Source organism: Citrobacter sp. Cpo045 (assembly GCF_030332875.1).
In the GTDB taxonomy this organism is placed as follows: Bacteria; Pseudomonadota; Gammaproteobacteria; order Enterobacterales; family Enterobacteriaceae; genus Citrobacter; species Citrobacter portucalensis.
On the sequence record NZ_JAOWGZ010000103.1, the window covers coordinates 226,037 to 337,698 of the forward strand.

Sequence of the window (111,662 nt, forward strand, 5' to 3'; positions counted from 1 at the left end):
CGCGACCACGTGTTCTATACCGCATTTGCACCCTATAAGAACCCGAAGGTCGCGGTGGCGTTAATTCTGGAAAACGGCGGCAGCGATGGTGTCACCGCCGCGCCGGTTATGCGTCAGATCATGGATCATCTGTTTGCCCCGCAGGACAACACGGTACAAACAGTGACGACTGAACAATCAGGTCCGATAGCGGTATCGCCATCGAATACCGATATCAAAAATACTTTCGCAAGTATTCGGTAAGGCACAGCATCGCCATCGCCTGTCCGTAAGGCATGGAGGTCCGAGGGATGTTGCGGTAGAAATCAAGATTGTGTCCCATCCCGGTACCAAACGAGGTGTGCAGCAGTTCACCTTCCGGTGAAATATGCTGCACAATGCCGCGAATGGCTTTTTCGGCTACCGGCGCATACTCTTGCCCAACGTAGCGTTTACGTACTGCTTTGAGGATCCCATAGGCAAATCCGGCAGTTGCCGATGCTTCCAGATACGACTGCGGGTCGTCCAGCAAGGTATGCCACAACCCACTTTCATCCTGGCATTTCGCCAGCGCCGCGATTTGCGCGTTCAGGACCTGTACCAGATAGCGGTGAACAGCATTGTTTTCCGGTAAATCAAGTAATTCGAGGAAGTCCGGGATCACGATAGTTAACCAACTGTTGCCACGCGCCCAGCGGGCATTAGCAAAGTTATGATTTCCTTCATAGCTCCAGCCGTGGAACCACAGCCCCGTTTCTTTATCCATCAGGTTTTGCACGTGCAGCAGGAACTGATACGTTGCCTCTTCGATGTAGTCCGGGCGATTGAGTAGCTTGCCAATCTTCGCCAGCGGTAAAACCGTCATCATCAGCGTGTCATCCCACATCTGTTGATGGTTTTCTTCCGCCAGCGTGATGTGTTGCATACCACCAAATTCGGTACGCGGCATCTCATGCATTGCCCACTCAGCCCAGCTGTCGAGCCACGGCAGATACGCTGGATTACGCGTCTCTTCATAGCGATACGCCAACGTTAAAAATGGCGCCATGGTGTTCACGTTTTTAGTGGTTGCACCTTCAGCAAAGCGGTCGGCAAACCAGCTATCGATGATATCGCGCATCGTTTCATCGCCGGTTTGCAGATAGTACTGATACATCCCGTACAGGCCGACGCCGTGTGTCCACTCCCATCCCGCCCAGCCTTTAGTATCAATTACGCGTCCATCGTCCAGACGCAGCAAGAACTCGCCGGTTTCGTCATGAATATTGACCAGGTTATGCGTCACCTTTTTGATCAGCGTTTTTAATTCATCCCTGGCAATAAAATGTTCTGGCTGGCGCAATAACGGGCTATGTTTAACCGGGTAAACAATCATTTACTAAACCTCTGTCAATGTCGGATTCAATGCTGTGACCTGCCCCTGTTACGGCGCAGCAGCTTTTTTGGAGGCCCCGCAATCCTCGCTTTGACAATGGGCATCCTTATAGGGTCACAGTAAAAGCTAACAGGAAGTGAAACCTTTCTATTTCTGCCAGAAGGATTCGTGAAATGGCAAGAATACAAAGAGTCCGGCAACGTACGTCACTTATTTTATAAAACGGCGTTTCTATTTAATTGAATGAGAGGCTGGAATGTTGAAACAACCAGCAGTTTCAACTGCTGGTCTGAATGACGGAGGGGGTTAACGGTAGTTCACAATCACCTGATTGCTCTGAATGCGTAACGCAGGGATCAGGCGACCACCGCCGGGGACCTCCCAGACAAAATGCATCGGTTCAATGGCCGGAACGTTATTGAACCCGTTGGTGGTCCCACTTTGCCCGTCCAGCTCGACACAACGGGACTGAGAACATAAACGCACCCGCAAACCTGCGGGCGTTGGGCCATTCAGCTCATAGCGCCAGGCTACCAGCGTCATCAAGCCTGAGACCGGCTGGCTGGGAACCAAAGGATCAGACGAGGCTGACTGGCCACGGTGATTTAAGGTGATCCCCATGCCACTTGCCTGCCAGGCCCCTTCTCCGGCGGCCTGCGCCACCAGAGGAAAAAACAACAACCACAGTAACTTACGCATTATTTACCTCCAATGGTCGCCGTCATGCGGATATGGCGGTTATCGGAAAGCTCCATATTCGATAACACCACCAACTGCGGGATGCTGCGGCGTAAAAACCGCGCCAGTAACGGACGTAACGCGTGATTAACCAGCAAGACCGGCGGCGCGCCCAACATTTCCTGCCGGGACAGCGCTTCCTGAGTCTGGGCCAGCAGTCGGTCTGCAAGCCCAGGCTCCAGACCGCCGCCCCCCTGCAGCGCTTGCAGCAGCAAACGCTCGAGCGGAGTATCAAGACCGATAACCTGAACCTCTTCATTACCCGGGAACCACTGCTGAGTGATGGCACGTCCTAACGCAACACGGACGACCGCGGTAAGCTCATGCGGATCGTTTTGCAACGGCGCATGTTCCGCCAGCGTTTCAAGAATGGTGCGCATATCGCGAATCGGTACTTTCTCATCCAGCAAGTTCTGCAGCACTTTATGCAGCGTGGTGAGCGTCACAACGCCCGGCACCAGATCTTCCGTCAGCTTTGGCATCTCCTGCGACACTCGATCCAGTAACTGCTGCGCTTCCTGACGGCCAAACAGCTCAGCGGCGAACTGCCCAATCAGGTGGTTTAGATGCGTAGCGACAACAGTACTGGCTTCAACCACCGTAAAGCCCTGAATCTGCGCCTGTTCCTTCAATGCGCTTTCAATCCAGATAGCGTCCAGTCCGAACGCCGGATCGACCGTTTTCTCACCCGGCAGCGACCCGGCGGCAGTACCCGGGTTAATGGCCAGCCAGCGTCCCGGATAGGCGTCACCGCTGCCAATTTCTACCCCTTTCATCAAAATTCGATAGCGGGCTGGCTGCAGATCCATATTGTCTCGAATGTGTACCACCGGCGGCAGGAAGCCCATATCCTGGGCAAATTTCTTACGAATACTGCGAATTCGCCCCAGCAACTCGCCATCCTGTTGAAAGTCCACCATTGGGATCAGGCGGTAACCAACCTCCATGCCCAGCGAATCTTCCAGTTGCACGTCGTTCCATGTGGCTTCCACCACGGAGTTGTTTTCCGGCATTTTCACCGGCTGCGGTTCATCCGGCGCTTTTTGCTCACGACCGCGCATCCACCATGCCAGAGCCAACAATGCGGCAGTAAACATCAGAAACACCAGGTTCGGCATGCCCGGAACCAGACCCAAAAGCCCAAGTACCGCCGCACTGAGCAACATGACGCTGGGGTTGCTGAACAGTTGGGTCACCATCTGTTCGCCTACGTCCTGGTCGGTACTCACGCGGGTCACGATAACACCCGCCGCGGTAGAGATAACCAGCGCAGGAATTTGTGCCACCAGCCCGTCACCGATGGTCAACAGGGTATAACTTTCCGCAGCGCTGCCCATGCTCATACCATGCTGCAACACCCCGACTAACAGACCGCCGACCACGTTGATCACCATGATCAAAATACCGGCGATGGCATCTCCACGGACGAATTTACTCGCACCGTCCATTGAGCCGTAAAAATCCGCTTCCTGGGTCACTTCCGAGCGTCGTTTTTTAGCTTCATCTTCGCCAATCAGACCGGCATTCAAATCCGCATCAATCGCCATCTGCTTGCCGGGCATACCATCCAGCACGAAGCGCGCGCCAACCTCGGCGATACGCCCCGCACCTTTGGTGATGACCATAAAGTTAATGATGACGAGAATCACGAAGACCACGATGCCGATCGCAAAGTTACCGCCCACCAGGAAGTGGCCGAAGGCTTCAACCACCTTCCCCGCCGCCACCGCGCCAGTGTGTCCTTCCATCAAAATGATTCGGGTAGACGCGACGTTCAGCGCCAGACGTAATAATGTGGTAAACAGCAAAATCGTCGGGAATGCGGCAAACTCCAGTGTACGCTGGGTGAACATCGCCACCAGCAGCACCATGATCGACAGCGCAATGTTAAATGTGAACAGCAAATCGAGGACGAAAGCCGGCAGCGGCAGCACCATCATCGACAGAATCAGCAGGATGAGGATCGGTCCGGCAAGTATTTGCCATTGCGTGGATTTCAGGTTGCTGGGCAGACGCAGCATCGCGACCAGATTAGCCATCAGTATTCTTCTCGTTCATAAAATCCAGTGCTTCTGGCACCGGAAGGTTTTCAGGTTGTGGTGGACGCTTGCCGCCAGCCAGACGCCAGCGTTTTAGCTGCCATACCCATGCCAGTACTTCGGCAACGGCGGCGTATAATTGCCCCGGTATTTGCTGACCAATCTCAGCATGGCGATAGAGCGCACGCGCCAGTGGCGGCGCTTCTAATGTCGGGACACGGTGCTCTGCGCCAATTTCACGAATGCGCAGCGCAACCAGCCCGGCCCCTTTCGCAACAACTTTCGGCGCACTCATTTTGTTCTCGTCATACTTCAACGCCACTGAGTAGTGCGTAGGGTTAGTGACAATAACGTCTGCTTTCGGCACATCTGCCATCATGCGACGCTGAGCGGCCGCGCGCTGCATTTGACGAATTTTGCCCTTAACGTGCGGGTCACCTTCGCTTTGCTTAAATTCATCGCGGATATCCTGACGCGACATACGTAGCTTTTTCACATGGCTATAGATCTGGAAAAAGACGTCGAACCCCACCATCGGAATAACGCCAAGCACCACCAGTAGTGCACACATACCGACTAAATCCAGGGCGTTGCCCATCGCCGTAATCGGTGACTCCGCCATCAGACGCATCATCGCTGGCCAGTTATGCCAGAGATAAAATCCGGCCACGCTTCCCACTAACGTGGACTTCAGTATCGCTTTGAGCAGTTCTGCGCCGGTTTGCGCGGAAAACATGCGCTTAATGCCCGGCAGCGGATTCAGCTTAGAGAATTTGGGTTGCAGGGATTTACCGCTGAAAATCAAGCCGCCAAGCATCACCGGGGAGATTAAAGCCACCAGAACGACGCCGGTAATCAACGGTAACAGCGCAATCATCGCGTCTTTAATCAGCAGGATGATTTGGCTGAGGATCAGATTCGGGTCGTTAACCATACTGTGGTCAAAACGTAATCCGGCCGACAGCATGCCAGCCAGCCTGCGGGCAAGCGACTCCCCACCAATCCAGATAATGCACACACCCACCAGCAAAATAAGCAGTGAGGTTAGCTCTTTGGATCGGGGGATCTGCCCTTCTTCCCGCGCTTTTTCAAGTCGGTGGGGTGTGGGGGCTTCTGTTTTGTCGTCGTCGCTTTCTTCTGCCACGCATCAGACCCTGGATAGAGATATAGTCGAGAATGATGCCAGAACAGCTATCCAGCAATGGGAAGAGTAAGCGGTAAAAAAGACGGGATTTATGGCTTTAAGCAGAATTGCGCGTAAGCCGGATGAGAGACCCACGCCTCACATCCGGCAAATACGCATCAGAACCCGAGGCTATCCAGCAGGTCGTCAACCTGATCCTGACTTGCTACTACGCCGGCTTTCGAGGCGTCAACCTGCGGACCGTTAAGCAAGCTTTCGTTTTCACGTTTTGGACGTGCGCCCTGTTCCGGAATGTTTTCCAACAGAACCATCAGCAGCTGACGTTCAATTTCCTGGATAACATCCATCATGCGCTTGATGACCTGACCGGTGAGATCCTGGAAATCCTGCGCCATCATGATGTCCAGCAGCTGGGCATTGGTAAAGCTGGTATGTCCAGGCACATCACCAAGGAACTGACGGGTATCGGTGACCAGTTCACGAGCATCGGACAGTTCGATCGGATTTTCGAACCATTCATCCCAGCGTTTAGTCAGGTCTTTGGCCCCTTTTTCCATCGCGTCCTGATGCGGCTGCGAAGCTTCTACGCTGTTTAGCGCACGCTCCGCCGCCTGCGCGGTCATCTGCACAACATAATCGAGACGATCGCGGGCATCAGGAATCGCTTCTGCCGCTTCGGCAATGGCCTGATCCAGCCCCAGTTCACGCAGGCTGTCGCGCAGCATTCGGGTCAAACTGCCGATGCGCGCGATGATGTCCCCTGCAGAGTGTTCGTCAGCAGGTTTAATTTGTGGTTGCATCATCATCACACCCTCACATGCCCAGTTTCTCAAAGATTTTATTCAGTTTTTCTTCCAGCGTCGCCGCCGTGAACGGTTTCACGACATAGCCACTGGCACCTGCCTGTGCTGCCGCAATGATGTTCTCTTTTTTCGCTTCTGCCGTGACCATCAGCACCGGCAGAGAAGCCATCCCGCCATCAGCACGGATGGTTTTCAGCAGTTCCAGTCCATCCATGTTCGGCATGTTCCAGTCAGAAATAACAAAACCGAATCCCCCAGCCTGCAGCTTGTTCAGCGCATCCACGCCGTCTTCAGCCTCTTCAACATTGTTGAATCCCAGCTCTTTAAGCAGGTTACGCACGATGCGACGCATGGTGGAAAAGTCATCCACAACCAAAAACTTAAGCTCTTTATCCGCCATAAAAATAAACTCCTGATTCAAATACGTATTGCCTGTCCGGCACTAATTTTCACCAGCATTTGCTGGCTCACCTGGCTAAGATCGACCACTTCGCTTACGCCACCCATATTGATGGCCTCGCGCGGCATGCCGAACACCACACAACTTGCTTCGTTTTGCGCAATGGTCCAGGCTCCCGCCTGATTCATCGCTAACATTCCGGCTGCGCCATCGTTGCCCATACCGGTCAGGATCACCCCGACGGCATTGCGCCCCGCATGTTTCGCCACCGAATGGAACAGCACATCCACTGATGGCCGATGCCGATTAACCGGCGGACCGTCATGAATTTTGATTTGATAGTTCGCGCCACTGCGCGCCAGTTCCATATGCTTGTCGCCCGGCGCGATATACGCATGCCCCGGGAGTACGCGCTCTCCGTCTTCTGCCTCTTTCACGGTTATCTGGCACAGTTTGTTCAGACGTTCGGCGAACGAACGGGTAAACCCTGGCGGCATATGCTGGGTAATAAGAATACCGGGGCTTGAAAGCGGCAATGGCTGGAGTACATGGCGAATTGCCTCTGTTCCTCCGGTTGACGCCCCAATCACCAGCAGCTTTTCCGAACTGAGTAACGGCCCTGCTTTCAAGGTCGTCGGTGCCGCCATGGGCTTATGGGCCGCCAGTTTTGCGCGCGATGCGGTGCGGATCTTTTCGGCAATCATCTCGCTATATGCCAGCATCCCTTCGCGGATCCCCAGTTGCGGTTTGGTGACAAAATCAATCGCCCCCAGTTCCAAGGCCCGCAGCGTGACCTCTGAACCTTTACCGGTCAGTGAAGAAACCATCACCACAGGCATTGGACGCAGGCGCATCAACTTCTCCAGGAAGTCGAGGCCGTCCATACGCGGCATTTCCACGTCCAGCGTCAGGACGTCGGGATTGTATTTTTTGATTAAATCCCGGGCGACCAACGGATCCGGCGCCGTCGCCACCATTTCCATATCACTGTGACTGTTAATAATTTCGGTCATGATTTGACGCATCAATGCAGAATCATCTACCGACAACACCCTGATTTTACTCATGCTTTATCCTTACCTGGCGCATGCGCATACACGGTCTGTCCACGCAGGCTAAACTCGCGCACAAGGTTGCTAAAGTTTTCTGAATGACCTGCAAACAGCAGCCCGTCAGGTTTAAGAAGTGGAACAAAACGGTGCAAAATGTCCTGTTGTGTCGTTTTATCGAAATAGATCATCACGTTACGACAAAATATGGCGTCGAACGGTCCGGGCACGTTGTACTGCTTATCCAGTAAGTTCACGCTGGAAAATTCAACATGACCTGCCAGTTCCTGCCTAACGCGTACCAGTCCTTCATGCGGCCCGGTGCCGCGCATGAAATAACGCTGCAACTGCTGGGGTGACAGCGTCTTTAGCTCATCGAGGCGGTAAATGCCGTTTCTGGCCTTTTCCAGTACTTCGGTATCAATGTCGCTGGCAAAAACGCGCCAGCGGCCCGGTGCCATACCTAAGGTATCGGCAAGCGTAATCGCAATGCTGTAGGGTTCTTCTCCGGTTGACGCCGCCGCGCTCCAGACGCGGTATTCACCGCTGCGCCGACGAGCGTGATCTGACAGCACCGGAAAATGATGCCCTTCGCGAAAAAACGCGGTCAGGTTGGTAGTCAGGGAGTTAATAAAAGCCTGCCACTCAGCACTGTTCTGGTTAGCTTCCAGCATGCTGAGATAGCGACCAAAGTCATCCAGCCCCAGGGTACGCAGACGACGAACCAGGCGGTTATAAACCATGTCCCGCTTATGGTCGGCCAGTACGATCCCCGCACGCTGGTAGATTAATTGACATATCCGACGAAAATGCGCGTCAGACAGCGCGAGGCGCTGTGTCATCTGTAACAATAATGACGTTTGCCCGGAGGGCAGAGATGATGTCATAGCGCCTTCTCAATCACATTCAGGATACAACGGGCGCAACCTGAGGCTGCGCCAACTCTTGTTTTGCTACGGTTTGCTCTTCAAGTTTAAAAAATGCGACACAAGCAGAAAGATGATCGGCCTGCGTGGCAAGTTGTCCGGCGGCGGATGCGGCTTCTTCCACCAGACCGGCGTTTTGCTGCGTCACGGAGTCCATCTGGCTGACGGCCTGCGCCACCTGCTCAATGCCTCTGCGCTGTTCATCGGATGCCGAGGCAATCTCGCCCATGATGTCGTTAACCCGGGTCACCGAACTGACTATTTCCGTCATAGTGCGCGACGCCATATCCACCAGCTGCGAGCCCTGATGCACCCGGGTGACAGATTCCTCAATCAGTCCCTTAATTTCTTTCGCCGCCTGTGCGCTACGGCTTGCCAGATTGCGCACCTCACCAGCGACGACGGCAAAACCACGCCCTTGCTCCCCCGCCCTGGCGGCCTCTACCGCGGCATTCAACGCCAGGATATTGGTCTGGAAGGCAATGCTGTCAATCACGCCGATGATGTCGCCGATTTTCTGCGAGCTGGCAGAAATCTCATGCATAGTGCTGGCGACCCGGGACGTCTGTTCGCCACCTTTATGCGCTGTGTCTGCCGCACTTTTGGCGATTCCTGACGCCTGGCGCGCATTATCAGCGTTCTGGCCGACGGTGGCGGTCAGTTGCTCCATGCTGGCCGCCGTTTGCGCCAGAGCGGCCGCTTGCTGTTCGGTTCGCGAAGATAAATCGTTATTGCCCATCGCAATTTCTGAAATACCGCTATGCATGGCTGAGCTGCCCTGACGAACGTCACTGACCGTTTCGCGTAACGCCTTTTGCATCTTCTGCATGCTGGCAAAAATGGCCGAGATCTCATTGCGCCCATAAACCGCTACCGGTCGTGCCAGGTTCCCCGCGGCAATACTGTCGAAATGGCTGCCAATAATCGCCAGCGGCTGAACGATCATCTTGCGCGACCAGAACAGCGCACCGCTGGTGAGCAGTGCCGCCAGTACCACCATGGTGGCGAAAATCAACCCCGACATATGGTAATTGCGCTGACTCTGCTCTCCCGCCGTTTGTAACACGCTGTCGATGTTGCTCTGCCACGCATTCACATTCGCATCAAAAGCATCCTGAGCCGCCTGCACCGGCGCGGTCAGAAAATCTGACAACTGATTGTTTTCAAGCCAGGTGGCTTGATGCGCGAGAGCGCTGTGCCACTGGTTGAAATTTTTCTCAGTTGCGCCTAACAGCGCCTTCCCTTGCTCCGTCGAATCCGACGTCGCCATAAAGCGTTTAAACATCAATTCAGACTGCGCCAGGCTGTCGCGCGCGAGGGTCATCAGCGTTTTGATGTCCTCTGGCGGATAGCTCAGGGCGGTCAGCGTCCCTGCCTTATTAAGGGCCGTACTGGCCTGTAATAACACAGCGCGGGTTTGGGCCAGCGCAGCGCGTTGCTGATTACTCCGTTCGACCTGATTCAGGTTCTGAAAACCGTCCCGAAATGCCCAGAAGGACAAGCCATTACTGCCAATCTGCAAAACTCCGCAGAGGATCAAAATCAAAAACAGCGTGGTCGAAATTCGAATACGATTAAACATCAACGCTCCCATCGGGCGGCACTGGCCGCGGTTTAACTATCAGTCAAAATGTTTCCCAATTCGTATCTTGTTCAATGCTCTGGCGCGGATAGGATGCGCTCGGGGCTGCTGGTAATCGTGTATCGCGTGGTTTTGTCGAGGCCGGACGTGACGCAAGACGGAAAGTCGATACCGACTGCGTTAAGCGACTGGCCTGTTCTTCAAGAGCGGCCGCTGCGGCAGCTGACTCCTGTACCAAAGAGGCGTTCTGCTGCGTAACACGATCCATTTCAGAGACCGCGAGCGCAACCTGATCAATCCCCCGGCTTTGCTCGTCAGATGCCGAGGCAATCTCGCCCATAATGTCGGTCACCCGCGTCACGGCATTGACGATATCGTTCATTGTTTCGCCGGCGCTTTCTACCAGTACGGAACCGGTATCAACCCGGGAAACGGAATCTTCAATCAATGCCTTAATCTCTTTCGCCGCCTGCGCACTGCGGCTTGCCAGATTACGCACTTCACCCGCCACCACGGCAAAGCCGCGGCCTTGCTCACCGGCACGCGCTGCTTCAACCGCCGCGTTCAGTGCGAGAATGTTGGTCTGAAAGGCAATACCATCGATGACGCTGATGATGTCGGCGATTTTCTTCGAGCTATCGGCGATTTCGTGCATGGTGTTCACCACGCTATCAACCACTTTGCCGCCATGCTGCGCGGTATCGGACGCGCTTTTCGCCAGTTGCGAGGCCTGACGCGCGTTGTCCGCGTTTTGCTTCACAGTTGCGGTCAGCTGTTCCATGCTGGCTGCGGTCTCTTCCAGTGCAGACGCCTGCTGTTCCGTACGAGATGAAAGGTCAGTGTTTCCGCTGGCAATTTCGCTGGTACCGGAATAAATCGCATCAGAGCCTTCACGCACCAGAGTGACGGTTTCCGTCAGCGAGCGCTGCATATGATCAACCGTACTGGCCAGCTCGCCGATTTCGTTACGGCCACTAACGGCGAGAGTTGCGGTCAGGTTACCGCTGGCGATTTCCCGGATATGGGCAATGACACGGGACAGAGGATTAAGCAGGGTATGACGGATGCCATACCAGACCACCACCAGAATCAGCACCAGCACCACGGCCAGCACGCCAAGCTGCCATTGGGCGAAATGGTAATCCCGCGCGCTTTGATCAAATGCCTGGACGTAAAGCTTTTCGCTAACGCTGGCGTACTTGCCCAGCGCCTCGCCGAGCGCGTTTTGCATTCCCTGCGTGGGCTGCGCGAAGTAGGCGTCCATATTGCCGCTTTCCAGAAACTGAACCAGTTCTGCCAGGGCCGCATGGTACTGCTGATATTTTTCCTCAACGTTGCCGCTGGCTTCTGCCATTTCCGGCAACGGTGTGATGTTTTTAAATTTTGCGTAATGCGTTTCAGCCTGCGCCAGCGATGCTTTCGCATTCTTCAGCAGATCGTTTTTGGCGCTGCTTTGCTGGTTAGATGCATCCATCATCATGCGCGCAGAAGAACGGCTTAAATTGATTCGTGTCTGCAGCATCAGATCCCATGTTGAGGTGAGTTCACTTTGCTGCTGTCGAAGATCGTTAGAAATAACAAAACCTTGCTGATTCTGCTGCAATGAAGAAAACAACAGACCACCGGAAACAAGCTGTAGCAGTGCGAAAACCCCCAGCACCATCATCAGCATTGTGACAACGCGGATACGGTTAAACATAAGGCACCTTCCTGAAAACGAGTTATCAACGTTATCGGCACTCGCTGAGATAACTTTACGTTTGCGAAAAGGAAATCCTGAAGGGATGTGAAGCCTGGCGAGGGGAAGATAAAACGGGTGTGCAGCAACCACAAATCATTCACATAAAAACACCATAATTATCATGTAAATAACATTTATTTTCATCGGTGAGCACGGTCAGAATGGCCGAAATACGCATTTTTATGTGATTGAGATCACACATACGCATCGTAATTACCACAACAAAATGGATAAAAAATTAAAAAAAGTTGTATCCGTTTACGCTTTAATCCAATTTATATGATGAATACCTCGTTACCACTTAATAAGTATAAAAAATGAGTAACCGATCAATAAATGTTAAATCCTTACTGAGGGCTTTTTAGTGGCAAATGCAAACAAACTCACGTTGTTTATCGTGATCTTCATGCTGGCGGGGATCCTGTCGGGTGCGGTGATCCACTCTTATGCCTCCCCCGGCGTTGTGACCGCCTGGGCCGATAACATTACGCTTCTTACCGACATCTTTTTACGCCTGATTAAAATGGTGATCGCGCCTTTAGTATTCAGCACCCTGACCGTTGGTATTATGCGTCTGGGAGAAACGTCCACCATCGGTCGCGTGGGCGGCAAAGCGATGATCTGGTTTATCAGCTCTTCTATATTGTCTATCCTGGTCGGTCTGTTTGTGGTTTCCCTTGAGCGACCCGGCAGCGGGTTGAACCTGGCGATCCCGCTGGAAGCCACCGACACCGGCCTGGCCGTGGGCGGCATGAGCCTGAAAGGTTTTCTGACGCATACCATTCCAACCAGCATCGCTGAAGCGATGGCTAACAATGAGATCCTGCAAATTGTGGTGTTCTCAATGTTCTTCGGTATTGGTGGCGCATCCCTTGGTGAGAAATTCAACGCCCCACTGGTTGCGGCGCTGGATGTGGTTTCCCATATTATGCTCAAAGTGACCGGCTACGTGATGTACGTTGCGCCGCTGGCTATTTTTGCCGCCATCTCTTCCGTCATCTCCACCCAAGGGCTGGGGATCCTGCTTAACTATGCGTCGTTTATCGGCGGCTACTATGTGGCGATTTTGCTGACCTGTCTGGTTCTGCTGGCTGTGGGTTATGTGATGCTAAAAAAAGAGGTATTCCGCCTGGTGAGCATGCTGAAAGACCCGGTTCTGGTCGCCTTCACCACCAGCAGTTCCGAAGCCGCTTATCCGAAAACGCTGGAGCAATTAACTAAATTTGGCTGCTCACCCAACATCGTGTCATTCGTGCTGCCTATCGGTTATTCGTTTAACCTGGTCGGTTCCATGGTCTATTGTTCATTTGCCTCCATGTTTATCGCGCAGGCCTATAACATCCACCTCTCCTTCGCAGAAATCACCGTCCTGATGCTGACGCTGATGCTGGCGTCCAAAGGGATTGCCGGTGTGCCGCGTTCAGCACTGGTAGTGCTGGCTGCAACCATCCCGAGCTTTAACATTCCGGTCGCCGGGATCCTGTTACTGATGGGAATTGACCACTTCCTGGATATGGGACGTTCAGCAATCAACGTATTAGGTAACGGGATTGCAACGGCGATGCTGGCGCAGGATGAAGGTTTACTGGAAGAAGAACCGGAGCTGGTTGAGCGGGAAGCGTAAGAGGGAAATCTGCCGGATGCGCTACGCTAATCCGGCCTGCAACAGCAATCATTGTAGGCCGGATGAGTTATGGCGATTATGCGACGTGGGAAGCGGCAATATCCAGCAGCGCCATTTCTTCGCTGTTCAGCAGTTTCTCAATGTTGACCAGAATCAGCATCCGGTCACCCAGCGCACCCAATCCCGTCAAATATTCCGTCGACAGCGTGACCGCAAACTCCGGTGCCGGACGGATTTGATCCGTTGTCAGCGACAGCACATCCGAGACGCCATCTACCACAATTCCAACCACCCTCTGACCCAGATTCAGCACAATCACCACGGTGTTTTCGTTGTAATCCACATCGCTCTGGCTAAATTTCACGCGCAGGTCGACGATAGGCACAATCACACCACGCAGGTTTGTGACGCCTTTGATAAACGCAGGCGTGTTAGCGATACGCGTCACCTGATCATAACCACGGATTTCCTGCACTTTCAGGATATCGATACCGTACTCTTCATCCCCCAGCGTAAACACGAGGAATTCCTGACCTGACGGTTCGCCGGCCAGTTTAGTTACATTACTCATACCGGTCATATTATTCCCTTCTCACTCAATCAGGCGGCTGTGATCGCCACACGTTGTTCGCGGTTTAACCCCTGCAATGCAGAGACATCGACAATCAGCGCGACGCTGCCGTCGCCGAGGATCGTTGCAGCAGAAATACCTGGCACTTTGCGGTAGTTGCTTTCCAGGTTTTTGACCACCACCTGGTGTTGACCAATTAACTGATCCACCAACAGCGCATAGCGACGCCCTGCACTTTGTAAAATGACCACTATGCCCTGAGTCGCTTCAGTTTTAGCGCCTTCAACCTCAAAGACTTTCCACAACTCAACCAGTGGTAAATATTCGCCACGCACTTCCAGAACGCGCTCTCCTCCGGCCAGCGGATGGAGATCTTCTTCGCGCGGTTGCAGCGATTCCATAACGGCATTCAGTGGCAGAATGAAGACCTCATCGGCCACACGCACGGACATCCCGTCGAGGATCGCCAGCGTCAGCGGCAGTAGAATGCGAATAGTGGTCCCCTGTCCCTGTTTAGACTGGATCTCAACATGGCCGCCCATCTCCTGGATATTTCGCTTCACCACATCCATACCCACGCCGCGTCCGGAAACATCCGTCACCTGTTCGGCGGTCGAAAAGCCTGGCGCGAAGATCAGCATACCCACTTCGTCATCACTCATGTTTTCGTGGATCGGCATGCCCTGAGAGACAGCTTTAGCCAGGATACGTTCGCGGTTCAGGCCAGCGCCATCATCGGTCACTTCAATACAAATATTCCCGCCCTGATGCTCCGCGGAAAGCGTCAGATTGCCGATTGGGCTTTTGCCGGATTCAAGGCGTTTTTCCGGCAATTCGATACCATGGTCGAGGCTGTTACGCACCAGGTGCGTCAACGGATCGATGATGCGTTCAATCAGGCTCTTATCGAGTTCGGTTGAACTACCTACCTGCGTCAGCTCGACCTGTTTACCCAGCTTACCGGCCAGATCGCGCACCAGACGAGGGAAACGGCTAAACACGTACTCCATTGGCATCATACGAATCGACATCACCGACTCTTGCAAATCTCGGGCGTTACGTTGTAACTGACCCATACTGGTGATGAGATCGCCATGATTGACAGGATCCAGTTCGTTAGAGCGCTGGGCCAGCATCGACTGCGTGATCACCAACTCGCCAACCAGGTTAATAAGCTGATCAACCTTTTCAACCGCTACGCGGATACTGGTCGACTCGCTGGCGCGGGCGGGTTTTTCACGTTCCGCGCGGCTATGTGGTGCTTCACTGGCGGTAGCTTTCACCGCAGGTGCCACAGCAACCGGCTGCGGCTCAGTGACAACTGCCACCTCTTCAGCTTCAGCTGCCACAGGCGCTGCGCTGACGGTTTCGAATTCAATTTGGTCAGCTTCAATGACAAAGCAAAGCACCGCGATGATGTCATCTTCTGCGAGGTTGCCATCAAGCGTTGCTGATAGCGTGTCGCTTCCTTTTACCACATCGGTTAAGGTCGCCAGATTCCCCAGTTCCTCTTCCAGTAAATCCACTTCGCTGGCTTTCAGGCGCGAGAGAGTAATGCGTTTTTTGCTCTCTTCACTGGCGGGTTCAGGCTTTGCAACCGCCTCTTCCTGCATCGCGGCGCTGTCAACAACGCTAAGTTTTGCTGAGTTGACAACTGCCGGTGCGGTTTCACCTTTCGCTTCGAGCGCTAACTGCCGTAACGCCTGGCAGATGTACTCAAAACTGTCGGCATCAGGCTCCACTGAGCTTTTATAGGCGTCGAGCTGTTCCTGCATAATATCTTTCGTTTCCAAAAACAGGTTGATAATGTCGGCATTGAGCTGCATCTCGCCACGCCGCGCTTCATCCAGCAGGTTTTCCATCAGATGGGTCGTTTCCTGCAAAATGGTAAAGCCGAAGGTGCCCGCCCCGCCTTTAATCGAGTGCGCTGCACGAAAAATGGCATTCAGCTGTTCGGAATCCGGGGCTTCAGGAACCAAATCAAGCAGGTGTTGCTCCATATCAGCCAACAGTTCGTCAGCTTCATCAAAAAATGTCTGATAAAAATCGCTAATATCCATGCTCACGCTATCACCTCGGATTGGCTGGTGGCGATGTGGGAACGCTTACCGGCGGGAGTTCCGCTGGCCGTTGTAAGACACTTACCGGCTCATTCTGGCTTTCAGCGTTTTCATGCAAAATGGCCTCTTCTGCCTGCTTATTGAGAACCAGCAGGCTAATACGGCGGTTGATAGCGTCTTCAGGACCGCGATCGCTCAGACGCATCGTGGCGGCCATACCTACCACACGTAATACTTTTCCATCATCCAGACCGCCGCTAACCAGCTCGCGACGCGATGCATTTGCGCGATCGGCAGACAATTCCCAGTTGCTGTACCCTTTCTCACCATTCGCGTAAGGGTAATCATCCGTGTGACCGGAAAGGCTGATCCGGTTAGGGATCCCGTTGAGCACTGGAGCAATCGCGCGCAGGATATCGCGCATGTACGGCTCAACTTCAGCGCTACCGGTCTTAAACATCGGGCGATTCTGACTGTCGATAATCTGTATCCGCAGCCCTTCCTGAACCAAATCAATCTTTAAATGCGGACGCAGCGCTCGCAGTTTGGGATCGGATTCAATCAGTTGATCGAGATCGCCGCGAAGTTTGCTCAAGCGGCTCTGTTCCATACGTTTTCTCAGGTCATCAATATTCGGCTGCTTGTTCACCTCGCCCTGCTGCTGGGTGTAATCATCCCCGCCGCCTGGAATCGGGCTTTGGCTATTCGAAATACGATTTCCCCCGGTCACTGCGGTGGCCAGCGGTGTACGGAAATATTCGGCAATCTGGATCAATTCTTTAGGGCTGGAAATAGAAATGAGCCACATCACCAGAAAGAAGGCCATCATCGCGGTCATAAAATCGGCGTAGGCGATTTTCCACGAGCCATGCGCCCCACCACCGTGATTCTTATGTTTGCGTCGCTTTACAACGATAATGGGATGGGCCTGATTTTTCATGCGTCCTCGGTCGTCTGTTGCGCAGTTGGATTTCTCACCGCACGAACATGTTCTTCCAGTTCGATAAACGAAGGACGTTCGCTGGAGTACAATGTCTTACGACCAAATTCAACGGCAATCGGCGGCGCGTAACCATTCAGATTGGAGAGCAGCGTTATCTTCACGCACTGCATCATTTTGGTTGTTTCAGCGCTTTTCTGGCGCAGAACGCTGGCAAGCGGAGAAATAAATCCATAGGCCAGCAAAATACCGAGGAATGTTCCCACCATCGCATGCGCAATCAACGCACCCAGCTCTGCTGCCGGGCGATCGGCAGAAGCCAGCGCATGCACAACACCCATAACGGCCGCGACGATCCCGAATGCCGGTAGTGAGTCGCCAACCATCGCCAGGCTATTCGCCGGAACTTCGGCTTCGCTCTCATGAGTCTCAATTTCTTCGTCCATCAGCGCTTCAATCTCAAACGTATTCATGTTGCCGCTGATGATCAGTCGCAGATAATCGACAATAAAATCAAGCATCACGGCATCCGCAAGAATGCGCGGATAGCTGGCGAAGATTTCACTTTCTTTTGGGTTTTCGATGTCGCGTTCAAGCGAGAACATGCCCTGTTGACGTGACTTGGCCATCAGGCGATACAAGAGCGCCAGCAGATCCATATACATCGCTTTGGTGTATTTCGAACGACGGAAAAGCAACGGGATCGCTTTCATCGTCCCTTTGATGGCTTTCCCGTTATTGCCGACGATGAATGCCCCAATACCCGCACCACCGATAATCACCAGCTCAGCCGGTTGATAGAGTGCCCCAAGGTGTCCGCCGGTCATCATGTAACCGCCGAAAACTGTACCAATAACAACCAGGTAACCTAATAAGATAAGCACGACATCATCCTTTCGCAATTGACTATGACAGGATGCGCAGTCGGGCAATTAACGTAAGGTCAGGACAAAAAAAAGCAGCGGTAATCGCTTACCGCTGCTGGAGTGTTCATCCACACCGTATCAGTTAAACAGCCTGTTCGATCTGTTCATCCAGCAGTTGTGGAATAATATCGGCAGCATTCTGGGAAAGTTTACGTCTTTTTACGGCCCGTGATGGCGGTTGGCATAAACTACAGGCAAAGCTGCCTGCGGGTTGGTGTGCGTGGGTGATAAAATTCCCACCGCAGCAATTGCATTGGGACAACTCCAGCAATCCGCTGTCGACAAATCGCACCAGCGTCCACGCGCGGGTTAACGCCAACAATGGCCCTTCTTCAGGCTGCGGACACTGCTCAAGATATAACCGATACGCCTTGATCACGGCATCCACGCCGCTACAGAGACCCGTTTTGAGCAGGAATTGCCATGCATTGCAAAACATCGACGCATGAATATTTTGTTCCCACGTCATAAACCAGTCGGTGGAAAACGGGAGCATCCCTTTTGGCGGAGGACTACCGCGTAATTCTTTGTACAGCTTGATTAATCGACCACGGCTTAATTGCGTTTCGCTTTCCAGCATTTGCAAACGGGCGCCCAATGTGATTAATTCCATTGCTAACTGAATATCACGCGCTTCCTGAACAATGCTTTTTTCGCTCATCATCAAGCCCTTTTCTTACGTGCTGCATCATCGATGTCGCTTAACAGGCGTGTTGAAAGCATGATACCAGTATGAATTTGCTGAAGATCGTCAACGCGGGAGTCTTGCGTCAGGCGAGTAACAGTCTGGTGATCGTCGAAACGGAAATGACATACCAGTTGGTTTGTTTCGGCCAGTTTGACCATTTGAGGAAGTGTTAATGTTGCCAACGTGTCCGCCATTTCCTCGCTGATACCAAGGCGAAACATCGCAGATGCTTTGTCCTGAACGATCAAACGCTGTGCAAGCAATAAATATGACAAATTGATGTCATAGATGTGTTTCAGCAACTCGGATGTATGCATTATTTGCATCCATAATAACCAACATTGTTTTCATGCGGTAAAACCGCACCCCGTGATGTCGCCGGGAAGGCCCGGTAAAAAAAAGCAAAAGGTCAAATACATAGCAGCGTGACGACACTTACGCGTTGTCTAAACATTCCCTTTTAAGAAGGCAGCGTCCCTTACAAGCTCACATCAATTCTTACAAATGTCTAAGATTTTTCCTAATTCGACGCAACTCTACCCGCCGTCAGTTACACATACAACGGAGGTATGCTGCGAATTTAAAGAATATGTGATCAAGATCACATAAACCAGCCAAACACTTAACATAAATCCATCAGCGCAGCTTTTACTTTGCTTATTTTTTAATCCGCAATCATCTATTTCAATTCCTGATGTACGAATATTCTTGCAATAAAACCGAATAGTATTTTGTTCACATCCGTTAATATCACGCCGTGAAATAGCGAGCTGGATCACATATTTAACTCAAAAAACTTTTTTAATTAAATTCTTTAGAAACAATAAGTTAAATATTTAGAGTGATTAATTAATACCGCGATGTGACGACCTTGCAAATGTTAATATATGTTTAATTTTTATTAACACATTGTTTTCATTAGCGGTGGGTTTCACTTAAGTAACCTGAACATATCTGCAACTAATATGAATCGATTATTCTATTTATAAGAATAATTAATGAATAATCATGATGACATTCACACTATCGAGGCGGGAAACGTTGCAGTATGGGGTAAGCTGAGTAAAGCTGAAAAGCCCTCTCATAATTCTTGAAAAAAAGGAGCGAGTTATGAGCTATTCGCACATTCTTGTTGCTGTTGCCGCCACCCCTGAAAGTCAGCAGTTGTTAGACAAGGCGGTTTCTATCGCTCGCCCTGTCAACGCCCGAATTAGCCTGATTACGCTGGTCTCAGACCCCGAACTGTATAACCAGTTTGCTGCCCCCATGCTGGAAGACCTGCGTGAAGTGATGCAGGAAGAGACTCAGGATTTTATCGACAAACTTAGCAAAGAAGCAGAATACCCCATTGAGCATACCTTTATTACCTATGGGGCTCTGAATGAACATATCCTGGATGTGTGCCGCAAACACGCCATTGATCTGGTCATTTACGGTAACCATAACCACAGTTTTTTTTCGCGCGCTTCCTGTTCAGCGAAAAGCGTGATTCATACCAGCCAGGTGGACGTTCTTCTGGTTCCGCTAGCTGGAGATTAATCCACAGTGCTACGACTTCATGCGAGTTTAGAACAGGAAGAGATATTGTCTGGCAGTTGGCATTGACTCCGACGCGGCGTGACCGTTTTAAGATCGCAAATGAACGTCGCCTGCCAGTTGTCGATATCGTTTTTAACGATAGTCTCAAGCATTTCAGCGTGGCGCGAGATACGTTCGGTAAGTGGCATCGTCAGCGCCTGGTTTAATGCGCCTGCCACTTCATCCCGGTCATAAGGATTAACAATAAGCGCGGAGGTTAGCTCGTTCGCCGCCCCGGCAAATTGCGATAAAACCAGCACGCCAGGGTTAGCAGGATCCTGTGCGGCCACAAACTCTTTCGCCACCAGGTTCATACCATCGCGCAACGGGGTCACCAACCCTACATCAGAGTAGCGGAAGATCTTCATCAGCAATTTACGATCAAAATACTGGTTCAGATAGTAAAGCGGCGTCCAGCCCAGTTGCCCATATTTGCCGTTGATTCGCCCTGCCTCTGTTTCCAGTTGGTGGCGAATATCCTGATAGGCCTGCACCTCTTCGCGCGAGGTCGGTGCTATCTGCGTATAGCGAATTTTACCGTGGTGCTGCGGATAATGTTCCAGTAAGGCCTCATAGGCCTGAAAGCGCTCCGGCAAGCCTTTGGAGTAATCCAGACGCTCCACGGAGAAAATATTCTGCACATTTTTAAGCTCCGCTTTTAGCTGTGCCAGTTTTGGCGGCAGCGGACCGGACGCCTGTCGTGCAATCTCATCCGGTTCAATACCGATGGGATAAACCTGAGTACGAAACGCTTTTCCCCATGCCAGGTGCTGCTTATCTTTATGCGTGGTCACCCGAGTCTGGGCTGCGAGACAGTCCAGAAAAGCCTGGCGATCGTTTTCGGTCTGGAAACCAAGCAAATCAAAATCACACATTTGCTCAAGTAGCGCCAGATGCGGCGGGAGCGCATTAAAAATTTCCGGCGTCGGAAAAGGAATATGCAGGAAAAAACCGATGCGATTACGCACGCCACGCTTACGTAACTCGCAGGCAAACGGCAACAGATGGTAATCATGAACCCAAATAATGTCGTCATCGCCAAGCAACGGCAGAAGTTTATCTACCAGTAAGGCATTAACCCGTTGGTAACCTTCCCAGGCAGAGCGCTGAAACTGAACTAAATCCAATCGATAGTGAAACGCGGGCCATAAAACCGCATTTGAAAACTGGCAGTAATACTCTTCGTAATCTTGCTCACTCAAATTAAACGAGGCCCAGGTGATATTGCCACGGGTGACCTTTTTTAAAGGTTTATCCTCATTACCTGTATCACCACTCCAGCCAAACCATAAACCACCAGCAGCTTTTAACGCGCCCAGTACACCGACCGCGAGCCCACCCGCGCTCCCTTTGTCATCTGGTGAGGCGATACGATTAGATACTACGACTAAACGACTCATAGCCACCTCTTCTGTTATTCGTTGCTTTCGGTTCTTGCTGCGAAGAGTTATTTTTCTCCAGCCAGTGCCAGACATCCCTGACACTATCCAGACGCCATGTTGCCTGCGTCGGCCCGCTCCCTACCTTTACAGAAATACCGCCAGCGCGGTTAACTACAGCAAACCCTGTTTCATCTGTCAGATCATCACCGAAAAACACAGGGATCCGGCCAGCAAAAGGCGCTTCCTGCATAAATGCAGCTATCGCGTCGCCTTTATTACTGCCCTTAGGCTTTATTTCCACGACACATTTTCCGTGCTGCAGAGCAAGCTGCGGCCATCTGCGCGTGATGCGTTCAGCCAGCGTAACCAGCGCCGCTTCGTGTTCGGGTGCCTGGCGATAATGCAACGCGAAGGCCATGCCTTTGGTTTCAAGTGTTGTCCCCGGTAACGTCACCAACGCTGCGTGTAATAACGCCCCGGCTTCACGTTCGATAACTTCAGGCAGGTTTACTATGTGCGTTTGACCATTGATGTCACGGCGTTCTGCCCCATGCACTCCGGCAAGCGGAAAACGAAACGGAGTAGTGAGTGCGTCAAGCTCAACCATTGAGCGCCCTGAAATCAATGCCAGCGCATCCGCATTCTGCGTCGCTAACCGATGTAGACATTGCAGGATTGTCTTCGGGACAACGACCTGGTCGGGAAAAGGTTTAATCTCAGCAAGTGTCCCATCGAGATCAAAAAAGTATGCACAGTTTGCAGATTGTTCAGGGGGTAAAGTCAGTGATGCTGTCACCCGGTTATCCTCCTCATCATGGTCAGAACGCCACGCGGATCGCGGCATATAGATGATGTATGACGGATATAAGTATAGACAGTGTGACCATGCTCGCCATTTGAAAAAACAATCGCCAGCCGGGTAGCGGCTGGCGACGGGCAGAAGCTAGACTAAAAAGTTGGGGTTTAAATCATCAAACGGTACGCTTCGCTTTTTGCTTGTAACGGTCGAAGATCACCGCCGCCAGCAGGATGAGGCCACGTACCACATACTGCGCGAACGGAGAGATATTCAGCAGGTTCATCGCATTCTCAACCGTCCCCAGGATCAACACCCCGGCCACCACATATGAGATTTTTCCGATGCCGCCTTTAAGCGAAACGCCCCCTAACACGCAGGCTGAAATCACGATCAACTCATAACCGATTGAGGTCATTGGCTGGCCGCTGGTCATACGCGATGCGAGGATAATCCCGGCAATGGCGGATACCAGACCGGAAAGAATAAAGATAATAATCTTGGTACGAACAACCGGAACCCCAGCCAGGCGCGCCGCCTCTTCATTGCCCCCAATGGCCAGCGTATTACGCCCAAACGTGGTTTTGTTCAGCAGTAAGCCAAAGACAATGAAACAAACGACCGTGATCCAAATAGGCGCCGGCAGACCAAACCAGTTAGCATAGCCGAGTGTGAAGAAACGCTCGTCTTCAATCCCGACTGCCTTACCGTCGGAGATAATATAGGCCAGACCACGTACAATCTGCATTGTCGCAAGAGTAGTGATCAGGGCGTTAATTTTTAACCGCGCAATCACGAACCCATTGACCAGGCCACACAGAATACCGAGCAGCAGTCCGGCAGCCACACCAATCCACAGACTTTCGGTCATGTTAATGACTACGGCAGTGGTAACACCAGCACAGGCAATCACAGATGCGACAGACAGGTCGAAATCACCGGATGCCAGGCAAAACAGCATCCCGCAGGCAACCATACCCGACATCGATACCGCCAGCCCTAACCCCTTCATGTTGATGAAAGTCGCAAAGTTTGGCACAAAGAGGGAACAAACCAGGAACAGCACGGCGAACACCACCAGCATGCCGTATTGATCCCAAATGCGGCCCAGATTTAGCGCCGACTTCGCTGCGCCAGAACCCGATGTAGAAACGGAAGACATCATACTCTCCTTATTCAGGCTACAGCCTGGCTGACTTTAGGCATAGCAAGGCTCAACGCCTGGCGCTCATCCGCCTGTTCATGAAGTAACTCACCGGCAATTTCACCTTCTCTCATCACCACAATACGGTCGGCAACACCGAGTACTTCTGGCAGGTCACTGGAAGCAAACAATACGGCCACACCGCGCGCTGCGAGGGCATAAATCACGTTGTAAATTTCATGTTTGGCGCCCACATCAATGCCGCGTGTAGGCTCATCCAACAAAATCACTTTCATCTCTTCCGATAACCAACGACCGAGAATAGCCTTCTGTTGATTACCGCCGGAGAGGTTCATGATCAGTTGCTCTGCACCCGGCGTTTTGATGTTGAGTGAACGAATATGGTGATCGGCATTGGTCTCTTCCCAGCCGTTGTTGATCACGCATCCCCCCAGAACATGCTTACGCCGTGCACTAATGTTGATGTTGTTGCGCACTGAATGGACCGGAATGATCCCTTCAGCTTTGCGATCCTCCGGGCACAGCATCATCCCCGCTTCAATGGCATGGCTTGGTTTACGGATATCGATAGGCTGTTCATCAATAAATACCTGGCCCGCAGTGATACGCGTACCGCCGAACAGCCCTTTCATTAATTCGCTACGTCCGGCCCCCACCAGGCCAAACAACCCGACAATTTCACCGCTTCGCACGGATAAGCTGATTGGCGTACGCACGCCTGGAGCTTTGACTTCATGCAGCCGCAGACGCTCTGTGCCATACGGTCTGGATTTCCAGCCATAGATATCCCCGAGGTCGCGCCCGACCATCGCCTGCACCAGCGCATCGTGATCGACCTGCTGCATGTCCGTGAACGTTTTGACGTAATGACCATCTTTAAACACGGTGATGGCATCGCTGAGAGCAAAAATCTCCTCCATACGGTGTGAAACGTACAGAATGATGCGTCCTTCGTTGCGCAGCTCACGGATGACGCGAAACAGATTCTCAATCTCGCGAGCCGACAGGGAGCTGGTTGGTTCATCAAAGGCGATAATTTTGGCGTTTCGCGCCAGCGCTTTTGCAATCTCCACCATCTGCCACTGGCCAATGGAGAGGTATTTCAGTGGGGTATCGGGATCGATATCCATCCCCAGATGCTTCAGCTGGATTCCTGCTTCATAGTTCAGCAGCGAGCGGTTCACAATCCCGCCTTTGTGCGGTAACTGCCCTAAGTAAATATTCTCGGCAACGGTCATTTCCGGGACGAGATGCAGTTCCTGATAAATAATGGCGACACCGGCGTTGAGTGCGGCAGTGGTATCCGCGAACGAAACTTCCTGTCCGCGGATCGTCAGAGATCCCGTTGTTGGCGCATAGTTACCGCTGAGAATTTTTAAGAGTGTTGATTTCCCGGCGCCATTTTCGCCCATCAGCGCATGCACCTGTCCGGCATAGCAGTCGAAACTGATATCCGTCAGCGCCTTAACGCCCGGGAACGTTTTGCCAATGCCGCGAAATGAGAGATACGGGGTAGACTGTTGCATAACGTCTCCGTGAGTCAGGATTTTACCGGCCAGGAAAACCGCCGGACGTAGGCCCGGTAAGCACAGCGCCACCGGGCATTGCGCCGGAAGGCGGCTTCGCCTAATCCGGCCTACAACATCGCAGCACTTCTGTTACTTACCGCCTAAGCCTTTCTTCGCCAGCTCTTCTTTGAAGTTATCGCGGGTAATCAGCACCACATCTGTCACTTCAGTGAATGCCGGTGGCTCTGCACCTTTCGTTACCCAGTTGTAGAGCATTTCACTGGATTTGTAGCCGTGCACGTCCGGGCTTGGCAGCAGTGAACCGTAGAACCCGGTCGCTTCGCCTTTGGACAGTTCGCTCACCGCGTCAACACCGTTGATTCCGATACCAATCACGTTTGGTGCTTTGAAGCCCTGCCCCTCGGTCGCACGTACGCCACCCAGCACGGTGTTGTCGTTCATGCCGACAATCAGCCAGTTTTTGACTTCAGGATGCTGAACCAGCATGGAGTTGGCGGCGTCAAATGCGCCGGGGATGTCATTCGATTTTGTTGGGACCTGGTAAATCTGTTTTTCCGGGAAGCCTGCGGCTTTAAGCGCTTCCATTGAACCAGAAGTACGACGACGTGCGGTATCCAGTTCGTTGGCGGTAATGGCCATTACGGCGGTGGATTTCACATCCCAACCGCGTTTTTGCATCTCTTTGTACAGCTCCTGGCCCTGGCGTTCACCAATTTTGGTTGCCGCCATCATCACCAGCGGCACGGTATCCATCGGCTTACCTTTAGCGTTGGCAAACTGGTCGTCGACGGCAATGACTTTCATATCGTAGCCACGTGCCTTAGCCATAATGGCTGGCCCCAGTTTTGGATCTGGCGTACAAATCACAAACCCTTTTGCTCCACTTGCAGCCAGGCTGTCGATGGCGTTAAGGGTTTTCTCACCATCCGGAACGGCAATTTTAATCACCTCAAAACCAAGGTCTTTACCGGCTTTATCGGCAAATTTCCATTCAGTCTGGAACCACGGTTCTTCCGGCTGTTTGACCAGGAAACCGAGCTTCATGGATTCAGCGATAGCGGATTGTGACATAATGGCCGCCAGACCGATGGCAGCCAGCGCTTTAGTGAATTTGTGCATGGTTAACTCCAGCTTTAACGTTCTTTTATGTAGGGTAAAATCAGACGATTTTTTGTAATTCGGACGTAAAACAAGGCATTACCTTTTATTGATAAGATCAATGCCAGTGCTGAGAGTATTTTTAGCGGGAAATTGATTCTCCATAAGAGAGCGGCATCACACCACAGAATTACAGTAATTGCGTACATAAATTCAGCGGGAAATGACATAAAAAAACGCGGTTTTGTCGACGGGAAAAAAGAGGGGTAGCAGATTAGTCCATAACATCAGCCAACGAATCCTTGTTCCCGAATACCGAAGCATTCGGGAGCACAATGATTACCATCTGTAATAAATGTGGTCAGCGTGATCGCGAACCGGAATGTCATCTTCCAGCAGACGCGCTGAAAGCGTCAATGCAAAATCGAAAATATGCCCTAATCCTTTGCCGCTAATAAGGTTGCCATCTTCAACAACCGGCGCATCAATATATTCCCCATCCGCGACGTTTTGCCACAGATCTCCCGAACACACATAGCGACGCCCCTTCAGCAGGCCGTTGCCGCCCAGCACGCGCGCCGCCGCAGAACACACCGGGCAAATGAGTTTTCCAGCCTCGTCATGGCGAGCGATAAACTGGATGACAGCCTCACTGGCGGCAAGGTTAACGCTGCCCTGCGGCCCGCCGGGTAACACAACGGCATCATAAAGATCCGTCTGACGCGCAGCCAGCGTGCTGTCCGTCACCATCGGCACGTCATGGTAGCTCACCACCGCACGGGACTCGGCGCAGGCCAGTGTTTCAACTTCGATCTGCAGGCGACGCAGAATATCAATGGTAACAATGGCTTCCGCCTCTTCAAAACCAGGTGCCAGTAGCACGGCAACCTTTTTCATACACACTCCTCGATTTTTCCAAATACACCAAACAATAAATGTCGAATCATTCAGGCGCTTAACTTTATTAATTTCCACAAAACTGATCTGGCGCAAAAAAAATTAGCCAGCAGATAGCGTTCACCGACGCGGGTCAATGGTGAAATTTCTTCATCCGAAGACCAGATAATCATCTGGCGACAGACAATACCTGATTGTGAAATTCCATTTCGTGATATGAAACATCATTTCATTATCAATATTTCACTTTAATGCTATAAATATCAATCTGTTATATTCACAGCATTTATATACACAAGCGGAAAAATCACTAATATTGCTATGACAATATGTAAAAAATCATAAATACGCAGATTTAAGGATTTTCTTATGTCGGGACTGGAGTTATGCTGAATCTCGATCGGGAGCGAATATAATTCGTGATCACTAAAGGACCGGCGGAACGGATTTATTCTGCTAACAGTTTTAATTGTACGTAGAGGTGACGTGTAGCGGCAGCCCGTTGCACTGACGTTAGTAACGTACATCCCCCTTTCTGGAAATAAGGATATTGATATGGCTGCAGTTGGAATTGTTCATAAACTCAACACACAAATGAACCTCGAGTTCTACGCATCGAATCTTTACCTGCATCTCAGTGAATGGTGCTACGAACACAGCCTGACTGGCACCGCAACCTTTCTACGCACCCAGGCGCAAGGTAACGTGACTCAAATGATGCGTATGTTTAATTTTATGAAAAGTGCCGGGGCTAACCCTATCGTCAAGGCTATCGATGTTCCAGGTGATGAACTAACTTCCCTTGAAGAACTGTTTCAGAAAACGCTGGATGAATACCAACAGCGTTACAGCAAGCTATCACGCTTAACCAATGAAGCAGAAGCCTTGAATGATGCAACAACCATTGATTTTCTTCACGATCTGGAAAAAGAGCAGCAGCAGGATGGCGTGCTGTTACAGACGATTCTTGATGAAGTCCGCAGCGCTAAACGTGCGGGACTGTGCATGGCGCAAACCGATAAGCACCTGCTGAACGTCGTGAACTATCAACATCACTAATCTTCAATTTTCATCGTGTTAATGCCGGATAACGATGCGACGCACCTTATCCGGCTGGTGCTTAATTTTCTCTACGCCCACGCCTCTCATTCTGCGAGGCGCAAAAAAACCTTTCTAAAACCTGAAACAACGGTTTATTTTAGTGAGATTCATTCTGCGGCGTGAATTTCAACTCGATCAAGGCAACCGCTTTTTGTATTGCGCGCATAGTGACCGGATCGGCACCTGCAGGATGGCTGGAAAAGTCGATGCTTTTCAGCTGGCTGGACATTTTCTCCCGAACTTCAACTGGGGCAATAACATCAAGAACATCCAGAATCTGCTTGATAACCAGCTGACAGGCAACAACGTCCGAGAGCAGTTCCTGATCGGCATTCAGTGTTTGGGACATAGTGAGCTCCTTATAGAAAGGTCGTCATAGTACCCATTCAACGAACGAAACGATAGCCGCGCATACCTTCCGAATGCGCTGAAAATAAAAATAGTTCCAGTCAGTTTCTTTTGAGATGGCAAGCACAACATGAGTGAACATTTAGCGGTTGAGAACAAACGCGGTCTATCCCCGGCTGCATTACTTGTTGCCGGGGCTTTCTTTATGGAGTTTATTGACGGCACGGTGATTGCCACCGCACTGCCCGACATGGCGAAAAGTTTTGGCGTGCAGGCAGTTGACCTGAACATAGGTATCAGCGCCTATCTGATCACCCTCGCGGTACTGATCCCCGCCAGCGGCTGGATTGCGGATCGCTTCGGCGCCAGAAAGGTGTTTACCCTTGCACTGGCGATATTTACTCTCGCCTCGGTTTTATGCGGTTTGTCCGAAAGCCTTGAGAGCTTTGTCGCCATGCGAATCTTACAGGGTGTAGGTGGTGCGCTAATGGTTCCGGTTGGCCGACTCGCGGTATTACGAACCACGCCTAAACATCAGTTGATCACCGCTATTGCGACCCTGACCTGGCCCGCTTTAGTCGCGCCCATCATTGGCCCTCCCCTTGGCGGATTCATTACCAGCTATGCCAACTGGCGCTGGATCTTCTTCATTAATGTACCGCTCGGAATACTGGCGATTGCGCTGGCGCTACGTTTTATCCCGGATATTCATGACGACGAGCGCCGCCCATTTGATATAACAGGATTTATCGCAACCTCTGTTGCGATGGTGAGCCTGGTGTATGCCATGGAGTTACTGGGAACCCAACAGCCTCAGGGCTGGCTGACCGCCGGACTTTTGGTGCTAGGAACATTGACCTTTCTGTTTGCCCTGCATCATTTTCGTCGCACCGCCTGGCCAATGATTCGCCTTGATGCCATGAACGTCCCTACTTTTCGCGTCACCATGTATGGCGGATCGCTGTTTCGTGCCTCTATCAGCGCCGTGCCGTTTCTGCTGCCGTTAATGTTTCAGGTAGGTTTTGGCATGAACGCTTTTCACGCGGGTTCACTGGTGCTGGCGGTATTTGTCGGCAATCTGACGATTAAACCTGCCACCACCCCGTTGATACGCTGGCTGGGCTTTAAGAAGCTGCTGTTGATTAACGGTGCACTTAATGTTCTGGCGTTGCTGGCCTGTGCATTAATTACGCCGCAGACCCCCGTGTGGGTTATTTTGCTGGTGTTGTATCTGGGCGGTGTGTTCCGCTCAATTCAGTTTACCGGCGTCAGCACGCTTGCCTTCGCGGACGTCCCCGCGGCACAAATGAGCTACGCTAATACGCTGTTCAGTACGGCGACACAATTAGCAGTGGGATTGGGCATTTCTTTAGCCGCTATTGGCATCCGCATTGGCGATGTGGTCAGTGAAAAGCTGGCATTGGGCAATATTCCGGGGATCAGTTTCCGGCTGGCCTTTGTCGCTATTGCCATTATTTGTCTGGTAGGTATGGTGGATACGCTACGGCTCACCCGTGATGCAGGAAGCGCAGTATCGAACAGGAACAGGTAGCCCGGAGGGTGAACGCCGCCGGGCCAACAGGATTTAGCCAATCACCTCGCGTACAAACGCTTCGATTGCTTTGTCCTGGCAGTTTTCAAAGAAGCACTGCTGGAAGCGCGGGCCTGATACAGCGGTTTTCACCAGTTCAGGATCGATCGCGCGCAGCGTGTCCAGATAATTTTCTTTTACCACAGCCGCTTTCACCTGATTCAGAATACCGGCGTTACGCACCTGCGGCTCTTTACGCTCCGGTGGGTAGCCTTCACCGTTACGCCCGGTGAACGCTTTTTCAAACATATAGCGCACATTCAGCTCTGCACCCCAGCCAAAACCTTTGGCGAATGCCAGAGAAAGCGCGTTGCCGTTGTTAATTTGAGAGAACAAGAACGCATCTGCAGGATCAAGGCAATAACCACACACCACACCCGGATGGATATTCAGTGACATCATTGCCCCCTGGCCCGTACCGCAACCTGTAACAACAAAGTCTACAGCTTTGGAATTAAGCAGGATGCTGGCCATAATGCCTAAATGGATGTAGGTCAGATGATGATCATTTTCGTCGCTCATCCCAACGTTATAGACCGGAAAACCTTTCTCATCCGCAACGGCTTTAAGCTCATTATGGATGATGGCGTTTTTGCTTGCCTGGCTGTTTTCCATCATCAATGCAATTTTCATTCTGTACTCTCCTGAATGCGCTGCGGTAGCCCGCTGAAAGTCATAACATTCAGCCACATTACTATTTTGCAATCACACTTTCAAATTTAATGAAATTTAGTTTTAAAAAACAAAGTTGCGCTCACATTCCTGTCTGAACAGTTCAGAATTACCTCAAACAAATGACCTCGTTGTGATTAATCGCAGGTGATCTTCGGGCTATTCAAGCCATTGATGAGGGTCTCTGTATGCCATGATAGTGTATCTTCGAACTTTCAGAGCGATCTCATGAAGACCTTTATCCTAGCGCTTTTGCCGCTCATGCTGACAGGATGCACAATTACAAAACAGGCACAGGTCAGCGAAGCCAGCGCCATCACTGGTGTGGTTCGCCTGACTTATAATCAGGCCATGTTACAAACAGCACGTACCGATGACTACGTTACCCAGGGGACAGCCACCAAAGAGTGTCAGCGCCTGGGCTATGCCAGCGCAGAAGCGTTTGGCCAGCCGGTGTCAACCTGTAGCGTGTATGCAGGCTCTCTGTGCTTAAATACCAAAATTACACTCGCCTGGCAGTGTCATGGTGTCGCGGTGCCCCAATCACCTTCTTTCAATTATTAATATTTCCGACCAGCTCATTTTTGCTGGTCTTTTACCACTTTATTATTTATACCCTCCGTTTAATATCGTTAATGCGTTTTATTCCCATTCGCATTTTTAATAAATAAATTTATTATTTTACCTTTTGCAAATAATTAAATAACAAATTATAGTGGCGCCACGTCAATATATAATAACGTTTGTGGAGCAGAACCATGCTGAAAACAGAAATGATCGACCAACTGAATGAGCAAATGAATCTTGAATTATATTCATCTCTGCTCTACCAACAGATGAGCGCGTGGTGCAGCTATCACAGCTTCGAAGGTGCTGCCGCGTTTTTGCGCCGTCACGCCCAGGAAGAGATGACGCACATGCAGCGTCTGTTCGACTACCTGACCGATACCGGCAGCTTGCCGCGTATTAATACCGTTTCTTCACCCTTTGCTGAATATGCTTCTCTGGATGAACTGTTCCGTGTTACTTACGAACACGAGCAGCTAATCACCCAGAAAATTAATGAGCTGGCACACGCGGCAATGACCCACCAGGATTATCCAACCTTTAATTTCCTGCAATGGTATGTTGCCGAGCAGCATGAAGAAGAGAAATTATTTAAATCTGTTATTGATAAGCTGTCGCTGGCAGGAAAAAGCGGCGAAGGTCTTTATTTCATCGACAAAGAACTGGCTACGCTTGATACACAGAATTAATATTTTAGGGTAATGAAGGCAACCCGCCATCATTACCCCTTGAAATCAGTGACGGCAGATCTTGCTTTCGTGCGTAGAGAAGCCGTCTTCTTTTGCAATAAACTTTCCCTTCGCCGCTAAAAACGCCACCAACTCGCCTGCCGTCATATCCGCCGCAGAACAAGTGTGAAAACGCGCCTGCTCGCCGAAACGTGCCGTAATCGCCGCTTCAAGGCTGGCATTTGAATACTGCTCACCAGATTCAATCATCATGTTAAGCACTTCGTGACCGTGAATAGATTCCATATTACCTCCTTAATAAAGTCCGTAGCCTAATGTGAACCGCACATCGTCGCTTTGCGCTAACGCAGGTTTATCAGCAGATAAATGTCATTTGTTATACATCTTAATGGTCAAAACATCGTAAACATTAATGTACAGTCATTGTAACGGTGATTTGACGAAAATAGTGTTTTGCCTTAATCTGCGCCGCAGATATAACCATTGATTATCTCTGGGACAGAGGAAAGCGTGAAAAACAGAACCCTGGGTAGTATTTTTATCGTGGCGGGAACCACGATTGGTGCCGGTATGTTGGCAATGCCGCTGGCTGCGGCAGGCGTGGGGTTTAGCGTCACGCTGGTATTGTTAGTCAGTCTTTGGGCGTTGATGTGCTACACCGCTCTGTTGCTGCTTGAAGTGTATCAACATGTCCCGGCAGACACCGGGCTGGGTACGCTGGCAAAACGTTATCTTGGTCGTTACGGACAATGGGTAACGGGCTTTAGCATGATGTTTTTAATGTATGCCCTGACGGCGGCGTACATCAGTGGTGCAGGTGAACTGCTGGCCTCCAGCATCAGCGACTGGACCGGAACAAATATTTCCCCGACAACAGGCGTACTGCTGTTCACCTTTGTTGCCGGTGGCGTGGTTTGTGTTGGGACCTCGCTGGTCGATCTGTTCAACCGTCTGCTATTCAGTGCCAAGATAATCTTCCTGGTGGTGATGCTGGCTCTGTTAATGCCGCATATTCATAAAGTGAACCTGCTTACGCTGCCGCTGCAACAGGGGTTGGCGCTCTCCGCAATCCCGGTCATCTTCACCTCGTTCGGTTTTCACGGCAGTGTTCCCAGTATCGTCAGCTATATGAACGGTAACATCCGTAAACTGCGTTGGGTGTTTATTACGGGTAGCGCTATTCCTCTGGTCGCCTATATCTTCTGGCAACTGGCGACGCTTGGTAGCATTAACTCGACAACATTCATGGGGCTTTTAGCCAATCACGCAGGCTTAAACGGCTTATTGCAGGCATTGCGTGAAGTCGTGGCTTCGCCGCACGTCGAACTGGCGGTGCATCTGTTTGCTGACCTCGCACTGGCAACCTCTTTCCTCGGCGTTGCATTGGGATTATTTGACTACCTGGCCGACCTCTTCCAGCGCCGGAATACCGTAGCGGGAAGAATGCAAACCGGCGCGGTGACATTCCTGCCGCCGCTGGCATTCGCGCTGTTCTATCCGCGTGGTTTTGTCATGGCATTAGGGTATGCGGGCGTTGCCCTGGCGGTGCTGGCGCTGCTCATTCCCTCGATGCTGGCCTGGCAGAGCAGAAAACATAATCCGCAGGCCAACTACCGCGTAGCAGGCGGTGCTCCAGCGCTGGCGCTGGTATTTTTGTGCGGCATTGTGGTGATAGCAGTACAGTTTTCTATTGCAGCAGGATTACTACCAGAAGTGGGTTAAAACAAAGGGGCTTTCGCCCCTTTCTGTTAATGCAAACAGCACTGCTTATATTTCTTGCCGCTGCCACACGGACAAGGGTCATTGCGCCCTACTTTGGCATCCACTTTCACCGGTACTTTGACCGGCGTTTCCTGAGGATGCGCCATCCAGTAAGCATGCAGGTCCAGCGCAGCCAGGCGGATGGCATCCACGCTCTCTTCAAACGCTTCCGGCGTTAGTTTCTCAACCACCGCAAAGTTCTCTTCCGTACCGTGCAGCGCAATAGCTTCAAGTGCTGGTTTTAACGTGTCCGGTAACGCGGACCAGTCTGACAGTGCGACGCCGCGCATATAACCAAAGCACCACTCTTCAACGATGGTCAGTTCATGCTCGTCAATTTCACGCAAACCAAATAACGGCTCAAACTGCTCAGGATATTCATCCAGACGATCGGCCGTATCCGCCATATGTTGAAACGCCAGGTTCATGAAACGCGTCATTTCTTTTTCGGAGGACCAGCGAGGGACATACTGCGCGCCGCCCCAAATTGCGACCAGCCACTGCTCTGGTTCAATTTCATACGGTGAACTCAGCACCGCTGTCAGCAAACCATCCAGTTCTGACACATCCAGAATAGCCTTGTCTGTATTGTACTTAGTCAGTACATCATCCAGCCATTCCAGTTCGCTCTCGTTTAATGGTCCCGTTTTCATAACGCTTTTCCTTAGTCAAAAAATCTTGCCTGTGATCATCCTACACGGCTGGAGGGATAACAGATAAAAATGGGCATATGCGGCATATAGCTGCCGCCTGTTCAGGTTAACAGGAAACGAGGGGAATTCCGGAAGTTAACGCACAAAAGAGAACACTAAGCCGCCGGGCATCATACCGGGAAAACACAATAAAACCACCCGAAGGTGGTTTACTGTTGTTCAATACGGTTGAGCGTTGCGGTATAGCCCGTTTTCGCTACCGCGTTAAGTAAAGTATCGGTTGGGAAACCTTCTGGCACAATCGCTTCTGCTTGTCGGGTTTTTAGGGAGGATTTTGCTTTAATCACACCGTCGGTTTCACGTAGAGCCTGATTGACCGAAATAACGCACAGCGAGCAGGTCATATTTTGTATATCCAGCACCACTTTTTGATTGGCCGCCTGAGCCCACAGCGGCAGCAACAAGCATGCAACTAATGTGAAGATTTTCATTCAAATACCTCATAAAACCAGGCAACGAGCGTTGGATAAAATAGCACCGGCAAAATCAACGCCAGCGCGCACCAGTAGAGAACGCGCGCTTGCTTCAACGTTAACCATCCGGAGCACCACAGCCGCCTGGAAAAATAGAGCCGCCAGAAGACGCGCAGTAATAAGCCCAATGACACCAGCATCAGGGGAATTCGCAAAAACTCAAACTGGGTGAAAACAGCAAAGCTCGCCGCCGAAATACCAAACAACAAATAGAGCAGCGGTCCAACGCAGCATAAGCCCGCGGTGACAGCAGCCGCAGCGGCCGTCAACAGGGTGAGCCCCGCCCCTTTAGCGTTGTTCTGTGGCGACATAGCTGTAAGAGAACGCTTTAGGATCATAGAAATTGATCGGGTCACCATCGACTTCAGCGTAAGGATAGCCAAAGTTGTTCATGGCACCCTGCTCCGTTGCCGGATACAGCTCGAAATCACGCCCGTAGTTAAATCCAACCCAGTTCATTTCCCAGTTACCAAACAGGTAAGTGTTTACCGCCTGGACATCGGCGTCCTGATGCGATTTTTTCTCTGCCAGACGCATTTTGGTCACATCAGCAGGATCGCACGGTAACCAGCCGTAACCGGCCAGATAGAATTCGGCTCGGCAATGTTGCCCGCCGCTCACATCGGCGACGCCTGCACTGTCTGCTTTGCCAAAAGCGCTTTTCGAGTAACGTTCGAGTTTATTGGCTTTGCCCAGACGGATGCCAAACAGTTCGCGCGCCGGAATGCCGCTGGCCCGTGCCAGAGCAACAAAAACGGAGCTCATGTCGGTGCATTTTCCTTTGAGCTTACCGCTTTTTAAGATTTCCGCCACATCCCCCGTGCCGCAGCCAATAACGTCATTATCGCGCTCCATATGGCTACTCACCCACTCGTAAATCAGGCGTGCTTTTTTCAGCGGATCCTGCTCATTACCGGTAATTTTACGCGCGGTTTCCAGAACCAGCCCATCAACTGGGGTATGTGTCGTCGGTAGCAGGTACGGTTTTACATCCAGCGGATAAATAATCTGCTCCGGCGCTTGCCAGGTTTTCAGCGCGTCCTGCTTCAGCGGCTCCCAGTCGGCGGTTTCAATGTCGATATCAACGTTAATCAACAGTTCGCCCTGCGAGTCAGGCCAAGTGGCGAACAGCGTTTTCGCGCCATAAGTATTATTAGTGGTAACGTACGCATGCTTGTAGTTTCCGCTAAAGGCAAGCGCCGTCATTTGTTGAAACGCGGTATCTACCGGAAGCGGGATCCACAGTTTTACCACGCCGCTCGATCCCTTAGGAGGGTTAAGTTTATACGTCTGGGATAACACAAAGCGCCGACGCGCGACTGGTGCAACGGATGGCTCAGCGGCGTGAACCGTCTGGCTAATAACCGCAGGACCGACTAAACCGGCGGCGGAAAGGAGAACGCTATTTTTGAGAAATTGTCGACGTTGCATTGCTGTCTGTCCATGTTGTAAGAGTTGGGCTACGGCTAAGAAGGTAAAAACCGTATGCGATCATCACAGCAGACAGACGCTGACATAAAAAGGTGAGCCGATGGAGGTTATTCATCAATAACAGACCTGTTAACTGTGAATGAAATAAGAAACTGCGCGACAGATAGTAAGCCATAGGCAGGCAAAAAGTACAGCCGTGAGAGCGAGTTCAGAATATATAAACATTCGTTGCCAGCTTACGGGCTAACCCTCTGGCCCCTTCGCGCATAACCATATCGTGATTCCAGCGAAAAACAGGTGCCGCCAGCGGAGCCAGGTAATTCATCCAGCGAATCGTGGTGCTAACATTCCAGTCATATCTGACGATAGTCTCTGTGCCATTGGCAGAAAAAGACCACACGCCTCGCCCTTCAACCGCCCCGCTGGCTTGCCCCTCAAGCAGCGAGCAGGGCAGAATATTCAACACGTTGATGTCAAAGGTTAAGCGATAAGGAAGCGCTCCTTTCCAGGTATAACGATGCAGCGCCCCAATGCCCTGTGTATCACCTTTTTTAATCTCAACGATGCGTTCCAGACTTTCCCACCATTCTGGCCACTGATCGGGATGAGAAAAAACATCCCATACCTCCTGAATTGAAGCCTCAACCCGCCAGACGGTGGAAAACCGATAGTTAGCCATAATACAGACTCCCTCAAGGCGAGAAGAAATTGGCGGGAAAACGGATGTTAATGACCATAGCATCCAGAAGCACGGTTTCTAATCGCTGCCCATCTGGCGCATAGCTGATCACTTTGGCAGGGAGTCCATGATAATTATCCAGCCAGACGTCATAACGATGTACTCCATCAACCGCCATTGTTCCAGGCCCAACCACAGATACGTGCATTGTCGCCCGTCCTGCAAGGTTTTCCTTACCAACAGTGGTTGTTGTCCCTTCGCGTTGCAGATGACGAATATTGCCCAACAACACGCCGATATCCGAGCGATCCACCCGATGACCGCGCTCATCCTGGATCAATGAATTAGTAGGTGACAGGTGCAAAATGGGCAACGAACCCACACCAAATGGCCATAACGTCACTTTACCGCTGACAGGATTAAAAATAAGCACCGCACCTGAATGCGGTTGGGTAAAATCCATCCGCACGTACCCAGGCTTTTGAAAGCTATAGCGAATAATTTTGCTTTCATCGGATGGCGACGAGGAGCGCATCATAACCTGATAAGACGTCAGGTTATTAAATGACTGTTGAGAAAACGCGATGGGATCCGTAGCCCTGGCATTCTGCGAAAAGATATCCTTTTTTTCCACCGAATATGCTGCACCACTAAGGGTGAGCAATGCTGCGAACATAACTATCGGAAAAGATGAAATGCTCATAGCAGTCCCCTGAACCAGCATTGCCAGCAAAAAGAAGTAATCACCTGTTGGCTGTTTTTATTATAGTTCTTAACTGCGCGGCACTACTCTTCCGGACTTTTAAACACAGTATGGATAGCAGGTTTAAATTATTGGTTTTCTTTTCAGTTAAGATGACAACATAAAGCTATACTTTAATAGCCATGCTTTTTATAGGTATTAATCATGAAACTGCCATCGGTATTTTCATGCGCCGTTCTCATATTACTGCTGCTGGCGTCATCGTCTGCCACAGCCAGCGCGTTACAAAACCAGGCTGTCAGAGAGCAAGAGTTGAGCGAGGCACTTCGAGCTGGTAATGGCGTGATCATCATTGGCGGGACGGATGATTTTGTTTTCACGTTCAGGGCACGAAACCGAATCCACAGACAGCTGGCGATACAGGATGGCTTTGGCGATCCCATCCTGATGAATGGTTTCCAGGACCACAACTATAATCCCGCCCGCGATGGGTTTATCAACAACCCTGCCCGAGGGGGCTTTATGTTTAACGCGCCGATTCGGCGATAGATTGATTAGCAATAGTGAGTATATAAAGGGCAGTTTACGTTTCTGGCAGGTTGCTTGACGCAAGGTATCTATGCTTGTAAAAAACAGGCACAAAAAAACCACCCGTAGGTGGTTTCACGACACTGCTTATTGCTTTGATTATTCTGTTCTTTCCCATGGTACCCGGAGTGGGACTTGAACCCACACAGCGCGAACGCCGAGGGATTTTAAATCCCTTGTGTCTACCGATTCCACCATCCGGGCTCGGGAAGAAATTGGAGGCGCGTTCCGGAGTCGAACCGGACTAGACGGATTTGCAATCCGCTACATAACCGCTTTGCTAACGCGCCGAAATCTTCTGGCTTTACAGCCGACATCCGCTATTGCCGATGTCTTAAAATTGGAGCGGGAAACGAGACTCGAACTCGCGACCCCGACCTTGGCAAGGTCGTGCTCTACCAACTGAGCTATTCCCGCATCACCAAGTAACTTTGTTAATCACTTGATTTTGTTATCGTCTGGCAATCAGTGCTGCCGTTCGATGCGTTGCATTCTACTTACCTGACGCAATGAGTCAACGATATTTTTCACCACTGACGATCGTTTGCTGAAATTTGCGTCGAAACGATCACTGATCAAGCAAATCTCCACGTGCAGCGCTCAAATACTGGAACATTGACCACAAAGTCAGTATCGCGGCGACGAAGAAAAGTGCGATCCCAGCATACTCTACCCAGATATTTGGACGCCACAGCAGCCAGGCCAGAGCAGCCATTTGCGAAGTGGTTTTCACTTTACCGATCCAGGATACGGCTACGCTGCTGCGTTTACCCAGTTCGGCCATCCATTCACGCAGTGCAGAGATGATGATTTCACGCGCAATCATTGTTGCGGCAGGAAGCGTCACCCACCAGCTGTGGTAATGCTCTGTCACCAGGACCATCGCGATAGCCACCAGCACCTTATCAGCGACCGGATCAAGGAAGGCGCCAAAACGCGTGCTTTGGTTCCAGCGGCGTGCCAGAAAACCGTCAAACCAGTCAGTGACCGCTGCGATACAGAAGATCAGCGCACAAACAAAGGGAGCCCAGGTGAATGGCAGGTAAAAAGCCAATACAAAGAATGGGATCAGGATGACGCGAAACAGCGTGAGCAACGTAGGGATATTAAATTGCATATGACGGATAACTATCTGTTGTCAGTGAAATTACCCCTATGTTGCTACAGAGGGCCTAATGTTTCAACGAGTAGAAGATCTTTTCTGCCAGAGCTTGCGAAATACCCGGCACTTTTGCAATTTCTTCGATACTTGCGTTACGAAGGCCTTGCAAACCTCCCATATATTTCAACAACATCTGGCGACGCTTTGGCCCGACACCTTCGATGGTCTCAAGCGTGCTGGTGCTTTTCACCTTCGCCCGCTTTTTACGATGCCCGCTAATCGCATGATCGTGAGATTCATCGCGGATATGCTGGATAACGTGCAATGCAGGCGAATCCGGCGGCAGGCTAAAGCCCTCACCTTCCGGCTCAAAGAACAGCGTTTCCAGGCCTGCTTTACGATCGGCCCCTTTTGCCACCCCCAGCAAGAGTGGGTGCTGTTTGTCCCAGGGAACATCCAGCTCAGCAAAAACGGCTTTCGCCTGCCCTAACTGACCTTTACCGCCGTCGATCAATATGACGTCCGGAATCTTACTTTCTTCAATCGCCTTACCATAACGCCGACGCAAAACCTGATTCATCGCCGCATAATCATCACCCGGCGTAATGCCGGTAATGTTGTAGCGGCGATACTCTGCGCGCAGCGGGCCATTGGCATCAAAGACCACGCAGGAAGCTACCGTCTGTTCACCCATCGTATGGCTGATGTCGAAGCATTCCATACGCTTCACCGCAGGTAACTTCAACACCGATGCCAGCGCCGTCAGACGTTGCGTAATCGTCGACTGCTGAGAAAGTTTTGTGGTGAGCGCCACTGCCGCGTTGGTCCGCGCCAGCTTGAGATAACGTGCGCGATCTCCTCGCGGTTTCGTCTGCACGTTAATCTTCCTGCCGGCCAGTTCAGACAGAGAGTCTGCCAGCAGGGTTTTATCGCTAAGATTAAAATCGAGCAGGATCTCCCCGGGTAAGGTACGCATCTGGCTCCCCTGCAGATAAAACTGCCCGACAAAGGTTTCGACGACCTCGCCGAGTTCCGTGCCACCGGGTACTTTCGGGAAATAGCTGCGGCTGCCCAGCACTTTACCCTGGCGAATAAACAGAACGTGCACACAGGCCATACCGGCTTCAAACGCCACGCCAATGACGTCCAGATCGTCTCCGGTATTAGAGACAAACTGTTTTTCTGTCACGCGGCGTACGGCCTGAATTTGGTCACGAATGCGCGCAGCCTCTTCAAACTCGAGATTTTGGCTGGCCTTTTCCATGCGGGCGATCAGCTGCGTTAATACCTGATCGTCTTTTCCGGACAAGAACAGACGAACATACTCGACCTGCTGAGCATACTCTTCCTCACTCACCAGACCCGCGACACACGGACCGAGACAGCGGCCAATCTGATATTGCAGACAAGGCCGAGAACGGTTGCGATAAACGCTGTTTTCGCACTGGCGGATAGGGAATATTTTCTGCAACAGCGCCAGCGTTTCACGCACCGCATAACCGTTAGGGAACGGTCCAAAGTACTCGCCTTTGGCATGCTTTGCCCCGCGATGCATCGCCAGACGCGGGTGGGTATCGCCGCTAAGGAATATAAAAGGGTAGGATTTATCATCGCGCAGCAATACGTTATAGCGCGGCTGATACAGCTTGATGTAGTTGTGCTCAAGCAATAACGCTTCGGTTTCAGTGTGCGTTACCGTGACATCAATCTGCTGGATTTGCGCGACCAGCGCTTCGGTCTTGCGTGACGCAAGATTACTACGGAAGTAGCTGGAAAGCCTTTTTTTCAGGTCTTTCGCTTTCCCGACATAGATAACCGTCCCGGCGGTATCATACATACGATAGACGCCGGGCTGACTGGTCACGGTTTTCAGGAACGCTTTGGCATCAAACTGATCGGTCACTGGCTTGTTAATGTCTCCGCATTACACAGGCCATGGCGAATTGCCAGGTGAGTCAGCTCTACATCGCCGTGAATGTTTAATTTACTGAACATTCGATAGCGATAGCTGTTCACCGTTTTAGGACTAAGATTCAGCTGTTCTGAGATCTCATTGACCTTCTGACCTTTGGTGATCATCAGCATAATCTGCAACTCGCGTTCAGACAAACTGGCAAACGGGGTTTCCGTTTTCTCAGGCTCAATCTGGCTGAGCGCCATTTGCTGTGCGATATCGGAGGCAATATAACGCTGCCCGGAAAAAACCGAACGAATCGCACTCACTACTTCCTGGGGGGCGGCGCCTTTGCTGAGATACCCTGCGGCCCCTGCCTGCATAACTTTTGCAGGTAATGGGTTTTCGGTGTGTACCGTCAGCATGATCACTTTAATGTCTGCCGTGGAACGCGCAATTTTGCGGGTTGCTTCCAGACCGCCAATACCGGGCATATTCATATCCATCAGCACAACGTCAACGGAATTTGAGCGGCACCATTTTACCGCATCTTCACCGCAGCACGCTTCGCCGACAACTTTTATGCCTTTTATATCTTCCAGAATGCGTCGTATCCCTGCGCGCACCAGTTCGTGGTCATCAACAAGAAAAACGTTGATCAAAGGAATATCTCCAGAATAGGGATAACGCTACCGATAGTTAATCGGCCCTATGTTAACGGGTTTTATCTCAACTTTGAAATGTAAAAAACGCCCGACTTTCGATTTTGCTCTCGTTTTTGGAAATTAGATTGTACGACGAGTGGAAACTTTCAGTCCTGACAGCCTTCTGCCACGGTTATATCTGCATAGCTGTTTCAGAATAGTGACAAAAAATTCATATTCCCCCGCTGAATGCAAAATAGGCAGTCAAAGTTGTAACAATAATTAACGAGGAAAATACTCGAAATAAACAACATGTGGAGAAAATATATGCACTGCAACATGTTGTTTATTTTAATGTCCACAACATTGGTCCGCGCAAAAAACAACCACAGATATTTTTAGCCTCGCTTATGGTATACTCCGCCGCCTTAAGATTTGACATCGCACTTTTTCATTGAAACATAACGAGGAAAATAAATGAGTACGCCTGACTTTTCCACTGCTGAGAATAACCAGGAACTGGCCAATGAAGTCACCTGCCTGAAAGCCATGTTAACGCTGATGCTGCAGGCAATGGGTCAAGCCGATGCAGGCCGCGTGATTCTTAAAATGGAAAAACAGCTCGCGCTGATTGAAGATCAATCACAGGCGGCGGTATTTTCCAACACGGTTAAGCAAATTAAACAAGCTTACCGCCAGTAAAAAGAAACCGGCTGATAGCAATGCTCTCAGCCGGTTTTGCGTCTGACACTCAGAACGATAATTTACTCAGATAAGCCCGGTTGCCGCGGCATAACAGGCTATCTGCGTTTTGTTTGGTGCATTGAATTTCTTTTGCATATTCTTCTGATGGAAGTTCACGGTATTTTCAGAAATCGACAGAATGATGGCTATCTCAGAAGAGGTCTTCCCCTCCGCCGTCCATTTCAATATTTCCTTTTCCCGCTTGCTAAAGCGCATTTCTGGCGCCATAACCATGTCATCTTCCAGCCGCGTCAGTACAGACAGGCTTTCCCGCACCAGAAGCTGCATCCTGAGCTCCACTTCATCGCTCGCAAGGCGACTGTTACGAATACTTGCACGCGATACAGATAAAAAACCCAACGCCCGATTAGGCAACATTAAGCATTGCGTCATCCCTTTGCGTAAACCGTGATTGCGTGCGGCGTCCCACAAAGGTTGCGCATCGCGAAACAGAGTATCGTTCCAGGGTAAATGCCCCTGACTGAAGTTTTCAGGTTTCAGCACCGGATCAATGGCGAAATAATTTTCGGACTGATAATGCGCCACCCATGCTTTGGGATAGGTCGTATGAAGAGACGTTTTAGGTCGGGTAAAAGGTACCGGATGACGAACACAGAGCGCGTAAAAATCGAACTCTAAGTGCTGCGTCTGTTGTTGTAATTCCGTATAGACATCCTCTGCCGTCGCCATTTCCTGAAAGCGTAACAGCATGCTCCGTCGCCAGGTGAAGAAATCATGATCCTGCATACTAAGTGGTAATGCCCCTGAGATTGATAATCATCCAAACATATGAAACAAGCTAACACATAAATGTATTTTATATATGCAAATTATCGGACAAATGAAGAATTACTTGAGTATTACTCAACAGTGGAAGGAAGTAACAGATTCAAGCATTAATAATAAAGCAATAATTATAAATAGTTATGCGAACAGCACTCGCCAGAAACAATTCCGACGAGTGCTATATGCACTATTTATTGCATCAAAAACTTCTCAAGAAACTGACGGGTACGCGGCTGCTGCGGATGCGTGAATAAGGATTTTGCTGGTCCCTGCTCCACTATCCGTCCTTGATCCATAAATATCGCTCTATCGGCAACATCGCGAGCGAAGCTCATTTCATGCGTCACAATTACCATGGTGCGTTTTTCCTGCGCCAACTGGCGAATGGTATTCAGCACCTCGCCAACCAGTTCAGGGTCAAGCGCTGAGGTAGGTTCATCAAATAAAATAACCTCAGGTCGCATCGCCAGTGCCCGGGCAATCGCTACGCGCTGCTGCTGTCCGCCCGATAAACGCCGCGGATAGCTGGTTTCTTTACCTGCTAGCCCGACTTTCGCCAGCAATTCACGCGCACGAGCTGTCGCTTCAGCTTTTGGTTCACCTTTGACTATCACCGGCCCTTCAATAATGTTTTCCAGCACCGTCCGATGCGGGAACAAATTAAAGTTCTGAAACACAAAACCGACGTGCTGACGTAACTGACGAATCAGCCCTTTCTGCTGAGTCAACGAACGCGCGGTATCAATGGTAATCTCACCCACTTTAATAGTGCCCGCCTCCGGTTGCTCCAACAAATTAATGCTACGCAGCAGCGTGGTTTTGCCCGATCCGCTCGGCCCAATAATCGCTACTACTTCACCAGGTTTGACGTCAAGATCGATCCCATGCAGCACCGTTTGCCCATGAAATTTTTTGACCAGGTTTCTGACTTCGATAGCACTCATTTCGGCTCTCTCTCCTGGCGGTTCAGTTGTTCTTCAAAATAGTTTTGCAGCGCAGAAAGCACCGTCGCCATCACCCAGTAAATCAACGAGGCCGCCAGATACATCGTAAAGACTTCCAGCGTACGCGAGGTAATCAGCTGCGCCTGACGGAACAGTTCCGGAACCTGAATAGTGGCGGCCAAAGAAGTATCTTTCACCAGACTGATAAAGCTGTTGCTCAGCGGCGGCAACGCAACGCGCGCAGCCTGCGGCAGGATTGCCCGGCGCATGGTCTGCCAGCGCGTCATACCAATACTGGCGCCTGCCTCCCACTGCCCTTTATCGATGGAAGAGATTGCCGCACGCAGGGTTTCCGCAGCGTAGGCCGCCGTATTCAGCGACAAGCCAATCATCGCCGCCGGGATGGGATCAAGCTCAATACCAAACTGCGGCAGACCGTAATAGATCATGAACAGCTGGGCAATCAGCGGTGTTCCGCGAAAAATAGAGATATAAAAACGCGCCAGCCAGCGCACAGGCAGCAGTGGCGACAGACGCATCAATGCCAGGATAAACCCCAGCACGAGGCCAAAAAACATCCCGCCGATACTCAGTTGCAGCGTAAAAACTGCGCCTTTGAGCAGATACGGCAGAGAATCAATTACCAGTTGGATACTTTCATGCATTAGCGTTTTTCGACCTGGTTGTTACACGTGAGGATGGTAGGCAAACAGTGCAGGTGCCCCACCGGTATGAATAAAGAGGATTGGGCCTTCGTCTTTGAAGCGTTTCTGGCTGATACCGTCAATCAAACCCGCCATCGCCTTACCGGTATACACCGGATCCAACAAAATGCCTTCCAGGCGCGCCAGCAGTTTTACCACCTCCATGCCCTCTTCGTTTGGCGTACCGTAGCCCGGCGCATAATAATCGTCCCATAACAGGATATCCGCCGAGGCCATCAGTTCCAGTTCGCGGGCAATGTCCTGCTGTAACGTTACTACTTTGGGCTTTTGATCGGCGACGCTGCGCGAGACGGTCACGCCGATAAGCTCGACGTCTGGCATCAGTTGTTCCAGGCCCACGGCCAGCCCGGCGTGCGTTCCCGCGCTGCCCGATGCCACCACAACGGAAGAAAGCGCAACGGCCCCTTCACACTGCTGGGCAATTTCCAGCGCGCTTTCCACATAACCCAATGCGCCCAGGGCGTTAGAACCGCCAACGGGGATCACATACGGGCGGAAGCCCTGTGCTTCAATGCGCGTCGCCAGTTCCTGAAGTTGCGCATTCGGGTCGGTCAGCGCATCGCACATTTCGATTTGCGTATTAAACAGGTCCAGCAGCAGACGGTTGCCGTTGGTGAGATAGTTTTCCGCAGTAGTGCCAATCGGATTTTCCAACAGCGCCACGCAGTGCAGGCCAAGCTTAGCCGCTACCGCCGCCGTCTGGCGAACATGGTTAGACTGGATGGCACCCGCGGTTATCAGCGTATCAGCACCTTCACGAAGTGCGTCTGCGGCCAGGAATTCCAGCTTACGCAGCTTATTGCCGCCCATAGCCATCGGCGTGACGTCATCGCGTTTGATGAAAATATCGCGCCCGAGGTAGTCGGAGAAGCGTGGAAGATATTCGAGCGGCGTTGGCGCGCCAATAAATTCCAGACGTGGAAAGCGCGTTAAATTATGCAGCGGCATACAGCCTCCGGTATTCGTTGTTGTGATGTTCTTTTTATTATGCACGTTCAGGCGCAATGAAATAAAAAAAGGCGCTGTTAAAGGCGCCTTTTTTATCCGGATGACGATTATTTCGTCACATCCGCCCCAAACCATTTTTCAGACAGGGCTTTCAGCGTACCGTCTTTCTGCATTTCAGCAATGGCCGCATCAACCGCTTTCAGCAGATCTTCATTGCCTTTGCGCAGCGCCACACCGGACTCCTGGCGGGAGAATGCTTCACCGGTTACAGCCAGCGTATCCTTGGTTTTCTTGACCAGATCCAGCGCCGCCAGACGGTCAACCAGAATGGCGTCGATACGACCTACACGCAGATCCTGGTATTTGGTCGGGTCATCATCATAGGTACGAATATCCACGCCCTGCACGTTCTGGCGCAGCCACTCTTCATAGTTGGTGCCCAGACCAACGCCGACTTTTTTACCTTTCAGATCGGCAGCGGTCTTAATAACGCCTTCATTACCTTTCTTCACCAGCGCCTGAATACCAGAAACCGTATACGGGGTAGAGAAATCGTATTTTTTCTTACGTTCGTCAGAGATGGTCACCTGGTTGATGACCACATCAATGCGCTTGGAATCAAGAGAGGCCAGCATACCGTCCCACTTGGTCGGCTTCAGGTTAGCTTTCACCCCAAGGTGCTTGGCCAGTTCCTCAGCAAACTCCACTTCGAAACCGGTCAGCTTGCCGTCATCGCCCTGAAAACTAAACGGGGGATAGGTCCCTTCCAGGCCCACCAGCAGCGTGCCGCGCTCTTTAACTTTATTTAACAGACCTTCATCTGCATAAGTCTTTACGCTCATTCCAGCGACAAGTGCAACAGCCATTACACCCATCAGAGCCTGACGTCCCAGAAGTGCTAATTTCATAGTTACCCCGAATATTGTCATTAGTGACTATCATTTATGACTACAGTGTAAAGCGTTTGCTGTGTTCCACAAACACGACTCTGTTACACCTTATTCGTTTTTAATATATATCAGAACTGGCTGTCCAGGAGGATTTCTGCATATGCCCTATATGCGTATGGGCTTTAAACTGCTCATACTTACGTAAGGCGATGCGGTAATTGTTGGTGCTGGTTTCCGGCAGCCACGGGGCAAGGTTTTCGTCGAGGAACCCTTCCTGCAGCAGGTCATGAGAGATATTTTGTTCGGTCAGGTGATTCCCGAGGCGACGCAGGCGGACAACGTATTCACGTACCGTGCCGTGACTCATTTCGGTCTGCTCAAATAAAAACTGTTTAAAACCGATAATATCGAAAAAGTCGCTCTGCTCTTTGCAATGCAAATCACCGCAAAAACGACACAGTGCCACCCACTCTTTTTTCTCCTGTTCCCATTCGGCTTCATCCAACAAAGTGTCCAGTCGGGCGATGGCGATTTTATTCACAATTTGCCCACGACGAACCAGCGTGATCCGGTCGAGCAACTTAAAGCAATGGGCGCAATGCGTCTGGCTGTGTTTGAAATCTTTGAGGTAGCGGCTTAGAGGCCGTCTTTTTGATTGCTGCACCGTCATGAGAACTCCTGGTAGTCAATTCGTAATGCGGCATTGTTCAGGGGTAATAATGTACCCCTATAGCTTACCCAGCTTGGTGCGTAGACGTTTGATGGCCTGACTGTGCAACTGGCTGACCCGTGATTCCCCGACTTCCAGTACCGCGCCAATCTCTTTCAGATTCAGCTCTTCCTGGTAGTACAGCGTTAACACCAGCTTTTCGCGCTCCGGCAACGCCTCGATCGCGTCCATCACGCGCTGGCGTAGGTTACCCTCAAGAAGCTGTTGTAACGGGTTTTCCTGCTGATGTTCTTCCGTCACCAGCTCAATACTATCGCCATGCTCTTCCCGCCACTCGTCATAAGAGAAGAGTTGGCTGTTATTGGTATCGAGCAACATCTGACGATACTCTTGCACAGGAATAGCCAGACGCGCCGCCACTTCGGTTTCCGTCGCGTTGCGCCCTAATTCCTGCTCCAGTTGTCCCATCGCCTGTGCCACTTCGCGAGCATTGCGCCGAACGCTACGCGGCACCCAATCCCGGCTACGTAGTTCGTCCAGCATTGCTCCACGAATACGCTGCACTGCGTAAGTGGTAAATGCCGTTCCTTGCAAAGCGTCATATCGGTCAACGGCATTCAATAACCCGATGCCGCCCGCTTGTAGCAGGTCATCCAGTTCTACGCTCGCCGGCAAACGCACCTGAAGGCGCAATGCTTCGTGACGCACCAACGGTACATAACGCTGCCACAGCGAGTGTTTATCCATTACACCTTCAGCGGTATACAGTGAATTCACGATAAACAGCCCTGCGTTAAATGAGTTATCGGCATGATTATCCGTTTCTGCAGGGGTTTTAATCGGGTGAATAGTGGGTGAAATGGGGGGTTATTTAGGGGTTACGGGTAAAGCTAAATGTAAAAAACCCCGCCGGAGCGGGGTTTGCGCGATAAGCGTAAATTAACGCAGCAGAGACAGAACGTTCTGCGGAACCTGGTTGGCCTGTGCCAGTACAGAAGTCCCTGCTTGCTGCAGGATCTGTGCTTTGGACATATTGGACACTTCGGTCGCGTAGTCAGCATCTTCGATACGGCTACGAGCAGAAGACAGGTTGTTAACGGTGTTACCCAGGTTGGTGATAGTAGAATCGAAACGGTTCTGTACGGCACCGAGATCGGAGCGAAGTGCATCAACCTGCGCCAGTGCCTTATCAATAGCCTCCAGAGGATTGGCTGTTGCTTTTTTCGCAACGTTTTCGGCAACCAGAGTTGCTTTACCTGCTTGATTCTGACTCAGGAACATTGCAACGCCGCCGTTAGTAACTTTGCTACCATCAGCAGAGACTTCGTATACCTTTCCATCAACGGTTAAAGCGCTGCCAGTTTTAGTACCTGCAGCCTTAAGATCATTGACAGTAGCAGACAAGTTGGTCTCTTTATCTTTAGTTGTTAATTTACCCGATACTGAAGAGGTATAAACGCTATCGCTAGCCTGGAGGGTTGAGTTAGCTAAGTCAGTGCCTGCCGTGGTAAATGTTACAACACTGCCGCCAATATTAGCAGTGAAAGTACCATGCCCCTCACCATCTGCATTTGCACCACTTACAGTGAAATCAATACCTGCAGCCTTGAATGTCTGACCAACTTTTAAATCTTTCGCCGCAGTGGCAATCTCTACAGCATCAGGATCCTTAGCCGCTGTTGGTGTAGTGCTATATTTAGCTGTTCCGTTAGTTTTAGTATCATCTTTAACCAGCGCACCGGTTTTTGCATCTACAAACTTAGCTTCAAAAACACCAGCCCCATTATCGCCAGTTACTGCGCCTGTTTTCAAGTCAACTCGAAATTCATTTCCACCAACGGTATATGCATCATAACCAGTAGCGTCGAATTTAGACACTAAATCGCTACCCGTTGCTGCTTTTGAACCATTGACGTTAAAGCCATCCATTCCCAGAGTTTTAGAATCGATTTTTTTCAGGTCGATGGCGATAGTTTCGCCATCGTTTGCACCAACCTGGATTTTCAGAGTGTTATCCTGAGCCAGCACTTTAACGCCGTTAAACTGAGTCTGGCCGGATACGCGGTCAATCTCGCTTAAACGTTGAGTGATTTCGTTCTGGATAGAAGTCAGGTCGCTATCGGAGTTAGAACCGTTAGTTGCCTGAACAGACAGTTCACGCACACGCTGCAGGTTATTGTTGATTTCGTTCAGCGCGCCTTCAGTGGTCTGCGCGATGGAGATACCGTCGTTGGCGTTACGGGAAGCCTGAGTCAGACCTTTGATGTTTGCGGTGAAGCGGTTTGCGATCGCCTGACCCGCAGCATCGTCTTTCGCGCTGTTGATACGCAGGCCAGAGGACAGACGCTCGATAGCGGAGCTCAGAGTAGACTGAGATTTGTTCAGGTTGTTCTGGGTCAACAGCGACAGGCTGTTTGTATTGATGACTTGTGCCATGATCTTTTCCTTATCAATTACAACTTGATGTTATTGGGCTGTTGCCCACGGTTTCTCACCGTAACCCATGTATCGGCACCTTAAATTCGAACTTTAGAAAATTTTTACTTTCCGTCGTTTTTTTCTTAGCCCCAGAAATACCCGCAATATGCACCACTATTCCGCGCATTATTTTTGCAAAACTATTATTAAACTTTGCGCGCAGATTGCCGATAACCCGCTTAACTACTGTTTGCAATCACAAGGAATTAGGCATGCCTTCATTTACATCACTGGGCGTCGGCTCAAACTTACCGCTGGATACATTGCTGACAAACTTAACTACTGCTGAAAAAAAACGTTTAACTCCAATTACCCAGCAGCAGAGTTCGAATACGGCAAGATTAACCGCCTACGGTACGCTGAAAAGCGCGCTGGAAAAATTCCAGACGGCAAACACCACGCTAAATAGCGCCGATCTGTTTAAAAGTACTACCGTAACCAGCAGTACAGAAGATCTGACTGCAACGACATCTGCGGGCGCAGCACCCGGAACTTACATGATCAGCGTGACGCAACTGGCGCAGGCGCAATCATTAAGTACCAAAAGCGGTATCAGTTCGATGAAAGAGGCGTTAGGTGACACTTCCTCAGACAGTCGGACTATCAAAATTGAGCAAAAAGGCCGTGAAAAACCGCTGGAAATTAAACTCAGCAAAGACCAAACGTCGCTGGAAGGGATCCGAGATGCCATTAACGACGCCGACAGTGGTATTTCCGCCAGTATAGTTAAAGTTAAAGAAAATGATTATCAGCTGGTATTAACGGCCGATAGCGGTGTCGATAATAAGATGACCATTTCCGTCAGCGGCGACAGCAAGCTTAATGACTTACTGGCCTACGACAGCACCGCCGGCAGCGGAAATATGAAACAGTTGGTGGAAGCCAAAAATGCACTGTTGAAAGTTAACGGCATTGATATTGAACGCCCAAGCAACACCATTACCGATGCCCCGCAGGGCGTAACGCTGAATCTGACTAAAGAAGTAACCGATGCGCGGATCACCGTCACCAAGAGCAATGATAAAGCAACAGAAGCGATCAAAGGTTGGGTGGACGCCTATAACTCGCTGCTGGATACATTCTCAACGCTGACCAAATACACCGAAGTTGATCCTGGAGCTGAAGCGCAAGATAAAAATAACGGTGCACTGATTGGCGACAGCGCGGTACGTACTATTCAGATAGGCATTCGCGCCCAGTTTTCCAACGGTGCCAGCGACGGTGCGTTTAAAACGTTGGGCGAAATCGGTATTACCACCGACGGTACCTCAGGCAAGCTGAAAATTGACGATACTAAGCTCGAAAAAGCGCTGAAAGATAACACCGCGGCGACTCGTCAATTGCTGGTTGGTGATGGTAAAGAAACCGGTATTACCACCAAAATCGCCACCGAAGTAAAAGGTTACCTGGCTGATGACGGCATTATTGACGTTGCCCAGGACAATATTAACGCCACGCTGAAAAAACTGACCAAACAGTATCTGGCCGTCAGCAACAGCATCGACGATACCGTCGCGCGCTATAAAGCGCAGTTTACGCAGTTGGACACCATGATGAGCAAGCTGAACAGCACCAGTAACTATCTGGGCCAGCAATTTACGGCGATGAGTAATTCCTGATAACACGAGGTAAGCATGTATACCGCGAGCGGTACCAAAGCCTATGCACAGGTCAGCATAGAGAGTGGCGTAATGAGCGCCAGTCCGCATCAGCTGATTGAAATGTTGTTTGATGGCGCGAACAGCGCCCTGGTGCGCGCTCGCCTGTTTATGCAACAGGGCGATATCGTCGCCAAAGGTGAAGCGTTAAGTAAAGCCATTAACATTATCGACAATGGTCTGAAAGCAGGTCTGGATCAGGAAACTGGCGGTGAAATCGCCACCAACCTGTACTCGCTGTATGACTATATGATCCGCCGTTTACTGCAAGCTAACTTGCGTAATGATTGTCAGGCCATTGAAGAAGTCGAAGAGTTACTCGGCAATATTGCAGATGCCTGGAAACAGATCTCACCGAAAGCGTCGTCCCAGGAGTCTCGTTAATGACCTCAGCCGTGGAGTTTATCAACCGTTGGCAGCGCATCGCGCTACTCAGTCACTCGCTGCTGGAACTGGCGCAGCGCGGTGAGTGGGACCTTTTACTGGAACAGGAAGTTACCTATCTGCAAAGTATTGAAGTGGTCATGGAAGAGCAAACCCCACCGGGCATTACGCGAAGTATTCAGGACTTAGTGGCCGGGTACATTAAACAGACGCTGGATAACGAACAACTGCTCAAAACGTTGTTGCAGCAGCGTCTGGATGAGCTCAGCAATCTCATCGGCCAGTCGACACGCCAAAAGACGCTGAATAACGCTTATGGTCGTCTTTCCGGCATGCTGCTGGTACCCGACGCCCCCACCTCGCCACAATAATTTCCCGTCTCGTCTGAATTATCTTCCATACTCCAGAGGTCGGCCAAACGACTTCTGGAGCACGGAAGATGAAAAATCCCACGTTATTGCAGTACTTCCACTGGTATTACCCTGATGGCGGTCAACTCTGGCCCGAGCTTGCCGAACGCGCAGGCGGACTCAATGATATCGGCATCAATATGGTATGGCTGCCCCCCGCCTATAAAGGCGCCTCCGGCGGCTATTCCGTTGGCTATGATTCCTACGATCTGTTTGATCTGGGCGAATTCGACCAAAAGGGAACCGTCGCCACCAAATACGGTGATAAAAACCAGCTGCTGGCGGCGATTGACGCACTTAAGCACAATGATATTGCCGTACTGCTGGACGTGGTGGTTAACCACAAAATGGGCGCTGATGAGAAAGAAAAGATCCGCGTCCAGCGCGTTAACGCCGAAGATCGCACGCAAATAGATGATGAGATTGTCGAGTGCGAGGGCTGGACGCGCTATACCTTCCCTGCCCGCGCTGGCCAGTACTCGCAATTCATTTGGGATTTTAAATGCTTCAGCGGCATTGACCATATCGAAAACCCCACCGAAGACGGTATTTTCAAAATCGTTAACGATTACACCGGTGAAGGCTGGAACGATCAGGTTGATGATGAGTTGGGTAATTTTGATTATCTGATGGGCGAAAACATCGATTTTCGCAATCACGCGGTGACTGAGGAGCTCAAATACTGGGCGCGTTGGGTAATGGAGCAAACCCAGTGTGACGGTTTTCGATTAGATGCGGTGAAACATATTCCGGCATGGTTTTACAAAGAGTGGATTGAGCACGTGCAGGAGGTTGCACCCAAGCCGCTGTTTATTGTGGCGGAATACTGGTCCCATGAAGTCGATAAGCTGCAAACCTACATTAATCAGGTGGAGGGGAAAACCATGCTGTTCGACGCCCCTTTGCAGATGAAATTCCACGAGGCCTCCCGTCAGGGCCGCGATTACGACATGAGCCAGATTTTCACCGACACTCTGGTGGAGGCCGATCCTTTTCATGCCGTCACGCTGGTGGCCAATCACGACACCCAGCCATTGCAGGCACTCGAAGCCCCCGTCGAACCGTGGTTTAAGCCGCTGGCCTATGCGCTAATCCTGTTACGCGAAAACGGCGTACCGTCGGTGTTTTACCCTGACCTCTACGGAGCGCATTACGAAGACACCGGTGGCGATGGCGAAACCTATCCTATCGACATGCCGATCATTGAACAGCTCGATGAACTGATCCTCGCACGCCAGCGCTTCGCGCATGGGGTACAGACGCTCTTTTTCGATCATCCTAACTGTATCGCTTTTAGCCGCAGCGGCACGGACGAGGATCCCGGCTGTGTGGTGGTGTTGTCAAACGGCGATGACGGGGAAAAGACCATCAATCTCGGCGCCAATTATGGCAATAAAACCTGGCGCGACTATCTGGGAAATCGTGAAGAAAGCGTGGTCACCGATGAAAACGGCGAAGCGACGTTTTTCTGTAACGGCGGGAGCGTCAGCGTGTGGGTGATTGAAGACGTTTTGTAAAGCTCAACCCCGGTGACCGATGGTTACCGGGGCGTACGGCTTATGGCAGCGGTGTCGCCAGCGGCGTTTTCTTTAACACGTCAGCACATTCCTGCGTCGGGCGATCCACCCGCTGCAGCGTCATACCGTCATATTCCAGCGTATTGCCTTCGCGCTCGATCTCGTACAGCTCGCGTTTCACCGTCACGTTGGTGAGATCGCCAGAGAGCATCGTCAGTTTCCCCGGCAGCGCGATCACCCGCTGCCACTGGCGACAATCCAGCGTATCGCCCTCTTTCGTTATCACCAGGCTGGCAATCGCTTCCGGACTCACCAGGCTGCGTTGCGGACCTTTTGACTGCCAGTATCCTTCCAGACCGGCTGGCGCTGGCGTTTTCACCACGTCGTTATAATTTTCTACTTCGGCGCATCCGGTAAGCGCCAGAAATACACCAACGATTGCTAATTTTTTCATCATTCATCCTGCATGCGAAGAAAATGGGATTGTGGCATTAAAGGCCTGATCTCGCCAGCCTTTCGGCAGCGTTGAGAAAGATTGATCCAGACGGTATTACCTCTTATTACTCATAGTCAAAAATTCTGAACGGTGTAGTATCCACACTTCTTGTTACATACCTTCTGAGTTCAGAGGCACAACGCATGTCATGGCAACACTTCAAACAGGCCTGGTTAATTAAATTTTGGGCCCCCGCCCCTGCGGTCATCGCAGCGGGTATTCTCTCCACTTACTATTTCGGCATTACGGGAACCTTCTGGGCCGTTACCGGTGAATTCACCCGCTGGGGTGGTCAAATCCTGCAACTGTTTGGCGTGCACGCCGAAGAGTGGGGATACTACAAGCTGATCCATCTCGAAGGCTCACCCCTGACCCGCATCGACGGCATGATGATCCTCGGTATGTTCGGCGGCTGCTTTGCTGCCGCACTGTGGGCCAACAACGTCAAGTTACGCATGCCGCGCAGTCGGGTGCGCATTATGCAGGCGATAGTCGGCGGGGCAATCGCCGGATTCGGCGCACGGCTGGCAATGGGCTGTAACCTGGCCGCATTCTTCACCGGCATTCCGCAGTTCTCGCTACACGCCTGGTTTTTTGCGCTGGCCACAGCTATTGGCTCCTGGTTTGGCGCACGCTTTACCCTGCTGCCGATGTTCCGTATTCCGGTCAAAATGCAGAAAGTCTCCGCCGCTTCGCCGTTAACGCAAAAGCCGGATCAGGCCCGTCGCCGTTTCCGCCTGGGCATGCTGGTGTTTATCGCCATGATCGGCTGGGCGCTGCTCACGGCGATGGATAAACCCAAGCTCGGTCTGGCGATGCTGTTCGGTGTTGGGTTCGGACTGCTGATTGAACGGGCGCAAATCTGCTTCACCTCCGCCTTCCGCGACCTGTGGATTTCCGGTCGCACCCATATGGCAAAAGCGATTATCTTCGGGATGGCAGTCAGCGCCATCGGTATCTTTAGCTATGTGCAACTGGGCGTCGAGCCTAAAATCATGTGGGCGGGTCCGAATGCGGTGATTGGCGGCTTGCTGTTCGGCTTTGGCATCGTTTTAGCGGGCGGATGTGAAACCGGCTGGATGTATCGCGCCGTTGAAGGCCAGGTGCATTACTGGTGGGTTGGTCTGGGCAACGTTATTGGCTCGACCATTCTGGCCTACTACTGGGATGATTTTGCTCCCGCACTTGCCACCAACTGGGACAAAGTGAATCTGCTCAACACCTTCGGTCCGCTCGGCGGTCTGCTGGTGACCTATCTGCTGTTGTTTGCCGCGCTGATGCTCATTATCGGCTGGGAAAAACGTTTCTTCCGTCGTGCAGGGCTGACGCCTGCCAAGGAGTCTGTATGAAAAATATCGTGCCTGATTATCGCCTCGATATGGTCGGCGAACCGTGTCCATATCCGGCTGTAGCCACGCTGGAAGCGATGCCGCAATTGAAGAAAGGTGAAATTCTGGAAGTGGTGAGCGATTGCCCGCAGTCAATCAACAATATTCCACTGGATGCGCGTAATCACGGCTATACGGTGCTGGATATTCAGCAGGATGGTCCAACGATCCGCTATTTGATTCAGAAGTAACTGGTTGCCGGATGGCACTGCGCTTATCCGGCAAACATTATCTGCACGTTGTCCCTACACCTGCATCGACATCACTTCCTGATACGCCGACACCAGTTTGTTACGCACCTGAATACCCATCTGCATCGATACCGACGCTTTTTGCATATCGGTCATCACATCATTTAACGCAATGCCCGGCTCACCCAGGGTAAATTTCTCAGCCTGCGTACGGGACGCGGTTTGCACATCGCTGATTCTGTCTAACGCCGCATGCAGTTGTCCGGCAAAACTCACGGTCGGTTGTGGCTGCATATCCTGCATTTTTGCTGACATCGCCGTGGCCTGCAACTGGCTGATGACCCCTTCAATCCCCTGTATTGCCGACATTCTGATCCCCTGGATGATTTTTTACGTAGCTGAGATTACCAGTTAGTCAATAAGATAAAGGCGTTAAATAACGATAAAAAACCACGGTTTTTAACGCATAGAAAAATTCGAAACCGCAAATAATGAGACCGTCAATTTTTCGAGTTTGCTGACCCGGGAGTGAGTCTTGTTCCACTTTGCAAAAAACGCCGTCCACGATAAGCCACGAGGTGCGAGATGAGTGCGACAGCATCGACTGCAACCCAGCTTAAACCTCTCGAGTGGTTAAACCGCCTGCGCGCGAATCCCAGAATTCCTTTGATTGTGGCGGGAGCCGCTGCCGTCGCTATCATCGTGGCGATGGTCCTGTGGGCCAAAGCGCCTGACTATCGCACGCTGTTCAGCAATCTTTCCGATCAGGATGGTGGCGCGATTGTCACCCAACTGACGCAGATGAACGTTCCCTATCGTTTTACTGAGGGAAGCGGTGCTATAGAAGTTCCTGCCGATAAAGTCCACGAACTGCGCTTACGTCTGGCGCAGCAAGGCCTGCCGAAAGGCGGCGCCGTTGGTTTTGAACTGCTGGATCAGGAAAAGTTTGGTATCAGCCAGTTTAGCGAGCAGGTCAACTACCAGCGTGCGCTGGAAGGTGAATTAGCCCGTACCATTGAAACGCTGGGACCGGTAAAACGCGCCCGCGTGCATCTGGCAATGCCGAAACCGTCGCTGTTTGTGCGTGAGCAAAAAGCGCCTTCAGCCTCCGTGACCGTGAATCTTGAACCAGGCCGTGCACTGGATGAAGGTCAGATCAGTGCAGTTACGCATCTGGTTTCCAGCGCTGTCGCCGGGTTACCGCCGGGCAACGTTACGCTGGTCGACCAGGCGGGTCATCTGTTAACTCAGTCAAACACCAGCAGCCGCGATCTTAACGATGCGCAGTTGAAATACGCCAGCGATGTCGAAGGCCGCGTTCAACGTCGTATCGAATCGATCCTGTCACCGATTGTCGGCAACGGTAACGTACATGCGCAGGTCACCGCGCAGCTGGATTTTGCTAATAAAGAGCAAACCGAAGAACAGTACCGTCCAAACGGTGATGATTCCCAGGCCGTGCTACGTTCACGCCAGTTAAACGTCAGCGAGCAGATCGGAAGCGGAGCGCCAGGCGGCGTACCGGGCGCATTGTCTAATCAACCAGCACCGGCGAATACCGCGCCAATCGCCAACCCTCCGGCTAATCAGCAAAATGCGCAAACCACGCAGACGGCAAATAACAGCAATAATGCCGGACCACGCAGTACGCAGCGCAATGAAACCAGCAATTATGAAGTCGACCGTACCATTCGCCACACCAAAATGAACGTCGGCGATGTGCAGCGTCTCTCGGTGGCTGTGGTGGTCAACTATAAAACGTTGCCGGACGGCAAACCGCTGCCGTTAACCGCCGATCAGATGAAACAGATTGAGGACCTGACCCGCGAAGCGATGGGCTTCTCCGACAAACGTGGCGATACCCTGAACGTGGTGAACTCTCCGTTCACGGCGACCGACGATTCCATTGGCGAGCTTCCGTTCTGGAAACAGCCGTTCTTTATTGATCAGTTGATGACCGCAGGCCGTTGGTTACTGGTTCTGCTAGTTGCCTGGTTCCTGTGGCGCAAAGCTGTTCGCCCGCAGTTGGTTCGCCGCAGCGAAGAAGCAAAAGCGGTACAAGAACAAACGCGTATTCGTCAGGAAACCGAAGAAGCGGTAGAAGTTCGCCTCAGCAAAGACGAGCAGACCCAGCAGCGTCGTACGAATCAACGTCTGGGTGCAGAAGTGATGAGCCAGCGTATTCGTGAAATGTCAGATAACGATCCGCGCGTCGTGGCGCTGGTCATTCGCCAGTGGATGAGTAACGATCATGAGTAATGCCCTTACCGGTACCGATAAAAGCGTCATCCTGCTGATGACCATTGGCGAAGATCGCGCGGCAGAGGTGTTTAAACACCTTTCCACGCGCGAAGTTCAGGCGCTGAGTACAGCGATGGCGAACGTACGCCAGATCTCCAACAAACAGTTGACTGAAGTGCTGGCCGAATTTGAGCAAGAAGCAGAACAGTTTGCCGCGCTGAATATCAATGCCAACGAATATCTGCGCTCCGTGCTGGTGAAAGCGCTGGGCGAGGAACGCGCCTCCAGCCTGCTGGAAGATATTCTGGAAACCCGCGATACCACCAGCGGCATTGAAACGCTCAACTTTATGGAGCCGCAAAGCGCCGCCGACCTTATCCGCGACGAGCATCCGCAGATTATCGCCACCATTCTGGTGCACCTCAAACGGGGCCAGGCTGCCGATATTCTGGCTCTGTTCGACGAACGTTTACGTCACGACGTCATGCTGCGTATCGCCACTTTCGGCGGCGTACAGCCTGCCGCGTTGGCGGAATTAACCGAAGTATTGAATGGTCTGCTCGATGGCCAGAACCTCAAGCGCAGCAAAATGGGCGGCGTGAGAACGGCGGCAGAAATTATCAACCTGATGAAAACCCAGCAGGAAGAAGCGGTTATCACCGCCGTACGCGAGTTCGACGGCGAACTGGCGCAGAAAATTATCGACGAGATGTTCCTGTTCGAAAACCTGGTGGACGTCGACGATCGCAGTATCCAGCGCCTGCTGCAGGAAGTGGATTCCGAATCGCTGCTGATTGCCCTGAAAGGTGCCGAACAGCCGCTACGCGAGAAGTTCCTGCGCAACATGTCGCAACGTGCTGCCGATATTCTGCGCGACGACCTTGCCAACCGCGGTCCGGTGCGCTTGTCGCAGGTGGAAAACGAACAGAAAGCGATTCTGCTTATTGTGCGTCGTCTGGCGGAAACCGGCGAGATGGTGATCGGCAGCGGCGAGGATACCTATGTCTAACGAACTGCCGTGGAAAGTCTGGACTCCGGACGATCTCGCCCCACCGATGGCAGAGTTCGTGCTGGCCGACCACAGCGAAACGCCGCTGTCCGAAGAGACGGAAGAACCCGAGCTTTCGGCAGAGCAACAGCTTGAACAACAGCTCGCACAGCTGCAAATGCAGGCCCATGAGCAAGGGTATAACGCGGGGCTGGCGGAAGGTCGACAAAAGGGTCATGAACAAGGCTATCAGGAAGGTCTGAGCCAGGGGCTGGAGCAAGGCCAGAACCAGGCGCGTGCGCAGCATGCGCCGATTCATGCCCGTATGCAGCAACTGGTGAGCGAGTTTCAGAATACGCTGGACGCACTGGACAGCGTCATTGCCTCGCGCCTGATGCAAATGGCGCTGGAAGCTGCGCGTCAGGTGATTGGTCAGACGCCTATCGTGGATAACGCTGCGCTGATTAAGCAGATCCAACAGTTATTACAACAGGAACCGCTGTTTAGCGGTAAGCCACAGCTACGCGTACATCCGGACGATCTCCAGCGTGTGGAGGAGATGCTCGGTGCCACTCTCAGCCTGCACGGCTGGCGGCTGCGCGGCGATCCCACGCTGCATCACGGCGGTTGTAAAGTCTCAGCCGACGAAGGCGATCTGGATGCCAGCGTCGCCACACGCTGGCAAGAACTCTGCCGTCTGGCAGCGCCGGGAGTCGTGTAATGACCACTCGCCTGACTCGCTGGCTCAATACGCTGGACAACTTCGAAGAGAAAATGTCGCTGCTGCCTGCGGTGCGTCGTTACGGTCGTCTGACCCGCGCAACCGGGCTGGTGCTGGAAGCCACGGGGTTACAGCTGCCGCTGGGTGCCACCTGCGTCATTGAACGCCAGGATGGCAACGAAACCCAGGAAGTCGAAAGTGAAGTCGTGGGCTTTAACGGTCAACGTCTGTTTCTGATGCCGCTCGAAGAGGTCGAAGGCGTTCTGCCCGGCGCGCGCGTATACGCGAAGAACATTGCCGGAGAAGGTCTGCAAAGCGGGAAGCAATTACCGCTTGGCCCTGCTCTGCTGGGGCGTGTGCTGGACGGCAGCGGCAAACCGCTCGACGGACTGCCCGCCCCGGATACCACCGAAACCGGCGCGCTGATTACACCGCCGTTTAACCCGCTGCAACGTACCGCAATTGAACACGTCCTGGATACCGGTGTACGCCCCATCAACGCGTTGTTAACCGTAGGTCGCGGCCAGCGTATGGGGCTTTTCGCAGGTTCCGGCGTCGGTAAAAGCGTCCTGCTCGGCATGATGGCGCGTTATACCCAGGCCGACGTCATCGTCGTGGGCCTGATTGGCGAGCGTGGCCGCGAAGTTAAAGATTTTATTGAAAATATTCTCGGCGCTGACGGTCGCGCACGCTCGGTAGTGATTGCCGCTCCGGCGGACGTCTCGCCGCTGTTACGTATGCAAGGCGCGGCCTACGCCACGCGCATCGCCGAAGATTTCCGCGATCGCGGACAGCACGTATTGCTGATTATGGATTCCCTCACCCGCTATGCGATGGCGCAACGTGAGATAGCCCTGGCGATCGGCGAGCCGCCGGCGACTAAAGGTTATCCGCCGTCAGTATTCGCCAAATTACCGGCGCTGGTTGAACGTGCCGGGAACGGTATTCACGGCGGCGGTTCAGTCACCGCGTTTTATACGGTACTGACCGAGGGTGACGACCAGCAGGACCCGATTGCCGATTCCGCGCGCGCAATTCTGGACGGCCACATTGTGCTGTCACGTCATCTGGCCGAGGCGGGTCACTATCCGGCCATCGATATTGAAGCCTCGATCAGCCGCGCCATGACCGCGCTCATTAGTGAAAAACATTACGCACGGGTGCGCAACTTTAAACAGTTGCTGTCCAGCTTCCAGCGTAACCGCGATCTGGTTAGCGTGGGGGCGTATGCCAAAGGCAGCGATCCAATGCTGGATAAAGCCATCGCCTTATGGCCACAGCTGGAAGCGTTTTTACAGCAAGGCATCTTTGAACGGGCTGACTGGGAAGATTCTCTACAAGCTTTAGAACTGATTTTCCCTGGTGTGTGATTAAGCAGGAGAGCATAGGTCATGGCACAACATGGTGCGTTAGCAACACTGAAAGACCTGGCTGAAAAAGAGGTAGATGACGCCGCTGTCTTATTAGGAGAGATGCGTCGTGGCTGTCAGCAGGCGGAAGAACAGTTAAAAATGCTGATCGATTATCAGCATGAGTATCGCAACAATCTGAATACCGATATGGGCCAGGGTATTACCAGCAATCGCTGGATTAACTACCAGCAATTCATTCAGACGCTGGAAAAAGCGATTGAGCAACACCGCCAACAGCTCAATCAGTGGACGCAAAAAGTGGACATGGCTTTGAACAGTTGGCGCGACAAAAAACAACGATTACAGGCGTGGCAGACGTTGCAGGACAGACAAACCTCGGCGGCGTTACTGGCCGAAAACCGTCTGGATCAGAAAAAAATGGATGAATTTGCTCAGCGCGCAGCTATGAGGAAACCCGAATGATTACTTTACCCCAACTGATTACCACCGACACCGACGTAGCCGCAGGTCTTCAGTCAGGCAAAGCGGTAGATTCACCCGAGGATTTTTTAGCGCTGCTGGCTGGCGCATTAGGTGCGGGCGACGCGCAGGGTAAAGACGCTTCGCTGTCGCTTGCCGACTTACAGGCGGCCAGCAGTAAGCTGCAAAAAGGGTTACTGCAAAAAAATGGCGATGCCGCACAGTCGGTCAAATTAACCGATCTGTTGGCGCAACAGGAGCTACAAACCGAGACTTCTCTTGCCGACATGACAGACACTCAGCAACTGTTGTCTGCTCTCACACCTTCACTGAAAGCTAATGCCCTGACGACGCTGGGCAAAGTTGCTCAGCAGGACGAAAAAAACACCTCGCTGAGTGATGACGATCTCGCCAACCTGAGCGCGTTGTTCGCCATGCTGCCAGGACAACCGCTGGCTACGCCTGCCGTCGACAGCGCACCAGCCCCGGTTGATGCCACGCTTTCGGTGTTGTCACGTGGCGCGGTACACGGCGCGACGACTGATAACGCAGACGAATTGCTGCCGGGTGATGCCAAAAAAGGCAAAGCGGATGTCACAATTGCTGGCGGTGGTGCTAATCAGGCAAACAATCCAACACTAACCCAGCTGACGGCGGCGGCGAACGCCAGAGCTGAAATCGACAACACCCCGTCACCGACCAGCATTGGCATGACTGCGGCCCCGCTAAGTGGTCCACAAACACACGCACAACCGTTACCGACGGCCGCGCCGGTGTTAAGCGCTCCGTTAGGTAGCCATGAATGGCAGCAATCGCTGAGCCAGCACGTCACATTGTTCACGCGTCAGGGCCAGCAAAGCGCTGAACTTCGTCTGCATCCGCAGGACCTGGGTCAGGTACATATTTCCCTCAAGCTGGACGACAACCTCGCACAGTTGCAAATGGTATCACCGCACAGTCACGTGCGCGCCGCACTGGAAGCCGCATTACCGATGCTGCGTACGCAGTTGGCTGAAAGCGGCATTCAACTGGGGCAAAGCAACATCAGCAGTGAAAGCTTCGCCGGACAACAGCAGTCTTCCGGGCAGCAACAGCAGGCTGGTCGCGCTCAAGGACAAGACATTTTTGCCGCTGAAGATGACGCAATACTGGCAACCCCAGCCTCGCTGCAAGCCGCTGCCCGCGGCGATGGTGCAGTAGACATCTTCGCCTAACGCCAGAGGTAGCATGATTATCCGCGTCTTTTCCACGCTTTGTCGTGGACAGGACACGGGATAATCAGCCCATAAGCTGTACCGAAACAGGAAGCCCGTATCTGATGACTGACTCCGCGATTAACAAAAAAAGTAAACGCGCTATTTGGATCCCTCTGCTGGTATTAATTACCCTCGCCGCCTGCGCAACTGCGGGTTATAGCTACTGGCGCATGCAGCAGCAGCCGTCCGCCAGCGTCAAAGCGGAACCGCCTCCACCGCCAGCCCCGGTATTCTTTGCGCTGGATACCTTTACCGTCAATCTGGGTGATGCAGATCGTGTGCTGTATATCGGTATCACGCTGCGCATGAAAGATGAGGCGACACGTTCACGTCTTAACGAATATCTGCCGGAAGTGCGCAGCCGCTTGCTACTGCTGTTCTCTCGTCAGAATGCAGCCACACTCGCCACCGAGGAAGGTAAGCAACAGCTGATTACCGCCATCAAAGAGACGCTGGCGACTCCGCTCGTTGTTGGGCAGCCGAAACAGGTTGTCACCGACGTTCTTTATACAGCTTTTATTCTGCGGTAAAGACATGGGCGACAGTATTCTTTCTCAGGCTGAAATCGACGCATTGCTCAACGGCGATAGCGAAACCAAAGACGAACCCATTTCAGGTATCGCAAAAGAAAGCGATATTCGTCCTTATGATCCCAACACTCAGCGTCGCGTGGTACGTGAGCGTTTACAGGCGTTGGAGATCATTAACGAACGCTTTGCGCGCCAGTTCCGTATGGGGTTATTTAACCTGTTGCGCCGTAGCCCGGATATTACCGTGGGTGCGATCCGTATCCAGCCATACCATGAATTTGCGCGCAACTTACCGGTTCCGACCAACCTGAACTTAATCCACCTGAAGCCGCTGCGCGGTACGGGTCTGGTGGTGTTCTCACCGAGTCTGGTATTTATCGCCGTAGACAACCTGTTTGGCGGTGACGGTCGTTTCCCGACGAAAGTCGAAGGCCGCGAATTTACGCACACGGAACAGCGCGTTATCAACCGCATGTTGAAGTTGGCGCTGGAAAGCTACAGCGACGCGTGGAAGGCCATCAACCCGCTGGAAGTGGAATACGTCCGTTCTGAGATGCAGGTAAAATTTACCAATATCACTACCTCTCCGAACGACATCGTGGTGAATACCCCGTTCCACGTTGAAATTGGCAACCTGACCGGTGAATTTAACATCTGTCTGCCATTCAGCATGATTGAACCGTTGCGTGAGCTGTTGGTGAATCCGCCGCTGGAAAACTCACGTAATGAAGATCAGAACTGGCGCAATAATCTGGTGCGTCAGGTTCAGCATTCTGAGCTGGAGCTGGTGGCAAACTTTGCCGACATTCCGCTGCGGCTATCCCAGATTTTAAAACTGAAACCCGGCGATGTACTGCCGATTGAAAAACCCGACCGCATTATTGCTCATGTGGACGGCGTGCCTGTGCTGACCAGCCAGTATGGCACCGTAAACGGTCAGTATGCGTTACGCGTAGAACATCTGATAAACCCGATTTTGAATTCGCTGAATGAGGAACAGCCCAAATGAGTGATATGAATAATCCGTCCGATGAGAACACTGGCGCATTGGACGATCTGTGGGCTGACGCGTTAAACGAGCAAAAAACCACGCCCACCAAAAGTGCGGCCGATGCGGTATTCCAGCAGTTAGGTGGCGGCGACGTCAGCGGTGCTTTGCAGGACATCGACCTGATCATGGACATTCCGGTCAAGCTGACCGTCGAACTGGGCCGTACCCGCATGACCATCAAAGAGCTGCTGCGTCTGACGCAGGGTTCGGTTGTCGCACTGGATGGTCTGGCAGGCGAACCGCTGGATATTCTGATCAACGGTTATCTGATTGCCCAGGGCGAAGTTGTCGTGGTCGCGGATAAATACGGTGTGCGTATCACTGACATTATCACCCCGTCTGAACGTATGCGCCGCCTGAGTCGTTAATCATGAATACCCAGGCTACCGTTTCTCAACCCGCCGCCGTTCCCGGCTCACCGCTGGTGCAAGTAAGCGGCGCGCTGCTCGGGATCATCGTCTTGATCCTGGCGGCGGCCTGGGTCATTAAACATCTGGGGTTTGCCCCCAAAAGTGCCGGTACGCGCGGGCTGAAAGTCACGGCCAGTACCTCACTGGGTCCACGTGAGCGCGTGGTGATTGTCGAGGTCGAAGATGCCCGTTTGGTACTGGGCGTCACAGCCTCGCAGATTAACGTCCTGCACACCCTGCCCCCGGCACCTGCCGATGCAGAAGAAAAAACGGCCTCCCCTGCGGATTTCCAGGCCATGATGAAGAGTTTGCTGAAGCGTCCTGGGAGATCCTGATGCGCCGTTTGTTATCCCTTACGCTGGCAGGCTTGTGGCTTTTCAGCCCCGTTGCCCTCGCCCAACTCCCGGGTCTGGTCAGTCAGCCTTTGCCGGGCGGCGGACAAAACTGGACGTTACCCGTACAGACGCTGGTGTTCATCACCTCGCTGACGTTCCTGCCTGCAATTTTGCTGATGATGACCAGCTTCACCCGCATCATCATCGTTTTTGGTCTACTGCGAAATGCGCTGGGTACCCCCTCAGCACCACCTAACCAGGTGCTCCTGGGCCTGGCGCTCTTTTTGACCTTTTTCATCATGTCGCCGGTGATCGATAAAATCTACGTTGACGCATACCAACCGTTCAGCGAAGAGAAGATCTCCATGCAGGAAGCCATGGAGAAAGGCGCCCAGCCGCTGCGTGAGTTTATGTTGCGCCAGACCCGTGAAGCCGATCTGGCACTCTTCGCGCGCTTAGCAAACAGCGGTCCGTTACAGGGACCAGAAGCCGTGCCGATGCGAATTTTGCTGCCCGCTTATGTCACCAGTGAGCTGAAAACAGCATTCCAGATAGGCTTTACCATTTTTATTCCGTTTCTGATTATCGACCTGGTGATCGCTAGCGTGTTGATGGCGCTCGGGATGATGATGGTACCGCCCGCCACAATCGCGTTGCCGTTTAAGCTGATGCTGTTTGTGTTGGTAGACGGTTGGCAGCTACTTGTCGGCTCGCTGGCACAAAGCTTTTACAGTTAGAGGCGCGAAATGACTCCTGAATCGGTCATGATGATGGGCACAGAGGCGATGAAAGTCGCCCTGGCCCTTGCCGCGCCTTTGCTGTTGGTCGCTCTCATCACGGGTCTTATCATCAGTATTCTGCAGGCGGCGACCCAGATTAACGAAATGACGCTGTCCTTCATCCCCAAAATTGTCGCGGTGTTTATTGCCATCATTGTTGCTGGCCCGTGGATGCTTAACCTGCTGCTCGACTACGTGCGTACGCTGTTCAGCAATATCCCCTATATCATCGGGTAGACAACGTTATGTTGCAGGTGTCCAGCGTTGAGTGGCTCCACTGGCTGAATTTATACTTCTGGCCTTTGTTGCGCATACTGGCGCTCATCTCAACGGCCCCCATCCTCAGTGAACGAGCCATCCCCAAACGGGTAAAGCTGGGGCTGGGGTTGATGATTACCGTCGTTATCGCCCCATCGATTCCCGCCGTTGACGTCCCCATCTTTTCTGTTGGCGCGCTTTGGCAGGCAATGCAACAAATCCTGATCGGTATCGCATTAGGCTTCACCATGCAGTTTGCGTTTGCCGCAGTACGTACCGCCGGGGAATTAATTGGCCTGCAAATGGGCCTTTCCTTCGCGACGTTCTTCGATCCCGGTAGCCGTCTGAATATGCCGGTTCTGGCACGACTGATCGACATGCTCGCCATGCTGCTGTTCCTGACCTTTAACGGCCATTTATGGCTGATTTCGCTGCTGGTAGATACTTTTCATACTCTGCCCATCGGCGGCAATCCGGTGAACAGCAATGCGTTTCTCGCACTGGCACGGGCGGGTAGCCTGATTTTCCTCAACGGGCTAATGCTGGCCCTGCCGGTAATGACGCTACTGCTCACGCTGAACCTCGCACTTGGTTTGTTAAATCGCATGGCACCACAGCTGTCGGTTTTCGTCATCGGCTTTCCTCTCACTCTGACCGTAGGTATTTCACTAATGGCGGCGCTAATGCCATTAATTGCGCCATTCTGTGAACGATTATTCAGTGAGATTTTTAATTTACTGGCCGATATCGTCAGCGAAATGCCTGGAAAATAATAACCCTTATTTTTTATCCTGTTTTACTAAGGATTGTCCTAAATTTAAAAAGTGACAACATCCACCAGGATATCTCTGTCGCGGCTTATTTGTTTTTGTCTCACTCACATAACGCAACATTCACTTTACTTTAAGATGTTTCCTGGCAAATTATACGCAACTTTACGGGATAGTAAATTCGCCTGAAAAACAGCGAAAGCGTCATCTTGGGTCGTTATTATTCCGTTTAGTTGTGATGAAATAATCAGGTAAGGGGAATTATCGTTACGCATTGAGTGAGGGTATGCCATGTCAACGATTATTATGGATTTATGCAGTTACACCCGACTAGGGTTAACCGGATATCTGGTAAGTCGGGGAGTGAAAAAAAGGGAAATCAACAACATTTCCAACGTTGATGAACTCAGTCTCGCCTGTGTCTCTCAACAACCCGCTGTGGTGTTTATTAATGAGGACTGCTTTATCCACGATCCTGCTAATAGCCAGCAAATAAAGCAAATCATTAATCAGCATCCCAGCACATTATTTATTGTGTTTATGGCAATTGCCAACGTGCATTTTGATGAATATCTACTCGTCAGAAAAAATTTATTGATTAGTTCTAAATCGATTAAACCTGATTCACTGGATAAACTACTTGGCGATATTCTGAAAAAGGAAGTAGATATTGCTATTGATGTGAATCTGCCGACATTATCATTAAGTCGAACCGAATCCAGCATGCTGCGTATGTGGATGGAGGGTCAGGGAACAATACAGATATCAGATCAAATGAATATCAAAGCCAAGACGGTGTCATCCCATAAGGGGAATATAAAACGAAAGATTAAAACGCATAATAAGCAAGTTATCTATCACGTTGTAAGGCTTACGGATAACGTCACCAATGGTATCTTTGTGAATATGCGCTAAAACGTTCTGACTGGTGGCGACTCCACCAGTCAGAATCAAACAGCGAAACTCATCTCACTCCACTTTTTCCACAAAGATACCATCCTGATGACCTGATTCATTAAAGAACCAGATACCGAGCGGGTAGTCTTCCAGCGAAACCAGGTACATGGTGCCTTCACTAAATTCTTCGATTGCCAGTACCACGCCCGGTCGACGAGGACCGCCGTCCGTTTTGACTGTGACCCGATCATTCACCTTCATAGTTTTCCTCCTGTGGCTTTGTGCCAGTGTAGAACAAATTCCTTTTTCTGGCAGCGCTGTGCACGCGCGATTGCGGGTTTTATCGACGGTCTATACTTAAGTTGTGCGTATCTGATGTTTGGGTACGCTCCCCCGGTATCCTTAACGGTTGAGAGGTATGAGGATGAAAACCGCGAAAGAGTACAGCGATACGGCCAAAAGTGAAGTCAGCGTCGATGTCGACGCGCTGCTAAAGGCAATCAACGAAATCTGCGAGAGTGAAATTCATCGCAGCCAGGATGACCCGGAGCGCGTCAGCGTTGACGGGCGTGATTACCATACATGGCATGAACTGGCCGATGCGTTCGAGCTTGATATCCATGACTTTAGCGTGTCGGAGATCAATCGCTGACTGAGGGCGAAAAAAATCCCGGCCCTTATCGGGTCGGGATCAAGCTTGCTTATGCAAGAAGCACTTGTAAATTCGTTACACCAGAAAATCTGATGTGAACCAAACCTTATCTGCAATTTTTTTGCCTGACAAGTAAATAATTCTCACCGGAATGATAAATATAACTAATGGGTGAGAGATCACCAGGTTACGGTCGAGCCAAATGTTCAGGCATCCTGGGAGAGCTGTCTTCGCTCTCCAGGCACCACCAGTTCATCTTCACGGAATGCTTCCCGTTTAACGCCAAAGCCGTCGTACCAGCGACATTCCACCATTCCGCTGGCATACCCGGTAACGATCATACGTGGGCCACCCTCTTTGGAGGTGACTTCCTCACTGACAGAAAAGACCATACCTGCCTCCTGTATCAAGAGAAACCTTTACACCTTAGATGACAAGGAGGCGTTTTGCGTAATCAGTCCTGTAACAATTAGTGCGAAATTCCGCGCACTCTGGCGACAGCTTTTACCAGCAGAATGACAATCCCACCGATGATAAAGCCGAGCACCAGGTTAAGCAGAGTCGGAAGCATTAGCGAAATCAATGTACTTTGCTGCTGAGCAAAATGTTCAATCGCATGATGCAGCGGCGATATTCCGTGTACCACAATGCCGCCTCCCACTAAAAACATCGCCAGTGTGCCAACCACCGAAAGTGTTTTCATCAGCCAGGGGGCAACCACCAGCAACCCTTTCCCCAGCGACTGGGCAAGCAGGCTGCGCTTTTCTGCCAACCAGTACCCAATGTCATCAAGCTTAACGATAATCCCGACCAGGCCATACACGCCCACGGTCACCACTAACGCGATACCAGATAGCACCAACACCTGATTCAGCAAAGGGGCGTCCGCTACAATACCCAGCGTAATTGCGACAATCTCGGCAGACAAAATGAAGTCGGTACGTATTGCCCCTTTGATTTTATCTTTCTCAAAGGTGAGTGGATCCTGTGCGGACAGGGCAGCCAGACGCTGCTGACGCTCTTCCGGGCTTTCTTTGTGCTTACGCGCCTCCAGGGTATGCAGAACCTTTTCCACCCCTTCAAAACAGAGAAACGCCCCGCCTACCATTAATAAGGGGGTGATCGCCCAGGGAATAAATGCGCTTATCAATAGCGCCAACGGCACCAGAATAACTTTGTTAACAAACGATCCTTTCGCTACACTCCAGACCACCGGGAGTTCGCGGTTCGCCCGCACGCCCGACACCTGCTGTGCATTAAGCGACAGATCATCCCCCAGCACGCCCGCGGTTTTTTTCGCGGCCAGTTTTCCCATCACTGAGATATCATCCAGCAGCGTGGCGATATCATCGAGTAAGGTCAGTAAGCTACTTCCTGCCAAAATTTTCACCCTCAATATTATTTTTTTGCAGTCATAAGTATGAAGTAAAACACGCCATGCTGAAACTGACCTTTCTGGTCAACAAGTTTTTAACATCAACACGTAATTATAAATCTCGCCAGTAAGATAGTTTTGACGTTTACTATGTTGCACCTTTTTATTTCCACCGTGAGGGATTATGCGTTTCAGGCAATTGTTACCGCTTTTCAGTGCGCTATTCGCGCTGTACATCATTTGGGGTTCCACGTACTTCGTTATTCGCATTGGCGTTGAAAGCTGGCCGCCGTTAATGATGGCAGCCGTACGTTTTCTCTCCGCGGGAATTTTATTAACAAGTTTCTTACTTATTCGTGGGCATAAGCTGCCCCCCTTACGCCAAATCCTGAACGCCGCGTTAATTGGTATCCTGCTGCTGGCTGTGGGTAATGGTCTGGTCACCGTCGCAGAACACCAAAATGTCCCTTCCGGTATTGCCGCCGTGGTGGTCGCCACCGTCCCGTTATTTACGCTGTGTTTTAGCCACTTTTTTGGCATCAAAACGCGCAAGCTGGAATGGTTGGGGATAGCGATTGGGCTAGCAGGGATCATCATGCTGAACAGCGGGGGCAATTTAAGTGGCAATCCGTGGGGCGCTATTTTGATCCTGATCGGTTCAATAAGCTGGGCGTTTGGCTCAGTGTACGGTTCACGCATTACGCTACCCGTTGGCATGATGGCCGGAGCCATTGAAATGTTAGCCGCCGGTATTGTGCTGATGTGCGCATCGCTACTCTCCGGGGAAAAACTGACCACCATGCCAACATTTTCAGGCTTTATGGCTGTGGCTTACCTGGCCCTGTTTGGCTCCATTATTGCTATTAATGCGTATATGTTCCTGATCCGCAATGTCAGCCCGGCGCTAGCCACCAGCTATGCTTACGTCAATCCGGTTGTTGCCGTGCTGTTAGGTACCGGTCTGGGGGGTGAAAGACTGGCCCCTATCGAATGGCTGGCACTCGGCGTGATCGTGTTTGCTGTGGTGCTGGTAACGTTGGGGAAATACCTGTTCCCTGTTAAAGCGGATGCCGTTGCTACCCCGTCGGAAAAAACGTTACAGTAAATGAATACCGAGTGTGTCGATCTGCGCGGTGTCGCCACCGCCGCAGATCCACTCGATGACACGTTCAGATAACGCTTCATCGTCCAGCTTTTCGCGACCACGCAGGGCGCACTCCCAGACAATCAGTACGCGCCAGCCCAGAGCCTGCAACTTTTCACAATCCCGCGCATCGCGCTGGACATTTTTGCCTATTTTTTCCAGCCAGAATTCCGTTCGTGTCGCGGGGACTTTAAACAAATAGCAATCGTGGTGGTGCCAGAAACAGCCATGAGTAAAAATCACACAATGATAATCATCCACCACAAAATCAGGGCGACCGGGTAACGTCGCATCCTGCACGCGAAACGTTACCCCCTGCTCTGTCAGCACGCTGGCAAGGCGTTTTTCAATTGCGGTATCGCGGGTAGCTATCGCCCGCATATTTTTACTGCGTGTTGCTTTATCGTGAACGTCTGCCACGCTGGTTCTCTTTCTCGCGAATAGCAACTGCCTGCCTGATTTTCGGCTCCAGCAACCTGGCCACCGCCGCAAATGCCGGAACGACCACCGAATTACCAAACTGGCGATAAGCCTGGGTATCTGACACAGGGATCCTGAACTGATAGCCCTGCGGAGATTCAAACCCCATCAGACGCGCGCACTCTCTGGGCGTAAGTCTGCGTGGGCGGTGGCGCTGATTCTGCGGATCGTCAAAATCTTTTTCACCCAGCGCCATATCCCAGCCACGGTCAATCAGGATCTCCGCCCCATCTTTATAATAACGCGCAGATAATGTGCGCGTTACGCTATCAGGGTTACCGGGATACACCATGCCATAGCCAAATCCATTGCCCCGCGCCTGATGCTTTTTCGCATAGCGATAGAGGTATTTCCACAACACCGGCGTCAGTATATATTTCGCATCGACGGTCGGCTCAAGCAGTTCCGCAAGCGTAGTACGCCGCTGCGGATAACGCGTGACAATATCCCGCAGCGTGAAGTCTGATTTCAAATTCAGATCGCGTCGGAAGCCGACAAGCACGATACGTTCGCGATGCTGAGGCAAAAAATGTTGCCCATCGATAATTTTCGGATCGTCCGGACCGTTATCCGCCGCATCCGCCACGTCATAACCCAGTTCGTCCAGCGTTTGCATAATGATGCGAAACGTTTTGCCCTGATCGTGACTCTTCAGGTTTTTGACGTTTTCGAGCACAAATATGGCTGGCCGACGCGCATCGATAATGCGCACTACATCAAAAAAAAGTGTGCCTTGCGTATCACAGGCGAAACCATGGGCCCGCCCTAACGCGTTTTTCTTTGATACACCAGCCAGAGAAAATGGCTGACATGGGAATCCGGCCAACAGCACGTCATGTTCAGGAACATGCTGGCGAATATGTTCTGCCGCCTGCTGGTCACTCACCCCGTCATGATGGCTGAGTGTGATATCACGAATATCTTCATTAAAGCGGTGCTGGAGCGGATCGCAGTAGTTATTCGCTTTATAGGTGCGCACCGCATGCTTGTTCCACTCACTGGTAAACACGCACTGCCCGCCAATCGCTTCAAAGCCGCGACGAATACCGCCAATACCGGCAAAAAGATCGATAAAGCGAAAGGCATAATGCGGATGATGCGCAGGTGGTTTCGGCAACAAAGTATTCAGATGAATGAGCTCGCGGTCGCTGAGGCGATGCCATGTTTCATTAGCAACCACTCGCTTAAAGATGGCCGGGCTCCAGCGGTTCTCACCAACGCCATTCAGATGAGCAACCAGCGTTTTCACGTCATATATTTCAAGCAACTTGGCCAACATCACCTGCACGTCGGCCTCGTTTTCATCTGTCATCGGGTTCATGGAGCCTGCTACTGAAAAATTATCCTGCATACATTTAACCGGCAGAAATGGATAACCGACAGATTAACATAAATTAGCACGGTTGACGTTTCAGCCGTATTGGCGACTAGCGCGCTTTAAAGGGTTGAATCGCGTCAAGATCCAGCATTTCGTATTCTCCTTTTAGCTCCGCGCTCAGCTTCGCCATATACGTCAGTAAAAAATCCGCATTATGTTGTGCCAAATGCCGCCCTTGCTCGGTTTGCATCGTCAACGGCAACGTCAATAACTTGGTCTGGAAGTGATCGAGCGCGTACTGTTTATCGTCAAGGCTACGCTTTCGGGCAAACGGATCTTCCGCATCAAACAGCGCAACCCCCAACGCCCCTGAAACGGCAAATACGCGCGCTAAACCAATTGCACCCAGCGCCTCAAGCCGGTCTGCATCCTGCACGATTTTCGCTTCAAGGGTTTCTGGCGCGATTTTGGCGCTAAAACTGTGCGCCTCAATGGCATGACACACTGCCGATAACCGCTGTTGTGGAAAATCCGGAAAATCGCGCATCAAAACACAACGTGTTTCCTTGGCTGCCAGTACCGACGAACAATGACGCTCAGGATGGTTCTTTGGCAGGCTGACGAGATCGTGGAAGTAGCACGCGGTCAACACCACCAGCCAGTCTACGGTTGCATCTGTACTCAGCTTTTGCGCCGTTATCCACACACGTCGAAAGTGAAAGATGTCATGTGCAGCATCTTGTCCAGAATGGTTATCAGCTAACCAGGCTTCAAATCGCGACTGCCAGTCGTGCAGTTTCATGCTATCTCCTTTGTAGAAAGAAAATCACCTTAGCAACAATTTTCATTGCAGACCACTGCCCGCCCCATTACATAATCATCTTTTATTATTGCACTAAAAATAAAATCCACATGAATTTATAAAGCCCACCACGCCAATATCGAAAAATAATTTATATGAATATTAAAAACAAACATCCAAAACAAATAAAATACACATAACAAATAAATAGATAAACACATATAACTAACTGATTAAAAACAATTCACATGGCGAATACCAATGTAATTAACACACACGCATAATTATATAAAGATGTAAAAGAAACATTTTGAAATATTTTAAATACATTTGTTACATGTTATATTTTAAATTAAATGAACTTCATAGATAGTATCCAAATGTAGTCACTCGGATAGTACTACATATTCATTTTAATTATCATGCAAAGGGAATACATAATGAAAAGAAAAGTATTGGCACTGCTTCTCCCTGCTTTATTAGCTGCAGGCGCAGCAAATGCGGCTGAAATCTATAATAAGAACGGCAATAAACTGGATCTGTACGGTAAAGTCGACGGTCTGCGTTATTTCTCTGACGATGCGGGCAACGATGGCGATCAGACCTATGCGCGTCTGGGTTTTAAAGGCGAAACCCAGATCAACGAGATGCTGACTGGTTACGGTCAGTGGGAATATAACATTAAGGCCAATACCGCTGAAGGTGACGGCGCAAATTCTGCAACTCGTCTGGCCTTCGCCGGTTTAGGTTTTGGCCAGAATGGTACCTTCGATTATGGTCGTAACTACGGCGTGGTCTACGACGTAGAAGCCTGGACCGATATGCTGCCAGAATTTGGCGGTGACTCCTACACCCAAACCGACGTGTATATGACCGGTCGTACCAACGGCGTAGCCACCTATCGCAATAAAGGCTTCTTTGGGCAGGCTGATGGCCTGAACTTTGCTTTGCAGTATCAGGGCAATAATGAAGACGGTGGTTCAGGCGAAGGTACCGGTAATGGTAAAGGTCGGGACCTGACACGTGAGAACGGCGACGGTTTCGGTATGTCCACCTCTTATGACTTCGACTTCGGTTTAAGTCTTGGCGCTGCATACTCCAGTTCTGACCGTTCTAACAATCAGGTTGCTGCTGGCCGTGGCGATAGTAGCCATGCCAACAGCTATGCAGGCGGTGACACAGCGGATGCCTGGACCGTGGGTGCCAAATATGATGCCAATGATATTTACTTGGCTGCCATGTACGCAGAAACTCGCAATATGACCGCTTACGGTGATTACGGTATCGCCAACAAAACCCAGAACTTTGAAGTAGTTGCGCAGTACCAGTTCGACTTCGGTCTACGCCCTTCCATCGCTTACCTGCAGTCTAAAGGCAAGGATTTAGGTGGTCAGGAAGTCAGTCGCGGTAACTGGCGTTATGTCGACAAAGACCTGGTCAAATATGTTGATGTGGGTGTGACTTACTACTTCAACAAAAACATGTCCACCTATGTCGATTATAAAATCAACCTGCTGGATGAAGACGACAGCTTCTATGAAAGCAATGGTATCGCAACTGACGACATCGTTGCGGTTGGTTTAGTCTACCAGTTCTAATTGACGCAAAAACAAGCAAGCCCGCTTCATATGAAGCGGGCTTTTTATTTATCCGAAACGTATTTTTTTTATCACACGGGCATTACAACGATAAACTTGTGAGGATACTCAAAGAAAAAAACATCCATGAGAACTGTCGTTGAAAGCGAGGCGTGCAAGTGCTTGAATAGTGGCGGAGAGAGGGGGATTTGAACCCCCGGTAGAGTTGCCCCTACTCCGGTTTTCGAGACCGGTCCATTCAGCCGCTCTGGCATCTCTCCGTTTTGGCGGTTGCCATGATGCCAGGTAATTTGGCATTTTAACAGACCCCGTTCCGTCAATTTCGTTCAAGTGACGAGTTTGCGAGCAAAACGATGATTAAGTGGCCCTGGAAAGAGCAAGAAACAACCCGGAGTGACGACTGGCCGTGGGACGACGCCCTGGCTATTCCTCTTCTGGTGAATCTCACCGAGCAAGAACAAGCCAGGCTTATCGCCCTGGCCGAGCGCTTTTTACAGCAAAAAAGATTGGTAGCGCTTCAGGGGTTTGAACTTGATCCACTAAAAAGTGCGCGCATTGCGCTGCTTTTCTGTTTGCCTGTTCTGGAATTGGGGATCGAGTGGCTCGACGGTTTTCATGAAGTTCTCATCTACCCTGCCCCGTTTGTCGTGGACGATGAATGGGAAGACGATATTGGGCTGGTACATAATCAACGTGTTGTACAGTCCGGGCAGAGCTGGCAGCAAGGTCCGATAATCCTCAACTGGCTCGACATTCAGGATTCTTTTGATGCCTCCGGCTTTAATCTGATCATCCATGAAGTGGCACATAAGCTTGATATGCGTAATGGCGACCGTGCCAGCGGTATTCCGGCGATCCCTCTGCGAGATATTGCCAGTTGGGAGCACGATCTGCATGCCGCAATGAATAACATTCAGGATGAAATTGATCTGGTCGGTGAAACCGCGTGCAGTATAGATGCCTACGCAGCGACCGATCCTGCCGAATGCTTTGCCGTTCTATCAGAGTATTTCTTCAGTGCCCCTGAATTATTTGCACCACGTTTTCCGGCATTATGGCAACGTTTCATTCAATTTTACCGCCAGAACCCCATGGAGCGGTTACGCGATACCCGCTAAGGTGGCCATTGTCGCTCACCAAATGTGCATTAACGCTGAATTTGAAGATTAATTAACCAATTGAAATGACGCGCTAATTTTACTGTTGACACCTCATGGTGAGGTCAGTAATATGCGCCTCGTTCACACGATTCCTCTGTAGTTCAGTCGGTAGAACGGCGGACTGTTAATCCGTATGTCACTGGTTCGAGTCCAGTCAGAGGAGCCATATTTAAGAAGCCTGCTTAGGAAACTAAGCAGGTTTTTTGCTTTTCAGGTCGCTATAAAATCCCTCTCATAAGCCCCCTGCCTGTTCTGCACCGCATGTTACATGCCGTATCACAACGTTGATTAAAGTTATGTAAATGTAAATCGTTTAAACTTTGCAATTATTGTAAGTGCTAGTGATTATCATTTATTGTACGCGGGCCAAAGGAACGAGCCCCCCGCTCGGTTCACTGTACGTTCCAATTACTCTGGGATATAAACGATGAATTCTCTGCCTCGCGCCGGACTGCGCCGTATCACACTTGCCTCTGCCCTGGTCTTCTCTGTTAGCCTACCGGCTTTCGCTCAGGAAACGTTAACGCTCTATACCACCCGTGAACCGGGTCTGATCCAGCCTTTGCTTGATAGCTGGACCAAAACCAGCGGCATCAAAGTCAGTACGGTCTATATCAAGGACGGTATGCTTGAGCGCGTTAAAGCTGAAGGTAAAAATTCACCTGCTGACCTGCTGATGACCGTTGATGCCGGTAACCTCATTGATTTAGTGGAAGCGGGTGTAACTCAGCCAGTAGAGTCAGAAGCACTGAAAACCGCTATTCCGGCTAATCTGCGCGGCGCAGATAATCAGTGGTTTGCGCTGTCGATGCGTGCCCGCGTGCTGTATGCCGAGAAGTCACTGCCAATCGATAACTGGCATTACGAACAACTCGCCAGCCCTGAGTACAAAGGTAAAGTCTGTATTCGTTCCGGACAGCACCCGTATAACACGGCGCTGATCGCCGCAATGATTGCTCATCACGGTGAAGCAAAGACCGAAGAATGGCTGCGCGGTGTGAAAGCTAACCTGGCGCGTAAAGCTACCGGTGGCGACCGCGATGTAGCTCGCGATATTCTCGGCGGCATTTGCGATATTGGTCTCGCCAACTCCTATTACGTCGGCCATATGAAAAACGCCAAAGAAGGCAGTGATGCACGTCAGTGGGGCGATGCGATTAAAGTCGTTAAACCCACCTTTGAAAATGGCGGTACACACGTCAACATCAGTGGCGCAGCTGTAGCCCGCTATGCACCAAATAAAGCCGATGCCGTTAAGCTGATGGAATATCTGGTTTCCGCACCTGCCCAGCAGCAGTATGCAAAAGCGAACTTCGAATACCCGGTACTGAAAGGCGTGACGCTTGACCCGGTTATTAGCGCAACCATTGGTGAAATCGACGTCGATAAAACGCCGTTAACCGAAATCGTTAAATATCGTAAACAAGCTAGTCTGCTGGTAGATAAAGTTGGATTCGATCAATAAACCTCTGCAGTTTCCGACGTTACGCGGCCTGGTTTCCGGGCCGCAGTCATTATTAACGCCGCTACATCTTGGCGCGCTGTGCGTAGCGCTTGGCGTTCTGACACCCATCATTGCGCTGATTTGGCAGGCTACCCAGGCCGATTTATCTCACTGGGATAATCTCCTGACGTATGTACTGCCTGCCGCACTAAAAAATACCGTGCTGTTATTAGCCGGTGTCGCGGTGATGGTCGGCGTGATTGGCGTAGGCAGCGCATGGGCGGTAACGGCATGGGATTTTCCTGGACGTAAAATACTTAGTTGGGCGTTACTGTTGCCGCTGGCGATGCCGACCTACATTGTGGCCTTTGCATGGCTCGATCTGCTGCATCCGATTGGCCCTCTGCAAACGTTTATCCGTTTTTTATTGGGTTTTGACAGCCCAAGACAGTTCCGACTGCCTGATTTACGCTCACTTTCCGGCGCAATCATCCTGCTCGGATTAGTGCTATACCCATACGTGTATCTGACAACCCGCGCCATGTTTATTAGCCAACCGGCTCATTTACTGGAAGCCGCACGCACGCTGGGATGCAGCGCAACCGGAACCTTCTTTCGTGTTGCTTTGCCCATGGCTCGTCCGGCGTTGGCCGTTGGGATCAGTCTGGCACTGCTGGAAACGCTCAACGATATTGGCGCATCGGAGTTTCTCGGTGTACAGACGTTAACCGTTACCGTGTACACCACATGGATCTCGCGGTCTGATTTATCTGCCGCGGCACAAATTGCCTGCATGATGCTGATGTTTATATTCCTTATTCTGACGCTGGAATTTTATGGTCGCAGAAAACAAGGATTCAGCAGCCGCAGCCTGCGGGAAATTCAACCAACGCGCGTGCGTGGCTGGCGTGGTTGGCTGCTCGGTGGCGTTATTTCACTGCCGGTTGTGCTGGGTTTTCTGGCTCCGGTACTGTTTTTAATGTGGGAAAGCGCCAAACGTATAGGTGATGAGAACCCCCTTTCCTCTTCGTTACTGTCAGCATTGCAAAATACGCTATCGCTGGCAGCGGGAACTACGCTAGTGGTGGTTTGCGTCAGTATGCTGGTGGCCTGGAGCGCGCGTCATAGCGCCGCAGACAACGCCATGCCGGGATTTCGTCGCGGCGTGATGCGTCTGGCCTCTTTAGGCTATGCGGTTCCCGGCACAATTCTGGCGATTGGTTTTTTACCCCCCGCCATGGCTGTCGACCGCTGGCTGGCAGATTTACTGGATGTTCGCGGCCTGCCGCTGATGTCCGCCGGGATCCTGCTGGTAATTTGTTGTGCCATGCGATTCCAGGCGATTGCCATTGGCGCGCTGGATTCTGGTCTGGGCCGCATTCCACCTTCGCTGGAACAGGCGTCTCGTCTGTTGGGTGAGAATGGTGCGGGGACGTTTGCACGAGTCCATTTTCCCCTGCTGCGCCCGGCGTTAGTCAGCAGTGCCCTGCTGGTTTTTGCTGATGCCATGAAAGAGCTGCCAACAACGTTGCTTTTGCGCCCGGTCAATTTTGAAACGCTGGCAACGTTGCTGTATGCGGAAGCCGCACGTGGAACCTATGAAGAAGGTGCTATCGCCGCGCTAATGATTGTTTTAGCTGGCACGCTACCGGTTATTTTGTTGGTGCGTCACCAAATGACTCGCCGTGGTTAAGAGAGCAACAATGTCAGAAATTGCATTACGACTCCAGGATGTACATGTTGCTTATGGCAACAGCCAGCAATCGGTACTGAGCGGATTTTCAATGTCGGTACGTAAAGGTGAAATTGCCTGTCTGCTGGGCGCTTCAGGCTGCGGAAAAACCACGGTGCTACGCGCAGTAGCCGGATTTGAACGCCTGCAAAACGGAGAGATCTATGTGTCACAGCGACGTGTTGCCGGTCCCGGCGTTCATCTGCCACCGGAAAAACGTCATGTCGGCATGGTCTTCCAGGAATATGCGTTATTCCCCCATCTGACCGCGCAGCAAAATGTGGCCTTTGGATTGCGTCGCATGCCGCGTGAGGAACAACAGGCCAGAGTGACTGAGCTGTTGAAAATGGTGGAGTTACACAGCCATGCCAACCGATATCCGCATGAGCTTTCCGGCGGGCAACAACAGCGTATCGCCCTTGCTCGCGCGTTGGCGCCACATCCGGAAATCCTGTTGCTCGATGAACCCTTCTCCAGCCTGGATAAGCGCACGCGTGAGCGTCTTGGCAACGAGGTACGGGATATTTTGCGCGCCGCCGGGCAAACGGCGCTGTTGGTTACCCACAGTGAACACGAAGCCCAGCTAATGGCTGACCATATTGGCGTGGTAAAAATGGGGCAGTATCAAATTAAAAAAGCGACCCATCCGACCTGAAGGTAAACAGGGTCGCCCTGAAAATTAATAATGCTTCTGTACCAGGCTGATGTTCACCGGCATACCGGAACGTCTTTCCAGTGCCTGGCTCCCGCGGCTCACATCCACGTCATTCCCGCTGATAAAGGTGCGCAAAGCGGGAGTGACTGGCAAAGGCACCTTTCTGTCAGACTCGTATTCCGAACGGTTTCGTGACAGCGGCTCATGTACTTCCACCCAGCGACTACCGTCCGGCTCTTCGCTGTATTTCACCGGTCGGTCTATCAGTTGTACTCGCGTCCCTACAGGCACCGTATCAAACAGGTACTTGATGTCGTCATTCCGCAAACGGATGCACCCCTGGCTTACCCGCAGACCAATACCGAAATTGGCATTTGTCCCGTGAATGGCATAAAGCCTGCCAATATAAATTGCATACAGGCCCATCGGATTTTCTGGTCCGGCAGGAACAAAAGCCGGCAAGCTTTCACCGCGAGCGGCGTATTCACGTCGGGTATTTGGCGTCGGCGTCCAGCTTGGTGCTTCCTGCTTACGTTCGACCGCCGTCACCCAGTTACGCGGCGTTTCTCTACCCGCCTGACCAATGCCAATGGGTAAAACCTCAACCGTATTGCTGCCAGCAGGATAATAGTAAAGCCGCATCTCGGCGACGTTGATGACAATCCCCTCACGCACGGTATCCGGAAGTATCAGTTGCTGTGGCACAAGCAGCGTTGAACCCGATTTAGGCAGAAAAACATCGACGCCCGGATTGGCTTCAAGCATATTGCTCAACCCCTGCCCGTACTGAGCGGCAAATGCCTCCAGCGGCTTGGTGTTTCCTTGTGGAACCGTAATAGTCAAAGTGCTACCCACCAGGCGACTCCCCTCTGGCGGCAGCGGATAACTCACCGCCTGCGCGCCCTGACTCGCAAGCAGCATAATGAGTGAACAAAGCAGTTTTACACGACGCATCTTTTTCCTTTCCTTCGTCGCAACAGATATCCGTAAAGTATAGCTTTTATTATCTGTTTTAGTGGGTTACGACATATTTGCGCATAAAAAAACCTCGCCATCAGGCGAGGTTCAGGTTGAACGGTAACTACGCTTCCTTACCATCTGGAAGCACGATGTTACTGGCGGCGAGCTGCCCCATATTTTTATACATCGCACAGGCAGCTTCAACAATCGGCATCGCCAACGCGGCCCCGCTACCTTCACCTAAACGCATCCCCATATTCAGATAAGGATCCAATTCAAGATGCGCCAGCGCGGTGCGGGCGCCCTTCTCAGCGGAAAAGTGTGACGGGATTAGGTAGGGTTTAATCTGCGGTGCAATCTGGCTGGCCGCCAGAGCAGCAGAATACGAAAGAAAACCATCCAGCACGACCGGCAGGCCACAGGAGGCCGCCCCCAGCATCACCCCCGCCATACCGACAAGATCAAACCCGCCAACCTTAGCCAGCACATCGACACCGTCATGGCGATCCGGTTGATTGACGGCAATTGCCCGGCGCACAACGTCTACCTTATTCCCCACCCGAGAAAGAGGAAGGTTAGCGCCAATACCCACGACTTCCTCAGCATCACTGCCGGTCAGAACGCTAACAATGGCCGCCGCAGGTGTAGTATTTGCCATACCAAGCTCCCCGACGCCAAACAGCGTTACACCGTCTTTTGCCAGTTCATGGGTATAGCGGATGACTTCCAGCAACAGCTCCTCGGCCTGCGAACGGCTCATTGCCGGGCCTTCGGCTATATTGCCGCAGCCGCGTGCCACACGCATATTCACCACACCGGGAATAGGTTCAGCATCAATCCCAACATCTATCACATGAACCTTCGCCCCAGCCTGAGCGGCCAGGACGCAGACACCGGTCGTTCCACGCGTCATATTGGCAGCCTGTATAGCCGTAACAACTTTAGGCGAAACGGCAACCCCTTCATCCCACACGCCGTGATCGGCGCACATCACCAGCATCGCTTTGCCATTCACATGCGGCACACCCTTCAGGCCAGGCATCCCGGCCAATTGTACGGCGAGAGATTCGAGTCGCCCTAAACTTCCCGGCGGCTTAAGCAAGCCGTCAATATGCTGCTGTGCACGCAGCATCGCGGCACTGTCGGGTGATGGTATCGTGCGGAGTAAAGAGATTAAAGTCTGCATAAGGGTTCCAGTATGTGGGCTGACTCAGAGCAGAGCCAGCAAGAAAATCAACTCGCCAAGTTCAATGGCAGCGCCCAGCGTATCGCCGGTTTGCCCACCCAACGTGCGTTTTAATAACTGCCCAAGAATAAAAATCGCCACTATTGTGACAACCAGCGCTGCCACGCCGCGCATGCCGGGAAGTAGCACGGCGGCAAGGATCGCCGCTAATCCCAACGTAACGCAGGTTTGACGCCCGGTGACTTTGCCAATAAAAACGTTGCCCAGCCCTTCTTCGCGGGCATAGCGATGCCGATACATCAGCAACACCGCCGTTCCTCGCCCGGCGACACATGCAGCTGCCAGCGCGGCCAGCATTGGCGTGCCACGCAAAGCCAGTTCACTCACCACCAGTACCTTCGCCAGTAAAACGAAAATTAACGCCAGTCCACCGTGGGTGCCCAGACGACTGTCGCGCATGATTTCCAGCATCCGCTCGCGTCGGCGCGCCGAAAAAATGCCGTCACAGGTATCCGCCAGACCATCCAGATGAAATCCCCCGGTCAGCAATGCCAGTGTCAACACCGCGAAAAGGGCCGCCAACGGAATACCGCACCAGGGCTGGAGCGCCATAAAGACCAGCCCCGTCAGCCCTCCCAACACGACGCCAATCAGGGGAAACATTACAATACCGCGGGAATAGTGCTCGAAATCCAGTCCTTGCGACCAGCGAGCAGGAACGGGCAAGCGACTGATAAAAGAGAGCATTGCCCAGAACAACTTACTCATTTAATTTTGACTCCAATTCCTGATACCACCAGCCAGACCTCATCCGCTGCCGCCGCCAGTCGCTGGTTCACGCGTCCTGCAATATCACGAAAATGCCGCGCCAGACGATTCTCCGGCACAATCCCCATACCCACTTCGTTAGTGACCAACACGATCTTTGCCGGGCAGCGTTGACAGGCTGCGATCAGCGAACGGATTTCACCTTCGATAGACTGCTCCATCGCCGCGTAATCCCAGCTGTCCGGATCGCTTTCACCGCCCAGCGCAAACAGCAAGTTGGTCACCATCGTGGTGATGCATTCCAGCAGAATAGCTTCCTGAGGATCGTTCATGTCCGTGATCAGTTCATCAAGATGTTGCCAACGTTCGGCTGTCCGCCAGTGCGCAGGACGTCCATCGCGATGATGCTGAATTCGCGCAGCCATCTCCTCATCAAAAATCTGCGAAGTCGCGATATACAAAACGTTTGGGGAATCAGCGATCAGCGCTTCCGCATGCCGACTCTTACCGCTTCGCGCGCCACCAGTAACCAGAATCATCATACTGGCTCCCGGTGTTGCTGCATGATGGTATAAATTTTTTCAATATCGATGTGTTGCCGCATCGCATCCGCCAGCAGATCAAACTGCTGCGATTTATATTGCGCGTAATGGAAGGTGGAATCCAGCGGAGCTAACCCTTTACGTTCTCGCAGGCCATTGACCAACGCACGGGTGAAATCATCGCTGTCGAAAAGACCGTGAAGATAAGTGCCGAACGCCAGACCATCCGGAGTAACCGCGCCGTCAACAACGCTGCCGCCGTCTTTGTGCAGCGTCATCACCGACCGGCATTCATCAGTTAATGCTGTTTCGCCCATATGAATTTCATAACCGCGAACGGATAACCCCGCTGTGCCGGCCAGCCAGTCAGGCAGCGATGAAGACATTTGTCCCTCAACCAGGGTCGTGGTTTTGTGCTGGGCAAAATGGGTGACTGTATTGAGTAAGCCCAGACCCGGCAGCGTACCGAGGCCCGACTCTACTTCATCAATGATGGTGTCGCCGAGCATTTGATAGCCGCCACAAATCCCAACCACCGGTACGTTATTACGATGTAATTGCACGACGCCATGCGCCATCCCGCTTTCACGCAGCCATACCAGATCGCCAAGGGTATTTTTGCTGCCCGGCAAAATCACCAGATCGGCCCCCGCCAGCTCTTCAGGCTGGCGAACATAGCGCACGCGCACATCCGGCTGCGCAGCAAGCGCATTGAAATCAGTAAAGTTAGAAATGTGCGGTATTTGAACAACGGCGATATCGATGTCGCGTTTGTCAGTGCGCAAATACTTACCCTTTTGCAGCGCAACGCCGTCTTCATCTTCCAGATCAACATCCAGCCATGGCATCACGCCCAGTACCGGAACGCCGGTCAGCGCTTCAATTTGCTCGATACCGGAGTGCAGCAGCGTCACATCACCGCGAAACTTGTTGATGATCACCCCTTTTACCCGTGCGCGTTCGTGATCGTGCAGCAGCGCCAGCGTGCCGTAAATGGAGGCGAACACCCCGCCACGATCGATATCCGCCACCAAAACGACAGGGCACTGCGCCATCTCGGCCATACCCATATTGACGATATCGCGATCGCGCAGGTTAATCTCTGCCGGGCTCCCCGCTCCTTCCAGCACCAGCACATCGAACTCCTGCGCCAGGCTGTTATAAACTGACAGGATCTGTTCCCGCAGACGTGGCTTGTACTCGTGGTAACTCACCGCGTCCATATCGGTTGCCACTTTACCCATCAGCACTACCTGCGCTTTTCGATCGCTGGTCGGTTTAAGCAACACCGGGTTCATACGCACATCTGGCGTAATGCCTGCGGCTTCGGCCTGAAAAATTTGCGCGCGGCCCATTTCTTTTCCCTCTGGCGTAATGCCAGAGTTCAGCGCCATGTTCTGCGATTTGAACGGCGCGGTATGCAGTCCATCCTGATAAAAAATACGACACAGCCCGGCGACCAATACGCTTTTACCCACATCAGATGCCGTTCCCTGCAACATTATTGCCTGCGTCATGACGCCTCCTTCAGTGCGTTCTCTCGCATACAGCTAAAAAATTCAGCCTCTGTTTTACACAGCGGGAAGCCCAACTCTGTATGCAACTTCACCAGCCAGGGCTGAGTTAATCCCGCGTGTTCAATAAGATCCGTACGGGCGAAAACGTCGCCTGGCGTGCCGTGCGTGAGTACTTCGCCCCGGCGTAAAACGTACACCGCATCGCTGACTTCATAGATAAGATCGATATCATGGCTGGAAATTACGACGTGGTTTCCTTGCGCAACGATGCGTTTGATTATCTCAATCATCTGCGTGCGGCCTGACGGGTCGAGGCCCGCAGTAGGTTCATCCAGCAGCAGATACTGCGCCTGCAACACCAACGCCCCGGCAATCGCTACGCGTTTTTTTTGCCCATGGCTTAAACACTGAATGGGCTGATGGCGAAAATGCTGGGCGTCGACCAGCGTAAGCGCATCTTCCACGCGGCGAGCGATTTCAGCTTCATCCACCCCAAGATTGCGCAGGCTAAAAGCGATATCGCTGTCGATATCGGTATAAAAGATTTGCTGATCGGGGTCCTGAAATACCGTTGCCACCTGTTGACGCAGCGCCAGCAGGCCGCGCTTGCTGTAATCCAGCGGTTTGCCCTGCCACATCACCGCGCCTTGCTGTGGGCGCAGTAAACCGCTCAGGTTCATGAACAGCGTGGATTTCCCGCAGCCATTAGCGCCTACCAGTCCGGTGACGGCATGCGTCGAAAAATCCAGCGTTAGCCCTTTGAGGATCGGGTCATCCTGATAGCGAAACCAAAGCGCTGAGGTGGCAAGCATACTTTTCCTTACAGGTGAAAATCACCCTGATACAGTTTGATATCCAGTGTGGTGGTCATTTGCTGGTAGCGGATCAACACACGGGTAAACAGCAATCCCACCAGCATTGCCAGAGAGCGGTAGCCCAACGGTAAGCTACGATAACCAAAACGCAGCGTTTGTGCGCGATGAATAGCCAGCGCCTCGTCTAACAGAATAAAAATAAACCGCCAGGTCAGCAGGATCTGCTCAGTTAGCAGGCGAGGAACATGCGCGCGTTTGAGTAAGATAATTAATTGCGGAAACGGCAGATTCAGCACCAGCCAGAAAGTTGCCGCCAGCGCGGCAAGGCTGCGCCAGAAGGTTTCATTGGCGGTTACCACACCTAGTGCACTGATCCCCAACCAGTAACTTCCCACAGGTATGCTGGCCAACAGCGTCTGTGGATCGCGGCTGATGCTAAACAAAATGGTCACCACGCCAACCGTGAGAAAACCAAACGGTAATGCCATCCAACGGCACCAGCGCCAGAAGGAAATACGCAGCAGCCAGCAGCTCAGCGCGGCAATAAGTAAAAGCTCAATACCCTGCCCCAATGGGGGCAGGGTAAACGCCAGAATCATCATCACCAGCCAGAGCAGAAATTTCCGCACCGGCGAGACATGAACCCAACGGCTTTGATAGCTAAGCCTGTCAAGCCCGGTCATCACGGCGTTGCCTACCCTTGGTGTAACCCAGGATATAGAAAATCACAGCTGCGCCCAGCGATCCCTGGAGTGTAAACAGCAGACTTTCAATTTCACCGCTTGCGGGTTCATACAACGGTTGGAACCAGGGCTCATAATGCGGGGCAATAGCCTGAATCTGGCTTTCTGCCTCACCATCTGAACCGCCGTACTCCCCACCGTGGTTGATAAAGAACGGCAGGATCACCAGCGCCACTACCATGCCCAATATAATCAGCGTCTTTTTCATCGTTAATGCCCTTGTGCGGTTATCAACTGGCGTTTGGTTAGCTGATCGTAAATCAGCACGGTAAGTAACCCTTCCGCAATCGCAATTGGGATCTGCGTCAGGCAGAAAATCCCCATGAACTTAATGATTGAGCCGGTAGCGCCAGCAGAGGGATCCGGGAACGCAACGCCCAGCTGTACAGAAGTCACGAAATAGGTGACGAGATCCGCCAGCATCGCACACAGGAAGACGCAGACATCACGACGCAGCCCTGCGCGGCAGGCCATTTTCCACACCATGTAACCCACTACCGGGCCAATTACCGCCATCGACATGCCGTTCGCGCCGAGCGTTGTTAAACCACCGTGTGCCAGCAGCAGAGCCTGGAACAGCAGGACAATCGCCCCAAGGATGGCTACCACGCCCGGTCCAAACAGGATAACCGCCAGGCCTACACCGGTAGGATGTGAGCAGCTTCCGGTAACGGAAGGAATTTTCAGCGCCGACAGCACAAAAATAAAAGCGCCACACAGGGCCAGCAAAACCTTCTGGTGGTTATCCTCCTGCACAATTTGGCGCAGACGTACCAGTCCGTACCACAGGCAGGGTAAAAACAGCAGCCACCAGGCCAGCGCCCACATCGGCGGCAAGAAACCTTCCATAATGTGCATGGCGAACGCTTGTTCAGGAACAATCATCAGTAATAGCGCCGCAGCCAACCCGCTGAAAGACAGCTGTTTTAGCTGTTGTTCAAGCTTCATTGTGCATACTCCCACTGTTTATTGACCAGAATGGTCGAGAAATAAGGCAGCGGCTGATCGTCGCTCACCTCATCGAGATGACGCCAGCACTGTTCACCTGGCAGCGTGGCTTCAGACATCATTAATGCACAATCCAACAAACCCTCTTGTTGTAGCAGCGCTTTAATACGCGCAAAACGACCGTACACTTTCATCAACACCAGACTGTCATGCTGTTTTAATGCCTGCTGGATTTCCGCTTCCGGTGCGGTACAGGAGACCACCGCCAGTGACTGCTGCTCCATAGCGAGCGGCGTTTTGGAACGCGCGGCAATCGCGGCGAAAGACGTGACGCCAGGAACGATTTCCAGCCATTCAGGACAACCAATACGCTGAAGTAAAAAGACCCAGGTGCTGAACAGCATCGCATCGCCGAGAGTGATAAACCCCACCTGCTTACCGGCCTCGACTTCCTGAACCAGCGCGGCAGCAACTTCATCCCAGACGGCCTCTTTTTCAGCGCTATCGGCACTCATAGGAAAATGGCAGCAGCGGACTTCGGTCTGTTCACCGATATACTCACGTACAATCGACAATGCCAGACTGTCACCGCCTTTACGCCCGGCAGGCGCATAGAGAATATCCAGCGCGCCCAGCGTGCGTGCGGCACGCACGGTAATCAAGTCGGAAGCACCTGGCCCGGTGCTCAGTGCATACAGTTTTCCGCTCATGCTGCTTCCCCCAGCGCCACATTAAGCGCCTGCTGTAAATGTGCCACGAACATGGCGCGAACCGCTGGGTTCTCACCCAGACCACTAAGCCACGGAGTAGCCGGTATCCCTGCTGCATTGAACAACGTTTTCCAGGAATCATCTTCGTCGGAGGCCATATCGTTGATGGCATGGTCACCAGCGACTAACATCAGCGGCATCAGATGCACCGCCGTCACCCCTTCCTGAGATAAACTTTCAATCAGCACATCCACTTCCGGATAGCTTTCCACCGCCCCAACCCGCGCCGGAAAGCGCTGCGCCGTCATCATGTGGTCGAGACAGGCATAGGCGGCAAAAGCATGGTGGCTGGCACCGTGTCCCATAAAGACCACTTTTTCACTTTCGCCAAGCGCCGGCATCTGCTGTTGCAGCGCCAGCATCAACTGTGCGTAATCTTCATGGCTGCTCAGCAGCGGTACACCCAGCGTCAGGCGTGAAAACAGCGGACGCATACTTTGCACTTCGCGGACAATTTTTTCGTATTCGTCACCATTAATAATGTGCAGCGACTGAATAGCCACATCCTGATACCCCTGCTCCGCCAGTTTTTGCAGCGCCTGCAGCGGCGTGTCGATTTCAATGCCGTCGCGCTGCTTGAGCTTGCGGATTATCATCCCGGAGGTAAACGCCCGGAACAGGTCGCGGTCAGGGCAGCTAGCTGCGAGATCGCGCTCACAGGCCACAATATTTTTCTCGCAGGTGTCGTGATAGCTGGTGCCAAAGCTGACCACCAGAAGCGCCTTTTTCATCTCAAACTCCTTAAGCAGTGGCCAGCCAGCGCGTTAAACGCGCCCCAAAGGCGGCCTGACTTTCCAGTAACTCTTCTCCCGTCACCAACGGTGCCGGACGTGTAATCACGATGCAGGGGATTCCGGCATCCAGACAGGGTTGAACCTTTTCCTGATAACCACCTTCAGCGCCAGATGCTTTGGTGATCACCACATCAGCCTGGCACTGGCGATAAAACGCAGCGTTGAACTCGGCGCTAAACGGTCCGCACAGTGCGAAGATTTCACCGACGCCAAATCCCAGATCCGCGCATTGCTGAATGACCTCAGGAACAGGCAGAACGCGCGCCAGCAGCGTTTTTTCAGGCAACCCTTCGCGCCAGATAGCCAGATCTTTACTGCCGGTCGTCAGCAGCACACGATCGCCGAAGCGTCGCGCCAACTCACAGGCTTGCTGAATGCTTTGTACGGTATACAGGTGCGGGTGAGTTAAACCACTCAACTGCTCAGGACGCTGGTAGCGGCTCAGCAGTACGCCCGCCGCTTCGCAGGCGCTCATGATGTTGCGGCTCACCACCTCGGCGTACGGATGCGAGGCATCGATCACCCAGCGCGTCCGATTTTCCTGTAGCCAGGCAATCATTTGTTCGCGCTCCAGACGCCCGCAGCGCACCTGGCCTTTGATGTCTCCCGCCAGTTGTTTCCCTGTTGGGGTTGCAACTGACAGCGTGTAGGCCACGTTTGCCGCATCCAGTTGCTGGCACAGCATGCGCGCATCGCTCGTACCGCCCATGACCAGCACATCACCGTAATTCACAGCACATAACCTCGTGGCGTGATCATCAGGCCGTCCTGAACATAGGTTGTTTTGTTACCCACGATCACAAGGCTGGTCATATCAACCGGTTCGAAATCCATTTCACCGAGCGTGGTTAACCATTTTTCCTGCTTTTTACGTCCGGCAGACTTCACAATACCCACCGGCGTTTGTGCGCTTTTGCTGGCGGAAAGCAGCTCAAATGCGCGCGCCAGATGACCTTCGCGACCCCGACTGCGCGGGTTGTAGAAACAGATAACAAAGTCTGCCTCACCGGCGGCAACGATGCGTTTTTCGATAACCGGCCATGGCGTTAACAGATCGCTTAAGCTGATGTGGCAGAAGTCGTGCATCAGCGGCGCGCCCAGCAAAGAGGCCGCGGCAATACTAGCGGTCATGCCAGGTATTAGCCTGACCTCAACATCCAGCTTTTGCTTGCTGACCAGTTCGAGCACCAGCCCGGCCATACCGTAAATCCCCGCGTCACCGCTACTGATCAGCGCCACGTTGTGACCCGCCTGTGCCAGTTCGATCGCTGCCTGGCAGCGTTCAATCTCTTTGCACATTCCGGTTTTGATCACCTGCTTGTCACCCGTGAACGCTTTTACCAGATGGGTGTAGGTTTTATAGCCAACGATGATTTCCGCTGCCTGCAGTGCTTCAACGGCTTCCATGGTCATCATTGCCTGCGAGCCAGGGCCAATTCCAATTACGCTTAACATCAGTGTGAAACTCCCAAAGTGATAGTGACGCCCTGTTCTCGCAGGGTCTCGCCTAACAGTTTTCCGTGGCTCAACAGCCAGGCTGCAGGACCGGAAACGCTTCCTGTACCCACCGTTTTGCGAACAAACGATGAGGCTGGAAAACGGTGCTCATGCTCACGCAGCGCGTCAGCAGTAAAGGTTTCGAAAGGAACGCGGCAGCACGAAGCCAGTTGGATAAGTCCCTGTTCATCTTTTTTCAGCGTGATGCTGCCAATCGCTTTTAGCGCCAACGGATCGAGCTGTTGAGCTTCAAGTTGCCGGGCAAGCAGCGCAGCCAGCAGAGGGAACGGCGTATCACGGCGACAGCCAATTCCGGCCACAACCCGCTGTGGCACCAACTTCCAGTGCGGAACAGGCAGGTCAGGTAAATTGGTGCGTAAGGTGATGCACACCAACGCATCCAGTTCAGGGAGCTGGTTGAGATCGGTAACCGTGATAAACCCGCGCCGGTCGCAATGGCTGACATCCTGCGTCAGTTCGTCATCCCACCACAAACCAACCCGCTTATTGCTGACCAGCATCTGGTTCACGATCTTCACCGCCGAACGGAAATCACTCATCCGGGCATTCAGTTGAAATGCCAGCGTATCCAGTGCCGCCATATCGTTCACATCCGTCGCGGTAGTGATAACCGGGTCAGCGCCCAACATGCCCGCCAGATAACGCGCCAACGCATTGGCACCGCCCGCGTGGCCGGAGAGCAGGCTGATGACATGCTGGGCACGTTCATCTATGACCACCACCGCCGGATCGCAAAACTTGTCGTTGACCAGCGGGGCCAGTACGCGCACCGCAATACCGGTCGCACCGATAAAAATCAGCGCCGAGTAATTCGTAAACGCTTCGCGGGCGGTATTCGCAAAGCCGTTTTCAAAGGGAATAAACCCCTCCTCCAGCAGCTTTTCACTGGTAAAACAGGTAACCGGCAGCATGGCTGCCAGACGTTTCGCCAGCACAACGCCGCCAGGAGTCAGGCAAAAAAGCGCAATTGACTCAGGCTTTACGGTATTCATGGCTAAAGTCCGCCGCATAGAGTTTGGAGTAGTGATACTCCGAGCCCAGGAAATTACCGACCAGAATAAGGGCCGTTTTACGGATGCCCGCATCGCGAACCTTGTCGCCAATATCCGCCAGGGTCCCGCGCACGGTCTGGCTTTCCGGCCAGGTCGCTTTATAGATCACCGCCACGGGCGTGGTCGCCGGATAGCCGCCTTCAATCAGACGCTCAGCCACCCGATGAATGCGCTGGACGGAAAGATAAATCGCCATTGATGTCTGGTGGCTGGCAAAAGACTCCAGCTGTTCACGCTCTGGTACCGGGGTGCGGCCTTCCAGGCGCGTAATGATCAGGCTCTGTGAAACTTCAGGTACGGTGTACTCCACGCCCAGCTCCGCCGCCGCGCCGAGGAACGCGCTGACGCCGGGGACCACCTGCCAGTCAATCCCGCGTTTGGTCAGCTCCTCACCCTGCTCGCGTACGGAACCGTACAACGAGACATCACCGGTTTGCAGGCGCACAACGGTCTTGCCCGCTTTCACTCCGGCCTCCATCAGATCAAGGATCTGCTCCAGATGCAGTTCGGCACTGTCGTGACATTCAGCACCGGCAGGACAATACTCCAGCAATTCAGTGTTAATCAGCGATCCGGCGTAGATAACAACCTGCGCCTGCTGCAGCAACCGGTAACCTTTGAGGGTAATCAGCTCGCGATCGCCAGGACCTGCGCCAACAAACCACACGCTACGGGGATCAAAAATCTCAGACATGGTTTCCTTCCTTCTGACAGGCGATAACAAATACGGGGTTATTCGGTTTAAAATAGTGACCATTGCCAAGCGTGGTAAGCGAGGAAACCTGTAGCTGCAGGCAATCCACTCCCTGTACGCCAAGATGATCCAGATGTGCCAGCGCGGTGTTGAGGTTTTCCTGGAGGATAAACGTCATAACCAAACGCCCTGCGGGATGCAATTGGCGCATCGACCAGTCAATTAGTTCGGTCAGATGGCCTCCGCTGCCGCCCATAAAAATGGCATCGGCTTTTTCAGCGATGGTCATGGGAGCAACGCCGGGAAAAATATCGATATTTGCGCAGGCAAAATGCTGGCGGTTTTCATCCAGCAACCTGAGCGCCGCCGGGTTACGTTCGATGGCCGTTACACGTAATCCGGGATATTGCAACGCCGCCTCTATCGACACGCTGCCGGTTCCGGCACCAATATCAATCAGGTGACTGGCGCGGTGTAATTCAAGTTTTGAGAGGGCAAGTGCGCGTACCGCTTCTTTGGTCATCGGCACTTTCTCTCCACGCAGAAACAGCTCATCTTTCATCAAGGATCACCACTGCATTCATGTCATAGTCAGCGTTAACTTCACGCACAGGCAGGAAATGGATCTGTTCGTTTTCCATCGCCAGGTTTTCGCCAATCACCATCCAGCGATGCCCCTTGCCTCGTGCAATGAGCTGCTGCGCGATTTCTCGCGGGCCACACAGCGCATCAGTCACCATCGCCACCTTGTTATGTCGCGCCAACTCATCAAAACAGACGCTGCGGCCATGGCTACTGGTCAGCCACATATCGTTCATATCAATACCGGACTGCGCGCACAGGTACTGCACCGCACTAATGCCGGGAATAATCCGCACATTCTCAATACCAAAATGCGCCACCATGCGCGTCCCGATGCCGTAAAACAGGGGATCGCCAGACGCCAGTACCACAACGTGCTTCTCCTGGTGCGCGCTAATCCAGCTCAGGAATTCCGGGATATTGGCGCCAAGAGCAAACTGTTCACCGGTAAAATCCGGGAATTGCTGCAAATGCCGCTTTCCACCGACCAGAACATCCGCCGTCGCGACCGCTTCTCGTGCCGCAGGCGTCATCAAATGCAAACCGGCGGGGCCCATCCCTACAACGGTTAACATTGCATCTCCTCAGCAATCTCTGCGACCGGACGATTACTTCCAAGAACCTGATTATCAAAAGAAAACATGATGGCATCGCAGGTCGGGGGATTTTTGATAAAGCGCAGCGTTTGCAGGACACGCATACAAATGCGCTGAGCCAGATGGTCATAAATGTGCTGGAAACCGTACGCCTCGATATGTTCCATCGCCGCTTCGGTGGTATCGCACTCGCTGACCAACGTCAGCAGTTCCAGCGGTGCGCCAAGTAGCGCGAGGTGAGCCACCAGCGTTTCCATGCGGGCATCGGCAATATGGCTATGGGTATGGAAAATCCCCGCCGCGATTTTGACGAGCTTGCCTGGATGTCCCACCAGCACGATTTGCCGGAACCCCAGACGTACGGCTTCTTCAATCATGTAACCGACAAAGTTGCTCATGGTGACCACAACCTGGGTGTCGATACCCATCTGCTCGCGCACAAAACGCTCGCCGTGGTTTCCCGGCACCAGTACAACACGCTCCAGCCCTGCCGCCCGCTTAATTTCCAGCTCAAGCGACAGTGAACGCTTCCAGCTCTCTTCTGACATCGGCGTGACAATACCCGTGGTGCCGATAATCGAAATGCCGCCAAGAATGCCAAGGCGAGAGTTGTAGGTTTTTTGCGCCCGTTCTTCGCCTTCTGGCGCGAAGATTTCAATCTGCGCCCCACGATTTGGGCCAATCGCTTCGCGGACAGCTGATTCAATGGTCTGGCGAGGTGTACGGTTAATCGCCGAACTGCCCACCGGCAGGCCAATCCCCTTGCGGGTTACCGTACCGACTCCTTCACCGCCCTGTAAGGCAATCACGCCACTATCGTCTAACGTCACGCGGGCAAAAATCAGCATGCCGTGGGTGGCGTCCACATCATCTCCACCGTCTTTGCGGATGGCCGCTATTGCCTGCTGCCCTTCGATATGCGGTGACTCCACGTTCAGGCACAGCGTCACCCCGGAAGGCGTCACGATGGAAACCTGATGGATGAGGTGTTGGCGCAATACCATCAACGCGGCAACTTTTGCTGCCGCCGTGGCGCACGATCCCGTGGTATACCCTTTACGCAGCGCTTTACCGTTGTGCCACACCGGCGTATCGAAGGCCTCGCTCATCGCGCCCCCTGCATGTGATAAAGCATGGCGTTGACGATAGCGGCGGCGACATTGCTTCCCCCTTTGCGGCCTAACGCTGCAATGGCGGGCAAATTGCTTTGGGTCAGGGCATCTTTCGACTCTTCAGCACCAACGAACCCGACCGGTACACCCACCACACCGCTGACGGCAACATCATGCTCAAGCAGGCGGAACAGCGCAGTCGGCGCGTTGCCAAAGACAAACAGCTTTTCCCCCTCTTCCTTCACCGCAATGTCGACTGCCGCCATGGACCGGGTAATACCCTGCTCTTTTGCCGTACGCACAACCCGCGGGTCGCTGATGTAGCAGCGGCATTCACCGCCGAATTTTGCCAGCAGCGTTTTATTGATCCCGGAAAGCGCCATCGTGGTGTCGGTGTAAATCACGCTCGAACGGCTAAGCGCCGCACAAAACTGCTCCAGCACATCACTGGAAAACCACAGAATGTCCAGCCAGTCGAAATCTGCCGTCGTGTGAATAACCCGCTTGATAATGGCTTCATGTAACGGACTGGCAAACTGATAGTCCGGACGGGTTTCACGGATGATCTCGCCAATAATGTCGAAACTTTTGGCTTCAATCGCCTGGGGTTGCTGGATGTATTGCATTATGTTGTCCTCAGGCTACACCGACCCACAGCCACCGCAGCGCAATAAACAGCGCCAGTGCCAGCGTCGATGCCACCCACATCAGTCGAATCGTATGGGAAATGTCGTCTACCGAAATGTCGCGTTGTGCATCACCGATCCACGGTTTCTCAACGCGCTCGCCAAAGTAGTCATTAGGACCACCCAGACGAATGCCTAATGCCCCAGCTACGGATGCCTCTGACCACGCACAGTTTGGGCTACTGTGGTTGTAGCGATCGCGCCAGCCAATCTGTAAAGCTCGCGAGCCGTCTTTATGGCATAAAAATGCCGCCACACCCAGCAGCAGCCAGCTCAGTCTTGCAGGAATAAAGTTCGCGACATCGTCCAGACGCGCGCTGACCATACCAATAGCGCGGTATTTTTCATGTTTGTAGCCCACCATGGAGTCAAGGGTGTTTACCGCTTTGTAGGCCATCGCCAGGGGCGCACCGCCGAGGAGGAGAAAGAACAACGGTGCGATAATGCCGTCTACGGTGTTTTCAGCCACGGTTTCCACCACCGCGCGATTGATCTGCTGCGGTTGCAGTTGTGAGGTATCACGCCCCACAATCCACGATAGTTTTTCCCGACTCTGAGCAAGGTCACCGGCCCGTAGCGGACGTTCGACATCCTGCGCGGCCTTTGCCAGGCAGCGTCCGGCCAGCACGGTAAAGATCATCCATACCTCTACCACCCACCCCAACCAGGGATGAATAGATTCTGCCAGTGCCAGCACGCCCCAGGACACAGCCCAGGTCAGACCAACCACCACAATCCACATCACCGCGCCGCCGATGCGCAGCGCACGGTCGCTATGGCAATAACGCCGAATAACTCGCTGCACGGCAGAAATCAGATTGCCAATCCAGCGCACCGGATGTGGCCAGTTCTGCGGATCGCCGATGATAAAATCAAGCAGCCAGGCAACACACCATGCAAGGATCGTCATAGCGCACTCCTCGCGGCTGCCAGCCAATGGTTAAGCATCTGCGGACGTTGAGCAAAATGAACGTGTAGATAGCTGGCGAAGGTGTTTCCGACCTGCCAGCCGCCGGACCAGGCTTGCAGCGTTTTACCATCGCGCACTTTGCGACAGTTCATCACCGCTGGCGTTTCAGGGGTAAAATCGGAATAGTGGAATTCATGCCCGCGCAGCACTTCGCCTTCTGCAGCTAACAATGTTTGCTGCGCGGCCTGCGCTTCGCAGTAGCCAAATCGGGTCAGACGTTTCCCCATTTTGCTGTGGCCGGGAATGATATCCGCCATCAGCCAGGTATCGCCGTTGCTGTCCTCAAGCGAACTGCCGAGATACATCAGCCCCCCGCACTCTGCATAAATCGCGACGCCACGTTGATGTGCCTCTCGCAGTTGATTCAGCATCGAGACATTGCGAGCCAGCGCCGCAGCGTGTAGCTCTGGATATCCGCCACCTAACCAGATCATCTGACAGTCCGGTAAACAGGTGTCGTGCAACGGGCTAAAACGGACAACTTTAAGCCCCGTACGTTCCAGCAGCGTAATGTTATCCGGGTAGTAGAAGTTGAAGGCTTCGTCATCGGCAATGGCAACCGTTAGCCCTGCTCCGGCGTCTGCGGCAGGAAGCGCGGGCCATTCGCCAGCAGGAAGATTGGTTGACTGGCTTAATGTCAGAAGCGTGTCGATATCAAGGGTTTGCTCCAGCGTCGCGGCAAAAGCCTGCCACGGTTGCTGATTGATAACCGACTCACGTGCGGTTACTAAACCCAGATGACGTTCGGGAAGGGCAACACCCTCCATACGGGGTACGTAGCCCAAGACGGGTACATCGCAGTATCGTTCGATTGCGACTTTCAGTAACTGGTAATGCGTTTCGCTGTTAACCCGATTAACAATAACCCCGGCGATGTTCAGGGTGGAATCAAAATGCTGAAAACCCATTACCGTGGCGGCGATTGAAGTGGAAACGGCTTTGCCATCAACCAGTAAGATGACCGAACAGCCTAACTGTTTAGCCATCGCGGCGGTGCTGCAGTAGTTTGGATCGGTACCATAGCCGTCATACAGCCCCATCACACCTTCAATAACGGCGATATCCGCATGTTGCATCTGCTCGTTGAATAGAGCGTTCAGCGTGGGGACGGGAAGCATGAAGCTATCAAGATTGCGGGAAGCGGTACCGCATACCGCTGTATGCCAGCCGGTATCAAGGTAATCAGGACCCACTTTGCAAGGTTGGACGCGCAAACCGCGTTTTTTCAACAAGCTCAACAAGCCCAGCGTCACCGTGGTTTTACCACAGCCGCTTCCGGTACCTGCAAGAACAAATGCGTGAAAATTGGCCGCCATACCCTGATCCTGTTCAGGGGGGTAGGGGTGTAGAGATACCCAGTCTCTCGACTGTATGCATCTGAACCACCCACTTCCCACCGAAGTTGTTGGTAGTCACTGACAGGCAGGTCTTCTGGCTTAGCGTCATCCTCACCCGTCCTTCCCAATCTTGCGATCAGTGGTCCATACGGGGTCGTCAGCATCACAGCAGCGGGGGCTGCGGGGGATTCTCACCCCCTTCCCTACCACAAATGTGGCAAACCTGTCAGTTCAAGAGCCTGGTTAATTAAGCTCTCTGTTATGAGGTAAATTCACGACCTCATGACAATAATTCAATTTAATATCTTTCCGAGTTCATTCAGCCAATTTTCTGGCCTTAACCCACTTATTCATACGTTCACTTTTTGAATGAAAGTATCAGCTAAGAATAAAGAAAGTCATTCACACAGACACTGTATCTCATCACAAAAATAAAAACTGGTGCAGTTTATCCCTCTAATACCATTATTTTGTTGCGCTATGACAATTTATTGACTGCTGTTGTCACATTTCATTTTATAATGACTAACATAGCGCCCGATATCAAAAATCGGCAATAGCAAAATATTGCTATTTAAGCGGATTCACCACGTGAAATGACATTTATTTGCTGGCGAAATGCCTGCGGCGTAACCTGATAGGTCTGGCGGAAAACTTTGCAAAAATAACTTGTTTGCGAAAAGCCTAAATTACGCGCAATGCTGGCTATGCTCCAGTCACTGTGACAAAGCAGCTCTTTGGCACTGGCCATTCTTTGCTGGTTTACCCATGCGTTAAAACCAATACCCTGATATTTTTTGAACAATTTGCTGAAATAGTACGGGCTAAGGAAAACATGAGAGGCAACATCTTCCAGACGTAGATCGTCTGATAAATGTGCATCAATATAGCGCAGGGCTTTTTTCATTTTACTGTCATGAGGGTTGGTACTACGGTTAGCGCGTACCGGCTCTGACTGCTGCGGGTTATCTTTGATAACAACAAAATTAAGTTGTTTCTTAAGGCAATTTTCGACGATGAGCTTGAGTAAATCCGCTGAAGCAATGACGCGAGAATAGTCCATTTCAGGTACATTACGGAACTCGTTTACCAGCTCTGGATCGGCTTGCCAGCGGTCATCGACGTTCAGAATATCAACGAGGCCTACATCGTTACTTAAGCGTACTTGTCCACAAAGCACGAACCCTACCAGGTGTCCCGCGATGACCAGCGGAATTGAGAAATCGGTAAGCCCGGCATGGCAGCGATAAATGCAGGGTTGATCGGATTTAGAGGCTTCCAACCCTCCACAGCGGTCGCTCATACGACAACGCGTACTATGCTGAGGATGCTGGCGCATCAACTGGCAAAAAGGAGTGAAATTAAAAAGCTCAGAAATTTCATCACCGTGAATATTGACAACCACAACAGCCAGACTGGTGGCCTGTGCAAAATCCTGTGCGATTTTATTAATGAGTTCTGAGTTCAGGGCACTCGCAGAAATCATGATAAAACCTCTCAGTTAATTTATTGTTATAAATAAAACATATTATTCACACATTCATTTTCATCTCGCGATCCAGCGCTCTGATGAAAGTCAGCATTGAACATAACAAAAGTCTCCCATTGTTGGGAGACTTTTTAAGCCGTTCAGGAAACCGGATCACGAAAACAGTTTTTACCTTTCAATAATAAACATCTTTCGTGAAGCTAGCTCTCGTTTTCCTCCAACTTACACGAATTACACGGTAAATTTTTGCCAATAAAATAACGATAAATTGCTGCGCCCGCACAGGCGCCGATGATGGGTGCCACAATCGGCACGATGAAATAAGGGATATCGCGCCCCCCGGTCATCGCAACATCACCCCACCCGGCCATCCAGGCAAACAATTTAGGACCAAAGTCACGTGCCGGGTTCATCGCAAAGCCGGTAAGTGGACCGGTTGATGCGCCGATAACAGCAACCAGAATACCAATCAGCAGTGGTGCTAACGGGCCTTTGGGAACACCGTTACCGTCATCCGTTAGCGCCATAATCATCCCCATCAGAATGGAGGTAATCACCACTTCGACCAGTGCGGCCTGCCAGACACTCAGTGCGGCGGCAGGATACGTACTAAAAATGCTGGCAAGTTGCAGGCTTTCCAGACTACCGCGTACCATTTGATGGGCTGATTCATACTCAATAAATAAGCTGCCGTACAACAAATAGGCCAGCATAGCGCCACCAAAGGCCCCCGCTATCTGAGCGACAGAATAAGGTAGTACCTTACGACCCGGAAAACAGGCAAACAACCAAAGTGCGATGGTAATAGCGGGGTTGAGATGGGCCCCAGAAATCCCGGCTGTCAGGTAAACTGCAAGCGAGATCCCCAAGCCCCATATGATGCAGATCTCCCACAATCCCAAACTGGCACCCGCAACCTTCAGGGCGCTCAGGCACCCAATACCAAAAAACAAAAATAGTCCGGTACCCAAAAACTCAGCAATACATTGCGCTCTTAGTGAATCGTTCATTGTGACACCTTCTAAGCAGAGTTCGTGTCTTTACCAGCGGACTCCTTGCTGGCAGGAAGATTACTTCAAGGCTTACTATAAAAATCTGTATCGGCAAATTGTTGGCAATCTGCAAGCGACATGCCCTTAAAAATCGTGTTGTGATAGCAAATTCTTGCTATCACCTTTATTAAAGCAGGCGGTAAAACGAGGATTTACCCTATTAAAAGTACATTTTCAAAATAATAAAATATTGCGAACAGCAGAATTCCATTTTCAAATGATCATCACAATTTCATTTTTCTCGCATAGCAAATGATATTTAAACTGTCACTCGGAAAAGTGTAAATATGGAATTAACATAACCAAATAGTCACATTACAATAAATAGAAATAACAAACAAAAACAAATTGTTATAATGATATATGGCAATTTTATCTCACCATAACCCCACTATTTTTTCACTCTTACTTTCAACTCAGCCATTCTTTTTCCTCGCTTCTTTTTATAGTCATGAAAATCGGGACAACCCAGGCGAGGTCTTTATGCAACAAGAAGCGTTAGGAATGGTAGAAACCAAAGGCTTAACTGCAGCCATAGAGGCCGCAGATGCAATGGTGAAGTCAGCCAATGTAATGCTGGTCGGCTACGAAAAAATTGGTTCGGGGCTGGTAACAGTCATTGTCCGTGGCGATGTCGGCGCAGTCAAAGCAGCAACAGATGCAGGTGCCGCCGCAGCCCGTAATGTGGGAGAAGTGAAAGCCGTACACGTCATCCCACGCCCGCATACCGATGTAGAAAAAATCTTACCGAAGGGAATTAGCTAATGAGCAGCAATGAGCTGGTTGAACAGATCATGGCGCAGGTGATTGCTCGCGTGGCAACGCCGGAACAGCAGGCTATCCCTGAAAATAATCCTCCAACACGAGAAACGGCTATGGCAGAGAAAAGCTGCAGTTTAACGGAGTTTGTCGGTACCGCGATTGGCGACACCGTCGGTCTGGTAATCGCCAACGTAGACAGCGCCCTACTGGACGCGATGAAACTTGAAAAACGGTATCGCTCCATTGGCATCCTTGGCGCCCGTACTGGCGCAGGCCCGCACATCATGGCCGCCGATGAAGCGGTAAAAGCCACCAATACTGAAGTCGTCAGTATTGAGTTACCACGTGATACCAAAGGCGGCGCAGGTCATGGTTCGCTGATTATTCTTGGCGGCAACGATGTTTCCGACGTGAAACGCGGCATTGAAGTCGCACTGAAAGAACTGGATCGCACCTTTGGCGATGTTTATGCCAACGAAGCCGGTCACATCGAAATGCAGTACACCGCACGCGCCAGCTACGCGCTGGAAAAAGCCTTTGGCGCACCGATTGGCCGTGCCTGTGGCGTTATCGTCGGCGCGCCGGCATCCGTTGGTGTCCTGATGGCCGATACGGCCCTGAAATCCGCCAACGTGGAAGTTGTGGCCTACAGCTCCCCTGCCCATGGCACCAGCTTCAGTAACGAAGCCATTCTGGTTATTTCGGGTGACTCTGGCGCTGTTCGTCAGGCCGTTATCTCCGCCCGTGAAATCGGTAAAACCGTACTCGGGACCCTCGGCTCAGAGCCGAAAAACGATCGTCCGTCCTACATCTGATATCAGTGAGGCTGATTCATGAGATCGAAAAGATTTGAAGCACTGGCGAAGCGCCCTGTGAATCAGGATGGTTTCGTTAAGGAGTGGATCGAAGAAGGCTTCATTGCGATGGAAAGCCCGAACGACCCCAAACCGTCGATTAAAATCGTCAACGGTACAGTCACTGAACTGGACGGTAAATCCGCCAGTGAATTTGACTTAATCGACCATTTCATTGCCCGCTATGGCATTAACCTGGCGCGCGCTGAAGAGGTCATGGCGATGGACTCGGTCAAACTGGCCAATATGCTTTGCGACCCTAACGTAAAGCGCAAAGACATAGTGCCGCTGACCACCGCAATGACGCCGGCAAAAATTGTCGAAGTGGTGTCCCATATGAACGTCGTTGAGATGATGATGGCGATGCAGAAAATGCGCGCTCGTCGTACACCCTCTCAACAAGCGCACGTCACAAACGTCAAAGATAACCCGGTGCAGATTGCCGCTGATGCCGCTGAAGGCGCATGGCGCGGGTTTGACGAACAGGAAACAACCGTTGCCGTTGCGCGTTATGCGCCATTTAACGCCATTGCGCTGTTAGTCGGCTCACAGGTTGGACGCCCGGGCGTATTAACCCAGTGCTCGCTGGAAGAAGCTACCGAACTTAAACTCGGCATGCTAGGCCACACCTGCTACGCGGAAACCATCTCCGTCTATGGTACTGAACCCGTCTTTACCGACGGCGATGACACGCCATGGTCGAAAGGCTTCCTCGCCTCGTCCTATGCTTCCCGTGGTCTGAAAATGCGCTTTACCTCCGGCTCTGGCTCAGAAGTTCAGATGGGTTACGCCGAAGGCAAATCGATGCTTTATCTGGAAGCCCGCTGCATTTACATCACCAAAGCTGCGGGCGTACAGGGCCTGCAAAACGGTTCAGTAAGCTGCATCGGTGTCCCTTCCGCCGTGCCGTCAGGCATTCGTGCAGTGTTGGCTGAAAACCTGATCTGTTCCTCTCTGGATCTGGAATGCGCCTCCAGCAACGACCAAACCTTTACCCACTCGGATATGCGTCGTACTGCTCGTCTGCTGATGCAGTTCCTGCCGGGTACTGACTTCATTTCTTCTGGTTATTCCGCGGTGCCGAACTACGACAACATGTTTGCGGGTTCGAACGAAGATGCTGAAGATTTTGACGACTACAACGTTCTCCAGCGTGACCTGAAAGTAGACGGCGGTCTGCGCCCGGTTCGCGAAGAAGACGTTATCGCCATTCGTAACAAAGCGGCACGTGCGCTGCAGGCCGTCTTTGCCGGGATGGGATTACCACCAATCACTGATGAAGAAGTGGAAGCTGCGACCTACGCCCACGGTTCGAAAGATATGCCGGAACGTAACATCGTTGAAGACATCAAGTTTGCACAAGAGATCATCAATAAAAACCGTAACGGTCTGGAAGTGGTGAAAGCCCTTGCTCAGGGCGGATTTACCGATGTCGCTCAGGACATGCTCAACATCCAGAAAGCCAAGTTAACCGGGGATTACCTGCATACCTCCGCCATTATCGTTGGCGACGGACAGGTGCTATCCGCCGTCAATGATGTTAACGACTATGCCGGTCCGGCAACAGGTTATCGCCTGCAGGGCAAACGCTGGGAAGAAATCAAAAACATCCCTGGCGCACTTGATCCCAACGAGCTTGGCTAAGGGGTGAAAAATGGAAATTAATGAAAAACTACTGCGCCAGATAATTGAAGATGTGTTGTCTGAAATGCAGACCAGCGACAAACCCGTCTCTTTCCGCGCATCTACAGCGGCAAGCGCACCTCAGGCTGCGGCGACACAGGGAGACAGCTTTCTGACCGAGATTGGTGAGGCCAAACAAGGCCAGCAAAAGGACGAAGTGATTATTGCCGTAGGGCCGGCGTTCGGGCTCTCGCAAACCGTCAATATCGTAGGTATCCCGCATAAGAATATCTTGCGCGAAGTGATTGCCGGTATTGAAGAAGAAGGCATTAAAGCGCGCGTTATCCGCTGCTTTAAATCCTCCGATGTGGCGTTTGTCGCCGTTGAGGGGAACCGTCTGAGCGGTTCCGGGATCTCTATCGGCATCCAGTCAAAAGGTACCACGGTTATCCACCAGCAGGGGTTACCGCCGCTTTCAAACCTGGAGCTGTTCCCTCAGGCACCGCTTCTGACGCTGGAAACCTATCGTCAGATCGGTAAAAACGCCGCGCGTTATGCCAAGCGTGAATCTCCGCAACCGGTCCCTACTCTGAATGACCAGATGGCCCGTCCTAAGTACCAGGCGAAATCAGCCATTCTGCACATTAAAGAGACCAAATACGTTGTGACAGGCAAAAACCCGCAGGAACTGCGCGTGGCGCTTTGATAAAGGATACCTCCATGAATACCGACGCAATTGAATCGATGGTTCGGGATGTGTTGAGCCGGATGAACAGCCTGCAAGGCGAGTCTGCGACTCCGCCCGCGGCGAGTTCATCAGCACATACCGCGAAAGTCACGGATTACCCTCTCGCGAATAAACATCCTGAGTGGGTAAAAACTGCGACCAACAAAACGCTGGACGACTTCACGCTTGAAAATGTTCTGAGCAACAAAGTGACCGCGCAGGACATGCGCATCACCCCTGAAACACTGCGCCTGCAGGCGGAAATCGCCAAAGATGCCGGACGTGACAGGCTGGCGATGAACTTCGAGCGCGCAGCTGAGCTAACCGCTGTTCCTGACGATCGCATTCTTGAGATCTACAACGCGCTGCGCCCGTACCGCTCAACAAAAGATGAGCTGATGGCTATCGCCGACGATCTCGAAAATCGTTATCAGGCAAAAATCTGTGCAGCTTTCGTTCGTGAAGCGGCAGCGCTGTACGTTGAGCGTAAAAAACTCAAAGGCGACGACTAACTCAGGGACAGGATCATGCGATATATAGCTGGCATTGACATAGGCAACTCATCAACGGAAGTCGCTCTGGCTACTCTGGATGAGTCTGGCGTGCTGAGCATCACCGGCAGCGCGCTGGCAGAAACCACCGGAATTAAGGGCACATTACGTAATGTGTTTGGCATTCAGGAGGCCCTTACGCTGGCGGCAAAAAACGCCGGTATCAATGTCAGCGATATTTCGCTCATCCGTATTAACGAAGCCACCCCGGTCATTGGCGACGTGGCGATGGAAACAATAACCGAAACCATCATCACTGAATCCACCATGATCGGCCATAACCCTAAAACACCGGGCGGCGTCGGGTTAGGCGTGGGCGTCACTATTACGCCGGAAGACCTTCTCAGTCGCCCGGCGGATACGCCCTATATTTTGGTGGTGTCATCGGCATTTGATTTCGCCGATGTCGCTACGATGATTAATGCCTCCGTCCGTGCCGGATACCAGTTGACTGGCGTTATTTTGCAGCAGGACGATGGCGTGTTGGTCAGCAATCGTCTGACTCACCCCCTGCCCATCGTCGATGAAGTCCTTCATATCGACCGTATCCCGTTGGGGATGCTGGCTGCCATTGAGGTCGCTGTACCAGGAAAGGTCATTGAAACCCTTTCCAACCCCTACGGCATTGCAACTGTCTTTGGCCTCAATGCCGATGAGACTAAAAACATTGTTCCGATGGCACGGGCGCTGATCGGCAACCGTTCAGCCGTGGTGGTGAAAACGCCGTCAGGTGATGTGAAAGCGCGAGCGATTCCTGCCGGAAATCTGGAGCTACAGTCTCAGGGTCGTACCGTACGGGTCGACGTTGCCGCGGGCGCCGAAGCGATTATGAAAGCGGTTGGTGAATGCCCAAAACTGGATAACGTGACCGGAGAAGCTGGCACCAATATTGGCGGCATGCTGGAGCATGTGCGCCAGACGATGGCTGAATTAACCAACAAACCCAGTCATGAAATTTTTATTCAGGATCTGCTGGCGGTCGATACCTCGGTTCCCGTCAGCGTGACGGGTGGACTTGCCGGTGAGTTCTCGCTGGAACAGGCTGTCGGCATAGCCTCTATGGTGAAATCAGACCGCCTGCAAATGGCGATGATTGCCCAGGAGATCACGCAAAAGCTCAACATTGACGTCCAGGTTGGCGGGGCCGAAGCCGAAGCTGCCATTCTGGGAGCCTTAACAACTCCGGGCACAACACGACCACTGGCTATTCTGGATCTCGGCGCGGGTTCAACCGACGCTTCTATCATCAATCCTAAGGGCGAAATTATTGCCACGCACCTGGCAGGCGCAGGCGATATGGTCACGATGATCATTGCCCGTGAACTGGGCCTGGATGACCGTTATCTCGCTGAAGAGATTAAAAAGTATCCGTTGGCGAAAGTTGAGAGCTTGTTCCACCTTCGCCACGAAGACGGTAGCGTTCAGTTCTTCCCTACGCCACTCCCACCAACGGTTTTTGCGCGCGTGTGCGTAGTGAAACCCGATGAACTGGTGCCACTGCCTGGTGAACTGGCGCTGGAGAAAGTACGGGCCATTCGTCGCAGCGCCAAGGAGCGCGTTTTCGTTACTAACGCACTCAGAGCGCTACGTCAGGTCAGTCCGACCGGGAACATTCGGGATATTCCCTTTGTGGTGCTGGTTGGCGGCTCATCTCTGGATTTTGAAGTTCCACAGCTGGTCACCGATGCTCTGGCGCATTATCGACTGGTTGCCGGGCGCGGCAACATTCGTGGTACCGAAGGTCCGCGCAATGCGGTTGCGACAGGACTGATTCTCTCCTGGCATAAGGCATTCGCTCATGGAAAGTAATCTCACCACCCCAGCCATCGTTATCTTCACCAGTGCTGACTGTGCTGACGTCTGGAATGACGTACTGCTGGGTATTGAAGAAGAAGGGATCCCCTTTGTGATTCAGGAGAGTAGCTCAGCTGACGTTATCCACAACGCATGGTTGGCCGCCTGCCAGTCTCCATTGCTGGTCGGTATTGGCTGTAGCCGTGAAAAACTGGTCGTGCACTACAAAAACTTACCCACGTCAGCACCACTTTTTACGCTGACGTATCAACAAAATAGCCACGATCGCCGCAGCATTGGTAACAACGCTGCGCGGCTGGTTAAAGGCATTCCGTTCCGGGAATGCCACTCATAACCCACAGGAGAAAAGCAGTATGAATAACGCACTGGGACTGGTTGAAACAAAAGGGCTTGTCGGCGCTATTGAAGCCGCTGATGCCATGGTGAAATCCGCAAACGTGCAGTTGGTTGGTTACGAAAAAATCGGCTCTGGCCTTATCACCGTTATGGTTCGCGGTGATGTCGGCGCGGTGAAAGCAGCCGTAGATGCTGGAAGCGCAGCCGCAAGCGCCGTTGGTGAGGTGAAATCCTGCCACGTTATCCCGCGTCCGCACAGCGACGTTGAAGCCATTTTACCTAAATCCGCATAAGTCGTTGCAACCAAGGAGCACAGCGTGAAGCAATCACTGGGATTACTTGAAGTTAGTGGTCTGGCATTAGCCATCAGTTGCGCGGACGTCATGGCGAAAGCCGCCTCCATCACGCTGGTGGGCCTCGAAAAAACCAACGGCTCAGGCTGGACGGTGATCAAGATAATCGGGGATGTGGCCTCCGTCCAGGCGGCCATTTCCACCGGTGTCAGTTTCGCTGACCAGCGAGATGGACTGGTGGCTCACAAAGTCATTTCCAGACCCGGGGACGGGATCCTGTCGCATAGCGTTGTCCTGGAGCCTGAGCCAACGCCCGAACCCATACCAGCCGTACCGCATGAAGAGATATTTGTAGACCATGATGTACCCGAAGCACCGCAAGATGCAGAGTTGATTAGCTGCAATTTGTGTCTTGATCCTGCCTGCCCTCGTCAAAAAGGCGAGCCGCGCACGCTTTGTCTTCACTCTGGCAAACGAGGTGAAGCGTAATGGATAAACAGCAACTGGAGACCACTGTCGCTAAGGTTCTGGATGAAATGCGCGAGCGCCCGATTCCGCTGGGGATCTCTAATCGTCATATTCATCTGTGCGCTGAAGATTACGGTCGCTTGTTTCCCAATCACCCCATTAGTGAGAAAAAAGGGCTGCTGCAGCCGGGACAATATGCAGCAGAGCAGACTGTCACGCTGGTGGGGCCAAAAGGTCAGTTAAAAAATGTGCGTTTACTCGGCCCGCTGCGCAGTACCAGCCAGGTCGAAATTTCTCGTACCGACGCCCGCACGTTGGGAATTGCTGCTCCGCTGCGGATGTCGGGCAATATTCAGGGCACACCCGGTGTTCGTCTCGTCAGCCCATTTGCTGAACTGGACTTAGCATCCGGGGTGATCGTCGCCCAACGGCATATCCATATGTCGCCGCTTGATGCTCTGATTCTGCGGGTTTCCCATGGTGATAAAGTCTCGGTCGCCATTAATGGCGATGAACGTCGACTGATTTTCGATAACGTCGCCGTACGCGTTTCGCCGGATATGCGCCTCGAAATGCATATCGATACAGACGAAGCCAATGCCGCAGGCGCTGATAATCCCCAGGCATTCGCCACACTGGTGACCTCACGATGAACAACGAACTGCTGCAACGCATTATCGAGGAGGTTGTTTCCCGATTAAAAAAACGCGCGGAAAGCACGCTCACTCTTAGCGTCGCGCAGTTACGGGAAATCGATTCACGGACAGTATGCTGCCAGTACTCGTCGCTCCATCTCCAGCAAGTGGATCTGCCATTACTGGAGCAAATTGCCGAAGGCTGCCCAGCCAACATGTCGGTGGGAAAGATTCACGACGCGCTGGCATGCGGAGTCCGCGTGAAAATTTCACTACAACACCGATTGTTACCCGCAATCCCCGTGAAAAAACTCGCACGTCTGCCGCTGGAGTTCAATGACGAACGGGGACGAATCATCTTTTTGCATCCTGAGAAGCTTCTCAGCTATGCCGACGTCGCCCAATTAAGGGATGGCGTACTGGTGTTGCGCCGTCGGTGTGTCGTGACGGCTCTGGCTCAGGAAGCAGTCAGTCTGCGGAATGTCCAACTAATTAAGCAGGAGTGAGCTATGCATCTGGCCCGGGTTACAGGCGTTGTGGTTTCCACGCAAAAATCCCCATCACTGGTGGGAAAAAAACTGTTGCTGGTACGTCGGGTAAGTGCTGACGGAGAGCTTCCTGCCTCCCCTGTGAGTGGAGATGAAGTCGCTGTTGATTCTGTCGGCGCAGGGACCGGTGAACTGGTATTACTCAGCAGCGGATCCAGCGCCAGACACGTTTTTTCTGGCCCTAACGAGGCCATCGATCTGGCTATCGTCGGCATTGTCGACACGCTTTCTCGTTAGGAGGAATTATGGCGATTTATACCCGCACTGGTGATGCCGGAACAACAGCCCTCTTTACCGGACAGCGCGTGAGCAAAACGCATCCACGCGTGGAAGCCTACGGTACGCTGGACGAACTGAATGCGGCGCTAAGTCTGTGCATTTGTGCAGCGAAAAACCCGCAGCACCGGCAGTTACTTGAGAATATCCAGCTGCAGCTTTTTTGGTTCAGCGCCGAACTGGCAAGCGAAAGCGAAGAACCAACGCCAGAGCAGCGCTACATCAGCTCGGAAGAAATTGCGGCACTGGAAGCTGCCATCGATACCGCAATGGGAAGAGTACCGCCCCTGCGCAGCTTTATTCTACCTGGCCGCAGCGAAGCCGCCAGCCGACTGCACTTTGCCCGTACGCTGGCACGCCGCGCAGAGAGACGACTGGTCGAGCTCTCCACCGAGATATCCGTCAGACACGTGCTGATGCGTTATATCAATCGCCTGTCCGACTGCTTATATGCGCTTGCACGAGCAGAAGATCATGACGCCCATCAAAACGACATCATTCAGAAAGTGGCTGAGCGCTATCTCGCTGCCGTTCAAGCACCAGCCATAAAGGAGCCGACTATGTCTCTGTCTTTTCAGGAGCTCCACCAACTCACTCGCGCTGCGGTGACGAGAGCAGAAGAACTTCAGGTTCCGGTCGTCATAAGCATTGTTGATGCGAACGGGACCCAAATGGTGGCCTGGCGCATGCCTGACGCTTTACTCGTGAGTAGCGAACTGGCACCCAAAAAAGCCTGGACTGCCGTGGCGATGAAAACCGCCACACATGAGCTGACATCGGCAGTGCAACCCGGCGCTGCGCTTTACGGTCTGGAAAGCCATATGCAGGGAAAAGTCGTCACCTTCGGTGGCGGATACGCATTATGGCGTGAGGGTTTACTCCTCGGGGGTCTTGGCATCAGCGGAGGAAGCGTTGAACAGGATATGGACATTGCAGAAACGGCCATTGCGGCGATTAACGTGAGAACACATCAATGAATACTTCAGAACTTGAAACCCTTATTCGTAACATTTTGAGTGAGCAACTCGCCCCGGCAAAAGCAGAAGTTCAGGGTAACGGTATTTTTCCGTCCGTTGGCGAAGCTATCGATGCAGCGCATCAGGCTTTTCTGCGTTACCAGCAATCTCCATTGAAAACCCGCAGCGCCATCATAAACGCCCTACGCGAAGAACTGACGCCTCATCTTGCTTCACTGGCCGCTGAGAGCGCAGCTGAAACAGGAATGGGCAACAAAGAGGATAAGTTCCTTAAAAATAAAGCCGCGCTGGACAACACCCCGGGTATCGAAGATCTCACCACCACGGCGTTAACCGGCGACGGCGGCATGGTGTTATTCGAGTATTCACCGTTTGGCGTGATTGGTTCTGTCGCCCCCAGTACAAACCCGACAGAGACCATTATTAACAACAGCATCAGCATGCTGGCGGCAGGGAATAGCGTTTACTTCAGTCCGCATCCGGGTGCTAAAAAGGTTTCACTCAAGCTGATTGCCATGATTGAAGATATTGCTTTCCGTTGCTGCGGAATTCGTAATCTTGTCGTCACGGTCACAGAACCCACTTTTGAGGCTACCCAGCAGATGATGGCGCATCCTAAAATCGCAGTTCTGGCGATTACCGGTGGCCCAGGTATTGTTGCTATGGGCATGAAAAGCGGGAAAAAAGTCATCGGCGCAGGCGCAGGAAATCCACCCTGCATTGTTGATGAAACGGCCGACCTGGTTAAGGCGGCAGAAGATATCATCAATGGCGCATCCTTTGATTACAACCTCCCCTGCATTGCTGAGAAGAGCCTGATTGTTGTTGATGCCGTTGCCGAACGACTGGTTCAACAGATGCAGTCTTTTGGTGCGATGCTTCTCAATAGCGAAGAGGTAGACAAACTGCGCGCTGTCTGTCTACCAGAAGGCATAGCCAATAAAAAACTGGTGGGTAAAAGCCCGGCAACCTTACTGGAAGCAGCAGGAATACCGGTTCCGGCAAAAGCACCTCGATTACTGA

At 52.1% G+C, this 111,662-nt stretch carries 124 protein-coding genes, 5 tRNA genes, 1 pseudogene and 1 riboswitch (2 of these 131 running past the window's edge); of the genes and pseudogenes, 53 read left to right on the plus strand and 77 right to left on the minus strand.

The features are described from left to right. Window positions 1–243, plus strand: partial view of a peptidoglycan DD-transpeptidase MrdA2 gene (gene mrdA2, locus OGY13_RS17055; protein ID WP_208744178.1) — the 3' portion only. Its footprint begins 1,695 nt before the window's first position; 243 of the gene's 1,938 nt are visible here — the last part of the coding sequence; its start codon lies off the left edge, out of view; it ends in the stop codon at window positions 241–243. Here mrdA2 and bglB read toward each other — a convergent pair. The 10 genes from bglB to tar all read right to left on the minus strand — a co-directional run bounded on the left by bglB (window position 215) and on the right by tar (window position 11,734). Further along, on the minus strand, window positions 215–1,354 hold the full coding sequence (gene bglB, locus OGY13_RS17060; RefSeq protein ID WP_008785063.1) for a beta-galactosidase BglB: 1,140 nt from the start codon (window positions 1,352–1,354) through the stop codon (window positions 215–217). The genes mrdA2 and bglB overlap by 29 nt on opposite strands. 306 nt (window positions 1,355–1,660) lie before the next feature. Further along, window positions 1,661–2,053: a flagellar protein FlhE gene (gene flhE, locus OGY13_RS17065; protein WP_003833862.1), complete on the minus strand. Its 393-nt coding sequence runs from the start codon at window positions 2,051–2,053 to the stop codon at window positions 1,661–1,663. Continuing rightward, on the minus strand, window positions 2,053–4,131 hold the full coding sequence (flhA, locus tag OGY13_RS17070) for a flagellar biosynthesis protein FlhA (RefSeq protein WP_213752286.1): 2,079 nt from the start codon (window positions 4,129–4,131) through the stop codon (window positions 2,053–2,055). Before flhA ends, flhE begins: the two co-directional genes overlap by 1 nt. Then, complete coding sequence (gene flhB, locus OGY13_RS17075) at window positions 4,124–5,275, minus strand: flagellar biosynthesis protein FlhB (RefSeq protein ID WP_003833866.1); 1,152 nt, start codon at window positions 5,273–5,275, stop codon at window positions 4,124–4,126. Before flhB ends, flhA begins: the two co-directional genes overlap by 8 nt. Before the next feature lie 158 nt (window positions 5,276–5,433). Continuing rightward, on the minus strand, window positions 5,434–6,078 hold the full coding sequence (cheZ, locus tag OGY13_RS17080; protein ID WP_003034659.1) for a protein phosphatase CheZ: 645 nt from the start codon (window positions 6,076–6,078) through the stop codon (window positions 5,434–5,436). A gap of 10 nt (window positions 6,079–6,088) precedes the next feature. Next, window positions 6,089–6,478 carry a chemotaxis response regulator CheY gene (cheY, locus tag OGY13_RS17085; protein ID WP_003034656.1) on the minus strand — a complete coding sequence of 130 codons (390 nt, stop codon included), beginning with the start codon at window positions 6,476–6,478 and terminating at the stop codon, window positions 6,089–6,091. 17 nt (window positions 6,479–6,495) lie between these two features. Further along, the gene (locus OGY13_RS17090; RefSeq protein WP_003833872.1) at window positions 6,496–7,545 is read right to left on the minus strand and encodes a protein-glutamate methylesterase/protein-glutamine glutaminase; all 1,050 of its coding nucleotides are present in this window, start codon (window positions 7,543–7,545) and stop codon (window positions 6,496–6,498) included. Further along, window positions 7,542–8,414: a protein-glutamate O-methyltransferase CheR gene (cheR, locus tag OGY13_RS17095; RefSeq protein ID WP_032943796.1), complete on the minus strand. Its 873-nt coding sequence runs from the start codon at window positions 8,412–8,414 to the stop codon at window positions 7,542–7,544. Before cheR ends, OGY13_RS17090 begins: the two co-directional genes overlap by 4 nt. Window positions 8,415–8,433: 19 nt before the next feature. Continuing rightward, a complete protein-coding gene (tap, locus tag OGY13_RS17100) occupies window positions 8,434–10,035 on the minus strand; it encodes a methyl-accepting chemotaxis protein IV (RefSeq protein ID WP_213752287.1) in 1,602 nt (533 codons plus the stop codon). Window positions 10,036–10,078: 43 nt separating this feature from the next. After that, window positions 10,079–11,734, minus strand: a complete 1,656-nt coding sequence (tar, locus tag OGY13_RS17105) for a methyl-accepting chemotaxis protein II (protein ID WP_213752288.1) — start codon at window positions 11,732–11,734, stop codon at window positions 10,079–10,081. Between the two features lie 406 nt (window positions 11,735–12,140). Between tar and OGY13_RS17110 the strand changes: the two genes are divergently transcribed. After that, entirely contained in the window at window positions 12,141–13,400 is a 1,260-nt protein-coding gene (locus OGY13_RS17110) for a dicarboxylate/amino acid:cation symporter (RefSeq protein WP_213752289.1), read from the plus strand. A 76-nt stretch (window positions 13,401–13,476) separates the two neighbouring features. On the opposite strand, the gene cheW is transcribed toward OGY13_RS17110, so the two are convergent. The 6 genes from cheW to flhD form a co-directional block, all read right to left on the minus strand. Further along, window positions 13,477–13,980, minus strand: a complete 504-nt coding sequence (gene cheW, locus OGY13_RS17115) for a chemotaxis protein CheW (RefSeq protein WP_003034638.1) — start codon at window positions 13,978–13,980, stop codon at window positions 13,477–13,479. 20 nt (window positions 13,981–14,000) lie between these two features. Then, the gene (gene cheA, locus OGY13_RS17120; protein ID WP_048224225.1) at window positions 14,001–16,037 is read right to left on the minus strand and encodes a chemotaxis protein CheA; all 2,037 of its coding nucleotides are present in this window, start codon (window positions 16,035–16,037) and stop codon (window positions 14,001–14,003) included. Between the two features lie 4 nt (window positions 16,038–16,041). Continuing rightward, window positions 16,042–16,971 carry a flagellar motor protein MotB gene (gene motB / locus OGY13_RS17125; RefSeq protein ID WP_003034631.1) on the minus strand — a complete coding sequence of 310 codons (930 nt, stop codon included), beginning with the start codon at window positions 16,969–16,971 and terminating at the stop codon, window positions 16,042–16,044. Then, a complete protein-coding gene (motA, locus tag OGY13_RS17130; protein ID WP_003034628.1) occupies window positions 16,968–17,855 on the minus strand; it encodes a flagellar motor stator protein MotA in 888 nt (295 codons plus the stop codon). The genes motB and motA overlap by 4 nt, the downstream gene beginning before the upstream one ends. 124 nt (window positions 17,856–17,979) lie before the next feature. Further along, the gene (flhC, locus tag OGY13_RS17135; RefSeq protein ID WP_008785071.1) at window positions 17,980–18,564 is read right to left on the minus strand and encodes a flagellar transcriptional regulator FlhC; all 585 of its coding nucleotides are present in this window, start codon (window positions 18,562–18,564) and stop codon (window positions 17,980–17,982) included. Next, the gene (gene flhD, locus OGY13_RS17140; protein ID WP_003034622.1) at window positions 18,561–18,902 is read right to left on the minus strand and encodes a flagellar transcriptional regulator FlhD; all 342 of its coding nucleotides are present in this window, start codon (window positions 18,900–18,902) and stop codon (window positions 18,561–18,563) included. The genes flhC and flhD overlap by 4 nt, the downstream gene beginning before the upstream one ends. A 793-nt stretch (window positions 18,903–19,695) precedes the next feature. On the opposite strand from flhD, the gene uspC reads away from it, so the two are divergent. After that, window positions 19,696–20,124, plus strand: a complete 429-nt coding sequence (uspC, locus tag OGY13_RS17145) for a universal stress protein UspC (RefSeq protein WP_032943802.1) — start codon at window positions 19,696–19,698, stop codon at window positions 20,122–20,124. Window positions 20,125–20,141: 17 nt separating this feature from the next. On the opposite strand, the gene otsA is transcribed toward uspC, so the two are convergent. The 6 genes from otsA to OGY13_RS17175 form a co-directional block, all read right to left on the minus strand. Next, window positions 20,142–21,563: an alpha,alpha-trehalose-phosphate synthase gene (gene otsA / locus OGY13_RS17150; RefSeq protein ID WP_032943805.1), complete on the minus strand. Its 1,422-nt coding sequence runs from the start codon at window positions 21,561–21,563 to the stop codon at window positions 20,142–20,144. Next, window positions 21,538–22,341 (minus strand): trehalose-phosphatase, encoded by an 804-nt coding sequence (gene otsB / locus OGY13_RS17155; protein WP_213752291.1) that lies wholly within the window; start codon window positions 22,339–22,341, stop codon window positions 21,538–21,540. Before otsB ends, otsA begins: the two co-directional genes overlap by 26 nt. Before the next feature lie 175 nt (window positions 22,342–22,516). Continuing rightward, on the minus strand, window positions 22,517–23,503 hold the full coding sequence (gene araH / locus OGY13_RS17160) for an L-arabinose ABC transporter permease AraH (RefSeq protein ID WP_003034609.1): 987 nt from the start codon (window positions 23,501–23,503) through the stop codon (window positions 22,517–22,519). A gap of 14 nt (window positions 23,504–23,517) precedes the next feature. Then, window positions 23,518–25,032 (minus strand): arabinose ABC transporter ATP-binding protein AraG, encoded by a 1,515-nt coding sequence (gene araG, locus OGY13_RS17165; protein ID WP_003839135.1) that lies wholly within the window; start codon window positions 25,030–25,032, stop codon window positions 23,518–23,520. Window positions 25,033–25,164: 132 nt separating this feature from the next. Continuing rightward, window positions 25,165–26,154 (minus strand): arabinose ABC transporter substrate-binding protein, encoded by a 990-nt coding sequence (locus OGY13_RS17170; RefSeq protein WP_003833897.1) that lies wholly within the window; start codon window positions 26,152–26,154, stop codon window positions 25,165–25,167. 318 nt (window positions 26,155–26,472) lie between these two features. Further along, window positions 26,473–27,030 carry a DJ-1/PfpI family protein gene (locus tag OGY13_RS17175; RefSeq protein ID WP_213752292.1) on the minus strand — a complete coding sequence of 186 codons (558 nt, stop codon included), beginning with the start codon at window positions 27,028–27,030 and terminating at the stop codon, window positions 26,473–26,475. A 555-nt stretch (window positions 27,031–27,585) separates the two neighbouring features. On the opposite strand from OGY13_RS17175, the gene OGY13_RS17180 reads away from it, so the two are divergent. Further along, on the plus strand, window positions 27,586–28,089 hold the full coding sequence (locus tag OGY13_RS17180; protein ID WP_003034597.1) for a non-heme ferritin-like protein: 504 nt from the start codon (window positions 27,586–27,588) through the stop codon (window positions 28,087–28,089). Between the two features lie 139 nt (window positions 28,090–28,228). Here OGY13_RS17180 and OGY13_RS17185 read toward each other — a convergent pair whose 3' ends face one another. Then, window positions 28,229–28,480, minus strand: a complete 252-nt coding sequence (locus tag OGY13_RS17185; protein WP_003034595.1) for a DUF2766 family protein — start codon at window positions 28,478–28,480, stop codon at window positions 28,229–28,231. 129 nt (window positions 28,481–28,609) lie between these two features. Here OGY13_RS17185 and OGY13_RS17190 point away from each other — a divergent pair, with 129 nt between their 5' ends. Continuing rightward, on the plus strand, window positions 28,610–30,031 hold the full coding sequence (locus OGY13_RS17190) for an MFS transporter (protein ID WP_060683679.1): 1,422 nt from the start codon (window positions 28,610–28,612) through the stop codon (window positions 30,029–30,031). Window positions 30,032–30,064: 33 nt separating this feature from the next. Here OGY13_RS17190 and OGY13_RS17195 read toward each other — a convergent pair whose 3' ends face one another. Next, window positions 30,065–30,703, minus strand: coding sequence for an RpiB/LacA/LacB family sugar-phosphate isomerase (locus tag OGY13_RS17195; protein ID WP_003034591.1), 639 nt, complete (start codon window positions 30,701–30,703; stop codon window positions 30,065–30,067). A gap of 267 nt (window positions 30,704–30,970) precedes the next feature. On the opposite strand from OGY13_RS17195, the gene yecR reads away from it, so the two are divergent. Together yecR and ftnA are read left to right on the plus strand one after the other, a co-directional pair. Beyond that, on the plus strand, window positions 30,971–31,306 hold the full coding sequence (gene yecR, locus OGY13_RS17200; RefSeq protein WP_008785081.1) for a YecR family lipoprotein: 336 nt from the start codon (window positions 30,971–30,973) through the stop codon (window positions 31,304–31,306). A 194-nt stretch (window positions 31,307–31,500) separates the two neighbouring features. Beyond that, window positions 31,501–31,998: a non-heme ferritin gene (gene ftnA / locus OGY13_RS17205; protein WP_003034588.1), complete on the plus strand. Its 498-nt coding sequence runs from the start codon at window positions 31,501–31,503 to the stop codon at window positions 31,996–31,998. Window positions 31,999–32,043: 45 nt separating this feature from the next. Here ftnA and OGY13_RS17210 read toward each other — a convergent pair whose 3' ends face one another. Further along, on the minus strand, window positions 32,044–32,283 hold the full coding sequence (locus tag OGY13_RS17210; RefSeq protein WP_003034586.1) for a YecH family metal-binding protein: 240 nt from the start codon (window positions 32,281–32,283) through the stop codon (window positions 32,044–32,046). A 225-nt stretch (window positions 32,284–32,508) separates the two neighbouring features. On the opposite strand from OGY13_RS17210, the gene tyrP reads away from it, so the two are divergent. Next, on the plus strand, window positions 32,509–33,720 hold the full coding sequence (gene tyrP / locus OGY13_RS17215) for a tyrosine transporter TyrP (RefSeq protein WP_008785083.1): 1,212 nt from the start codon (window positions 32,509–32,511) through the stop codon (window positions 33,718–33,720). A gap of 26 nt (window positions 33,721–33,746) precedes the next feature. Here the strand turns inward: tyrP and OGY13_RS17220 are convergent, their stop codons facing one another. The 6 genes from OGY13_RS17220 to OGY13_RS17245 form a co-directional block, all read right to left on the minus strand. Next, on the minus strand, window positions 33,747–34,412 hold the full coding sequence (locus OGY13_RS17220; protein ID WP_003034581.1) for a YecA/YgfB family protein: 666 nt from the start codon (window positions 34,410–34,412) through the stop codon (window positions 33,747–33,749). 209 nt (window positions 34,413–34,621) lie between these two features. Beyond that, the gene (locus OGY13_RS17225; protein ID WP_003833910.1) at window positions 34,622–34,903 is read right to left on the minus strand and encodes a heavy-metal-associated domain-containing protein; all 282 of its coding nucleotides are present in this window, start codon (window positions 34,901–34,903) and stop codon (window positions 34,622–34,624) included. Beyond that, a complete protein-coding gene (locus OGY13_RS17230) occupies window positions 34,900–35,256 on the minus strand; it encodes a mercuric transporter MerT family protein (RefSeq protein WP_003833912.1) in 357 nt (118 codons plus the stop codon). The genes OGY13_RS17225 and OGY13_RS17230 overlap by 4 nt, the downstream gene beginning before the upstream one ends. Next, window positions 35,234–36,376, minus strand: a complete 1,143-nt coding sequence (locus OGY13_RS17235; RefSeq protein ID WP_167820048.1) for a transglutaminase-like domain-containing protein — start codon at window positions 36,374–36,376, stop codon at window positions 35,234–35,236. The genes OGY13_RS17230 and OGY13_RS17235 overlap by 23 nt, the downstream gene beginning before the upstream one ends. A 208-nt stretch (window positions 36,377–36,584) precedes the next feature. Then, window positions 36,585–37,055, minus strand: a complete 471-nt coding sequence (locus tag OGY13_RS17240; protein ID WP_213752293.1) for an SRPBCC family protein — start codon at window positions 37,053–37,055, stop codon at window positions 36,585–36,587. Window positions 37,056–37,068: 13 nt separating this feature from the next. Then, complete coding sequence (locus OGY13_RS17245; RefSeq protein ID WP_213752294.1) at window positions 37,069–37,758, minus strand: LolA family protein; 690 nt, start codon at window positions 37,756–37,758, stop codon at window positions 37,069–37,071. Between the two features lie 204 nt (window positions 37,759–37,962). Between OGY13_RS17245 and OGY13_RS17250 the strand changes: the two genes are divergently transcribed. Next, window positions 37,963–38,307, plus strand: coding sequence for a hypothetical protein (locus OGY13_RS17250; RefSeq protein WP_032943821.1), 345 nt, complete (start codon window positions 37,963–37,965; stop codon window positions 38,305–38,307). A 156-nt stretch (window positions 38,308–38,463) separates the two neighbouring features. Here OGY13_RS17250 and OGY13_RS17255 read toward each other — a convergent pair. The 6 genes from OGY13_RS17255 to uvrY form a co-directional block, all read right to left on the minus strand. After that, window positions 38,464–38,550, minus strand: a tRNA-Leu gene (locus tag OGY13_RS17255). A 12-nt stretch (window positions 38,551–38,562) separates the two neighbouring features. Beyond that, window positions 38,563–38,636: transfer RNA gene (locus tag OGY13_RS17260), tRNA-Cys, on the minus strand. A gap of 51 nt (window positions 38,637–38,687) precedes the next feature. Continuing rightward, window positions 38,688–38,763 (minus strand) — tRNA-Gly (locus OGY13_RS17265). A 151-nt stretch (window positions 38,764–38,914) separates the two neighbouring features. Then, complete coding sequence (pgsA, locus tag OGY13_RS17270) at window positions 38,915–39,463, minus strand: CDP-diacylglycerol--glycerol-3-phosphate 3-phosphatidyltransferase (protein WP_003030490.1); 549 nt, start codon at window positions 39,461–39,463, stop codon at window positions 38,915–38,917. A 55-nt stretch (window positions 39,464–39,518) separates the two neighbouring features. Continuing rightward, the gene (gene uvrC, locus OGY13_RS17275) at window positions 39,519–41,351 is read right to left on the minus strand and encodes an excinuclease ABC subunit UvrC (RefSeq protein ID WP_213752295.1); all 1,833 of its coding nucleotides are present in this window, start codon (window positions 41,349–41,351) and stop codon (window positions 39,519–39,521) included. Next, window positions 41,348–42,004, minus strand: a complete 657-nt coding sequence (gene uvrY / locus OGY13_RS17280) for a UvrY/SirA/GacA family response regulator transcription factor (RefSeq protein WP_003834023.1) — start codon at window positions 42,002–42,004, stop codon at window positions 41,348–41,350. The genes uvrC and uvrY overlap by 4 nt, the downstream gene beginning before the upstream one ends. Before the next feature lie 296 nt (window positions 42,005–42,300). On the opposite strand from uvrY, the gene OGY13_RS25170 reads away from it, so the two are divergent. After that, window positions 42,301–42,444 (plus strand): hypothetical protein, encoded by a 144-nt coding sequence (locus OGY13_RS25170; protein ID WP_418219448.1) that lies wholly within the window; start codon window positions 42,301–42,303, stop codon window positions 42,442–42,444. A gap of 19 nt (window positions 42,445–42,463) precedes the next feature. Beyond that, window positions 42,464–42,688: a DUF2594 family protein gene (locus OGY13_RS17285; RefSeq protein ID WP_003030482.1), complete on the plus strand. Its 225-nt coding sequence runs from the start codon at window positions 42,464–42,466 to the stop codon at window positions 42,686–42,688. A 66-nt stretch (window positions 42,689–42,754) separates the two neighbouring features. Here the strand turns inward: OGY13_RS17285 and sdiA are convergent, their stop codons facing one another. The 8 genes from sdiA to OGY13_RS17325 form a co-directional block, all read right to left on the minus strand. Next, on the minus strand, window positions 42,755–43,477 hold the full coding sequence (gene sdiA, locus OGY13_RS17290) for a quorum-sensing transcriptional regulator SdiA (RefSeq protein ID WP_008785095.1): 723 nt from the start codon (window positions 43,475–43,477) through the stop codon (window positions 42,755–42,757). A 230-nt stretch (window positions 43,478–43,707) separates the two neighbouring features. Continuing rightward, complete coding sequence (gene tcyN / locus OGY13_RS17295; protein ID WP_003030477.1) at window positions 43,708–44,460, minus strand: L-cystine ABC transporter ATP-binding protein TcyN; 753 nt, start codon at window positions 44,458–44,460, stop codon at window positions 43,708–43,710. Continuing rightward, complete coding sequence (tcyL, locus tag OGY13_RS17300) at window positions 44,457–45,125, minus strand: cystine ABC transporter permease (protein WP_003030474.1); 669 nt, start codon at window positions 45,123–45,125, stop codon at window positions 44,457–44,459. The genes tcyN and tcyL overlap by 4 nt, the downstream gene beginning before the upstream one ends. 21 nt (window positions 45,126–45,146) lie before the next feature. After that, the gene (dcyD, locus tag OGY13_RS17305) at window positions 45,147–46,133 is read right to left on the minus strand and encodes a D-cysteine desulfhydrase (protein WP_213752296.1); all 987 of its coding nucleotides are present in this window, start codon (window positions 46,131–46,133) and stop codon (window positions 45,147–45,149) included. Window positions 46,134–46,240: 107 nt separating this feature from the next. Beyond that, complete coding sequence (gene tcyJ / locus OGY13_RS17310) at window positions 46,241–47,041, minus strand: cystine ABC transporter substrate-binding protein (RefSeq protein ID WP_003030469.1); 801 nt, start codon at window positions 47,039–47,041, stop codon at window positions 46,241–46,243. Between the two features lie 100 nt (window positions 47,042–47,141). Continuing rightward, window positions 47,142–47,693 (minus strand): flagella biosynthesis regulatory protein FliZ, encoded by a 552-nt coding sequence (gene fliZ / locus OGY13_RS17315; protein WP_016150547.1) that lies wholly within the window; start codon window positions 47,691–47,693, stop codon window positions 47,142–47,144. A gap of 57 nt (window positions 47,694–47,750) precedes the next feature. Continuing rightward, window positions 47,751–48,470, minus strand: a complete 720-nt coding sequence (locus tag OGY13_RS17320) for an RNA polymerase sigma factor FliA (protein WP_003030465.1) — start codon at window positions 48,468–48,470, stop codon at window positions 47,751–47,753. Between the two features lie 162 nt (window positions 48,471–48,632). Then, the gene (locus tag OGY13_RS17325) at window positions 48,633–50,129 is read right to left on the minus strand and encodes a flagellin N-terminal helical domain-containing protein (protein ID WP_186413240.1); all 1,497 of its coding nucleotides are present in this window, start codon (window positions 50,127–50,129) and stop codon (window positions 48,633–48,635) included. A gap of 254 nt (window positions 50,130–50,383) precedes the next feature. Here OGY13_RS17325 and fliD point away from each other — a divergent pair, with 254 nt between their 5' ends. The 4 genes from fliD to amyA all read left to right on the plus strand — a co-directional run bounded on the left by fliD (window position 50,384) and on the right by amyA (window position 54,140). Next, window positions 50,384–51,790: a flagellar filament capping protein FliD gene (gene fliD / locus OGY13_RS17330; protein ID WP_186413239.1), complete on the plus strand. Its 1,407-nt coding sequence runs from the start codon at window positions 50,384–50,386 to the stop codon at window positions 51,788–51,790. A gap of 15 nt (window positions 51,791–51,805) precedes the next feature. Next, on the plus strand, window positions 51,806–52,213 hold the full coding sequence (gene fliS, locus OGY13_RS17335; RefSeq protein WP_213752297.1) for a flagellar export chaperone FliS: 408 nt from the start codon (window positions 51,806–51,808) through the stop codon (window positions 52,211–52,213). Then, window positions 52,213–52,584 (plus strand): flagella biosynthesis regulatory protein FliT, encoded by a 372-nt coding sequence (gene fliT / locus OGY13_RS17340; RefSeq protein WP_008785101.1) that lies wholly within the window; start codon window positions 52,213–52,215, stop codon window positions 52,582–52,584. Before fliS ends, fliT begins: the two co-directional genes overlap by 1 nt. Window positions 52,585–52,652: 68 nt before the next feature. Then, window positions 52,653–54,140: an alpha-amylase gene (gene amyA / locus OGY13_RS17345; RefSeq protein ID WP_048216064.1), complete on the plus strand. Its 1,488-nt coding sequence runs from the start codon at window positions 52,653–52,655 to the stop codon at window positions 54,138–54,140. Between the two features lie 40 nt (window positions 54,141–54,180). Here amyA and yedD read toward each other — a convergent pair whose 3' ends face one another. Then, entirely contained in the window at window positions 54,181–54,594 is a 414-nt protein-coding gene (gene yedD, locus OGY13_RS17350; protein WP_008785103.1) for a lipoprotein YedD, read from the minus strand. Between the two features lie 185 nt (window positions 54,595–54,779). On the opposite strand from yedD, the gene yedE reads away from it, so the two are divergent. Beyond that, window positions 54,780–55,985: a selenium metabolism membrane protein YedE/FdhT gene (yedE, locus tag OGY13_RS17355; protein ID WP_032943831.1), complete on the plus strand. Its 1,206-nt coding sequence runs from the start codon at window positions 54,780–54,782 to the stop codon at window positions 55,983–55,985. After that, entirely contained in the window at window positions 55,982–56,215 is a 234-nt protein-coding gene (gene yedF, locus OGY13_RS17360) for a sulfurtransferase-like selenium metabolism protein YedF (protein ID WP_000790504.1), read from the plus strand. The genes yedE and yedF overlap by 4 nt, the downstream gene beginning before the upstream one ends. A 54-nt stretch (window positions 56,216–56,269) precedes the next feature. Here yedF and fliE read toward each other — a convergent pair whose 3' ends face one another. Further along, on the minus strand, window positions 56,270–56,584 hold the full coding sequence (gene fliE, locus OGY13_RS17365; protein ID WP_003030448.1) for a flagellar hook-basal body complex protein FliE: 315 nt from the start codon (window positions 56,582–56,584) through the stop codon (window positions 56,270–56,272). A 216-nt stretch (window positions 56,585–56,800) separates the two neighbouring features. Between fliE and fliF the strand changes: the two genes are divergently transcribed. From fliF to rcsA, 14 genes and pseudogenes are all read left to right on the plus strand, one after another. Then, window positions 56,801–58,474, plus strand: coding sequence for a flagellar basal-body MS-ring/collar protein FliF (gene fliF / locus OGY13_RS17370; protein WP_213752298.1), 1,674 nt, complete (start codon window positions 56,801–56,803; stop codon window positions 58,472–58,474). Continuing rightward, the gene (fliG, locus tag OGY13_RS17375; protein ID WP_003030443.1) at window positions 58,467–59,465 is read left to right on the plus strand and encodes a flagellar motor switch protein FliG; all 999 of its coding nucleotides are present in this window, start codon (window positions 58,467–58,469) and stop codon (window positions 59,463–59,465) included. The genes fliF and fliG overlap by 8 nt, the downstream gene beginning before the upstream one ends. Next, window positions 59,458–60,165 (plus strand): flagellar assembly protein FliH, encoded by a 708-nt coding sequence (gene fliH, locus OGY13_RS17380; protein ID WP_003834049.1) that lies wholly within the window; start codon window positions 59,458–59,460, stop codon window positions 60,163–60,165. The genes fliG and fliH overlap by 8 nt, the downstream gene beginning before the upstream one ends. After that, entirely contained in the window at window positions 60,165–61,535 is a 1,371-nt protein-coding gene (gene fliI / locus OGY13_RS17385; protein ID WP_003030440.1) for a flagellar protein export ATPase FliI, read from the plus strand. The genes fliH and fliI overlap by 1 nt, the downstream gene beginning before the upstream one ends. A 21-nt stretch (window positions 61,536–61,556) precedes the next feature. Continuing rightward, window positions 61,557–62,000 carry a flagellar export protein FliJ gene (gene fliJ / locus OGY13_RS17390; protein ID WP_003834052.1) on the plus strand — a complete coding sequence of 148 codons (444 nt, stop codon included), beginning with the start codon at window positions 61,557–61,559 and terminating at the stop codon, window positions 61,998–62,000. Beyond that, window positions 61,997–63,211, plus strand: coding sequence for a flagellar hook length control protein FliK (gene fliK, locus OGY13_RS17395; protein WP_213752299.1), 1,215 nt, complete (start codon window positions 61,997–61,999; stop codon window positions 63,209–63,211). Before fliJ ends, fliK begins: the two co-directional genes overlap by 4 nt. 104 nt (window positions 63,212–63,315) lie before the next feature. Further along, the gene (gene fliL, locus OGY13_RS17400; RefSeq protein ID WP_003834054.1) at window positions 63,316–63,783 is read left to right on the plus strand and encodes a flagellar basal body-associated protein FliL; all 468 of its coding nucleotides are present in this window, start codon (window positions 63,316–63,318) and stop codon (window positions 63,781–63,783) included. 4 nt (window positions 63,784–63,787) lie between these two features. Then, window positions 63,788–64,792: a flagellar motor switch protein FliM gene (gene fliM / locus OGY13_RS17405; RefSeq protein ID WP_003030434.1), complete on the plus strand. Its 1,005-nt coding sequence runs from the start codon at window positions 63,788–63,790 to the stop codon at window positions 64,790–64,792. Continuing rightward, complete coding sequence (fliN, locus tag OGY13_RS17410) at window positions 64,789–65,202, plus strand: flagellar motor switch protein FliN (RefSeq protein WP_003030433.1); 414 nt, start codon at window positions 64,789–64,791, stop codon at window positions 65,200–65,202. The genes fliM and fliN overlap by 4 nt, the downstream gene beginning before the upstream one ends. After that, a complete protein-coding gene (gene fliO, locus OGY13_RS17415; protein ID WP_213752328.1) occupies window positions 65,202–65,579 on the plus strand; it encodes a flagellar biosynthetic protein FliO in 378 nt (125 codons plus the stop codon). Before fliN ends, fliO begins: the two co-directional genes overlap by 1 nt. After that, complete coding sequence (gene fliP / locus OGY13_RS17420; RefSeq protein ID WP_003834056.1) at window positions 65,579–66,316, plus strand: flagellar type III secretion system pore protein FliP; 738 nt, start codon at window positions 65,579–65,581, stop codon at window positions 66,314–66,316. The genes fliO and fliP overlap by 1 nt, the downstream gene beginning before the upstream one ends. A 9-nt stretch (window positions 66,317–66,325) precedes the next feature. Next, the gene (fliQ, locus tag OGY13_RS17425; protein ID WP_008785117.1) at window positions 66,326–66,595 is read left to right on the plus strand and encodes a flagellar biosynthesis protein FliQ; all 270 of its coding nucleotides are present in this window, start codon (window positions 66,326–66,328) and stop codon (window positions 66,593–66,595) included. An 8-nt stretch (window positions 66,596–66,603) separates the two neighbouring features. Then, window positions 66,604–67,444: pseudogene (fliR, locus tag OGY13_RS17430) on the plus strand (flagellar biosynthetic protein FliR). 233 nt (window positions 67,445–67,677) lie between these two features. After that, complete coding sequence (gene rcsA / locus OGY13_RS17435; RefSeq protein ID WP_003030421.1) at window positions 67,678–68,301, plus strand: transcriptional regulator RcsA; 624 nt, start codon at window positions 67,678–67,680, stop codon at window positions 68,299–68,301. A 54-nt stretch (window positions 68,302–68,355) separates the two neighbouring features. Here the strand turns inward: rcsA and dsrB are convergent, their stop codons facing one another. Then, window positions 68,356–68,544, minus strand: coding sequence for a protein DsrB (gene dsrB, locus OGY13_RS17440; protein ID WP_003030419.1), 189 nt, complete (start codon window positions 68,542–68,544; stop codon window positions 68,356–68,358). 163 nt (window positions 68,545–68,707) lie between these two features. Between dsrB and yodD the strand changes: the two genes are divergently transcribed. Beyond that, on the plus strand, window positions 68,708–68,935 hold the full coding sequence (gene yodD / locus OGY13_RS17445) for a YodD family peroxide/acid resistance protein (RefSeq protein WP_213752300.1): 228 nt from the start codon (window positions 68,708–68,710) through the stop codon (window positions 68,933–68,935). A 206-nt stretch (window positions 68,936–69,141) separates the two neighbouring features. Here yodD and OGY13_RS17450 read toward each other — a convergent pair whose 3' ends face one another. Together OGY13_RS17450 and OGY13_RS17455 are read right to left on the minus strand one after the other, a co-directional pair. Next, window positions 69,142–69,327: a YodC family protein gene (locus OGY13_RS17450; RefSeq protein ID WP_003834060.1), complete on the minus strand. Its 186-nt coding sequence runs from the start codon at window positions 69,325–69,327 to the stop codon at window positions 69,142–69,144. A 77-nt stretch (window positions 69,328–69,404) separates the two neighbouring features. After that, window positions 69,405–70,316 carry a DUF808 domain-containing protein gene (locus tag OGY13_RS17455; RefSeq protein WP_213752301.1) on the minus strand — a complete coding sequence of 304 codons (912 nt, stop codon included), beginning with the start codon at window positions 70,314–70,316 and terminating at the stop codon, window positions 69,405–69,407. Between the two features lie 178 nt (window positions 70,317–70,494). On the opposite strand from OGY13_RS17455, the gene yedA reads away from it, so the two are divergent. Beyond that, on the plus strand, window positions 70,495–71,415 hold the full coding sequence (gene yedA, locus OGY13_RS17460) for a drug/metabolite exporter YedA (RefSeq protein ID WP_057067691.1): 921 nt from the start codon (window positions 70,495–70,497) through the stop codon (window positions 71,413–71,415). Here the strand turns inward: yedA and OGY13_RS17465 are convergent. The 3 genes from OGY13_RS17465 to OGY13_RS17475 form a co-directional block, all read right to left on the minus strand. Beyond that, entirely contained in the window at window positions 71,407–71,874 is a 468-nt protein-coding gene (locus OGY13_RS17465; RefSeq protein ID WP_003839067.1) for a very short patch repair endonuclease, read from the minus strand. The genes yedA and OGY13_RS17465 overlap by 9 nt on opposite strands. Further along, a complete protein-coding gene (locus OGY13_RS17470) occupies window positions 71,855–73,285 on the minus strand; it encodes a DNA cytosine methyltransferase (RefSeq protein WP_008785123.1) in 1,431 nt (476 codons plus the stop codon). The genes OGY13_RS17465 and OGY13_RS17470 overlap by 20 nt, the downstream gene beginning before the upstream one ends. A 76-nt stretch (window positions 73,286–73,361) precedes the next feature. Then, on the minus strand, window positions 73,362–74,054 hold the full coding sequence (locus OGY13_RS17475) for a phosphohydrolase (protein ID WP_060683648.1): 693 nt from the start codon (window positions 74,052–74,054) through the stop codon (window positions 73,362–73,364). 440 nt (window positions 74,055–74,494) lie between these two features. Here OGY13_RS17475 and ompC point away from each other — a divergent pair, with 440 nt between their 5' ends. After that, complete coding sequence (ompC, locus tag OGY13_RS17480) at window positions 74,495–75,652, plus strand: porin OmpC (RefSeq protein WP_060683647.1); 1,158 nt, start codon at window positions 74,495–74,497, stop codon at window positions 75,650–75,652. A gap of 170 nt (window positions 75,653–75,822) precedes the next feature. On the opposite strand, the gene OGY13_RS17485 is transcribed toward ompC, so the two are convergent. Beyond that, window positions 75,823–75,912, minus strand: a tRNA-Ser gene (locus OGY13_RS17485). 93 nt (window positions 75,913–76,005) lie between these two features. On the opposite strand from OGY13_RS17485, the gene mtfA reads away from it, so the two are divergent. The 5 genes from mtfA (at window position 76,006) to OGY13_RS17510 (ending at window position 80,643) form a co-directional block, all read left to right on the plus strand. After that, entirely contained in the window at window positions 76,006–76,770 is a 765-nt protein-coding gene (gene mtfA / locus OGY13_RS17490; RefSeq protein WP_032943883.1) for a DgsA anti-repressor MtfA, read from the plus strand. Window positions 76,771–76,902: 132 nt separating this feature from the next. After that, a tRNA-Asn gene (locus tag OGY13_RS17495) sits at window positions 76,903–76,978 on the plus strand. A gap of 261 nt (window positions 76,979–77,239) precedes the next feature. Next, window positions 77,240–78,277 carry an extracellular solute-binding protein gene (locus tag OGY13_RS17500; protein ID WP_003834073.1) on the plus strand — a complete coding sequence of 346 codons (1,038 nt, stop codon included), beginning with the start codon at window positions 77,240–77,242 and terminating at the stop codon, window positions 78,275–78,277. Beyond that, window positions 78,261–79,949 carry an ABC transporter permease gene (locus tag OGY13_RS17505; RefSeq protein ID WP_191227065.1) on the plus strand — a complete coding sequence of 563 codons (1,689 nt, stop codon included), beginning with the start codon at window positions 78,261–78,263 and terminating at the stop codon, window positions 79,947–79,949. The genes OGY13_RS17500 and OGY13_RS17505 overlap by 17 nt, the downstream gene beginning before the upstream one ends. A gap of 10 nt (window positions 79,950–79,959) precedes the next feature. Next, a complete protein-coding gene (locus tag OGY13_RS17510) occupies window positions 79,960–80,643 on the plus strand; it encodes an ABC transporter ATP-binding protein (protein WP_032669186.1) in 684 nt (227 codons plus the stop codon). Window positions 80,644–80,667: 24 nt separating this feature from the next. Here OGY13_RS17510 and ldtA read toward each other — a convergent pair whose 3' ends face one another. The 23 genes from ldtA to pduF all read right to left on the minus strand — a co-directional run bounded on the left by ldtA (window position 80,668) and on the right by pduF (window position 100,732). Continuing rightward, complete coding sequence (ldtA, locus tag OGY13_RS17515; RefSeq protein WP_174771392.1) at window positions 80,668–81,597, minus strand: L,D-transpeptidase; 930 nt, start codon at window positions 81,595–81,597, stop codon at window positions 80,668–80,670. Between the two features lie 127 nt (window positions 81,598–81,724). Continuing rightward, a complete protein-coding gene (cobT, locus tag OGY13_RS17520; protein ID WP_213752321.1) occupies window positions 81,725–82,789 on the minus strand; it encodes a nicotinate-nucleotide--dimethylbenzimidazole phosphoribosyltransferase in 1,065 nt (354 codons plus the stop codon). 24 nt (window positions 82,790–82,813) lie between these two features. After that, window positions 82,814–83,557 (minus strand): adenosylcobinamide-GDP ribazoletransferase, encoded by a 744-nt coding sequence (cobS, locus tag OGY13_RS17525; protein ID WP_003834082.1) that lies wholly within the window; start codon window positions 83,555–83,557, stop codon window positions 82,814–82,816. Further along, window positions 83,554–84,099, minus strand: a complete 546-nt coding sequence (gene cobU / locus OGY13_RS17530) for a bifunctional adenosylcobinamide kinase/adenosylcobinamide-phosphate guanylyltransferase (protein WP_003834083.1) — start codon at window positions 84,097–84,099, stop codon at window positions 83,554–83,556. Before cobU ends, cobS begins: the two co-directional genes overlap by 4 nt. Beyond that, the gene (locus OGY13_RS17535) at window positions 84,096–85,616 is read right to left on the minus strand and encodes a cobyric acid synthase (RefSeq protein WP_125363422.1); all 1,521 of its coding nucleotides are present in this window, start codon (window positions 85,614–85,616) and stop codon (window positions 84,096–84,098) included. The genes cobU and OGY13_RS17535 overlap by 4 nt, the downstream gene beginning before the upstream one ends. Further along, window positions 85,613–86,428 carry an energy-coupling factor ABC transporter ATP-binding protein gene (locus OGY13_RS17540; protein ID WP_057067534.1) on the minus strand — a complete coding sequence of 272 codons (816 nt, stop codon included), beginning with the start codon at window positions 86,426–86,428 and terminating at the stop codon, window positions 85,613–85,615. Before OGY13_RS17540 ends, OGY13_RS17535 begins: the two co-directional genes overlap by 4 nt. Before the next feature lie 8 nt (window positions 86,429–86,436). Continuing rightward, complete coding sequence (locus OGY13_RS17545; protein WP_213752330.1) at window positions 86,437–87,114, minus strand: energy-coupling factor ABC transporter transmembrane protein; 678 nt, start codon at window positions 87,112–87,114, stop codon at window positions 86,437–86,439. Further along, on the minus strand, window positions 87,101–87,382 hold the full coding sequence (locus OGY13_RS17550) for an energy-coupling factor ABC transporter substrate-binding protein (RefSeq protein ID WP_003030289.1): 282 nt from the start codon (window positions 87,380–87,382) through the stop codon (window positions 87,101–87,103). Before OGY13_RS17550 ends, OGY13_RS17545 begins: the two co-directional genes overlap by 14 nt. 2 nt (window positions 87,383–87,384) lie before the next feature. Continuing rightward, complete coding sequence (gene cbiM / locus OGY13_RS17555) at window positions 87,385–88,122, minus strand: cobalt ECF transporter S component CbiM (RefSeq protein ID WP_003834098.1); 738 nt, start codon at window positions 88,120–88,122, stop codon at window positions 87,385–87,387. Next, window positions 88,119–88,832, minus strand: coding sequence for a cobalt-factor II C(20)-methyltransferase (locus OGY13_RS17560; protein WP_100272195.1), 714 nt, complete (start codon window positions 88,830–88,832; stop codon window positions 88,119–88,121). Before OGY13_RS17560 ends, cbiM begins: the two co-directional genes overlap by 4 nt. Beyond that, window positions 88,829–89,623: a sirohydrochlorin cobaltochelatase gene (gene cbiK / locus OGY13_RS17565; protein WP_213752322.1), complete on the minus strand. Its 795-nt coding sequence runs from the start codon at window positions 89,621–89,623 to the stop codon at window positions 88,829–88,831. The genes OGY13_RS17560 and cbiK overlap by 4 nt, the downstream gene beginning before the upstream one ends. 10 nt (window positions 89,624–89,633) lie before the next feature. Next, window positions 89,634–90,419 (minus strand): cobalt-precorrin-6A reductase, encoded by a 786-nt coding sequence (locus OGY13_RS17570; RefSeq protein ID WP_008785136.1) that lies wholly within the window; start codon window positions 90,417–90,419, stop codon window positions 89,634–89,636. After that, a complete protein-coding gene (locus OGY13_RS17575) occupies window positions 90,416–91,141 on the minus strand; it encodes a precorrin-3B C(17)-methyltransferase (RefSeq protein ID WP_003030278.1) in 726 nt (241 codons plus the stop codon). Before OGY13_RS17575 ends, OGY13_RS17570 begins: the two co-directional genes overlap by 4 nt. Next, the gene (cbiG, locus tag OGY13_RS17580) at window positions 91,141–92,196 is read right to left on the minus strand and encodes a cobalt-precorrin 5A hydrolase (protein WP_003834107.1); all 1,056 of its coding nucleotides are present in this window, start codon (window positions 92,194–92,196) and stop codon (window positions 91,141–91,143) included. Before cbiG ends, OGY13_RS17575 begins: the two co-directional genes overlap by 1 nt. Beyond that, complete coding sequence (locus OGY13_RS17585; protein WP_003030275.1) at window positions 92,177–92,950, minus strand: cobalt-precorrin-4 methyltransferase; 774 nt, start codon at window positions 92,948–92,950, stop codon at window positions 92,177–92,179. Before OGY13_RS17585 ends, cbiG begins: the two co-directional genes overlap by 20 nt. Continuing rightward, window positions 92,943–93,512, minus strand: coding sequence for a decarboxylating cobalt-precorrin-6B (C(15))-methyltransferase (locus OGY13_RS17590; RefSeq protein WP_008785138.1), 570 nt, complete (start codon window positions 93,510–93,512; stop codon window positions 92,943–92,945). Before OGY13_RS17590 ends, OGY13_RS17585 begins: the two co-directional genes overlap by 8 nt. Beyond that, on the minus strand, window positions 93,502–94,107 hold the full coding sequence (locus tag OGY13_RS17595) for a cobalt-precorrin-7 (C(5))-methyltransferase (RefSeq protein WP_213752323.1): 606 nt from the start codon (window positions 94,105–94,107) through the stop codon (window positions 93,502–93,504). The genes OGY13_RS17590 and OGY13_RS17595 overlap by 11 nt, the downstream gene beginning before the upstream one ends. Then, entirely contained in the window at window positions 94,101–95,237 is a 1,137-nt protein-coding gene (gene cbiD, locus OGY13_RS17600; RefSeq protein WP_213752324.1) for a cobalt-precorrin-5B (C(1))-methyltransferase CbiD, read from the minus strand. The genes OGY13_RS17595 and cbiD overlap by 7 nt, the downstream gene beginning before the upstream one ends. Beyond that, window positions 95,234–95,866 (minus strand): cobalt-precorrin-8 methylmutase, encoded by a 633-nt coding sequence (locus OGY13_RS17605; RefSeq protein ID WP_008785140.1) that lies wholly within the window; start codon window positions 95,864–95,866, stop codon window positions 95,234–95,236. The genes cbiD and OGY13_RS17605 overlap by 4 nt, the downstream gene beginning before the upstream one ends. A 10-nt stretch (window positions 95,867–95,876) precedes the next feature. Continuing rightward, complete coding sequence (gene cbiB / locus OGY13_RS17610) at window positions 95,877–96,836, minus strand: adenosylcobinamide-phosphate synthase CbiB (protein ID WP_213752325.1); 960 nt, start codon at window positions 96,834–96,836, stop codon at window positions 95,877–95,879. Then, window positions 96,833–98,212, minus strand: a complete 1,380-nt coding sequence (locus OGY13_RS17615) for a cobyrinic acid a,c-diamide synthase CobB (RefSeq protein WP_213752326.1) — start codon at window positions 98,210–98,212, stop codon at window positions 96,833–96,835. The genes cbiB and OGY13_RS17615 overlap by 4 nt, the downstream gene beginning before the upstream one ends. A gap of 88 nt (window positions 98,213–98,300) precedes the next feature. Then, a riboswitch (cobalamin riboswitch) is annotated at window positions 98,301–98,475 on the minus strand. Between the two features lie 332 nt (window positions 98,476–98,807). Then, window positions 98,808–99,719 carry a transcriptional regulator PocR gene (pocR, locus tag OGY13_RS17620; RefSeq protein ID WP_003834122.1) on the minus strand — a complete coding sequence of 304 codons (912 nt, stop codon included), beginning with the start codon at window positions 99,717–99,719 and terminating at the stop codon, window positions 98,808–98,810. A gap of 203 nt (window positions 99,720–99,922) precedes the next feature. Further along, on the minus strand, window positions 99,923–100,732 hold the full coding sequence (gene pduF, locus OGY13_RS17625) for a propanediol diffusion facilitator PduF (RefSeq protein ID WP_003030258.1): 810 nt from the start codon (window positions 100,730–100,732) through the stop codon (window positions 99,923–99,925). 525 nt (window positions 100,733–101,257) lie between these two features. On the opposite strand from pduF, the gene pduA reads away from it, so the two are divergent. The 14 genes in view from pduA to pduP are tightly spaced (at most 24 nt apart) and all read left to right on the plus strand, a layout consistent with a single transcriptional unit that may run on beyond the window. Beyond that, entirely contained in the window at window positions 101,258–101,539 is a 282-nt protein-coding gene (gene pduA, locus OGY13_RS17630; protein WP_003030255.1) for a propanediol utilization microcompartment protein PduA, read from the plus strand. Beyond that, entirely contained in the window at window positions 101,539–102,351 is an 813-nt protein-coding gene (gene pduB, locus OGY13_RS17635) for a propanediol utilization microcompartment protein PduB (RefSeq protein WP_003834129.1), read from the plus strand. The genes pduA and pduB overlap by 1 nt, the downstream gene beginning before the upstream one ends. Before the next feature lie 18 nt (window positions 102,352–102,369). After that, a complete protein-coding gene (gene pduC / locus OGY13_RS17640) occupies window positions 102,370–104,034 on the plus strand; it encodes a propanediol dehydratase large subunit PduC (RefSeq protein ID WP_213752963.1) in 1,665 nt (554 codons plus the stop codon). A 10-nt stretch (window positions 104,035–104,044) separates the two neighbouring features. Further along, window positions 104,045–104,719, plus strand: a complete 675-nt coding sequence (gene pduD, locus OGY13_RS17645; RefSeq protein ID WP_213752964.1) for a propanediol dehydratase medium subunit PduD — start codon at window positions 104,045–104,047, stop codon at window positions 104,717–104,719. 14 nt (window positions 104,720–104,733) lie between these two features. Beyond that, the gene (gene pduE, locus OGY13_RS17650; RefSeq protein WP_003030243.1) at window positions 104,734–105,252 is read left to right on the plus strand and encodes a propanediol dehydratase small subunit PduE; all 519 of its coding nucleotides are present in this window, start codon (window positions 104,734–104,736) and stop codon (window positions 105,250–105,252) included. 15 nt (window positions 105,253–105,267) lie between these two features. Further along, window positions 105,268–107,100, plus strand: coding sequence for a diol dehydratase reactivase subunit alpha (locus OGY13_RS17655; protein WP_003839013.1), 1,833 nt, complete (start codon window positions 105,268–105,270; stop codon window positions 107,098–107,100). Further along, window positions 107,090–107,440 carry a glycerol dehydratase reactivase beta/small subunit family protein gene (locus OGY13_RS17660; protein ID WP_208744136.1) on the plus strand — a complete coding sequence of 117 codons (351 nt, stop codon included), beginning with the start codon at window positions 107,090–107,092 and terminating at the stop codon, window positions 107,438–107,440. The genes OGY13_RS17655 and OGY13_RS17660 overlap by 11 nt, the downstream gene beginning before the upstream one ends. A gap of 19 nt (window positions 107,441–107,459) precedes the next feature. Beyond that, the gene (pduJ, locus tag OGY13_RS17665; protein ID WP_001057752.1) at window positions 107,460–107,735 is read left to right on the plus strand and encodes a propanediol utilization microcompartment protein PduJ; all 276 of its coding nucleotides are present in this window, start codon (window positions 107,460–107,462) and stop codon (window positions 107,733–107,735) included. Window positions 107,736–107,759: 24 nt separating this feature from the next. Beyond that, window positions 107,760–108,224, plus strand: coding sequence for a BMC domain-containing protein (locus tag OGY13_RS17670; protein WP_032943897.1), 465 nt, complete (start codon window positions 107,760–107,762; stop codon window positions 108,222–108,224). Continuing rightward, window positions 108,224–108,856 (plus strand): phosphate propanoyltransferase, encoded by a 633-nt coding sequence (locus OGY13_RS17675; protein WP_008785145.1) that lies wholly within the window; start codon window positions 108,224–108,226, stop codon window positions 108,854–108,856. Before OGY13_RS17670 ends, OGY13_RS17675 begins: the two co-directional genes overlap by 1 nt. Further along, window positions 108,853–109,344, plus strand: a complete 492-nt coding sequence (gene pduM / locus OGY13_RS17680) for a microcompartment protein PduM (RefSeq protein WP_008785146.1) — start codon at window positions 108,853–108,855, stop codon at window positions 109,342–109,344. Before OGY13_RS17675 ends, pduM begins: the two co-directional genes overlap by 4 nt. Window positions 109,345–109,347: 3 nt before the next feature. Further along, entirely contained in the window at window positions 109,348–109,623 is a 276-nt protein-coding gene (locus tag OGY13_RS17685; RefSeq protein WP_003030211.1) for a EutN/CcmL family microcompartment protein, read from the plus strand. Window positions 109,624–109,631: 8 nt separating this feature from the next. After that, window positions 109,632–110,639: a two-domain cob(I)yrinic acid a,c-diamide adenosyltransferase PduO gene (pduO, locus tag OGY13_RS17690; protein WP_079935272.1), complete on the plus strand. Its 1,008-nt coding sequence runs from the start codon at window positions 109,632–109,634 to the stop codon at window positions 110,637–110,639. Then, window positions 110,636–111,662, plus strand: the 5' portion of a protein-coding gene (gene pduP, locus OGY13_RS17695) for a CoA-acylating propionaldehyde dehydrogenase PduP (RefSeq protein WP_186413222.1). It continues 359 nt past the right edge of the window; 1,027 of the gene's 1,386 nt are visible here — the first part of the coding sequence; the start codon lies at window positions 110,636–110,638; the stop codon falls past the right edge of the window. The genes pduO and pduP overlap by 4 nt, the downstream gene beginning before the upstream one ends.

What these genes read in the sequence shown, in the direction of transcription:
- bglB (WP_008785063.1), bottom strand. Translation starts at nt 1,354, where the DNA reads ATGATTGTTTACCCGGTTAAACATAGCCCGTTATTGCGCCAGCCAGAA.
- flhE (WP_003833862.1), bottom strand. Translation starts at nt 2,053, where the DNA reads ATGCGTAAGTTACTGTGGTTGTTGTTTTTTCCTCTGGTGGCGCAGGCC.
- flhA (WP_213752286.1), bottom strand. Translation starts at nt 4,131, where the DNA reads ATGGCTAATCTGGTCGCGATGCTGCGTCTGCCCAGCAACCTGAAATCC.
- cheZ (WP_003034659.1), bottom strand. Translation starts at nt 6,078, where the DNA reads ATGATGCAACCACAAATTAAACCTGCTGACGAACACTCTGCAGGGGAC.
- cheY (WP_003034656.1), bottom strand. Translation starts at nt 6,478, where the DNA reads ATGGCGGATAAAGAGCTTAAGTTTTTGGTTGTGGATGACTTTTCCACC.
- OGY13_RS17090 (WP_003833872.1), bottom strand. Translation starts at nt 7,545, where the DNA reads ATGAGTAAAATCAGGGTGTTGTCGGTAGATGATTCTGCATTGATGCGT.
- cheR (WP_032943796.1), bottom strand. Translation starts at nt 8,414, where the DNA reads ATGACATCATCTCTGCCCTCCGGGCAAACGTCATTATTGTTACAGATG.
- tap (WP_213752287.1), bottom strand. Translation starts at nt 10,035, where the DNA reads ATGTTTAATCGTATTCGAATTTCGACCACGCTGTTTTTGATTTTGATC.
- tar (WP_213752288.1), bottom strand. Translation starts at nt 11,734, where the DNA reads ATGTTTAACCGTATCCGCGTTGTCACAATGCTGATGATGGTGCTGGGG.
- cheW (WP_003034638.1), bottom strand. Translation starts at nt 13,980, where the DNA reads ATGACCGGTATGAGTAATGTAACTAAACTGGCCGGCGAACCGTCAGGT.
- motB (WP_003034631.1), bottom strand. Translation starts at nt 16,971, where the DNA reads ATGAAAAATCAGGCCCATCCCATTATCGTTGTAAAGCGACGCAAACAT.
- flhD (WP_003034622.1), bottom strand. Translation starts at nt 18,902, where the DNA reads ATGCATACATCCGAGTTGCTGAAACACATCTATGACATCAATTTGTCA.
- uspC (WP_032943802.1), top strand. Translation starts at nt 19,696, where the DNA reads ATGAGCTATTCGCACATTCTTGTTGCTGTTGCCGCCACCCCTGAAAGT.
- otsA (WP_032943805.1), bottom strand. Translation starts at nt 21,563, where the DNA reads ATGAGTCGTTTAGTCGTAGTATCTAATCGTATCGCCTCACCAGATGAC.
- araH (WP_003034609.1), bottom strand. Translation starts at nt 23,503, where the DNA reads ATGTCTTCCGTTTCTACATCGGGTTCTGGCGCAGCGAAGTCGGCGCTA.
- araG (WP_003839135.1), bottom strand. Translation starts at nt 25,032, where the DNA reads ATGCAACAGTCTACCCCGTATCTCTCATTTCGCGGCATTGGCAAAACG.
- OGY13_RS17170 (WP_003833897.1), bottom strand. Translation starts at nt 26,154, where the DNA reads ATGCACAAATTCACTAAAGCGCTGGCTGCCATCGGTCTGGCGGCCATT.
- OGY13_RS17175 (WP_213752292.1), bottom strand. Translation starts at nt 27,030, where the DNA reads ATGAAAAAGGTTGCCGTGCTACTGGCACCTGGTTTTGAAGAGGCGGAA.
- OGY13_RS17180 (WP_003034597.1), top strand. Translation starts at nt 27,586, where the DNA reads ATGGCTGCAGTTGGAATTGTTCATAAACTCAACACACAAATGAACCTC.
- OGY13_RS17185 (WP_003034595.1), bottom strand. Translation starts at nt 28,480, where the DNA reads ATGTCCCAAACACTGAATGCCGATCAGGAACTGCTCTCGGACGTTGTT.
- OGY13_RS17190 (WP_060683679.1), top strand. Translation starts at nt 28,610, where the DNA reads ATGAGTGAACATTTAGCGGTTGAGAACAAACGCGGTCTATCCCCGGCT.
- OGY13_RS17195 (WP_003034591.1), bottom strand. Translation starts at nt 30,703, where the DNA reads ATGAAAATTGCATTGATGATGGAAAACAGCCAGGCAAGCAAAAACGCC.
- yecR (WP_008785081.1), top strand. Translation starts at nt 30,971, where the DNA reads ATGAAGACCTTTATCCTAGCGCTTTTGCCGCTCATGCTGACAGGATGC.
- ftnA (WP_003034588.1), top strand. Translation starts at nt 31,501, where the DNA reads ATGCTGAAAACAGAAATGATCGACCAACTGAATGAGCAAATGAATCTT.
- OGY13_RS17210 (WP_003034586.1), bottom strand. Translation starts at nt 32,283, where the DNA reads ATGGAATCTATTCACGGTCACGAAGTGCTTAACATGATGATTGAATCT.
- OGY13_RS17220 (WP_003034581.1), bottom strand. Translation starts at nt 34,412, where the DNA reads ATGAAAACGGGACCATTAAACGAGAGCGAACTGGAATGGCTGGATGAT.
- OGY13_RS17225 (WP_003833910.1), bottom strand. Translation starts at nt 34,903, where the DNA reads ATGAAAATCTTCACATTAGTTGCATGCTTGTTGCTGCCGCTGTGGGCT.
- OGY13_RS17230 (WP_003833912.1), bottom strand. Translation starts at nt 35,256, where the DNA reads ATGTCGCCACAGAACAACGCTAAAGGGGCGGGGCTCACCCTGTTGACG.
- OGY13_RS17235 (WP_167820048.1), bottom strand. Translation starts at nt 36,376, where the DNA reads ATGCAACGTCGACAATTTCTCAAAAATAGCGTTCTCCTTTCCGCCGCC.
- OGY13_RS17240 (WP_213752293.1), bottom strand. Translation starts at nt 37,055, where the DNA reads ATGGCTAACTATCGGTTTTCCACCGTCTGGCGGGTTGAGGCTTCAATT.
- OGY13_RS17245 (WP_213752294.1), bottom strand. Translation starts at nt 37,758, where the DNA reads ATGAGCATTTCATCTTTTCCGATAGTTATGTTCGCAGCATTGCTCACC.
- OGY13_RS17250 (WP_032943821.1), top strand. Translation starts at nt 37,963, where the DNA reads ATGAAACTGCCATCGGTATTTTCATGCGCCGTTCTCATATTACTGCTG.
- pgsA (WP_003030490.1), bottom strand. Translation starts at nt 39,463, where the DNA reads ATGCAATTTAATATCCCTACGTTGCTCACGCTGTTTCGCGTCATCCTG.
- OGY13_RS17285 (WP_003030482.1), top strand. Translation starts at nt 42,464, where the DNA reads ATGAGTACGCCTGACTTTTCCACTGCTGAGAATAACCAGGAACTGGCC.
- sdiA (WP_008785095.1), bottom strand. Translation starts at nt 43,477, where the DNA reads ATGCAGGATCATGATTTCTTCACCTGGCGACGGAGCATGCTGTTACGC.
- tcyN (WP_003030477.1), bottom strand. Translation starts at nt 44,460, where the DNA reads ATGAGTGCTATCGAAGTCAGAAACCTGGTCAAAAAATTTCATGGGCAA.
- tcyL (WP_003030474.1), bottom strand. Translation starts at nt 45,125, where the DNA reads ATGCATGAAAGTATCCAACTGGTAATTGATTCTCTGCCGTATCTGCTC.
- dcyD (WP_213752296.1), bottom strand. Translation starts at nt 46,133, where the DNA reads ATGCCGCTGCATAATTTAACGCGCTTTCCACGTCTGGAATTTATTGGC.
- tcyJ (WP_003030469.1), bottom strand. Translation starts at nt 47,041, where the DNA reads ATGAAATTAGCACTTCTGGGACGTCAGGCTCTGATGGGTGTAATGGCT.
- fliZ (WP_016150547.1), bottom strand. Translation starts at nt 47,693, where the DNA reads ATGACGGTGCAGCAATCAAAAAGACGGCCTCTAAGCCGCTACCTCAAA.
- OGY13_RS17325 (WP_186413240.1), bottom strand. Translation starts at nt 50,129, where the DNA reads ATGGCACAAGTCATCAATACAAACAGCCTGTCGCTGTTGACCCAGAAC.
- fliD (WP_186413239.1), top strand. Translation starts at nt 50,384, where the DNA reads ATGCCTTCATTTACATCACTGGGCGTCGGCTCAAACTTACCGCTGGAT.
- fliS (WP_213752297.1), top strand. Translation starts at nt 51,806, where the DNA reads ATGTATACCGCGAGCGGTACCAAAGCCTATGCACAGGTCAGCATAGAG.
- fliT (WP_008785101.1), top strand. Translation starts at nt 52,213, where the DNA reads ATGACCTCAGCCGTGGAGTTTATCAACCGTTGGCAGCGCATCGCGCTA.
- amyA (WP_048216064.1), top strand. Translation starts at nt 52,653, where the DNA reads ATGAAAAATCCCACGTTATTGCAGTACTTCCACTGGTATTACCCTGAT.
- yedD (WP_008785103.1), bottom strand. Translation starts at nt 54,594, where the DNA reads ATGAAAAAATTAGCAATCGTTGGTGTATTTCTGGCGCTTACCGGATGC.
- yedE (WP_032943831.1), top strand. Translation starts at nt 54,780, where the DNA reads ATGTCATGGCAACACTTCAAACAGGCCTGGTTAATTAAATTTTGGGCC.
- yedF (WP_000790504.1), top strand. Translation starts at nt 55,982, where the DNA reads ATGAAAAATATCGTGCCTGATTATCGCCTCGATATGGTCGGCGAACCG.
- fliE (WP_003030448.1), bottom strand. Translation starts at nt 56,584, where the DNA reads ATGTCGGCAATACAGGGGATTGAAGGGGTCATCAGCCAGTTGCAGGCC.
- fliF (WP_213752298.1), top strand. Translation starts at nt 56,801, where the DNA reads ATGAGTGCGACAGCATCGACTGCAACCCAGCTTAAACCTCTCGAGTGG.
- fliG (WP_003030443.1), top strand. Translation starts at nt 58,467, where the DNA reads ATGAGTAATGCCCTTACCGGTACCGATAAAAGCGTCATCCTGCTGATG.
- fliH (WP_003834049.1), top strand. Translation starts at nt 59,458, where the DNA reads ATGTCTAACGAACTGCCGTGGAAAGTCTGGACTCCGGACGATCTCGCC.
- fliI (WP_003030440.1), top strand. Translation starts at nt 60,165, where the DNA reads ATGACCACTCGCCTGACTCGCTGGCTCAATACGCTGGACAACTTCGAA.
- fliJ (WP_003834052.1), top strand. Translation starts at nt 61,557, where the DNA reads ATGGCACAACATGGTGCGTTAGCAACACTGAAAGACCTGGCTGAAAAA.
- fliK (WP_213752299.1), top strand. Translation starts at nt 61,997, where the DNA reads ATGATTACTTTACCCCAACTGATTACCACCGACACCGACGTAGCCGCA.
- fliL (WP_003834054.1), top strand. Translation starts at nt 63,316, where the DNA reads ATGACTGACTCCGCGATTAACAAAAAAAGTAAACGCGCTATTTGGATC.
- fliM (WP_003030434.1), top strand. Translation starts at nt 63,788, where the DNA reads ATGGGCGACAGTATTCTTTCTCAGGCTGAAATCGACGCATTGCTCAAC.
- fliN (WP_003030433.1), top strand. Translation starts at nt 64,789, where the DNA reads ATGAGTGATATGAATAATCCGTCCGATGAGAACACTGGCGCATTGGAC.
- fliP (WP_003834056.1), top strand. Translation starts at nt 65,579, where the DNA reads ATGCGCCGTTTGTTATCCCTTACGCTGGCAGGCTTGTGGCTTTTCAGC.
- fliQ (WP_008785117.1), top strand. Translation starts at nt 66,326, where the DNA reads ATGACTCCTGAATCGGTCATGATGATGGGCACAGAGGCGATGAAAGTC.
- rcsA (WP_003030421.1), top strand. Translation starts at nt 67,678, where the DNA reads ATGTCAACGATTATTATGGATTTATGCAGTTACACCCGACTAGGGTTA.
- dsrB (WP_003030419.1), bottom strand. Translation starts at nt 68,544, where the DNA reads ATGAAGGTGAATGATCGGGTCACAGTCAAAACGGACGGCGGTCCTCGT.
- yodD (WP_213752300.1), top strand. Translation starts at nt 68,708, where the DNA reads ATGAAAACCGCGAAAGAGTACAGCGATACGGCCAAAAGTGAAGTCAGC.
- OGY13_RS17450 (WP_003834060.1), bottom strand. Translation starts at nt 69,327, where the DNA reads ATGGTCTTTTCTGTCAGTGAGGAAGTCACCTCCAAAGAGGGTGGCCCA.
- yedA (WP_057067691.1), top strand. Translation starts at nt 70,495, where the DNA reads ATGCGTTTCAGGCAATTGTTACCGCTTTTCAGTGCGCTATTCGCGCTG.
- OGY13_RS17470 (WP_008785123.1), bottom strand. Translation starts at nt 73,285, where the DNA reads ATGCAGGATAATTTTTCAGTAGCAGGCTCCATGAACCCGATGACAGAT.
- OGY13_RS17475 (WP_060683648.1), bottom strand. Translation starts at nt 74,054, where the DNA reads ATGAAACTGCACGACTGGCAGTCGCGATTTGAAGCCTGGTTAGCTGAT.
- ompC (WP_060683647.1), top strand. Translation starts at nt 74,495, where the DNA reads ATGAAAAGAAAAGTATTGGCACTGCTTCTCCCTGCTTTATTAGCTGCA.
- mtfA (WP_032943883.1), top strand. Translation starts at nt 76,006, where the DNA reads ATGATTAAGTGGCCCTGGAAAGAGCAAGAAACAACCCGGAGTGACGAC.
- OGY13_RS17500 (WP_003834073.1), top strand. Translation starts at nt 77,240, where the DNA reads ATGAATTCTCTGCCTCGCGCCGGACTGCGCCGTATCACACTTGCCTCT.
- OGY13_RS17510 (WP_032669186.1), top strand. Translation starts at nt 79,960, where the DNA reads ATGTCAGAAATTGCATTACGACTCCAGGATGTACATGTTGCTTATGGC.
- ldtA (WP_174771392.1), bottom strand. Translation starts at nt 81,597, where the DNA reads ATGCGTCGTGTAAAACTGCTTTGTTCACTCATTATGCTGCTTGCGAGT.
- cobT (WP_213752321.1), bottom strand. Translation starts at nt 82,789, where the DNA reads ATGCAGACTTTAATCTCTTTACTCCGCACGATACCATCACCCGACAGT.
- cobS (WP_003834082.1), bottom strand. Translation starts at nt 83,557, where the DNA reads ATGAGTAAGTTGTTCTGGGCAATGCTCTCTTTTATCAGTCGCTTGCCC.
- cobU (WP_003834083.1), bottom strand. Translation starts at nt 84,099, where the DNA reads ATGATGATTCTGGTTACTGGTGGCGCGCGAAGCGGTAAGAGTCGGCAT.
- OGY13_RS17535 (WP_125363422.1), bottom strand. Translation starts at nt 85,616, where the DNA reads ATGACGCAGGCAATAATGTTGCAGGGAACGGCATCTGATGTGGGTAAA.
- OGY13_RS17540 (WP_057067534.1), bottom strand. Translation starts at nt 86,428, where the DNA reads ATGCTTGCCACCTCAGCGCTTTGGTTTCGCTATCAGGATGACCCGATC.
- OGY13_RS17545 (WP_213752330.1), bottom strand. Translation starts at nt 87,114, where the DNA reads ATGACCGGGCTTGACAGGCTTAGCTATCAAAGCCGTTGGGTTCATGTC.
- OGY13_RS17550 (WP_003030289.1), bottom strand. Translation starts at nt 87,382, where the DNA reads ATGAAAAAGACGCTGATTATATTGGGCATGGTAGTGGCGCTGGTGATC.
- cbiM (WP_003834098.1), bottom strand. Translation starts at nt 88,122, where the DNA reads ATGAAGCTTGAACAACAGCTAAAACAGCTGTCTTTCAGCGGGTTGGCT.
- OGY13_RS17560 (WP_100272195.1), bottom strand. Translation starts at nt 88,832, where the DNA reads ATGAGCGGAAAACTGTATGCACTGAGCACCGGGCCAGGTGCTTCCGAC.
- cbiK (WP_213752322.1), bottom strand. Translation starts at nt 89,623, where the DNA reads ATGAAAAAGGCGCTTCTGGTGGTCAGCTTTGGCACCAGCTATCACGAC.
- OGY13_RS17575 (WP_003030278.1), bottom strand. Translation starts at nt 91,141, where the DNA reads ATGTTAAGCGTAATTGGAATTGGCCCTGGCTCGCAGGCAATGATGACC.
- cbiG (WP_003834107.1), bottom strand. Translation starts at nt 92,196, where the DNA reads ATGAATACCGTAAAGCCTGAGTCAATTGCGCTTTTTTGCCTGACTCCT.
- OGY13_RS17585 (WP_003030275.1), bottom strand. Translation starts at nt 92,950, where the DNA reads ATGTCTGAGATTTTTGATCCCCGTAGCGTGTGGTTTGTTGGCGCAGGT.
- OGY13_RS17590 (WP_008785138.1), bottom strand. Translation starts at nt 93,512, where the DNA reads ATGAAAGATGAGCTGTTTCTGCGTGGAGAGAAAGTGCCGATGACCAAA.
- OGY13_RS17595 (WP_213752323.1), bottom strand. Translation starts at nt 94,107, where the DNA reads ATGTTAACCGTTGTAGGGATGGGCCCCGCCGGTTTGCATTTGATGACG.
- cbiD (WP_213752324.1), bottom strand. Translation starts at nt 95,237, where the DNA reads ATGAGCGAGGCCTTCGATACGCCGGTGTGGCACAACGGTAAAGCGCTG.
- OGY13_RS17605 (WP_008785140.1), bottom strand. Translation starts at nt 95,866, where the DNA reads ATGCAATACATCCAGCAACCCCAGGCGATTGAAGCCAAAAGTTTCGAC.
- cbiB (WP_213752325.1), bottom strand. Translation starts at nt 96,836, where the DNA reads ATGACGATCCTTGCATGGTGTGTTGCCTGGCTGCTTGATTTTATCATC.
- OGY13_RS17615 (WP_213752326.1), bottom strand. Translation starts at nt 98,212, where the DNA reads ATGGCGGCCAATTTTCACGCATTTGTTCTTGCAGGTACCGGAAGCGGC.
- pocR (WP_003834122.1), bottom strand. Translation starts at nt 99,719, where the DNA reads ATGATTTCTGCGAGTGCCCTGAACTCAGAACTCATTAATAAAATCGCA.
- pduF (WP_003030258.1), bottom strand. Translation starts at nt 100,732, where the DNA reads ATGAACGATTCACTAAGAGCGCAATGTATTGCTGAGTTTTTGGGTACC.
- pduA (WP_003030255.1), top strand. Translation starts at nt 101,258, where the DNA reads ATGCAACAAGAAGCGTTAGGAATGGTAGAAACCAAAGGCTTAACTGCA.
- pduB (WP_003834129.1), top strand. Translation starts at nt 101,539, where the DNA reads ATGAGCAGCAATGAGCTGGTTGAACAGATCATGGCGCAGGTGATTGCT.
- pduC (WP_213752963.1), top strand. Translation starts at nt 102,370, where the DNA reads ATGAGATCGAAAAGATTTGAAGCACTGGCGAAGCGCCCTGTGAATCAG.
- pduD (WP_213752964.1), top strand. Translation starts at nt 104,045, where the DNA reads ATGGAAATTAATGAAAAACTACTGCGCCAGATAATTGAAGATGTGTTG.
- pduE (WP_003030243.1), top strand. Translation starts at nt 104,734, where the DNA reads ATGAATACCGACGCAATTGAATCGATGGTTCGGGATGTGTTGAGCCGG.
- OGY13_RS17655 (WP_003839013.1), top strand. Translation starts at nt 105,268, where the DNA reads ATGCGATATATAGCTGGCATTGACATAGGCAACTCATCAACGGAAGTC.
- OGY13_RS17660 (WP_208744136.1), top strand. Translation starts at nt 107,090, where the DNA reads ATGGAAAGTAATCTCACCACCCCAGCCATCGTTATCTTCACCAGTGCT.
- pduJ (WP_001057752.1), top strand. Translation starts at nt 107,460, where the DNA reads ATGAATAACGCACTGGGACTGGTTGAAACAAAAGGGCTTGTCGGCGCT.
- OGY13_RS17675 (WP_008785145.1), top strand. Translation starts at nt 108,224, where the DNA reads ATGGATAAACAGCAACTGGAGACCACTGTCGCTAAGGTTCTGGATGAA.
- pduM (WP_008785146.1), top strand. Translation starts at nt 108,853, where the DNA reads ATGAACAACGAACTGCTGCAACGCATTATCGAGGAGGTTGTTTCCCGA.
- OGY13_RS17685 (WP_003030211.1), top strand. Translation starts at nt 109,348, where the DNA reads ATGCATCTGGCCCGGGTTACAGGCGTTGTGGTTTCCACGCAAAAATCC.
- pduO (WP_079935272.1), top strand. Translation starts at nt 109,632, where the DNA reads ATGGCGATTTATACCCGCACTGGTGATGCCGGAACAACAGCCCTCTTT.